This is a genomic window from Sphaerochaeta sp. PS (assembly GCF_032144095.1).
Lineage (GTDB): Bacteria > Spirochaetota > Spirochaetia > Sphaerochaetales > Sphaerochaetaceae > Sphaerochaeta.
Genome location: NZ_JAVSNJ010000011.1, coordinates 1 through 90,153, shown reverse-complemented (window position 1 = coordinate 90,153; position 90,153 = coordinate 1). Strand labels below are relative to the sequence as shown.

The 90,153-nt window shown below is 51.6% G+C and carries 84 protein-coding genes and 2 tRNA genes; 42 read left to right on the top strand and 44 right to left on the bottom strand.

The features are described from left to right. Nucleotides 1-181 precede the first annotated feature (181 nt). Nucleotides 182-760 carry an AAA family ATPase gene (locus ROJ03_RS09885; protein WP_409530496.1) on the top strand — a complete coding sequence of 193 codons (579 nt, stop codon included), beginning with the start codon at nt 182-184 and terminating at the stop codon, nt 758-760. A 121-nt stretch (nt 761-881) separates the two neighbouring features. On the opposite strand, the gene asnS is transcribed toward ROJ03_RS09885, so the two are convergent. Next, a complete protein-coding gene (asnS, locus tag ROJ03_RS09880) occupies nt 882-2,270 on the bottom strand; it encodes an asparagine--tRNA ligase (protein ID WP_313726879.1) in 1,389 nt (462 codons plus the stop codon). 279 nt (nt 2,271-2,549) lie between these two features. Between asnS and ROJ03_RS09875 the strand changes: the two genes are divergently transcribed. From ROJ03_RS09875 to ROJ03_RS09845, 7 genes are all read left to right on the top strand, one after another. Then, the gene (locus tag ROJ03_RS09875) at nt 2,550-4,469 is read left to right on the top strand and encodes a long-chain fatty acid--CoA ligase (protein WP_313726878.1); all 1,920 of its coding nucleotides are present in this window, start codon (nt 2,550-2,552) and stop codon (nt 4,467-4,469) included. Nucleotides 4,470-4,594: 125 nt separating this feature from the next. After that, the gene (locus tag ROJ03_RS09870) at nt 4,595-4,930 is read left to right on the top strand and encodes an ArsC/Spx/MgsR family protein (protein ID WP_313726877.1); all 336 of its coding nucleotides are present in this window, start codon (nt 4,595-4,597) and stop codon (nt 4,928-4,930) included. After that, nucleotides 4,915-5,703, top strand: a complete 789-nt coding sequence (locus ROJ03_RS09865; RefSeq protein ID WP_313726876.1) for an MBL fold metallo-hydrolase — start codon at nt 4,915-4,917, stop codon at nt 5,701-5,703. Before ROJ03_RS09870 ends, ROJ03_RS09865 begins: the two co-directional genes overlap by 16 nt. Then, nucleotides 5,700-7,502, top strand: coding sequence for an AMP-binding protein (locus ROJ03_RS09860; protein WP_313726875.1), 1,803 nt, complete (start codon nt 5,700-5,702; stop codon nt 7,500-7,502). Before ROJ03_RS09865 ends, ROJ03_RS09860 begins: the two co-directional genes overlap by 4 nt. Before the next feature lie 50 nt (nt 7,503-7,552). After that, nucleotides 7,553-8,629, top strand: a complete 1,077-nt coding sequence (locus tag ROJ03_RS09855) for a 3-deoxy-7-phosphoheptulonate synthase (protein WP_313726874.1) — start codon at nt 7,553-7,555, stop codon at nt 8,627-8,629. Between the two features lie 9 nt (nt 8,630-8,638). Next, nucleotides 8,639-9,175 (top strand): DJ-1 family glyoxalase III, encoded by a 537-nt coding sequence (locus ROJ03_RS09850; protein ID WP_313726873.1) that lies wholly within the window; start codon nt 8,639-8,641, stop codon nt 9,173-9,175. Between the two features lie 9 nt (nt 9,176-9,184). Then, on the top strand, nt 9,185-10,705 hold the full coding sequence (locus ROJ03_RS09845) for a DUF1846 domain-containing protein (RefSeq protein WP_313726872.1): 1,521 nt from the start codon (nt 9,185-9,187) through the stop codon (nt 10,703-10,705). 53 nt (nt 10,706-10,758) lie between these two features. Here the strand turns inward: ROJ03_RS09845 and ROJ03_RS09840 are convergent, their stop codons facing one another. Then, nucleotides 10,759-11,790: an AbrB family transcriptional regulator gene (locus ROJ03_RS09840; RefSeq protein WP_313726871.1), complete on the bottom strand. Its 1,032-nt coding sequence runs from the start codon at nt 11,788-11,790 to the stop codon at nt 10,759-10,761. A gap of 295 nt (nt 11,791-12,085) precedes the next feature. On the opposite strand from ROJ03_RS09840, the gene ROJ03_RS09835 reads away from it, so the two are divergent. From ROJ03_RS09835 to cysK, 3 genes are all read left to right on the top strand, one after another. After that, nucleotides 12,086-12,493 carry an Rrf2 family transcriptional regulator gene (locus ROJ03_RS09835; RefSeq protein ID WP_313726870.1) on the top strand — a complete coding sequence of 136 codons (408 nt, stop codon included), beginning with the start codon at nt 12,086-12,088 and terminating at the stop codon, nt 12,491-12,493. Beyond that, nucleotides 12,490-12,906 (top strand): Rrf2 family transcriptional regulator, encoded by a 417-nt coding sequence (locus ROJ03_RS09830; protein ID WP_313726869.1) that lies wholly within the window; start codon nt 12,490-12,492, stop codon nt 12,904-12,906. The genes ROJ03_RS09835 and ROJ03_RS09830 overlap by 4 nt, the downstream gene beginning before the upstream one ends. Before the next feature lie 92 nt (nt 12,907-12,998). Further along, nucleotides 12,999-13,928 (top strand): cysteine synthase A, encoded by a 930-nt coding sequence (gene cysK / locus ROJ03_RS09825; RefSeq protein ID WP_313726868.1) that lies wholly within the window; start codon nt 12,999-13,001, stop codon nt 13,926-13,928. Here cysK and ROJ03_RS09820 read toward each other — a convergent pair whose 3' ends face one another. The 4 genes from ROJ03_RS09820 to ROJ03_RS09805 all read right to left on the bottom strand — a co-directional run bounded on the left by ROJ03_RS09820 (nt 13,929) and on the right by ROJ03_RS09805 (nt 17,850). Then, complete coding sequence (locus tag ROJ03_RS09820) at nt 13,929-14,825, bottom strand: DMT family transporter (protein ID WP_313726867.1); 897 nt, start codon at nt 14,823-14,825, stop codon at nt 13,929-13,931. Nucleotides 14,826-15,271: 446 nt separating this feature from the next. Further along, a complete protein-coding gene (locus ROJ03_RS09815) occupies nt 15,272-16,474 on the bottom strand; it encodes an ATP-binding protein (RefSeq protein WP_313726866.1) in 1,203 nt (400 codons plus the stop codon). A gap of 78 nt (nt 16,475-16,552) precedes the next feature. Further along, nucleotides 16,553-16,729, bottom strand: a complete 177-nt coding sequence (locus ROJ03_RS09810; RefSeq protein WP_313726865.1) for a hypothetical protein — start codon at nt 16,727-16,729, stop codon at nt 16,553-16,555. A 410-nt stretch (nt 16,730-17,139) separates the two neighbouring features. Continuing rightward, nucleotides 17,140-17,850 carry a hypothetical protein gene (locus ROJ03_RS09805; RefSeq protein WP_313726864.1) on the bottom strand — a complete coding sequence of 237 codons (711 nt, stop codon included), beginning with the start codon at nt 17,848-17,850 and terminating at the stop codon, nt 17,140-17,142. Nucleotides 17,851-18,014: 164 nt separating this feature from the next. Between ROJ03_RS09805 and ROJ03_RS09800 the strand changes: the two genes are divergently transcribed. Then, a complete protein-coding gene (locus tag ROJ03_RS09800) occupies nt 18,015-18,776 on the top strand; it encodes a DNA glycosylase (protein WP_313726863.1) in 762 nt (253 codons plus the stop codon). Further along, a complete protein-coding gene (locus ROJ03_RS09795) occupies nt 18,773-19,411 on the top strand; it encodes a cyclase family protein (RefSeq protein WP_313726862.1) in 639 nt (212 codons plus the stop codon). The genes ROJ03_RS09800 and ROJ03_RS09795 overlap by 4 nt, the downstream gene beginning before the upstream one ends. Here ROJ03_RS09795 and ROJ03_RS09790 read toward each other — a convergent pair. Then, a complete protein-coding gene (locus ROJ03_RS09790) occupies nt 19,408-20,271 on the bottom strand; it encodes a hypothetical protein (protein ID WP_313726861.1) in 864 nt (287 codons plus the stop codon). The two genes, ROJ03_RS09795 and ROJ03_RS09790, sit on opposite strands and share 4 nt — an antisense overlap. A gap of 172 nt (nt 20,272-20,443) precedes the next feature. Between ROJ03_RS09790 and ROJ03_RS09785 the strand changes: the two genes are divergently transcribed. Both ROJ03_RS09785 and ROJ03_RS09780 read left to right on the top strand, forming a co-directional pair. Continuing rightward, entirely contained in the window at nt 20,444-21,085 is a 642-nt protein-coding gene (locus ROJ03_RS09785; protein ID WP_313726860.1) for a cytidylate kinase-like family protein, read from the top strand. After that, nucleotides 21,085-21,468 carry a hypothetical protein gene (locus ROJ03_RS09780; RefSeq protein WP_313726859.1) on the top strand — a complete coding sequence of 128 codons (384 nt, stop codon included), beginning with the start codon at nt 21,085-21,087 and terminating at the stop codon, nt 21,466-21,468. The genes ROJ03_RS09785 and ROJ03_RS09780 overlap by 1 nt, the downstream gene beginning before the upstream one ends. On the opposite strand, the gene ROJ03_RS09775 is transcribed toward ROJ03_RS09780, so the two are convergent. Together ROJ03_RS09775 and ROJ03_RS09770 are read right to left on the bottom strand one after the other, a co-directional pair. Beyond that, nucleotides 21,449-22,108 carry a GntR family transcriptional regulator gene (locus ROJ03_RS09775; protein WP_313726858.1) on the bottom strand — a complete coding sequence of 220 codons (660 nt, stop codon included), beginning with the start codon at nt 22,106-22,108 and terminating at the stop codon, nt 21,449-21,451. The two genes, ROJ03_RS09780 and ROJ03_RS09775, sit on opposite strands and share 20 nt — an antisense overlap. A 98-nt stretch (nt 22,109-22,206) precedes the next feature. Further along, entirely contained in the window at nt 22,207-23,460 is a 1,254-nt protein-coding gene (locus ROJ03_RS09770) for an FKBP-type peptidyl-prolyl cis-trans isomerase (RefSeq protein WP_313726857.1), read from the bottom strand. A 225-nt stretch (nt 23,461-23,685) separates the two neighbouring features. On the opposite strand from ROJ03_RS09770, the gene ROJ03_RS09765 reads away from it, so the two are divergent. From ROJ03_RS09765 to ROJ03_RS09755, 3 genes are read left to right on the top strand one after another with little or no spacing between them, the layout of a single operon-like run. Further along, complete coding sequence (locus ROJ03_RS09765; protein WP_313726856.1) at nt 23,686-24,195, top strand: nucleoside deaminase; 510 nt, start codon at nt 23,686-23,688, stop codon at nt 24,193-24,195. Next, entirely contained in the window at nt 24,195-25,220 is a 1,026-nt protein-coding gene (locus tag ROJ03_RS09760; protein ID WP_313726855.1) for a translation initiation factor 2, read from the top strand. The genes ROJ03_RS09765 and ROJ03_RS09760 overlap by 1 nt, the downstream gene beginning before the upstream one ends. Further along, nucleotides 25,217-25,945 (top strand): MTAP family purine nucleoside phosphorylase, encoded by a 729-nt coding sequence (locus tag ROJ03_RS09755; protein WP_313726854.1) that lies wholly within the window; start codon nt 25,217-25,219, stop codon nt 25,943-25,945. The genes ROJ03_RS09760 and ROJ03_RS09755 overlap by 4 nt, the downstream gene beginning before the upstream one ends. A 70-nt stretch (nt 25,946-26,015) precedes the next feature. Here the strand turns inward: ROJ03_RS09755 and metA are convergent, their stop codons facing one another. The 7 genes from metA to ROJ03_RS09720 form a co-directional block, all read right to left on the bottom strand. Beyond that, on the bottom strand, nt 26,016-26,969 hold the full coding sequence (metA, locus tag ROJ03_RS09750) for a homoserine O-succinyltransferase (RefSeq protein ID WP_313726853.1): 954 nt from the start codon (nt 26,967-26,969) through the stop codon (nt 26,016-26,018). Between the two features lie 11 nt (nt 26,970-26,980). After that, nucleotides 26,981-28,261: an O-acetylhomoserine aminocarboxypropyltransferase/cysteine synthase family protein gene (locus tag ROJ03_RS09745; RefSeq protein ID WP_313726852.1), complete on the bottom strand. Its 1,281-nt coding sequence runs from the start codon at nt 28,259-28,261 to the stop codon at nt 26,981-26,983. A 402-nt stretch (nt 28,262-28,663) separates the two neighbouring features. Beyond that, a complete protein-coding gene (gene putP / locus ROJ03_RS09740; protein ID WP_313726851.1) occupies nt 28,664-30,160 on the bottom strand; it encodes a sodium/proline symporter PutP in 1,497 nt (498 codons plus the stop codon). A gap of 107 nt (nt 30,161-30,267) precedes the next feature. Next, nucleotides 30,268-31,326, bottom strand: coding sequence for an extracellular solute-binding protein (locus ROJ03_RS09735; protein WP_313726850.1), 1,059 nt, complete (start codon nt 31,324-31,326; stop codon nt 30,268-30,270). A gap of 35 nt (nt 31,327-31,361) precedes the next feature. After that, nucleotides 31,362-32,165, bottom strand: coding sequence for an ABC transporter permease (locus ROJ03_RS09730; RefSeq protein WP_313726849.1), 804 nt, complete (start codon nt 32,163-32,165; stop codon nt 31,362-31,364). Then, entirely contained in the window at nt 32,162-33,091 is a 930-nt protein-coding gene (locus tag ROJ03_RS09725; RefSeq protein ID WP_313726848.1) for an ABC transporter permease, read from the bottom strand. Before ROJ03_RS09725 ends, ROJ03_RS09730 begins: the two co-directional genes overlap by 4 nt. Continuing rightward, on the bottom strand, nt 33,088-34,218 hold the full coding sequence (locus ROJ03_RS09720; protein ID WP_313726847.1) for an ABC transporter ATP-binding protein: 1,131 nt from the start codon (nt 34,216-34,218) through the stop codon (nt 33,088-33,090). The genes ROJ03_RS09725 and ROJ03_RS09720 overlap by 4 nt, the downstream gene beginning before the upstream one ends. Nucleotides 34,219-34,594: 376 nt before the next feature. Between ROJ03_RS09720 and ROJ03_RS09715 the strand changes: the two genes are divergently transcribed. The 3 genes from ROJ03_RS09715 (at nt 34,595) to ROJ03_RS09705 (ending at nt 37,664) form a co-directional block, all read left to right on the top strand. Continuing rightward, nucleotides 34,595-35,869 (top strand): ABC transporter substrate-binding protein, encoded by a 1,275-nt coding sequence (locus tag ROJ03_RS09715; protein ID WP_313726846.1) that lies wholly within the window; start codon nt 34,595-34,597, stop codon nt 35,867-35,869. A gap of 65 nt (nt 35,870-35,934) precedes the next feature. Continuing rightward, nucleotides 35,935-36,822: a sugar ABC transporter permease gene (locus ROJ03_RS09710; protein ID WP_313726845.1), complete on the top strand. Its 888-nt coding sequence runs from the start codon at nt 35,935-35,937 to the stop codon at nt 36,820-36,822. Beyond that, nucleotides 36,819-37,664 carry a carbohydrate ABC transporter permease gene (locus ROJ03_RS09705; RefSeq protein WP_313726844.1) on the top strand — a complete coding sequence of 282 codons (846 nt, stop codon included), beginning with the start codon at nt 36,819-36,821 and terminating at the stop codon, nt 37,662-37,664. Before ROJ03_RS09710 ends, ROJ03_RS09705 begins: the two co-directional genes overlap by 4 nt. Here the strand turns inward: ROJ03_RS09705 and ROJ03_RS09700 are convergent, their stop codons facing one another. Continuing rightward, a complete protein-coding gene (locus ROJ03_RS09700; RefSeq protein ID WP_313726843.1) occupies nt 37,665-39,350 on the bottom strand; it encodes a sensor histidine kinase in 1,686 nt (561 codons plus the stop codon). Then, complete coding sequence (locus tag ROJ03_RS09695) at nt 39,347-40,084, bottom strand: response regulator (protein WP_313726842.1); 738 nt, start codon at nt 40,082-40,084, stop codon at nt 39,347-39,349. The genes ROJ03_RS09700 and ROJ03_RS09695 overlap by 4 nt, the downstream gene beginning before the upstream one ends. Nucleotides 40,085-40,206: 122 nt before the next feature. Here ROJ03_RS09695 and ROJ03_RS09690 point away from each other — a divergent pair, with 122 nt between their 5' ends. From ROJ03_RS09690 to ROJ03_RS09665, 6 genes are all read left to right on the top strand, one after another. Then, nucleotides 40,207-41,550: an alpha-galactosidase gene (locus ROJ03_RS09690; protein WP_313726841.1), complete on the top strand. Its 1,344-nt coding sequence runs from the start codon at nt 40,207-40,209 to the stop codon at nt 41,548-41,550. Between the two features lie 18 nt (nt 41,551-41,568). Next, entirely contained in the window at nt 41,569-42,489 is a 921-nt protein-coding gene (locus ROJ03_RS09685) for a sugar ABC transporter permease (protein ID WP_313726840.1), read from the top strand. A gap of 4 nt (nt 42,490-42,493) precedes the next feature. Beyond that, nucleotides 42,494-43,342 (top strand): carbohydrate ABC transporter permease, encoded by an 849-nt coding sequence (locus ROJ03_RS09680; RefSeq protein ID WP_313726839.1) that lies wholly within the window; start codon nt 42,494-42,496, stop codon nt 43,340-43,342. Nucleotides 43,343-43,373: 31 nt separating this feature from the next. Continuing rightward, the gene (locus tag ROJ03_RS09675; RefSeq protein ID WP_313726838.1) at nt 43,374-44,654 is read left to right on the top strand and encodes an extracellular solute-binding protein; all 1,281 of its coding nucleotides are present in this window, start codon (nt 43,374-43,376) and stop codon (nt 44,652-44,654) included. A 74-nt stretch (nt 44,655-44,728) separates the two neighbouring features. After that, the gene (locus ROJ03_RS09670) at nt 44,729-45,622 is read left to right on the top strand and encodes a glycoside hydrolase family 43 protein (RefSeq protein WP_313726837.1); all 894 of its coding nucleotides are present in this window, start codon (nt 44,729-44,731) and stop codon (nt 45,620-45,622) included. 10 nt (nt 45,623-45,632) lie between these two features. After that, nucleotides 45,633-47,687: a hypothetical protein gene (locus ROJ03_RS09665; protein ID WP_313726836.1), complete on the top strand. Its 2,055-nt coding sequence runs from the start codon at nt 45,633-45,635 to the stop codon at nt 47,685-47,687. Nucleotides 47,688-47,748: 61 nt separating this feature from the next. Here the strand turns inward: ROJ03_RS09665 and ROJ03_RS09660 are convergent. After that, a tRNA-Arg gene (locus tag ROJ03_RS09660) sits at nt 47,749-47,822 on the bottom strand. Between the two features lie 225 nt (nt 47,823-48,047). Between ROJ03_RS09660 and ROJ03_RS09655 the strand changes: the two genes are divergently transcribed. Together ROJ03_RS09655 and ROJ03_RS09650 are read left to right on the top strand one after the other, a co-directional pair. Further along, nucleotides 48,048-48,665 (top strand): superoxide dismutase, encoded by a 618-nt coding sequence (locus tag ROJ03_RS09655; protein WP_313726835.1) that lies wholly within the window; start codon nt 48,048-48,050, stop codon nt 48,663-48,665. A 382-nt stretch (nt 48,666-49,047) separates the two neighbouring features. Further along, nucleotides 49,048-49,323, top strand: coding sequence for a DUF4032 domain-containing protein (locus ROJ03_RS09650; RefSeq protein ID WP_313726834.1), 276 nt, complete (start codon nt 49,048-49,050; stop codon nt 49,321-49,323). A 97-nt stretch (nt 49,324-49,420) separates the two neighbouring features. Here ROJ03_RS09650 and ROJ03_RS09645 read toward each other — a convergent pair whose 3' ends face one another. The 7 genes from ROJ03_RS09645 to ROJ03_RS09615 all read right to left on the bottom strand — a co-directional run bounded on the left by ROJ03_RS09645 (nt 49,421) and on the right by ROJ03_RS09615 (nt 55,442). Next, nucleotides 49,421-50,902, bottom strand: a complete 1,482-nt coding sequence (locus ROJ03_RS09645; protein ID WP_313726833.1) for a tripartite tricarboxylate transporter permease — start codon at nt 50,900-50,902, stop codon at nt 49,421-49,423. 18 nt (nt 50,903-50,920) lie between these two features. After that, entirely contained in the window at nt 50,921-51,373 is a 453-nt protein-coding gene (locus ROJ03_RS09640; RefSeq protein WP_313726832.1) for a tripartite tricarboxylate transporter TctB family protein, read from the bottom strand. Between the two features lie 69 nt (nt 51,374-51,442). Continuing rightward, nucleotides 51,443-52,414, bottom strand: coding sequence for a tripartite tricarboxylate transporter substrate binding protein (locus ROJ03_RS09635; RefSeq protein WP_313726831.1), 972 nt, complete (start codon nt 52,412-52,414; stop codon nt 51,443-51,445). A gap of 42 nt (nt 52,415-52,456) precedes the next feature. After that, nucleotides 52,457-53,092: a bifunctional 4-hydroxy-2-oxoglutarate aldolase/2-dehydro-3-deoxy-phosphogluconate aldolase gene (locus tag ROJ03_RS09630; protein WP_313726830.1), complete on the bottom strand. Its 636-nt coding sequence runs from the start codon at nt 53,090-53,092 to the stop codon at nt 52,457-52,459. A gap of 10 nt (nt 53,093-53,102) precedes the next feature. Next, nucleotides 53,103-54,053 (bottom strand): sugar kinase, encoded by a 951-nt coding sequence (locus ROJ03_RS09625; RefSeq protein WP_313726829.1) that lies wholly within the window; start codon nt 54,051-54,053, stop codon nt 53,103-53,105. A 9-nt stretch (nt 54,054-54,062) separates the two neighbouring features. Beyond that, nucleotides 54,063-54,842 carry an IclR family transcriptional regulator gene (locus ROJ03_RS09620; RefSeq protein ID WP_313726828.1) on the bottom strand — a complete coding sequence of 260 codons (780 nt, stop codon included), beginning with the start codon at nt 54,840-54,842 and terminating at the stop codon, nt 54,063-54,065. Between the two features lie 527 nt (nt 54,843-55,369). Then, nucleotides 55,370-55,442 (bottom strand) — tRNA-Pro (locus tag ROJ03_RS09615). 57 nt (nt 55,443-55,499) lie between these two features. Between ROJ03_RS09615 and nth the strand changes: the two genes are divergently transcribed. After that, nucleotides 55,500-56,147 (top strand): endonuclease III, encoded by a 648-nt coding sequence (nth, locus tag ROJ03_RS09610; RefSeq protein ID WP_313726827.1) that lies wholly within the window; start codon nt 55,500-55,502, stop codon nt 56,145-56,147. Here nth and ROJ03_RS09605 read toward each other — a convergent pair. Next, nucleotides 56,092-56,538 (bottom strand): hypothetical protein, encoded by a 447-nt coding sequence (locus ROJ03_RS09605; RefSeq protein ID WP_313726826.1) that lies wholly within the window; start codon nt 56,536-56,538, stop codon nt 56,092-56,094. The two genes, nth and ROJ03_RS09605, sit on opposite strands and share 56 nt — an antisense overlap. Before the next feature lie 236 nt (nt 56,539-56,774). Between ROJ03_RS09605 and rpmB the strand changes: the two genes are divergently transcribed. The 3 genes from rpmB (at nt 56,775) to thrC (ending at nt 60,864) form a co-directional block, all read left to right on the top strand. Beyond that, complete coding sequence (gene rpmB / locus ROJ03_RS09600) at nt 56,775-57,005, top strand: 50S ribosomal protein L28 (RefSeq protein ID WP_313726825.1); 231 nt, start codon at nt 56,775-56,777, stop codon at nt 57,003-57,005. 181 nt (nt 57,006-57,186) lie between these two features. Beyond that, entirely contained in the window at nt 57,187-59,583 is a 2,397-nt protein-coding gene (gene thrA / locus ROJ03_RS09595; RefSeq protein ID WP_313726824.1) for a bifunctional aspartate kinase/homoserine dehydrogenase I, read from the top strand. 9 nt (nt 59,584-59,592) lie between these two features. Further along, a complete protein-coding gene (thrC, locus tag ROJ03_RS09590; protein ID WP_313726823.1) occupies nt 59,593-60,864 on the top strand; it encodes a threonine synthase in 1,272 nt (423 codons plus the stop codon). A gap of 158 nt (nt 60,865-61,022) precedes the next feature. Here thrC and ROJ03_RS09585 read toward each other — a convergent pair whose 3' ends face one another. Beyond that, nucleotides 61,023-62,297: a galactokinase family protein gene (locus tag ROJ03_RS09585; protein ID WP_313726822.1), complete on the bottom strand. Its 1,275-nt coding sequence runs from the start codon at nt 62,295-62,297 to the stop codon at nt 61,023-61,025. A gap of 166 nt (nt 62,298-62,463) precedes the next feature. Between ROJ03_RS09585 and ROJ03_RS09580 the strand changes: the two genes are divergently transcribed. The 3 genes from ROJ03_RS09580 to ROJ03_RS09570 all read left to right on the top strand — a co-directional run bounded on the left by ROJ03_RS09580 (nt 62,464) and on the right by ROJ03_RS09570 (nt 67,459). After that, nucleotides 62,464-63,432, top strand: coding sequence for a LacI family DNA-binding transcriptional regulator (locus tag ROJ03_RS09580; RefSeq protein WP_313726821.1), 969 nt, complete (start codon nt 62,464-62,466; stop codon nt 63,430-63,432). 201 nt (nt 63,433-63,633) lie between these two features. Next, nucleotides 63,634-65,586 (top strand): GGDEF domain-containing protein, encoded by a 1,953-nt coding sequence (locus tag ROJ03_RS09575; RefSeq protein ID WP_313726820.1) that lies wholly within the window; start codon nt 63,634-63,636, stop codon nt 65,584-65,586. A gap of 631 nt (nt 65,587-66,217) precedes the next feature. Next, a complete protein-coding gene (locus tag ROJ03_RS09570) occupies nt 66,218-67,459 on the top strand; it encodes an ATP-binding protein (protein ID WP_313726819.1) in 1,242 nt (413 codons plus the stop codon). On the opposite strand, the gene ROJ03_RS09565 is transcribed toward ROJ03_RS09570, so the two are convergent. Both ROJ03_RS09565 and ROJ03_RS09560 read right to left on the bottom strand, forming a co-directional pair. Then, on the bottom strand, nt 67,453-68,955 hold the full coding sequence (locus tag ROJ03_RS09565) for a RecQ family ATP-dependent DNA helicase (protein WP_313726818.1): 1,503 nt from the start codon (nt 68,953-68,955) through the stop codon (nt 67,453-67,455). The two genes, ROJ03_RS09570 and ROJ03_RS09565, sit on opposite strands and share 7 nt — an antisense overlap. A 46-nt stretch (nt 68,956-69,001) precedes the next feature. Next, on the bottom strand, nt 69,002-69,922 hold the full coding sequence (locus ROJ03_RS09560) for an AraC family transcriptional regulator (RefSeq protein ID WP_313726817.1): 921 nt from the start codon (nt 69,920-69,922) through the stop codon (nt 69,002-69,004). A 171-nt stretch (nt 69,923-70,093) separates the two neighbouring features. Here ROJ03_RS09560 and ROJ03_RS09555 point away from each other — a divergent pair, with 171 nt between their 5' ends. Further along, nucleotides 70,094-71,188 carry an aminoglycoside phosphotransferase family protein gene (locus tag ROJ03_RS09555; RefSeq protein ID WP_313726816.1) on the top strand — a complete coding sequence of 365 codons (1,095 nt, stop codon included), beginning with the start codon at nt 70,094-70,096 and terminating at the stop codon, nt 71,186-71,188. Between the two features lie 114 nt (nt 71,189-71,302). Here the strand turns inward: ROJ03_RS09555 and ROJ03_RS09550 are convergent, their stop codons facing one another. The 3 genes from ROJ03_RS09550 to ROJ03_RS09540 form a co-directional block, all read right to left on the bottom strand. Next, nucleotides 71,303-71,545, bottom strand: a complete 243-nt coding sequence (locus ROJ03_RS09550; RefSeq protein ID WP_313726815.1) for a DUF5320 domain-containing protein — start codon at nt 71,543-71,545, stop codon at nt 71,303-71,305. Nucleotides 71,546-71,768: 223 nt separating this feature from the next. Further along, nucleotides 71,769-72,710, bottom strand: coding sequence for an ADP-ribosylglycohydrolase family protein (locus ROJ03_RS09545; RefSeq protein ID WP_313726813.1), 942 nt, complete (start codon nt 72,708-72,710; stop codon nt 71,769-71,771). 107 nt (nt 72,711-72,817) lie between these two features. After that, a complete protein-coding gene (locus tag ROJ03_RS09540) occupies nt 72,818-73,963 on the bottom strand; it encodes an aldo/keto reductase (RefSeq protein WP_313726812.1) in 1,146 nt (381 codons plus the stop codon). Nucleotides 73,964-74,071: 108 nt separating this feature from the next. Between ROJ03_RS09540 and ROJ03_RS09535 the strand changes: the two genes are divergently transcribed. Continuing rightward, on the top strand, nt 74,072-74,749 hold the full coding sequence (locus ROJ03_RS09535) for a lysophospholipid acyltransferase family protein (RefSeq protein ID WP_313726811.1): 678 nt from the start codon (nt 74,072-74,074) through the stop codon (nt 74,747-74,749). Between the two features lie 13 nt (nt 74,750-74,762). Here ROJ03_RS09535 and ROJ03_RS09530 read toward each other — a convergent pair whose 3' ends face one another. From ROJ03_RS09530 to ROJ03_RS09515, 4 genes are all read right to left on the bottom strand, one after another. Further along, nucleotides 74,763-75,998, bottom strand: a complete 1,236-nt coding sequence (locus tag ROJ03_RS09530; RefSeq protein WP_313726810.1) for a serpin family protein — start codon at nt 75,996-75,998, stop codon at nt 74,763-74,765. A 60-nt stretch (nt 75,999-76,058) separates the two neighbouring features. Further along, complete coding sequence (locus tag ROJ03_RS09525; RefSeq protein ID WP_313726809.1) at nt 76,059-76,940, bottom strand: AEC family transporter; 882 nt, start codon at nt 76,938-76,940, stop codon at nt 76,059-76,061. Nucleotides 76,941-77,022: 82 nt separating this feature from the next. After that, nucleotides 77,023-77,952: a metallophosphoesterase gene (locus ROJ03_RS09520; RefSeq protein WP_313726808.1), complete on the bottom strand. Its 930-nt coding sequence runs from the start codon at nt 77,950-77,952 to the stop codon at nt 77,023-77,025. Beyond that, complete coding sequence (locus ROJ03_RS09515; RefSeq protein WP_313726807.1) at nt 77,949-78,707, bottom strand: hypothetical protein; 759 nt, start codon at nt 78,705-78,707, stop codon at nt 77,949-77,951. Before ROJ03_RS09515 ends, ROJ03_RS09520 begins: the two co-directional genes overlap by 4 nt. 138 nt (nt 78,708-78,845) lie before the next feature. Between ROJ03_RS09515 and ROJ03_RS09510 the strand changes: the two genes are divergently transcribed. Beyond that, a complete protein-coding gene (locus ROJ03_RS09510) occupies nt 78,846-79,949 on the top strand; it encodes a PAS domain-containing protein (protein WP_313726806.1) in 1,104 nt (367 codons plus the stop codon). Here the strand turns inward: ROJ03_RS09510 and ROJ03_RS09505 are convergent. From ROJ03_RS09505 to ROJ03_RS09495, 3 genes are all read right to left on the bottom strand, one after another. Continuing rightward, the gene (locus tag ROJ03_RS09505; RefSeq protein ID WP_313726805.1) at nt 79,915-81,132 is read right to left on the bottom strand and encodes a nucleoside-diphosphate kinase; all 1,218 of its coding nucleotides are present in this window, start codon (nt 81,130-81,132) and stop codon (nt 79,915-79,917) included. The genes ROJ03_RS09510 and ROJ03_RS09505 overlap by 35 nt on opposite strands. An 85-nt stretch (nt 81,133-81,217) precedes the next feature. After that, nucleotides 81,218-81,769, bottom strand: coding sequence for a cysteine hydrolase (locus tag ROJ03_RS09500; protein ID WP_313726804.1), 552 nt, complete (start codon nt 81,767-81,769; stop codon nt 81,218-81,220). Beyond that, entirely contained in the window at nt 81,726-82,103 is a 378-nt protein-coding gene (locus ROJ03_RS09495; RefSeq protein WP_313726803.1) for a desulfoferrodoxin family protein, read from the bottom strand. The genes ROJ03_RS09500 and ROJ03_RS09495 overlap by 44 nt, the downstream gene beginning before the upstream one ends. A gap of 162 nt (nt 82,104-82,265) precedes the next feature. Here ROJ03_RS09495 and ROJ03_RS09490 point away from each other — a divergent pair, with 162 nt between their 5' ends. Further along, nucleotides 82,266-83,339, top strand: coding sequence for a lipid II:glycine glycyltransferase FemX (locus ROJ03_RS09490; protein WP_313726802.1), 1,074 nt, complete (start codon nt 82,266-82,268; stop codon nt 83,337-83,339). Here the strand turns inward: ROJ03_RS09490 and ROJ03_RS09485 are convergent. After that, the gene (locus ROJ03_RS09485) at nt 83,327-84,289 is read right to left on the bottom strand and encodes an XdhC family protein (RefSeq protein WP_313726801.1); all 963 of its coding nucleotides are present in this window, start codon (nt 84,287-84,289) and stop codon (nt 83,327-83,329) included. The two genes, ROJ03_RS09490 and ROJ03_RS09485, sit on opposite strands and share 13 nt — an antisense overlap. A 197-nt stretch (nt 84,290-84,486) precedes the next feature. Here ROJ03_RS09485 and selD point away from each other — a divergent pair, with 197 nt between their 5' ends. Continuing rightward, nucleotides 84,487-85,500, top strand: coding sequence for a selenide, water dikinase SelD (selD, locus tag ROJ03_RS09480; protein WP_313726800.1), 1,014 nt, complete (start codon nt 84,487-84,489; stop codon nt 85,498-85,500). On the opposite strand, the gene yqeB is transcribed toward selD, so the two are convergent. Then, on the bottom strand, nt 85,501-87,303 hold the full coding sequence (yqeB, locus tag ROJ03_RS09475) for a selenium-dependent molybdenum cofactor biosynthesis protein YqeB (protein ID WP_313726799.1): 1,803 nt from the start codon (nt 87,301-87,303) through the stop codon (nt 85,501-85,503). It lies immediately after the preceding gene. After that, nucleotides 87,300-88,022 (bottom strand): selenium cofactor biosynthesis protein YqeC, encoded by a 723-nt coding sequence (gene yqeC, locus ROJ03_RS09470; protein ID WP_313726798.1) that lies wholly within the window; start codon nt 88,020-88,022, stop codon nt 87,300-87,302. The genes yqeB and yqeC overlap by 4 nt, the downstream gene beginning before the upstream one ends. A gap of 89 nt (nt 88,023-88,111) precedes the next feature. On the opposite strand from yqeC, the gene ROJ03_RS09465 reads away from it, so the two are divergent. Then, complete coding sequence (locus tag ROJ03_RS09465; protein ID WP_313726796.1) at nt 88,112-88,732, top strand: hypothetical protein; 621 nt, start codon at nt 88,112-88,114, stop codon at nt 88,730-88,732. Nucleotides 88,733-88,782: 50 nt separating this feature from the next. Here the strand turns inward: ROJ03_RS09465 and ROJ03_RS09460 are convergent, their stop codons facing one another. Further along, complete coding sequence (locus ROJ03_RS09460; protein WP_313726795.1) at nt 88,783-90,120, bottom strand: acetate kinase; 1,338 nt, start codon at nt 90,118-90,120, stop codon at nt 88,783-88,785. Nucleotides 90,121-90,153 lie beyond the last annotated feature (33 nt).

Sequence of the window (90,153 nt, the reverse complement as noted above, 5' to 3'; positions counted from 1 at the left end):
TCGTAAAGACTAAAATATTCCTTACCACAAGGGTCTAAAAACTGCTTACCGTAAGTGTTAAAAAGTTCTTACCGTGGGAAGGTAAAAACACCTTACCGTTTCCAACCTTTTGAAATCTGCTGATTTTTCCATTCAGGACATCCGTTCAAAAACTCTTGGTGTAGAGGATCTCACCGATGAGATGCCAAATGAGATGAGGGAGTTTCTTCTCGACAAGATTCAAAATGAAAAGGCAGAGATATATACAAAATCGGAAACCAGGCACAACAAGTATGATAAAGACAATCGGGTGGTTGGGCAGACTGTATTCTCTATGGATGATGACGAGTCCCATGGGACCCAGAAGTTCTTCTACCTCTCGGGCCCGATCCTTGACACCCTTGAGTCAGGAGGGACTCTCTTTGTGGATGAGTTTGATGCAAGGCTGCACCCAAACCTTGTAGTGAAGTTGTTCTCATTATTCAATAGCCCTATCCATAACAAACAAGGTGCACAGCTAGTTGTCTCAGCCCAAAATTCCATTTTTCTCCAGGCTGAACGCCTACGGAAAGATCAGGTATGGTTTGTGGAGAAGGATAGGTATGAGGCTTCTCATATATACTCTTTGGCAGATTTCAAGTCGGTGAAAGTCAGGAAAAGTGAAAATTTTGAATCAAATTATCTGAAGGGTAAGTATGGGGCAACCCCATACCTGAATGCTCTTGATTCCTTTGAGAATCTTGTCTGTGAAGAGGAACGCACATGGCCTCAAGAGAGATAGAAAGAGAGCGTAGGAGAAAGAGTACCTCCCTAAAGCGAAAAAGACCAGTTCTCAAGGGTTCCCCAACTATCCAACATCTGCCATAAAACAAGGATGGCGGTGGAAACCACCGCCAATCCTCCTAGAAATCTGCGAGCCTTGGAGCCCTTGGGAACGGGATGACATCCCGAATGTTACCCATGCCGGTAACATACTGTACAGCCCTTTCAAAGCCGAGGCCGAAGCCTGCGTGGGGCACGGAACCGAACCTTCTGAGGTCGAGGTACCACCAGTAGTCCTCCGGATTGAGCTTCATCTCGACCATGCGCTTGGTGAGGGTGTCGAGGTTTGATTCACGCTCCGATCCCCCGATGATCTCCCCAAGGCGAGGAACGAGGACATCCATGCCACGCACGGTCTTCCCATCGGCGTTGAGCTTCATGTAGAAGGCCTTGATGTCCTTGGGATAGTCGGTGACGATGACAGGGCTCTTGAATACCACTTCGGTAAGGAACTTCTCATGCTCGCTCTGCAGGTCGCTACCCCAGGCAACTGGGAAGGTGAAGTTCTTGGAGTGTTTCTCAAGTTCCTTGACAGCTTCAGTGTAGGGAAGGCGCACGAACGGGGTATCGACAATGCTGCGAAGCGTGTCTTCCATTCCCTTTTCGACAAAGTTGGAGAAGAAGGCCATATCTTCGGAACAGTTTTCAAGGACAGCCTTGAAAAGGTATTTGAGGAAGGATTCCGCCACCTCCATATTCCCTTCGATATCGCAGAAGGCCATCTCTGGTTCCACCATCCAGAATTCGGAAAGGTGGCGCTTGGTGTTGGAGTTCTCTGCGCGGAAGGTAGGCCCGAAGGTGTAGATGTTCTTCATTGCCATCGCATAGGTCTCACCTTCAAGCTGGCCACTTACCGTTAGAAAGGATTTCTTGCCAAAAAAGTCCTGGCCGTAGTCGACAGCCCCCTCCTTGGTGCGGGGAGGGTTGGTCGGGTCAAGGGTGGTGACCAGGAATTGCTGGCCTGCACCCTCTGCATCGCTGGAGCTGATGATCGGGGTGTTCACATAGACAAACCCGTTTTCCTGAAAGTATTGGTGCACGGCATAGGCGAGGGTGTTCCTCACCCGGGTAACGGCACCGAACATGTTTGTACGCGGTCTGAGGTGGGCGATTTCCCTCAGGTACTCAATGGTGTGGCGCTTTTTCTGCAGGGGGTAGGTGTCAACAGGACACTCGCCGACAAGGGTAACGTCCAGGCTGGACATCTCCACATCCTGGGAGCCTCCGGCGCTTGCTACAATGGGGCCTTTGCAGATGACCGATGATCCTGTGGTTATGGAGGAGAGTAGGCCATCATTGGCAAACTGCTCTTTGTCGATGACGACTTGCAGCCCTTTGAGGCAGGAACCGTCGTTCACCTCGAGGAAGCATACGGTTTTGCTGTCACGTTTTGTACGCACCCAGCCTTCTGCAGTGACTATGTCTGCTTTTGGCTCTCTCTTGAGTAACGCGGATATCCGTTCTTTCATGGGAAATACTCCTTGGAAAAGTATCCATTCATTATGGTTTTTTGCGTTGCTCTAGTCAAGAATGGCCGTAAGGCTAAATTCTCGTCCAGGAGGGTAAGGAACCTTGTGTGGTAGGTGGGGAAACGCAGTTGTGCAGGTTACCCTACAGCAATGGATTAGCGGGTTTTTGTTTGGATTTGTGCCGGTCTTTGGGGAAAAGGTCCCAATCTCTATTATGACAGATTGACAAAATATGAAAAAGTGTTATAAATAAGGAAGGTACGTTACACGGAGGCAATTATGTATAAAACCATTCCGCAGATATTTTCCCAGGTCGTCAAGACCTATCCAGCCTACTCAGTTCAGATGAGCAAAGACAAGAGTGGCGTCTTCCAGAGCACTTCCTATTCCCAGCTCTACGCAGAGGTAAATGCCCTTGCTGCTTCTCTTGCAAAACTTGGCCTGAAACGGTCCGATCGTGTCGGTCTGGTCAGCGATAACCGTAGTGAATGGCTTCTCAGCGACCTTGCTATCCTTACTCTGGGAGCCTCTGATGTACCCCGAGGGCGTGATGCGATGCCTTATGAGATAAGCTTCATCCTCGGCATCACCGAGGCTGAGTTCTGCTTTGTGGAGAATGCCGTACAGCTGCGCAAGGTGCTCAATCTCAAGGAGAAGCTGCCCAAGCTGAAGTACCTCATTGTCATGGACAAGGAGTTTACCCAGGAGAGCCTCGACTCGACGAGTGTGGCAGAGAGTGTGACTGTTTTGCTGTTGCATCAGATCCTTGCAGAAGGCAAGCACCTTTTGGACAATCCTTCGGTTGCCAAGAATATTGAGGCCGAACGGGAAAAGGGAAAAGCAGACGAGACTGCAACCATCATCTTCACCAGCGGTACCACAGGTGAGCCCAAGGGTGTTGTGCTCTCCCATGCCAATTTTGCCTACCAGCTCGATGCCTTGCCCAAGATCATCACGGCCCTCGAGCCTGGACAGAAATGGCTCAGCGTCCTGCCGGTATGGCACTCCTTTGAGAGAATCCTGCAGTATGTGGTGGTGAGCCAGGCCTCAACCATTGCCTATTCCAAACCCCTTGGGGCGATCCTCCTTGCTGACCTTGCCCTGGTGAATCCTCACTGGATGGGCTCCGTCCCCAGAATCTGGGAGGCTGTCAAGAGTGGGGTTTTCAACAGCATGAAGGCCAAAAGCCCTGTTGCAAAGTCCCTCTTTACCTTCTTTGTCTTCATTGCCAAGCACTATGACCACAACAGGGACCTGTTGCGTGGGGAGGTGGCCCTCTTCAAGAAGCGAAGCCGTTTCCTTGATGTCCTACGCTCGTTCCTTCCTACCATCCTGCTCTATCCCCTCTACAAGCTGGGAGACCATCTGGTCTATGGGAAGATCAAGCAGAAGCTCGGCAAGAACTTCATTGCTGGAGTTAGCGGAGGCGGGGCACTGAGTGAAAGTGTCGACCTCTTCTTCTCCTCCATCGGGGTAAAGCTGCTGGATGGATATGGGCTTACCGAAACTGCTCCTGTTGTTGCTGTGCGAATCCTCGAGCATGGAATCAAGCGCACCATCAACACCATGCCCGGTACCGAGGTGAGGATAGTGGATGAGGCTGGCTCAACTGTCCCTCCTGGGGTCAAGGGTGTCATACAGGTTCGTGGCCCGCAGGTCATGAAGGGTTACTACAACCGTCCTGAACTGACCAAGCTCGTCCTCTCTTCCGACGGATGGCTCGATACAGGGGACCTCGGGGTCTGGACCCACCACGGTGAGTTCGCAATTGTCGGGCGGGCCAAGGATACGATTGTCCTCTCAGGTGGGGAGAACCTCGAACCGGTTCCCATTGAGGCCAAGATATGTGAAAGTGAATTCATTGAGAGCGCCGTGGTATTGGGGCAGGACAAGAAGTATCTTGGTGCCTTGGTAGTGCTGAACAAGAAACGGGTCGAGGAGTACCTCACCGAACACCAGATTCCCTATCTTGTCGACAAGATGGCTAGCATGAAGGAAGTCAGGGACCTGATCGAAGGCTCCATCCGCGACATAGTCAGCGTCAAGCACGGTTTCAAGAGCTTTGAGCATATCAGCAAGATTGCCATCATCTCAAAGTCATTTGAGGTAGGGGTGGAGCTCAGTGCCAAGCAGGAACTCAAGCGCTTTGAGATAAATAAGTTGTACAAACAGGAAATAGCGCAGCTATTTGCCAGCTGAGCCCCTCTAGTAAAGAGTTACTAGCAGATTATTTTATCCGACAGTCTGCGCAAGCTCTGTCAGAAATCTTGCATAATTCCCCCGTGTCAGATACACTTTACACTACAACTGACACAGGGGTTCACATGCTTCAGATCATTGGGACTAAGAAATGTAAAGAGACCGCCAAGGCCTTGCGTTCATGCAAGGAGAGAGCCCTCCCTTTCCAGTTCATTGACCTTTCCGAGCGTAAGCTCTCCGATGGTGAGTGGGAATCCCTTTTCCGCTCACTATCCGATGAGGATCTTTTGGATACCTCTTCTCCCTATTATGTCAAGCAAGGCTACCAATACCGCGAGTTCTCCATCCAAGAGGAGCTCAGGGAACACCCTGAACTTTTGAAGACCCCTATCTTGCGCATCAAGGGGAAAGCCCACGCTGGGTTCGACCTCGCTCTCCTTGTCCAATGGGGGGCGAGCTGATGGTCCGGTATGCTGTGCTGGGTAGCGGTTCCAGTGGGAATAGCTACGTGTTTTTCGATGGCACGACATCGGTCCTCGTCGACCAGGGCTTCAGCGTTGTTGAGCTGCAAAGGCGCTTGGCAAGTGTAGGCATCGACCTCTGTACCGTATCTGGGGTCTGCGTGACCCATCTCCATCCTGACCACGCCAAGGGAGTGGGGGTTCTTGCCAGAAAGCTGAGGATCCCTGTCTATCTCCATACAAAGATGGTTGAGCAGGAATCTGTAGTCTTTGAAAAACTGGGGATTCCCCAGGAGTGCATCGCCCTTGTCCAGCCCGGAGTGGCATTTTCTGTAGGGCCCTTTACACTCGCCTGCTTTGAGACAACCCATGACAGCGGAGGTTCCGTTGGTTGGCATATCACCTATGATGGGACTACCTTGATGGTGCTCACCGATACCGGTAGCTACACCAGCGAGCAGTTGGGCCTGGCCAAGAAGAGCGATATCCTCTTCCTTGAGGCCAACTATGATGCAACCATGCTTCGGACCGGTCCATACCCCCTCTATCTGAAAAACCGGATATCCGGCCTGTACGGCCATCTTTCCAATGACCAGGCCATGCAGTTCATACAAGAAAGTGAATTTTGCGGAGAGCATGTATATTTTATCCATCTCTCAACTACAAATAACAACCCCACCCTGCTATCGGAGGTTGCCCTCTCCCAGGTGAAGATTCCCTTCACTGTCTGTGAGAAGGGCAAGTGTTACGGGTGGGATACGGAGAATCCATGAAAACGAAAAAAGGTAAGCAAGAGGTTTGGTCCTACAGGAGAATTCGTAAGCTCAAGCGCACCGATGGTCTGAAGATGAAGACCGTCTACGAGTATACGATGAATGCGTTGGTGGATTGTACCGCCTCGAGAAATGGCAAACGGATTGCCTTGCGTCTCTTCGGGGACGACGAGAGCATCATCACCTATGCCCAGATGAAGAGCATGAAGGACAGCATAGGCGTGACCCTGCTCGAGGCAGGCTTTGTCCATGGGGACAAGATTGCCATTCTTGGTGAAAGTTGTCCTACCTGGATTGTCGCCTACTTTGGAATAACCTCCATTGGGTGTGTTGCAGTGCCCATCCTGCCTGACTTCTCCGGCAAGGAGGCGTGTGCGATCCTCGAGCACAGCGGTGCAAAGGGTATCGTGGTAAATGCAAAGAACTTTGAGAAGGTGCTTCCCTTTGTAGGGAAAAACCCTTCGTTCTTGGTGAGGATGGAAGACCTGTTCCATATCCCCGATCCGATAAGTGGCAGCCTTGTTGACAAGGAACAGTTTGCCTCGGCCCCCGGTAGGGACATCACCAGAAGGAAACTGGACAAGAAAGCCCAGGCCCTAAGGGAAAAGAGCAGAGCCAAAGAGGATGACCTTGCCTCCCTTATCTATACCAGCGGTACCACGGGCAACAGCAAGGGTGTCATGCTTTCCCACAAGAACCTGGTCTGGAACGCTGATATCTCCACTGATGTCTATGTTGACCTTAAGCCCGGGGACCATGTCCTCTCGATTCTTCCCATCAGCCATGTCTATGAGTTTACCACGGGCCAAATCCTTGAACTGATGTGCGGAACTGAGATTTTCTATCTGGGAAAGGCCCCTGCAACCAGTATCCTCCTTCCTGCACTCAAGAAGGTTCGCCCAAGGTTGCTGATGAGTGTTCCCCTCCTGATGGAAAAGGTCTACCGCAGTTCCGTTCTGCCTGTCATGCGTGACAACGAAAAGCTCAAGCCTTGGCTGAAGTTCGGTCCAACCAAGAGGATCATATCCCGTATCATCGGCCGAAAGCTGAAGGTTACCTTCGGCGGAAGGCTGAAATTCTTCGGCATTGGCGGTGCTCCCTTGGACCGTGAGGTCGAGCAGTTCCTCGCCGATGCGAAGTTCCCCTATTCCATTGGCTACGGTCTTACCGAGACGGCACCCCTCATCGCTGGAGGACTGCCCAAAAAGCACCATGTCGGCATGATCGGAAAGCTGGTCGAACATGTGGATGTGCGCCTGGACAATAAGGATCCTGAGACTGGGGTGGGTGAAATCCTCGTCAAGGGACCAAACGTCATGCTAGGCTACTATGAAAACCCAAAACTCAACGAAGAGGTCTTTACCGAGGACGGGTATTTCCGGACTGGGGACCTGGGCTTCATCGACAAGAAGGGGAGGTTGGCCATCAAGGGCAGGACCAAGACCATGATCCTGGGTGCAGGAGGGGAGAATATCTACCCTGAGCTCATCGAGGCTGTCATCAACAACATCAGCTTTGTCGCTGAGTCCTTGGTTGTTCCCGAAGATGGTGGCCTGATAGCCCTCATCAAGATCGACATTGACTCCTTTGCCCAGAAGATGGCGCTCAATGTCAACGATGCCAAGGTTGAGGCCATGAAGTATGTTGCTAAGATTCGTGAGGATGTGAACAAGGAGCTCAGTGCCTTTAGCCGCATCAGTTCCGCTGAGTTGCATGAGGAGCCGTTCCAGAGAACCCCCACCCAGAAAATCAAGCGGTTCCTCTACTCCAGGATCTCCAGCGACAAAGAGAAGAAATAGGCTTGAGCCTCTCATCATAGGTATGCTATACCTCAAGCAAGGGGTTACTCATGGCTAATGTTGACATTCGAATCAAGAAAACGGAACCGCTTGCGACTCCGGCCGAACTTGCCAAAAAGTTTCCGGTTGACGAGAAGACTGCCCAGTTCATCAGTCAGTCAAGGCAGACGGTAAACGATATCATCCTGGGAAGGGACCATCGGTTGCTAGCAATCGTAGGTCCCTGTTCTCTGCATGACCGAAAGGCTGCCCTCGAATATGCGCTCAAGCTCAAGCAGCTGGCCAAAGATGTCAGTGGCGAGATGTACATCGTCATGCGAGCCTACTTTGAGAAGCCAAGGACCGTCCTTGGGTGGAAGGGTCTGATCCTCGACCCTTGGATGGACGGATCGTATGCCATCGAGGAAGGGATAAGCCAGGCTCGCTCCCTGCTCCTGGACATTGTCTCCCTGGGCGTCCCTGTAGGGTGTGAGGTGCTCGACCCGATCATCCCCCAGTATATTGACGAGCTGATGAGCTGGTCCTCCATCGGGGCCAGGACCACCGAAAGCCAGATCCACCGCAACCTTGCCAGTGGCTTGAGCGTTGCCGTAGGGTTCAAGAACAGCACCAGCGGGGACCTGCTCAATGCCATCAATGCCATCAAGTGTGCCTACAATCCCGCATCCTTCATCGGTATGGATGCCTTTGGGGCAAGTACCATCTTCAGGACGACGGGAAATGAGTGCTGTCATCTCATCCTCCGAGGAGGGGACCAGAGTCCCAACTACTATGAGGATGATGTAGAGTTAGCACGCAACCTGATGGTCAGCAATGAACTGAATCCCGCGATCATGATCGACTGCAGCCACTCCAACTCCCGCAAGCACTATGACCGCCAGAAACGGGTGCTTCGTTCGATCGTCGACCAGGTCAGCTGGGGCGATACCTCGATCAGGGGCTTCATGCTGGAAAGCAACCTCTTCTCTGGCGCACAGAAAATCCCAGATGACCTTTCCCAACTCAAATATGGAGTCTCGGTAACCGATGCCTGCATCGGTTGGGACGAGACGGAACGAATACTTGTGCATGCTTGTGAACTGATTCGCAAGGCTCGACTTGAGGAAGGGAACGCCCTTCCCTTATAGGAGGTCCCCATGGTTCCATCAGTATTGGTTATTTTGGCAGAAGGCTTTGAGGAAATAGAGGCCATCACCCCTATAGACCTGATAAGAAGAAGCGGTGCAAAGGTGACCGTTGCAGGTCTTGGTAGCCTCACTGTCCATGGCTCGCATGGCATCGGCGTGGTGTGCGACAAGCTCTTCTCCGATTGCCTCGACGAATATGATTGCGTGGTGTTGCCCGGAGGCAGTGAAGGGGCCAGGAACCTGGCCTCCTCGTTTGCTGTGCTAGAACTCTGTATCAGGACAAGCCAGAAGGGCACTGTTGCTGCGATCTGTGCAGCCCCTGCGCTCGTGTTGGGCAAGACAGGGCTTCTCGATGGCAAGCGTGTGACAGGGTTCCCCGGTACCGAGATTGAGGGGCTCTCTCTGCAGGACTCGAAGGTCATTACCGATGGATTTCTCATAACAGCACAGGCCGCCGGTAGTGCTGTAGATTTTTCCTTGGCTATCATAGCCAAGCTCTTTGATGCCAAGACGGCAGAGAAGATAGCCGCTCAAATACGATTTTAAGGAGATTGTATGGTGCCAACCATTGGGTTCGATAACGAGAAGTATTTACAGGAGCAGAGGCATTACATCCTCGAACGGGTCAAGCAGAGTGATGGGAAACTCTACCTTGAGTGTGGCGGGAAACTGTTGTTCGACTACCATGCCTCACGGGTTCTCCCAGGGTTCGACCCCAATGTGAAGATGCGCGTCTTCCAGTCCCTGAAGGATCAGATAGACGTCATCATCTGTATCCATGCAGGGGATATCGAACGGCGCAAGATGCGCAGTGACTTTGGCATCACGTACGATACCGACGTATTCAAGATGATCGATGATTTCTCGAAATGGGGGCTGACGGTGACCCGTGTGGTCATCACCCGCTTCGATGAGGAGCCTGGTGCCATCCAGTTCAAGAACCTTCTCGAGCAACGTGGCATCACTGTATACACCCACCATGCAACCCATGGCTATCCCAATAATGTAGATCTCATCGTCAGTGATGAGGGATATGGCTCAAACCCGTACATTGAGACCGATAGGCCCGTGGTCATCGTCACAGCTCCTGGTCCAGGATCTGGAAAGCTCGGTACCTGTCTCTCCCAGATGTACCATGACCATAAGGCAGGGCGAAAGAGCGGCTATGCCAAGTTCGAGACCTTCCCGATCTGGAACCTGCCCATCGACCATCCGGTCAACATAGCCTATGAAAGTGCGACGGCCGACATAGGGGACAAGAACCTCATCGACCATTTCCATGCCAGTGCCTACAACGAGATAACGGTCAACTACTCCCGAGATCTTGAGGCCTACCCTGTGCTCAAGCGCATATTACAGAAGATCACCGGTGAGGAGTGTGTCTACAAGAGCCCCACCGACATGGGAGTCAACCGTTGTGGTTTCGGTATCATCGACGATGCCGTTGTCCGCAGGGCTGGGCAGCAGGAGATCATCAGGCGCTACTATCGTGCAGCCTGTGAATATGTGCAGGGCATAGGGACCAAGGAGACGGTTGACCGCAGCCGCTCCATCATGGCGAGCGCCAAGCTCTCCATGGAGGACCGGGAAGTGGTCCCAGCAGCCCAAAGGGCCCTGGAAGTGGGAATAGAGCGCAACAAGGGGTTGAATGGAATCGTCTGTGCCGCTGCCATCCTCCTCCCCGATGATAGGATCATCACCGGATGCAACTCTCCATTCCTCCATGCCTCATCGGCCCTGATCCTCAATGCCGTAAAGGCCCTGGCTGGAATTGATCACGAAATAGACCTGATCTCGCCTGCAATCGTTCACTCTGTCACCGAAATGAAGCGTGACGTCCTGAAGGGCAGGGGGGTGAGCCTCAACCTGGATGAGGTGCTCATCTGCCTGGCTATGAGCTGTGCGATTAGCGAGGATGCCCGGAAGGCCGCCGATGTGCTTCCTCTCTTGAGAGGTTGTGAGGTGCATATGACCCATATTCCATCATCAGGGGACTCTTCGGGGTTGAGGAAGCTGTTGCTCAATGTTACCAGCGATCCCCGGTTCCCTACAGCAAACCTATACAATCCTGCCTAGGCTGGAAAAAGCCTGACAACCTGGCCTTCCCGAAAAGGGAGGGCCTCTTTTGTCTAGCCCAGGAACTGCGCGATCAGGGGAAGAACCCCCAATACTGCAAGGATCCTGAAGGTATGCATCAGCACGATCTTTGGCGTCTCCAGGCCCAGTTCATCACTGATGAGCCCCATTTCGGCTATGCCACCTGGGGTGGCTGAGAAGAGGGCTGTCCCCCAGTTGAGTCGACAGACCTTGTGCAGCACAAAGGCTGTGAGAAATGCCATGACAAAGAGCTCAACCATAAGGATTAGGGCTGGCAAGAGCAGGATCTTCCCCTCCATGATGGTTTGGAAGGTTACCTTGCTACCAATGTAGCATCCGGCAAAAATCTGTACCCAGGGCTTGATGGGCTTGGGGTAGGCAGCCTTGTCAGTAACGATGTTCAGGAGGGCAATGGCGAATATGGAACCCAGGATTGCCCCAGCTGGGATCTGCAGCAGCAAGAACGCGCCACCACCGGCAAAAGCTGTAGCCAGGGAGAGCAGGTACCCCTTCAGGCTCGATGGCTTTGTGCTTTTGACTGCGCCCTTGGGCTGGATCTGCACATCGGTATGGGGAAGTATCTTACGAATCATGGGAGGGAAGATGATGATGACCGAGATGAGCCGAAAGAGCTGCAGAAGTGCCACATGCTCCATCGTTGCCCCAAAATCGGTTGCAACCAGGGCAAGGTCGGAGACGCCTCCTGGAGCACAGGCAAAGAAGGATGTCATGAAGGAGAGGCTTGTGCACATCTCCATCAGATAGGCGAAGGCCATATTGATCGCCAGCAGCATGATGACCAGGATGATGACTGGCTTGACCATGGTTTTCAGCATCTTGATGTCAGACTGGGTAAATCGCGTACCGATAACCATGCCGGATATGATCTGGATGACGAGTCTCAGCTCCTTGGGATAGGCTGGGGCCACCGAGTAGAGGGTATTGAAGAGCATCGCGGCAAGCAGGGAGCCGATCAGTGCCCCAGCTGGGATGCGTAGCCTCTTCAGCAGGAACCCTCCTGCGCCTCCGGCTATGTGTAGCAGGATAAGATAGAGCAGGGTCATCGTTGTTCACCGCCATTGGGGATTGCCATAATCGCTTGCACTGCTTTGGAGGATGATATGGTTGTATGCATGGTTTAGCTCTGCCTTGAGGTTGTTGGTGGGTGATTATACCATAATTGCCCAATGAATCCTATGGAAAATGCACACCTTACTCTCACATTCTGTATACAATGGTCCCTTTTTCCCGATGTATGGGATACTCCTCCCACAGGTCGTTTGCATTTCAATATTTGTTTCATAGCTGAGAGAGTGGACTTGTCTTGACGAGCCGACTAAGTGCTGGTACCTTCTAGATATGAAATTATCTACAAAAGGTCGTTATTCTCTGGAGACAATGGTGTACCTTGCAACCTGCAGGGGGAATTGCAGCATCAGGGCCATCAGTGATGCTACAGGCATCAGCAGTGGATACCTTGAGCAACTCATGATCCCTCTGAAGAAGTTTGGCCTGGTTGAGTCTGAACGTGGAGTGCAAGGCGGATATCGCATCGCCAGAAAGGATATTACTTGTTCCGAGGTGCTCTCCGCAAGTGAGGGTGAGTTTACGCCCACCCCTTGTCAGGATTGTAAACAGAGTGATGCATGCAAGGCACATCAGATCTGGTCAATGCTTCAGGATTCTGTAGTTGATTACACCCAACAGGTACTGATCTCAACCTTGGCTGCCCATTTGGTTGAGGCTGAAGCCGGAGGTGGAATTTGAAAGTCTCAACACGTGGGCGATATGGGCTTAGGTTGCTTGTCGACCTTGCCGAGCATGGGAGTGACCAGCCTGTAGCACTCTCTCAGGTGGCCGGAAGGCAGGACTTGAGCGAAAAATACCTTCAGCAGGTTGCTTTGCTGCTTACACGGGGTGGCTATCTGGTTTCTGTAAAAGGTGCCGGTGGTGGATATCTGCTGAGCAAGACCCCTGAGCAGATCCTTATCTATGATGTGTTTGACCTGCTGGAAGGCAACATCTCGTTTGTGGAGATGCCGCAAAAAGAGGAAACCGCCATCCAGCGCTGCCTTCGTATCCATTTTTTTGAGAAACTAGATGAGAAGGTAAAGGAAACCTTTGATGGGGTAACCTTGGCGGATGTAACAAAGGCCGAGTGGTTTACCTATATTATTTAGGTTGTAAGGGTTGACTTACGAAGCCAGAGTTATTACCTTATAAATCTATAGAACTACTATGAATTAGATTGGCTTATACAAGGAAAGATACCATGAGTGCACACATTTACAACAACATTACGGAAAAAATTGGAAATACTCCATTGGTGAGGATAAACCGACTCAATGAGGGCTATGCCACTATTCTTGCAAAGGTTGAGAGCTTCAACCCTCTGTCGAGCGTAAAGGACAGGATTGCACTCTCCATGATCGAAGGGGCTGAGGCGAGTGGCAAGCTCAAGAAGGGTTCTGTCATCATTGAGCCAACCAGTGGAAACACAGGGTTGGGCCTTGCCTTCATAGCCGCTGTCAAAGGATATCGGATCATCATTGTCATGCCCGAAACCATGAGCATTGAGAGGCGCAAGCTGCTTGTGGCTCTTGGAGCCGAACTGATCCTTACCGAAGGATCCTTGGGTATGAAAGGGGCTATTGCCAAGGCTGAAGAGCTGGCCAAAACTGTTCCCAACTCCTTCATCCCATCCCAGTTTGAAAATCCTGACAACCCCAAGGCCCATTATGAGCATACAGGTCCTGAAATATGGGAAGATAGTGGGCACAATGTCGATATCTTCATCTCTGGAGTTGGGACTGGCGGCACCCTCACCGGGGTAGGGCGCTATCTCAAGGAGAAAAACCCTCAGGTAAAGATTGTTGCAGTGGAGCCGGTCACCAGTCCTGTTCTCTCCCTTGGCCATGGTGGTCCCCACAAGATCCAGGGCTTGGGTGCAGGCTTTGTTCCCGCCACCCTTGACCGTACCCTCATCGACGAGATCTATACTGCCGAGGATGCAAAGTCCGGAGAAAGGGCACGCCAGGCTGCCCAAGTGGAAGGCCTGTTGATCGGTATCTCCAGCGGGGCCGCCCTTGATGCAGCACTGGCCTATTCTGCCAAGAAAGAGAATGAGGGAAAGACCATCGTTGTCATCTTCCCCGATACCGGGGAGCGCTATCTTTCCACCTGGCTCTTCTCTGAAACCTGATCAAATCATATCTGCGAGTTTGTCTGATAGACGGGAGGCTGAGGCCTCCCGTTTGTTGTAGAGGAACATCAGGATCGCCATGGAGGTGACTATGATGTACCCTACAACGGTTATCTTGTCGGGGAATTCCGAGAATATGAAGAAAGAGAACAATGAAGCAAACAAAACTTGGGTGTAATCAAATATCGATATCTCCCGAGCTGGGGCGAAGGAATATGCCTTGGTGATGCTGAACTGTCCGGCAGCAGCGCTGCACCCTGCCAGGAGCATCATGGCGATCTGGTAGGGTTCCATGCCCTGATGCTCGACCAGGACGAAGGGCAGAATCGCAATGGTAGAGAAAAGGGAGAAGAATGCTACAATTATTGGTGCTGGGACCTTCTGGTTCCCTAGCATCCTAATGCTGGTGTGCGAGGCTCCCGCTGCAACTCCGCCGAGGATACCGACCAGATAGGGGAAGATACCCTCATTGCTGAAGGAAGGTTTTACTATGAGGCTGGAGCCTATGAATGCACCAAGGATGAAGAGCATCTGCCTGGCCTTTATGTTTTCCTTCAGGACCATCCAACTGAAGATGATAACAAAGAACGGGGCAAGCTTGTTGAGGATGGTTGCATCACTGAGCAAGAGATGGTCAATCGCATAGAAGTTTGCGATGAGGCCAATGGTGCCTGCGATACTTCTGAAAAATAGGGCGGGGACATTCTGTTTGGTGAAAGTGAAATTGCTCTTACTCCGTGAAAGGATGAACAGCGAAATGATTAGGGCAATGGTATTGCGAAACAGTGCCTTCTGCATCGACGGAAGTGGTCCTGCCAATTTGACGAAGAGCGACAACAGTGCGAAGAAGAAGCTGCTTAAGATAATGTAGAGAACACCCAGTTGCTTGATTTGCATAGGATGCAGGCTATCACAGAAATGGACAAGGGTCACCTTGAATCCTTGCACAAGTAAAATAAAAGGGGCAGATGAGAGAGATATTTAAGTATTCTATCATCCAGATGGCCCGAACGGTAGCCTCCATGAGGCTGATGGGTAAGTACGACCATCAATAGAATGGGGTTACCATGTTGTCAGCAACTTTGACAAAAACCTCCATCGTACCCACAGCATGGGCTAAAGAAGATAGGGGAGTCGGGATGCATGGAATTCCTTTTGATACCCCGTCTGATGGTGGTGCTCTTGCTCTTCCGCATCCGTATGATGGTCAGGTTGTCTACAGTGTTTCTACTAAAGCATCTATCATAGGATGTATGATGACCATACTGCATAGGCCTCCCAGAAATGAGGTGCCCTGGTTCAGGGTGCTTACTAGCCTATACAGAGGTTTACAAGCAATCTTCCTAGTGTTTTTCTGGTGATTCAGCGATCAGGTAATCGATGATATTCATGTGGATGATACCATTTCGTGAGCGATTGACCGGGTCCATAGAAATAACCATCTTGGGATAGTTGTCATCGATGGCTTCCAGTGGGGAGAACTCCCTTTCTATCGTTGCCTGCTCTGCCAACAAGTAGGCTACTTGGATATAGAGCTTTTCTTTACCGCGAACTGCAATGAAGTCGATCTCCTTGTCATCGAGTTTCCCTACGAATATCTCATGACCTTGTTTCCTCAAATGAAGATAGACAATGTTTTCGAGTGCTTGCCCTATGTCAATTTCATTGTCGAAAAACAATGCCCGGAACCCCAGATCGTTGACAAAATATTTCTCGTTAGTTTTCAACACATTCTTCCCCTTGATGTCAAACCTAGGAACTCCATGGATCAGGAATGCTTCTTTAGCGGCATCAAGGTATTGATACAGGGTCTCCTTGGACAGGCTTCTACCCTCGCTCTTAAGATATCTGGTGATGGAAGCTGCTGAAAACAGCTGGCTGGTATTTTCAAAAATGTATTGCATGAATCTTTTCAGCAGGTCAACGTTCCTGATCGAATGGCGTTGGACGATATCACGCAGCAGTATTGATTGGTACATGTCCAGTAGATAGTTCTTGACTATCGAATCCTCTTCAAACTGCAATATGCCAGGCATTCCTCCACCTCGGATGAATGACAGAAACTTTTCTTCTCGTGTAGAGCCTGGTATGTATTGGTATATCTCCTTGAAGGATAGCGGAAGAATCTCAATCGAATAGAATCGCCCCGTGAGATAGGTCGCCAACTCCCCTGACAGGAGGTTGGAATTAGATCCGGTGATAAAGAGTTCTGCAGTCCCCTTGGCGTGTAAGGAGTTCACTACTTTTTCAAACCCCGTGACTTCCTGCACTTCGTCAAGAAATATGAAGTACTTTATGTCGTTCACCATCTGTTGGCTGATATACTTATCAAGCAACTGGTAATTGCGAATGGAATCAAATTCCATTAGTTCAAAATTTATGCTGATTATCTGTTCTTGTGGTACACCATCAGATAGTAGCTGCTCTTGGATCTGTTTGAGAATCACTGACTTCCCAACACGCCGCATCCCAGTCAAAACCTTGATAATGTGTTTCCCTGTGACTGACTGTATTTTCTCAAGATAGCTGTCTCTTCGAATGTACATGAATACCTCTTATTTGCAAGTATATGGTCATTAAGTCTTTTATACAAGACAAAAATAAATAATACCATATACAGTCTTTTATAAAAGTATAAAATTTGTCAGGAAAGTTTTACTATTTCTAGCGATGATCATTCCTAGGAAGCCTCCAACAAAGGCGTAGCCCCAGTACAAGGGTACCAAGGTGCTTGTAAGGACGTACAGCAAAGTATCAAAACCCTTCTGGAAGAACCCTGTGGTGGTTTCAAGGGTATCCACCGCAGGAGTATTCCCCTGATAGACAACACGATTGTTGATGGATACTCTGAGGAAACCGTTTTTCCATAGGCAGAGTCTCCCACAATCTTCCCATTGGAAAGAATGTCAGTGATGGTCCTGAGTGGCCTTCTTCGTTATCTCCTGGGACGAGTAAGACTATTGAAAACCATTCACACAAACTTATTGACAACCCCGCAAGCAAACACCAACAGTCTGCCTTAAACCCCAAATAAGACGTTCTGATGCCTGTTTTGGGGCCTTTTGGTGTCAAGAATGCATAATACCCTGTCCGCAATCTTCAATCCAAAGCTTGTGTTTGCTTCAGTACGTTTTGTAAACATACAAGTGAAGGACCCCTCACCGGCAAGCTCAACGGAACAATCAAGCCTCCCTTGTCCGTTTCTCTGCTATCAATAAGGGCTGTCTTCATCAGCTTCCCTGATGTAGGAAGGGATATTCCTTCCCCAGCGGTCTTTCTCCTCTCCCATCTGGAGGACGAATGGGCAGTCCAGAAACAGGGCAAAGACATTGTTGGCAAAGAGCTCCTCGCTGCATCGTACGGTGTACACTCCAACCTCTTTCTCTGTTTTTTCTTCGATAAGGAGTTCTTTTGCCCTGTCCAGAAGATATGCCTTCTCCTTTTCAAACTGAGTATCTATCAAGGTTGCTATGAGGGGGTCTGAGAGAAAGGCCAATGAGAGCTCCCTAAGGTCATCTTTCTTTGTGGATAGTGCCAGCAGTTGGGTGGTCCCTCTCTCCCAATCCATGGCGATCATTGCAGAGAACTCTTCAGCATTCGCATAGACCAAAGCCGTGTCGATGATCTTGCACTGCAAGGGAAAGGGACAGGTGTTGAAGGAGTACAGCAGTTCAGGGTTGGCTGTAAGATACAGGTCTGCAAAACAATAGGGTGCCAGACGCACCTCTTCTGGTTGGGGCAGCTCAAGTATCAGGGCCCCAATATACTGTAGTTCATCCAGGGAGATATGGTTCAGCACTGGGTCTGCTGAGTACAGCAGGTGGGAATACCGTGCAACAATCTCAGCAATTCTTGTTTTGTCAGAACCATCACCGGTCATACGCCTCATCCAGAGAGGGTAAGAAAAGTACGAATCATCCATGCTTACTCTGTATCCTCCTCCCTCTAGAATACCTCCCAGTTGGGAAAATAGCTATCAGAAAGAGTACTAAAACCATTTTTGTGTCAGATGTGACGAAATATTGTCACGCTCTTGCTCCCCATTGCTCATTGCAAAGAGGAGATGGGTTCTGCTACAGTGTTTCCATGAAGGATTCCCACATAGATTTGCTCGCAACGTTGTTTTGTGGCCAGTGCTTTGGGTGGAAGGAAGAGCAAGGTGTCTTCCAATCGGTCGTTAATGGCAGGTTGATAACATTCACCGAGGATACCTTTTTGGCAACCCTTGCAGGAAATGGCGATCTCATTCGGTATTTTGATATGGATGGGGAGTACGAAATGGCAAAGGCCCATCTGCGGAAACTTGACCCGACCATGGCCAAGGCTGTCGATCGCTTTGCAGGGCTCCATATCCTCAACCAGGACCCCTGGGAGGTGCTTGTCTGCTTTATCCTCAGCCAAAACAACAATATAGCACGCATACGCCAGATGTATTGTAGGCTTACAGAGGCCTATGGCAGCCCCGTTGGTGCTGGTTGGCATTCGTTTCCTACAGCAGCTCAGATGCAAGATGTCTCCGAGGAGGATCTGCGTAGGCTGGGTATGGGCTTCCGCGCCCCGTACTTGTTGGATGCCATAGCACAGAACAGCTTGCTTGAAGAGATACCCTCCCTGCCATTTGATGAGGCTCTTCACCACCTGATGACCATCAGGGGTGTTGGTCCGAAGGTAGGGCAGTGTATACTCCTGTATGGGTTCCATCGGATGGAAGCCTTCCCCATGGATACCTGGATGAAGAAGATCATGCTGCGCTGGTATCCTACCAAGGACAGCCAATATTTTGCTCCCTATGCAGGGCTGGCCCAGCAGTACCTGTTCCACTATGCCCGTACGGAGGCTCCTGTATGAATACTGAGATAGTCTATGTCGATCTGAGCCGCCCCCTAGTCGATGGGGACATTCCCTATACTGGAGATCCTTGCACAAGTGTGGCGCGTTGGGCTACCTTGGAAGAGGATGGCTATCGCCTCTCCCACCTGAGCTTTGGCACCCATAGTGCAACCCACATGGATGCCCCATACCACCTGTTTCCTTCAGGAAAGAGTCTGGACAGCACCCCCCTTAGGCGGTTCTTCTCCCAGGCATATGTGCTCGACTGCAGAAATGTCTTTTCCATAGGAGCAGATATCCTGTGGTTGATCCCCCCAGGGATTGGTTCTGTCCTCTTCTACACAGGGTGGCAGGACAAGTGGGGCAGGGAGGGGTATTTCCAGGGCCATCCAACATTGACAGGGGAGGCAACCACGCTCCTTTTGGAACGTGGCATCTCCCTTTTTGGATTTGATTGCTCATCCTGCGATGCCCACGGGAGTGGATCCTTGCCAATCCACCACCAGATCCTCTTGCAGGATGGCTTGATCTTGGAAAATTTGTGCAACCTCGATAAGGTTGTCGGACGGACCATCTCGCTGGTTGCCCTTCCCCTGTTGGTAGAAGCCAGTGATGGTTCTCCTACCCGCGTAGTTGCTTCCTACACCGCCTAAAATACGAAGAAGCTACTGAAGAAACGTTTGCTCTCCCCTGTTTTCAGGGCAAGGACCTCATCCATCTGTTCCAGTGCAAAGGCCCTGGCAGTATCGCCGAAGGAGTGCATGGGCTCAATGCAGAGGTATTGCCCATGCATGGGAGCTATCGTCCAGAGAACGAGTGTCTCAAAGTTTCCCCTGTCGACACGCACCCCATGTTTCCCGTTTGCAGAGCGCAGGGTAACACCCTTGGACTTCAGGCCATTGAGGATCATCGGTCCCTTGTCGGTCTGTTCCCTCGAAAGGTTCAGGGTTTTCTCGTTGTTCAGGAAGTGTTTGACAGTAGTGAATACACCATTCACCGGTCTTTTCATCTCTACTGTTTCCTCTTTGTCAAACTCTATGGAATATGCTTCCAGTGCAGTGCCCACACCATTGATGTCGAGGCTGAAGGCTGGGTGAAGCCCAAAGGTGAAGAAGAGGTCATCCTTCGCACGGATCTCAGCTTCGGCCTTGAACCCGTCATCGAGGAGGGTGTAGGTTATGCTGAGACAAAAGCCGAAAGGGTAGTATTTCAGGGTTTTCTCACTTTCCTGCAGCTCAAAGGTCGCCTGTGTGGAGGTTTGGGAGACGAGGGTGAATACAAGGTCACGGGCAAAGCCGTTGTTTGGCATATCATAGACAGTTCCGGATACGGACATCTTGCCCTCTTTCATTGGTCCTGTCATGGGAAAGAGAACCGGTGCCCGCCTTGGCCAAAAGTTCTTGTCGCCGTTCCATATATATTCGATCCCGCTCTCTTTTGCGTAGAGTGATTGTGGCTCTGCCCCAAGCAAGGCAACCTTCATAGTGAGCTTTTCATTCTGTAGGGTAATCATGCATCCTCCCGATGGTTTTCATCATGGCTATGATAGTATGCTTTCCCGTTTTTTGTTGCAACAATGCGTGAGATAAACGGCAAAAAAAAGCAACTGTTCACAATGGAGGCCTTTCTGCTTGTGCTTTTGCAGCTATGGTGTGGTATACTGGGCTCAGTGGAGGAACCTGCGTATGAATAATCAGACAGTATTTACGATTGGCAGGCAGTTCGGAAGTGGAGGAAGGCAGGTTGGCCGTCTGTTGGCCGATAAGCTGGGCATCCCTTTCTACGACAAGGAGCTTATTGCCATCAGTGCCCAGGATAGCGGGCTGAGCGAGGCACTGTTCACCAATGCCGATGAAAAGGCAACCAGCAGCATCTTTTACTCCTTGGTCATGGGTAACTACCCAATGGCCAGTGGTGCCCTAGGCGTCACGGAGATGCCCCTGAACGACCAACTGTTCCTTATCCAGAGCAAGACTATCAAGCGCTTGGCGGAGGAAGGGCCCTGTGTCATTGTCGGGCGGTGCGCTGACTACATCCTCAGGGATTCGGAACATGTGCTGAACGTGTTCGTGCATGCAAGCCTGGAGAGCCGTACCGAACGGGCCATAAAGGTCTATGAGATTGCAGAGAACAAGGCTGAGGATGCCTGCCTGAAGGCAGACAAGCAGAGGGCCAACTTCTACAACTACTATAGCGACCGCAAATGGGGTATGTGCAGGACCTATGATCTGAGCCTCGATTCAAGCAAGCTTGGTATCGAAGGGTGTGCAGAACTGATCATCAACTATGAGAAGCTCTGGAAAGTGCATCATGGGAAAAGTATCTGATGGTATTTGACATATTGGAGAACCTGGAGTGGTATCTGAGCCTCTACCCATCCTTGCAGAAGGTGATTTCCATCATGGACAGGAGCCTTCCCTACAAGGATGGGCCTGGGGTACATCAGTGTGACGGCATCACCTATGAGGTGCTCTCCTACCCAAGTGGAAGTGATTCCTCCATCAGGCAGGCAGAGCGTACTCAGTTGCATTGCATCCTCGAAGGTGAGGAACTTATCTCCCTTGAGGAGAATGAAGTGCCAAGCGTCGTGCTCATGGCAACAGAGGGACGGTTTGTGGTCCTCCGAAAGGGGGAGTTCTATAAGACCTCGATGCAGATGGCAAATGACAAGCTTGTGAAGAAGGTCATCTTCACCCTTGATCAGCCCTAGACTTGAACTGGTCACGTTTTCGCCATAGATGGGAGAGCATAAAACGCTCTCCCGCTTTTTCGTCCTGATCCTTGATCGCCTTCACAAGCTTTCGGTGTTCCTCTTGTGTTTTCCTGATTCCTGCCTTTGTAAGCTTCTGGGCAAACAGGAGGGCAGACTCGTTGAGGTTGAGCCGTTCATAGGTTTGGGTAAGCAGGGAGTTGTCTGCCAGCTGAACCAGCGAGAGGTGGAAGCGGTAGTGGAGCTTGCTGAAAGTCTGAGCATCGAATGGGTCCATTTCCCCGATAGCATCCATCCCTGAGAGGATGGTCTCAAGCTCTGAGGTGTCGCGATTTTCCAGACAGCATAGGCGTATTGCCAAAGCTTCCAGGTAGGCCCTGACCTCGGTCAGCTGCTGGTTGTCGCTCATGCTTGGGTCTTTGACATAGGAGCCGCTGTGGGCGATTATGGTGACGAACCCATCGTGTTCAAGCCGTTTCAGGGCCTCCCTTACAGGGGTTCTTGAACAGGAAAACTGTTGGGCAAGCGTGTTTTCTGATAGCTTCTCCCCATAGTGGAATCTTCCTTGAAGGATATGGTCTTTAAGAAACAAATATATCTTTTCAGTCAATGGATTTGGATTAAGTGTTGGAGTTTGCATTGCCCTTAGTATAGCGAAAGATTTTTGTAATGAAAAGCCTATATGGGAGATAACAGAAAAGGTCCCCGAAGGGACCTTTTCCTAGTGCTGGGCCGTTGTTATTTATCGATGCCAACCAGCTCAATGTCAAAGACAAGCAGTGAATTGGGGAGGATGGTCTCCGTTCCGTTCACACCATATCCCAACTCTGGGTGGATCCATGTGCGGATGACGCTTCCTGTGTTCATGGTCAGCAGGGCTTCGCTGAATCCAGGGATTACCTGGGTTACAGGAAAGTGTGCTGTTTCGCCACGATCGTAGGAGCTCTCGATGATGGTTCCGTCGATCATCTGCAGCTGGTAGTTAACCTCAACGGTATCACTAGCGGTAGGCTTGGGGCCATCAGAAGGGGTGAGCATCTGGTACTGCAGTCCACTGGGGGTCACTACGATACCTTCATTGGTCTTGTTGAACGCAAGGAATGCTTCAGCATCGCTGAGGTTTGTTACCGTTACCTCTTTCAGCCACTGTGCATACTTCTCCTCGACAACCTGTTGGTATTCGACAAAGGCAGCCTGCATTTCCTGTTCGCTCATCAACAGGGGGTTTCCGCTCGCAAAGTCCAAAGCACCCTGAGCATAGAGGTTACCATCAAGTTCGATGCCCTGGCTGCGCATGTTGTAGGCGAGCAGGTAGCCGTAGGTATAGCTGAATGCCAAAGTGAGGTCCTCAGGTTTGGGAAGGTCAGCGACCAATGCCAGGTCCTGGTATCCCTTGCCGAATGCCTGTGGAGCGAGCCCAGCCTGCCAGACGGTATTCTGGTACTCTTCAATGGTTGCATAGAGTTCATCCAAGGTGTAGTACCCTGTCTGTTCACCGCTCATGGATGCTGCATAGCCATCGAGAGCTCCCTTTACATAGTACCCCTCATCGAAGAACAGGCCTTGTGATGCAAAGGACTGCAGCAAAAGGTATCCATAGGTATAGCTGAATTTCTCTTGCAAGGTAGCAAGGGAGGTGGCGGCTTCGTCTGAGATGAAGATGTCCTTCACGCCCAAGGCTACCAGGGGATTGATATATCTAATGGCAGTTGCAACCGACCCGTCCAGGGTAACTTCAAGATAGTCCCCAGCACTCAGTGCCGAAACAGGGAAACTGCTTTCGGTAGTCCTATCGGTGGTGATGGTGAACTGTTGGTTGTCAGCAGAACGTACGGTAAAAGCGGGAGAGAACCCTTCATTTTCGATCGCAACGATTCTCACGGTTACAGCTTGAGGATCGCTCTCTTTGATTCCAGCGGCGAAGAGGGTTGGTACGATAAGGGCCATGGCAAGTAGTGCCACAGTGATCTTTGCAATTTTGCTCTTGTTCATGTTTATTCCTTTTATTGCAGTCATTGCTTGGTTGGCAATATCTTCTCTAATGTACGGGTTCTTTGGGTAATCGTCAACAACTGTTTTCTCTCCCTCAGTTTCGCATTGATACCAATGTTTTACAATGCATACGATTGTATCCATTTCTCATTTTTACCAACTTACCGGTATTGTTGCCAACTTACCCATCTCATGCTAGGGTATTCTCGAATAAGGAGACAGGACATGCCAGTGATCAGCAAAGCCCAACCGACAGAACGGGATATCAGGCTTCTCTATGAAACAGTTCGGATTGCACATAAAGCAAAACTTGAGGGAAACCACCCCTTTGGGGCCCTTCTGGCAGACAAGGATGGAACCATCCTGCTGGAGCAGGGAAATGCCTATGAAGAGGGAGGTCCTGCCATGCATGCGGAGACGGCCCTGATGTTCAAGGCCGGTAAGCTCTACAGCCCTGAATTCCTGAGTGAGTGTACCCTCTATACCTCTGCCGAACCCTGCGTGATGTGCTCCGGTGCTATGTACTGGACAAACGTACGGCGTCTGGTCTTTGGCATAACGGAAAAACAACTCCTTGCCTTGACCGGCAGCGATGACCAGAACCCTACCTTCAGCCTCCCTGCCGATGAGGTCCTCACCCACGGGCAGAAGGACATTGAGATCGTGGGGCCTGTCGAGGACCAGAAGCTCATCGCTGCAATAGTTGCCGACCACATCGGTTTTTGGAACCACTGATGCTGGCCTTGCCATATCTGCTAGAGAGTGAGCATATCTGCCACATTGGCCCAGAGGGCCTCTTCATAGGTGACCGTAGGGCCTTCCCCTTTGAAAAGCGGTTTGAGATGTGCACCAGCGTTGAGCAAGTTGCCTTGGCCTTGAGACACATGGTAACCCAAGGGGGAGGGCCGCTACAGGTTGCCTTCACCACCCTCCGCTTCATCGCCCAGGAGATGCTTCACGGTAGGGTTCCCTATACGGTTGACGAACTGAAAAGGCTGGTTGACCTGCTTGTTAGTGCAAGGCCTACCAACACCACCATGAGACGGACCTTGCTCTCCATCTTTGCGGAGATCTCCCCTCTGGTGGAGGAAAAGGTCCCTCGGGAGGAGTTTCTGGGCAAGGTCAACCAGGTGGTGGAGGGGGAAGAACACGCCTACGATGAGCTCTACCATCACATGGGTAGGCTTGGCAGCAGCCTCATCGAGGATGGGGATGTTGTGCTCACCACCTGCTTCGCCGAACATACCTTCCTGCTTAGCCTTGCATATGCACGGCAGGATGGCAAGGATGTCTCTGTCCTGGTCAACGAGACACGACCCTATCTTCAGGGTGCACGCCTGACCTATCCCAGCCTGAGGGAGATGGGTATCGAGGCCCATCTCATCACCGATGGCATGGGTGCCCACTACCTTGCCCAGGGGAAGGTACGCCGTTACATGACTGCCTCTGATTTGGTCTGTATGGACGGGACAGTGGTAAACAAGGTGGGAACCTTGGCCAATGCAATTGCCTGTTCCTACTACCATGTGCCCTACCATGCATTCAGCATCTCCCCTGACCCTACCAAACTGGGGCAAGAGGATATCGTGATGGAGGAGCGAGACGGTTCGGAAGTCCTCTTTTGTCTGGGGCGGGAAACCACCGTGGGAGGGAAGGCCCTCTATCCCTCCTTCGACATCGTCCCTCCCTCCCTGGTAACAGGGATTGTCACTCCGAAGGGAGTGCTCGCACCTTCAGATCTTGCAAGGAGTTTCTCATGAAGGCGATCATCGGTGGTACGGGTGTCGACCACATTTCAGGTTTTCAGGGTGAACGACGCCAGATAGATACACCCTATGGATCGGCTGAGGTGTTTGTGGGAACGGGCAAGGATGCCTGGTTGGCCTTTCTTCCCCGGCATGGCTCAGGTCACTCGGTTCCGCCCCATCTCATCAACTACCGGGCCAATATCTCCGCCCTGAAGGGGCTAGGGGTAGATGAGGTTATCACCATCTATGCCGTTGGATCGGTAAGCGAGGCACTCAGGCCTGAAGAGGTCGGGACAATTGCAGATTTTGCAGACCTCAGCGGGGGAGGAAGGGCCCATACCTTCTTTACCGGTGACGAGCAGGGCGTTGTGCATGTGGGGATGGACAGGGCTTTCGACCCGGAGCTCACCGATGCCCTGCATGCTCATGAGCCGAATCTCAAGGATGCAGGGGTCTATGTGTGCACCAATGGCCCGCGCCTGGAGACTCCCTCCGAGATACGCATGTTCAGGACCCTGGGCTTTGATGTGGTGGGCATGACAGCCGCCACCGAGGTGGCCCTTGCACGGGAGGCGGGTCTGAAGATAGCCTCCCTCGCGTACAGCATCAACTGGGCAGCAGGTGTTGGTCCCGATGAGGTGACCTTCATCACCGATGATACGATAGCAAGATTGAAGGATAGCATGACAAGGCTCTGCATGGACGTACTAGAAGAACGGCTGGTGGCCTTGCCGTGATGCCTTGGGGCATCTGAAAAGCTTGCCCTCCCCCAAACGAAGAAGGGCAAGAACTTTCGGACTGCTTGTTCTATGACGGTATGACCAACGGCCTTTTGCTCGATTGCAGGGGAAGGTCCTCAAGGGCATAGGGTGTCCTCTGGTAGACGCAGTAGTTCAGCCAATTGCTGAACAACAGGTTTGCATGGGACCTCCAACTGACGGAGGGCACCTTCCCTTCGTCGTCTCCCGGGTAGTAGTTGACCGGCTTTTCTGGCTCAAGCCCTGCCAGGAGATCACGCCTGTACTCGGAATCCAGGGTCAACGCATCATATTCACAGTGACCGGTGATGAACACCTGCCTATCATCCTTGCTTGCGGCAAGGTAGACCCCGGCCTCGGCAGAGACTGCCAGGATCTTCAGCTCCTCAACGGAACGGATCTCCTCTTCCTCAACGGTGGTATGACGGCTGTGGGGGGCAAGGAAGCAGTCGTCAAACCCCCGTACCAAGGTTTCCGTAGGGGTTGTGACACCATGGGTGAAAACTCCGGAAAGCTTCTTTGCAAGGGGACGTTTCTCGACCTTGTAGTAGTGGTAGAGGGCGGCCTGGGCTCCCCAACAGACAAACAGCGATGAGTAGACGTGCTCCTCTGCCCAGTCCAGGATGGTGGTGAGTTCCTCCCAGTACTGGACATCCTCAAAGGCAAGTTTCTCTACTGGGGACCCTGTGACGATAAGGGCATCGAACTTCTTGTCACAGACATCCTCGAAGGTCTGGTAGAAGGTCCTCAGGTAGGAAACCTCGGTGTTCTTCGGCTGATAGGTTGCGGTACGGAGAAAGGTTATCTCCACCTGGAGCGGGGTGTTTCCCAAGAGTCGTATCAGTTGCGTCTCGGTTACGGACTTTTGGGGCATGAGGTTGAGGATGGCTACCTGCAGGGGTCTGATATCCTGGGAGGCGGCTCTCTCCTTGTTCATGTAGAAGATGTTCTCTTGTTGCAGCGTGTTTTCCGCAGGAAGGCCGCTTTGTATGGTTACTGGCATCGTCTCTCTCCTTAGATCGCGTCGAAGGCCTGACGAAGATCGTCAAGGATATCGTCGATATGCTCAGTCCCTATCGAGAGACGAACCGTATTGGCACCGATCCCCTGTTCGACCAGCTCCTGGGCATTGAGCTGTGAGTGGGTGGTTGTCCTGGGGTGTATGACCAGGGACTTCACATCAGCCACATTGGCCAACAGTGAGAACAGCTTGAGATGGTCGATGAACGCCTTTGCTTCCTTTTCCCCTCCTTTCACATCAAAGGTGAAGATGGATGCTCCTCCTTGGGGGAAATATTGCTGGTAGAGATCGTGGTAGGGGCTGTCAGGAAGGCTTGGATGCCTGACGATGCTTACCTTTGGATGGGTAGCCAGGAAGGGAACTACCTTGAGGGTGTTGTAGACATGTCTCTCCACCCGCAGTGACAGGGTCTCGAGGCCTTGCAGGAACAGGAAGGCATTCAGGGGGGCAAGGGTTGCCCCAAGGTCTCGCAACAGCACTGCCCTTGCCTTGGTGATCCAAGCCGCGGGTCCTACTGCTTTGGTAAAGCTGATGCCGTGGTAACTATCGTTGGGCTCGGTCAGGGAAGGGAATTTACCGCTTGCCTCCCAGTCAAAGGTGCCGCTATCGATGATGACACCACCCATTGCGGTACCGTGGCCACCGATGAACTTGCTGGCTGAGTGCAGGACTATGTCTGCTCCATATTCGAAAGGCCTCACGAGGAATGGGGTGGCGAAGGTGTTGTCTACCACCAGGGGGATCTTATGTGCATGGGCAATGTCTGCAATTTTTCGGATATCCAGCAGTGTTGCATTGGGATTGCCGATGGTCTCCAGGAAGAGGGCCTTCGTATTTGGCCTGATGGCCCTCTCGAAGTTTTCGCTCTCCTCGCCATCGACGAAGGTGGTGGTTATTCCGTAGCGGGGGAGGGTCTGGGAGAGGAGGTTGTAGCTTCCTCCATAGATGGTCTTGGCACTTACGATGTGGTCCCCTGCCTCAGCAAGGTTCAGGAAGGTGTAGGTAACTGCCGCGGCCCCAGAGGCAACTGCAAGGGCAGCTACCCCACCTTCGAGTGCTGCAATCCGCTTTTCGAATACATCCTGGGTGTCGTTGGTCAACCTGGCGTAGATGTTTCCTGGGTTGGAGAGGTTGAAACGGGCCTCTGCGTGGTCGCAGTTGTCAAAGACGTAGGCTGTTGTCTGATAGATCGGTACGGCACGGGATCCTGTGTAGGGGTCTGCTTGTTCCTGTCCGCTATGTACTTGTAGTGTCTCAAAATGTGCTTTTTTCATGGTATACTCCTAAGATTTTGTATGTGATGATGCATCTGTCAGTAAGGGTACAGATGAGGTCACATTCGATCTTTTATGGAGTTACAACGAAATCGTGGTGTTCGTTCCATGGGATATATCCTTGTTCGGTTTATGGGCATTGTATGGAGGATTGAGAAGGGAAGGCTTGCCACCCTATCTGTCTGCTCAGAGGTGAGTCTTATGCCAGGCGGCACATCATACTGTCTTGAGAATCTGCATTGGACCTCATTGTGCCACCTCCTACTACGGGAATATCCTACCAAAAGGCTGGATTAAGGTTCAACATATCGGATGCTCCCCTATTGGTCAAGTAGAAGAGCAGAAATTTCTGGAACCATGTGGGTTTCCTTGGGGGGAAACCCACACTAAGGCCTCTGGTTGCTAGTCTTCGATACTCTGGTATTTGTCGAATTCCGCGATCATCTTGGCATCGGGGTTTTTCTCCAACAGGCTGAATATGACCATGAGGATGGAGGCGATGATAAAGCCAGGAAGCAGTTCATAGACATCGAAGAGTCCGCCCGAGAGCTGTTTCCAGATAATGACGGTAAGACCACCACCGACCATGGCTGCCACGGCACCGTTTCGGGTAGCCCGTCTCCAGAAGAGGCTGGCGAGGATGACAGGGCCGAATGTCGCACCGAATCCCGCCCAGGCGTAGCTAACGATATCGAAGATGGAGCTGGTAGGGTCCATGGCGAGGAAGATGGCGATGACGGTGATCACCAGGACGGTAATCCTGCTGACAGCCAGCGTCTCCTTGTCCGATGCATTCTTTCTGAGGATTGCCTTGTAGACGTCCTTGCTGAAGGCTGAGGAGGCGACAAGCAGTTGGCTGTCGGATGTGCTCATGCTTGCAGCCAGGATTGCGCAGAGGAAGATTCCAGCTATGAAGGTCGGGAATATCTTCTGCATGCTGGCGATGAACACCGATTCTGCAGCGCCTTGACTTTCATATACCAAGGGAAGGAGGAATGCCTTTCCGACAACTCCGACGGTAAGGGCGGCTGCCATGGCTACGGTTACCCATACCATTGCTATCCTTCGGGAGGTCTTTACTTCCTTGTTGCTTCTGATGGACATGAAGCGAACCAGGATATGGGGCATGCCAAAGTAGCCCAAACCCCAGGATAGGGCGGATAGTATGTCGATGAACCCATACTCAGATCCTGGCTCGGCCACAAAGGGATTGACGAACTGTGCACCGAAAACTGAGAGCTTTTCGATGGTTACCAGGGGGCCTCCAAGTAAGCCTACCCCGATGATTGCTGTCATGAACAGGGCAATGAACATGAGTGAGCCTTGGAAGAAGTCGGTTGCCACAACGGCAAGGTAGCCTCCCAGGAGGGTGTAGCCCAGGATGACGACAACACCCAACAGCAGTGCGATATAGTAGTTCAGGCCGAATACCGCATTGAACAGCTTCGCGCTGGCCAGGAACCCGCTTGCTGTATAGACGACAAAGAAGACCAGGATAATGATTGAGCTCAGGGTCTGCAGAACTTTTGTCTTGTCGTGGAACCTGTTGGCAAGGAACTCAGGGATGGTGATGGAGTCCTTTGCATGGATGGTGTACTTCCTCATCCGTTTTGCGACAAAGAGCCAGTTGAGGTAGGTACCTATCAGAAGTCCCATTGCTGTCCAGAATGCTTCCTGCAAACCGGTGAAATAGGCAACCCCTGGAAGGCCCATCAAGAGCCATCCCGACATGTCGGAGGCCTCTGCACTGAGGGCGGTAAACCATGGCCCTACTGATCGGCTACCAAGGAAGAAGTCGCTGGTGTTGTTCGTTTTCTTGTAGTTGAAAAATCCGATACTCAACATGAGCCCTAGGTATAGCGCAAAGGCTAGGGATGTAATTACTTGATAACTGTTCATAGCCGCTCTCTTTTTATGAGGATTTGTTCTAGAGTACCTAGAACAAAAAGGCTTTGCAAGTGAAAGTTATGCGTATTGAACAAAAATTGCATAAATATGCAGTAAATTTACGGTTTGTATCGTATTGTCTGCCATAGGGTGTTGTATTTTTCCAGGTCTTCACCAAGGTCATTGAGGTTGTCAGAGTTCTTCATGTCCTCTGATGTGAAAAAATAGGTATCGTTCTTCATATATTTTGCAGAGCCGGTATTGGTCGTAGGGGGGAAGCCAAACTCATCCAGGAAATGTGCGTGGACCTTAGGGTCATGCATGAAGTTGATGAACTGGTGGGCAGCATCGCTGTTTTTTGCCCCCTTGGGGATGACCATGTTGTCGATGTACATCATTCCTCCCTCCGGGGGGATGAAGAAGTCTATGTTCTCCCATTTCCTCTTCGGAATCTCGGCGAAGATGTTTTCGGGGTAGCTGTGGGCTACCCAGAACTCCCCTTGGCTAAATGCCTTGCCAAAGGATTCCGAGTCAAACTTCACCAGGTTGGGCTTCCATTGGTTGACGATCAGGGCGGTGGCCTCTTGCAGCTCCCTCTCGTCGGTGGTGTTTGCACTGTAGCCGAGGCTCTTCAACCCTGCAGCCATCACCTCGCGCATGTCGTCAAGCATGGACATCCTGCCCGCCATCCGGGTATCAGCAAAGATCGACCAGTCGCGTGCATACCCTTCGGGTGCTCTCTCCTTGTTTACGGCGATGCCACTGGAGCCCATGAAATAGGGGACCGAGTACTCCATCTTTGGGTCATAGGGAGCCTTCTCCCTGATGATGGGGTTCACATAGGTGAGGTTGGGAAGCTTCTCATGGTCGAGTTGCTCAAGCAGGCCAAGCTTTATCATGATGGAGGTGTAGTCAGAGGAGGGGAAGATGATGTCATAGCCCTTGTTGCCACCGGCCATGACTTTTGCAAACATCTCCTCGTTGGAGGCAAAGTTGTCGATGACGACATCGATGCCGGTCTCCCTCTCAAACTGCTTTACGAGGGATTCTGGGGTGTAGTAGGTCCAGTTGTAGAGGTAGAGTTTGCTGTTCTGTTCATTGCCTTTCTGGCATCCAAAAAAAAGCATCCCTGTCACTATGACAAGAAGAATGGAGAAGGGTTTCGAAAGTGTGTGCAAAGCGCACCTCCTGTACTGGTTGTTGCCTCCAAACCTTAGCTGCTTGCAGCCACAGTCTTAAGAAATTTTCTGAAAGTAAATGCGATGACCATGGTCCCCAATATCATGACGAACGTCAGTGCGTTGATGACAGGGGAGACCCCATAGCGGATCATGGAATATACGTACAAGGGAAGAGTTCCTGACCCAGGGCCCGAAACAAAGAAGGTGATGACAAAGTCCTCGAGTGACATGGTGATGCACATCAGAAAACCGGACAGGACCCCTGGGATGATCGTAGGGATGATGACCTTCGTGAGTGTCTGGCTTTCGTTGGCTCCCAGGTCCCTTGCCGCCTCGACCGTCGAATAGTCAAACTCATCAAGGCGGGCCGACACCATCATGAAGACAAACGGAAGGTTGAAGGTGGTATGGGCAGCAAAGATGGTGAACATGCCAAGACGTACTTTCACGGCTGAGAAGAAAATCAACATCGAGATACCGATGATTACCTCAGGCAGTACCATCGGCAGATAGCTGATGGTGGTGATGTAGCTTCTGCCCTTGAACCGGTACCATTTGATGCCGATGGCGGCGAGGGTTCCCAAAAAGGTTGCCGTGACGCTGCTGGTGAGGGCGATGATGAGGCTGTTCTTGAAGGCAGCCCAAAGCGAAGGGCTTTCGAAGATGAGTGTCTTGTACCAGATGAGGGAGGCATGGTTCCACTGCATTCCCTTCGAACTGTTGAATGAGAAGAAAACCACGACAAACAGCGGGATAAAGAGAAATATGATGGTGAGGTAGAGCATGGAGAAGGAAAAGGAGAGCTTGCTCTGCTTGTTGTATCGGTGTGCGTTCATTTCCCCCCCCTAGGCAAGTGGTGCTTGCGGACGTTCTGCTCAAGGGATTGCTGGGTGGTCTTCTTTGACTGCTGCTGTTCGCGCTTGCCGGTATAGAGCATCCAGAATACCCCCACAAGGGAGATGAAGGTCAGGACCATGGAGAATGCGGAGGCCAAGGGCCAGTTGCGGGTCTTCGATACCTGGTCGACGATGATGTTTCCTATCATGGTCGAATCCTTGCCACCGACGAGAAGCGGTACGGTGTATGCGCCGAAGATCGGGATGAAGGTAAAGATGAAGGCTGTGCTCAAGCCACTTTTGATGTTGGGGAACATGACCTTGACGATGGACTCGAGTTTTGTGGCCCCAAGGTCCCGTGCAGCGTCCAACAGGGCAAAATCAAACTTGTCGATGGTGGTGAACAGGGGAAGGATCGCAAAGGGAAGGTACATGTAGATGAGCACGAGCACGACAGCACCGTTGTTGTAGATGAGCTGTACCCCTTCGGTGAGGATGCCCAGCTTGATCAGGATCGTGTTGACAAACCCTTCTGTGGAGAGGATGGATATCCATGCATAGATGCGGATAAGGGAGTTGGTCCAGAAGGGGATGATGATGAGGAAGAGCAAAAAGGTCTGATATTTGCTTTTGGCCATGGCATAGCCACAGGGTATGGCGATGAGGATGCATCCCAAGGTAGATACGATGCTGATCCAAAGCGTCCTTACCACCACTTTTGCAAAACTTGGATTGAACATCTGGGCGTAGGCATCAAAGGTGAACTGCCATTCGACACCTCCATAGAGTCCTCGCTTGAGGAAACTATAGAGGACAATGATGCCTAGGGGTATGGTAAAGAAGAGGGTGAACCAGATTCCCATAGGGAAGGCATAGACAGTCCCCAGAAGTTGTTCACGCTCCCTAGGTTTCAACACCTTCTTCATCGGTTTGTTTCCTTTACCAAATATCCATCAGTTGCTGTCCAGCTTACATAGACGGTGTCCCTCCAGTCTATCTCAGGTCCTTCATCGAGGAATGTGGTATGCTGCTTGAACACCTTCACGATGGACTTCTCCTCATTGTCCAGCCGGATGTAGAACTTGGACTGGAAGCCAGAGTAGACAGGCTCGTCAACAACACCCTTGTAGAGGTTCAGCTCCTTGTGCATGGTCCGCGGAGGTGTTGAGGTGATCCTTACCTTTTCAGGGCGGACGGTGAAATCCACCTCAGAGCCTATTTCCAGGGGGTCGTAGTCGGTGACCGATACCACTCCTCCGAGGGAAGGCACATCAACCTTGAGCATGTACTCCCCCTCATGCGGCTCGCATGAGAGTACCGTGCAGGGAAATATGTTCGATTCGCCGATGAATTGGGCCACAAAGCGGGTTGCAGGAGCCTCATATATTTCATAGGGGGTACCGATCTGCAGGATCTTTCCCTTGTTCATGACTGCGATGCGGTCGGAGACGGAGAGCGCTTCGCTCTGGTCGTGGGTGACATAGATGAAGGTGATGCCGACCTTGTCGTGGATGACGTCAAGCTCGATCAGGAGGTTCTGCCTGAGTTTCGCATCGAGGGCGGAAAGCGGTTCGTCAAGCAAAAGGACACTTGGTTCGTTGATCAGGGCCCTTGCGATGGCGACACGTTGCTTTTGGCCACCACTGAGCATGGAGGGCTTCTTGTCGATATGCTCGTCAAGCTGGACGAGGTGGACGTACTCCCTGACCTTGCGGTCGAGTTCGTTTTTCTCGACACGCCTGAGCCTCAGAGGGAAGGCGACATTTTCATAGACGGTAAGATGGGGAAAGAGTGCATAGGTCTGGAAAACAGTGTTTGACTGTCGTTTGTCCGGTGGAAGTGGCAAGATGTTTTTTCCGTCGAACTCTACAGTCCCAGTATCGGGGTAGTCAAACCCAGCGATAATCCGTAGTAGTGTGGTCTTTCCACACCCTGAAGGTCCCAAGAGTGAGAAAAACTCACCTTTTTTGATCTGTACACTCACATCATCGAGTGCCTTGAAAGATCCATAGGCTCGTGAGACCTGTTCGACTGTAACTTCAACACCCTTCAATCTTTTCCATTCCCTCCGCTCGCTTCAGGCATAGATCTTCCGGAGTACAGATGTGCTCGGAGCCTTTACGATGTATTAGCGACTATCGAATATTTAGAGGCTCCTGTCAAGGGTTTTATATACCCTCCGAGAGTGATAGAATTATTTAAAACTTTACTAGAAAATAAATTATAAAATTTTTTCTCCACAAAACCAATACATAGCACAGAATGTAATTACCCGTATATTATAGCTAATGGTGATATTTGCGTCAGAGTAGGGGACCTTCCCTTGAAATGTCAAGAAATGATACTGTTATGTCATATTTTTCTTACTGGGCAATATCCTGAAACGCCAGCAGACTTAGGCTATGATTGAGATCAAATGGAGGTTCATCATGAAAAAAAGTGTTGTAGCACTGCTTGTTGTCCTGTTGGCAATGAGCTCTGTATTTGCCAGTGGAGCCAAAGAAAGCTCCAAAGAAGCTGACAACGTTACCCTACGGGTATCCTGGTGGGGTGGAGACTCCCGACACACTCCCACTCTCCAGGCAATGGATGCCTATAGCAAGAAAAACCCCAACGTAAAGCTTGAGGGTGAGTATGGTGGCTGGGATGGGTATTACCAGAAACTGGTAACCCAGGTGGCTGGAGGGACAGCTGCAGACATCATCCAGATCGACCAACCCTGGTTGAATGAGCTCTGCTCAAAAGGGGATGTCTTTGCAGAGATTTCCGCCACCGATTTTGATCTGACGCAGTTTGATGCTGATTTCCTGAAAAACTACTGCACCTACAACGGTAAGCTCATGGGTCTTCCCAGTGGAACCAACGTAAACACCTTTATCGTTGACACCAAGCTGCTCTCTGACAGCGGCATCGATCCCAATACCGTCTGGACATGGGAAAACATCATCTCTGAAGGAAAGAAAATCCATCAGAAGGACCCTTCCAAGTATTTCAGCTCAGCAACCCCAGACATCCTTCGCTTCTGGTTTGAGGTATACATTGCACAGCTCGCCGGAGAAGTGGTAGGCAACAACAAGCGCGTCGCCTTCACCGAAGAGCAGGGAACCATGGCTTTTACCTACTTCAAGCGTTGGTTTGATGAAGGCATTGTCGCTCCCTTCTCACAGACCTCCCTCTTCTACCAGAAATTCCAGGAAAATCCGGACTGGATCAAGGGAAACACCGCTTCAGCCTGGGACTGGGTCAGCTCCATGGGCAAGGATATCGGCACCAAGCAGAACATCGAAACCAGGCAGTTCCCTGTCATGGCTGGGGCTAAGAACAGTGGGGTGCTGATGCGACCTTCCCAGATTCTTGTGGTAAACAACAACTCCAAGAACAAGAAGGAAGCCATCAAGTTCCTGAACTACATGTTCTATGACAACGAGGGCATCATCACCTTGGGTACTTCCCGCGGTATCCCCTCCACGGTTATCGGACGCAAGAGCCTTGCTGAGAAGGGCTTGATCTCCAAGATGGAAGAGAAGGCTACCAATGAAGGGACCTTGCAGGCTGGTAACCCTCAAAGCGTCTGGCAGATGAATTCTGAGGTCATTCAGACCATGCAGGATGTCATTGATGAGTTCGGGTTTGGCAAGCTTACCCCTCAACAGGCATCGGCAAAAATGATCCAGAGCCTCAATGCTACGTTGGCTAGCCTGTAATTTTTAGAAAATGAAGACCATCCTCCCAACAAACAGTGGGGGGATGGTCCCTGTAGGGGGAACTGATGCAATTAGGTAAAAAAAAATATGCATATGCAGGATATCTCTATATCCTTCCTTGGATTCTTGGGTTTCTGATTCTCCAGCTCTATCCCCTCATCAGCTCGTTCTGGTACTCGTTTACCGACTTCCAACTGTTGGGAAGTGCAAAGTTCGTGGGCCTGAAAAACTACAAGACCATCTTCCTTGCCGACAAGAATTTTCTCCAGTCGCTGAAAGTCACCATGTACTACGTGCTCATCGCTGTCCCTTGCAAGATAGCGTTCGCTTTGGCGATCGCCGTCATCCTCAATCAGAAAATCCGTTCGATCAACCTGTTTCGAACCCTCTACTATATCCCCTCCATACTGGGAGGCAGTGTCGCCATCTCGGTGTTGTGGAAATACCTTTTCATGAATCAGGGGACAGTGAATAATCTGCTGGCTGTGGTTGGGATCCCCCCCCATGACTGGCTAGGCGACCCCGTTTTGGCATTGGGTACCATAAGCCTGGTCACCGTATGGCAGTTTGGCTCATCCATGCTCCTGTTTTTGGCAGGTCTCAAGCAGATTCCCGAATGCCTCTATGAGGCAGCAAGGATCGATGGGGCAGGAAAGGTGAGGATCTTCTGGAAGATCACCATCCCAGAACTCTCCCCCATCGTATTGTTCAACCTGGTCATGCAGATGATCAACGCCTTCCAGGACTTTACCCCGGCCTTTGTCATTACCCAGGGAGGGCCGCTGAAAAGCACCTACCTCTATGGCCTGATGCTCTACAACCAGGGTTTCAAGTTCTTCAAGATGGGATATGCATCCGCCCTCTCCTGGATCCTCTTCTTCATCATTCTCCTCTTTACCAGCCTTACCTTCAAATCATCCGAATCCTGGGTACACTATGGAGATACACTATGATCGGCAAGAAACATTCTGCATCCAAGATAGTATCCTACATCTTTCTCATCCTGCTTGCGTACATCATGGTCTATCCCCTGTTGTGGATGGTAGGTGCGGCCTTCAAGACCAATGAGGAGATATTCACCACCCTCAGCCTGTTTCCAAAAAAACCAGTATTTGGTGCGTTTTCAGCCGGATGGAAGGGCTCCGGTCAGTATGGGTTCAACACCTTCATGCTCAATACGTTTCTGCTGGTGGTTCCGACGGTCCTCTTTACCGTGGTCTCCAGTACCCTTATCGGCTATGGGTTCGCCCGCTTCGATTTTCCGCTAAAGAAGCTGTTTTTTGTCATCATGCTCTCCACCATGATGTTGCCTGCCACGGTCATCATCATTCCCCGCTATATTTTCTTCAAGAATCTGGGGTGGTTGGATACCTACCTTCCCTTTATTGTACCGGCTCTTTTGGGATGCTTCCCCTTCTTCAATTTCATGATGGTTCAGTTTTTCCGCTCCCTACCCCTAGAGCTGGATGAATCTGCAAAGCTTGACGGATGCAATAGCTTCACCATCCTCGTCAGAATCCTTCTTCCACTGTGCAAGGCAGCGATGTTCTCGGTTGTCGTCTTCCAGTTCGTCTGGACATGGAACGATTTCATGAATGCCCTGGTCTACATAAGCAGTGTCGCAAAGTACCCAGTCGCCTTGGGCCTGCGGATGACCATGGACATCTCCACAGAGTTTGCCTGGAACCAGATCATGGCGATGTCCCTGGTCTCCATCCTTCCCCCGATCATCCTGTTTTTTGCTGCACAAAAATACTTTGTGGAGGGCATCTCCACCACCGGCATGAAAAACTGATCACCCTTTGCGATTGGGCAACAGGATGGTGACACACACTCCTTGGATTCCGTCGCTGGAGATGGTAAGAGGTGAGGCGCCTTTTGCAAAGAGCATCAGCCGTTTCTTGATATTCATGAGGCCAAGGGATTTGTCCAGTTTCAGGGCATCGAAATCCTCCCTGTTGAGATAGGCGAGCTCCTGTTCGTTCAGGGCAAGACCGGTGTTGAAGATCTCGATACGAACCTTCTCCCCGTCCTTTCGGACAGTAAGGGTAATATGCAGGTCGGTGGTTCCCTTGAAGCCATGGATGAGGCAGTTTTCCAGGATTGGCTGGAGGAGCATGCAAGGTACTTGCACATCCAGCAGATCTGGGTCTATCTCCTGGGTGAAGGTTAGGGAATCCTTGAACCTGATCTTCTGGATCTCTATGTAGTTGTTGGTCTGCTCAAGTTCCTTTGCAAGGGGGACACCGACACTGTCCTCAACCTGGAGGGAGTATTTGAGCAGTTTGGAGAGAAGCTGGATCATCTGGCTTACCTCGTTGGTACCCTTCGCCTGTTTTACTGCCATCCAGTTGATGGTATCGAGGGTATTGAACAAGAAGTGTGGGTTTATCTGCATCTGCAGTGCCCTGTACTCCATTGCTTCCTTCTGCCACCTCAGGTAATCCTGTTCCAGGAAGGTGCGTATGACATGGTAGTTCATGTAGTCGAATATGTTCTTGTAGTGGGAAGGGCTTCCTTCGGAAAGGTCTGAGCTCCCCACCTGGTTTAGTTGCACCATGACATTGGAGAGGAAACGCCTCTCCTGGCGGTTGGTGCTGTGGGTGAGAAACAACCCAAGCAGGAGGGCCAGCAGGGAGAGCCCGATGGTGGACCTCGCCAGCGTGGTGGAGAGTTCATAGAGTTTGGGCTGATAGATGCCCAGGGTGTATTCCCACCCATATTTTGTTGAGACAGTCTGGAAATACTGCATCTTCTTTACAGGGTAGGGGCAGGGTTCGCTAGGGTTGGAGAACAACAGGGATCCTTGCTTGTTTTTTACCGTAAGGTATTTTCCCTCCTTGGCGGTGAACTGGCCAAAGGATTGGGCAAGTGCACTCTCCTTCAGGTCCAGTACGATGACACCCAAGAAATTTCCCGTTGGGTTGGTGATGGGCCGTGATATCCGTATGATCCCCTGTTCGGTTGGGGTCCCCCTGTTCACCACAAGCTGTTCAGAATAGCTGTTTCCGTTTTCTAGCTTCTCTCCATAGGATGAGAACCAGGATGAGGCCTTGACCCTGAAGATCTCCGTAAATCCCAGATTGCTGGAGAGGACCTTTCCCTCATCGTTTTCAAGGTAGACATAGATGCTGTCGATATAGGGCCTCGCGTTTGCTGGGGCGGAGAGAAATGAGCGTATCAGCTTGCTTTCACGGTAGGAGTCAAGATCGAGGGTTCCCTGCCTGAATATGTTTTGTAGCCTCACCATCATCTCAGGGTTGGTGCTGAACATGAGGCTGAGGGAATCCATCTCGTCCAGGATGACATCGTAGTATGCAGATGCTTGCTCCAGAGTTTGGTTGGCCTCCCTGATGCTGTTCTGCATAAGGAAGTTCCTGGTAATAATTGTTGCTGCTGAACCCAACAGGATTGCGACAAAAACCAAGGGTAGGCTGTGGCGGATGAATAGCCTCAAATTTCGGTTGGAGGTATTCCTCATGGCCTTCGTTCCTTTTTGTACTGTTGGGGCGAGGATCCGAAGTGGCCTTTGAAGGTCCTGCAAAAGTTCTGGGTGTCCTGATAGCCCAAGGCCTTTGCGATATCCTTGTTTGTATAGCCAAGCTTGCCTGTAAGCATCTGAAGTGCAATCTCCATCTTGAGCTTCATGAGGTATTCCTGGAAGTTTTGCCCTGTCTCCTCCTTGAACAAGCGGGAGAGGTAGGAGCTGTTGATGCCAAGTTCCCCTGCAATGGATTGCAGTGAGCTGGTCCTGGTCCGTTTGCGCATGATGGACAAGGTCTTGTTAATAAGGGGGGCGTAGTGGTCGTCTTCACTGTCGTTAGTGGCCGGGAGAGCCGAACTGTCGAGGGTCTTCCTGATCTTGAGGAAGGTTTTTTCTATATCGTCGAACGAAGAGGGCTTGACCAGGTAGTCCTGGACACCAAACTCTATGGCTTTCTTTGCATACTCGAAACTATCATAGGCACTCATGATGCAGAAGAGGGGAGGTTTCTCTGTTTTCTGCAGCTCCTGGATTATGTCCAGGCCAGATATGAATGGCATCCTGATATCGGTGAGCACCACATCGACCCTACAGCTTTTGCAGAAGGCCAGTGCGGCCCTCCCGTCACTGAAGGCCTTTGCTACAGTGAAGCCGATTTTCTCCCAAGGGAAATACTGTGAGAGCCCCTCGAGCAACTCTGTCTCATCATCGATAATAAGTAGCGTGTACATTGGTAGAGTATACCATTGGTTTTGCGAAAAAGGTCAAGAAATGATACTCAATGTCAAACTAAACAACCTGTACTTTACCCTTGGGAGAACCGAAAATTACCTATATTGGTGGAGGTGTTGGCATGAAAGAGACTCGCATTTGTATTATTGGTGGAGGAGGCCGGCTGTGGCCCATCCAATTCATGAAGGACCTCGCACTGAATCCCATGACCCATGGGGTCCTGGTGCTCTATGATATCGACAAGGAAGCTGCCAGGAACAATGTGCAGGTTGCCGAAAGGATATTTACTGCCAACAAGAGTGTAGGCCATTTTACGGTGGAGGCTGTCGAAGATATCGGAGACGCCCTCAGCGGTTGTGACATCGTCATCATTTCGATCGAGCCCGGCAAGACCGAGTGCAGGCGAGGTGACCTGCTCCTTCCCGAGGAGTATGGGATTTTGCAGACGGTAGGCGATACTACAGGCCCTGGTGGGATCCTGCGGGCAAGAAGGGCCCTTCCTTTGTTCTTCGATTTTGCCCATAAGATAGAGCAATATTGCCCTGATGCCTGGGTGATCAACTATACCAACCCGATGACGTTGTGCACTGCAGCCCTATACAAGGCCTTCCCCGGCATAAAGGCCCTGGGGTGTTGCCATGAGGTGTTCCACACCCAGAACTATCTTGCCGACAAGGTCGAGCAGTGGTTTGGTGTCCCCCGTCCTGATCGCAGGGCCATCCAGCTCGACCTTACCGGGGTCAACCATTTTACCTTCGTGACAAAGGCGATGTGGAATGGCATCGACCTGATGGACAGGCTTGTTGAGCTGAGCAGGAGCCCAGAAACCTTCAAGGATGAAACCGAGCTGGCGAAGCGGCGGATCAAGGATGAGAAATGGTTTGAGTGTGACCAGCTGGTCGCCCTGCAATTCTTGCGTGACTTTGGCTCCCTTGGGGCTGCAGGGGATCGCCATCTGGTGGAATTCGTACCCTGGTTCCTTACCTCGGAAGAACAGCTGTGGAAGTATGGCATCATGAGGACCCCCTATGAGTGGAGAGTACGCCAAGCCAAGGAAAAACGGGAAAAAGCATTTACCGCTGGCGACCTGCTTGCCAAGCCCAGTGATGAGGAAGGGGTGGACATCATGCGTTCGCTCATGGGGGACAGGACCCTGTTCACCAACATCAACCGCCCCAACGAAGGGCAGATACGCTACCTTCCCAAGGGCAGGATCGTGGAGAGCAACGGCTACATCAGCGAGAACTCCATCAGGCCAATTGTTGCCAGCGATCCTCCCCTTGCAGTCCAGAACCTGGTAAGGAGGGTCAGCGATGTCCAACAGATGACCCTTGATGCGATGTACCATGACGATGAGGACCTGTTGTTTGCCGCTTTCCTTTCCGACCCGTTGGTCAACATCTCCCATCTCAAGGCCAGGGCCCTGTTTGACAAGATGCTTGTCGCATCGAGACTGGAGTATTGACCCGAAAAGGAGCGCATCATGACCAGAAAGAGACTATTGCAGGAAAACCTCACTTCCTATGCATTTCTCACCCCGTGGCTGATAGGCTTTTTTGCCTTGACCCTCTATCCCATGTTTTATTCCCTCTACCTGTCATTCACCCAATTCAACATTCGCCAGCCTCCCCAATGGGTGGGGCTGCGTAACTACATCGTCATGTTCACCGGCAGTGAGCAGTTCCCTCGTGATGAGAGGTTTTTCAACTCCCTTCTGGTAACCTTCAAGTTTGTGTTTACCTCGGTACCTCTGAAGCTTCTCTTTGCCTTGGCTGTTGCGATGCTGATGAACAAGAAGCTCAAGCTGATAGGCATGTACCGCGCCCTCTACTATATTCCCACCCTCCTGGGAGGGTCGGTGGCAATAGCTGTGTTGTGGCGCAGGATCTTCGCAGGGGATGGCCTTCTCAACCTGATCCTGGAGAGGCTGTTCCACCTCACCGACCTCCCTGCCTGGATCTCAAACCCCAAATACTCGCTCTCTACCTTGATCTTGTTGGCAGTGTGGCAATTTGGGTCGCCCATGATTATTTTCCTTGCAGGCCTGCAGCAGATTCCCAAGGAGTACTATGAGGCATCGAGTGTCGATGGGGCGGGCAAGGTCAGGCAGTTCATCTGGATCACCCTGCCAAGCCTTTCGCCCATCATCTTCTTTAACCTGGTCATGCAGATGATCAGCGCCTTCCAGTCCTTTACCCAGGCCTTCATTGTCTCCAACGGCTCTGGTGGGCCTTTGGACTCCACCATGTTCTACAGCCTCTATCTCTATATCAAGGGGTTCGGCTTCTCCGAGATGGGGTATGCCGCTGCCATGGCCTGGGTACTGCTTATCATCATCGCAGCCATCACGGCTATCTTTTTCAAGAGTTCAGGTTCCCTGATCTCATACGGAAGCGGGGAGTAGGGCGATGCAGAAAAAAGCAAAAGACCGGATCTACAGTGTGGGCATCAATCTCTTTATCATAGCCCTGGGCCTTGGCATGCTCTATCCCATCCTTTGGCTGGTGGCGGCATCCTTCAAGCAGAGCAATACCATCTTCAGTGACCCTGGGCTCTTTCCCAAGGCCTTTACGCTGGAAAACTACCATAAGGGGTGGGCGGGGATCGGCATTGTCGGGTTCGGTACCTTTTTCAGGAATAGCTTTACGATCTGCCTGCTCAGTGCCGCAGCCAACGCCATGTTCTGTTCCCTTACTGCCTATGCCTTTGCCCGGCTGAAGTTCATTGGAAAGCGTGTCTGGTTTGCCCTGATGATGGTCACCCTGATGTTGCCCACCCATGTGACGACCATTCCCCGGTATATCATTTTTCGCTCCTTCGGGTGGGTCAATACGTTTTTGCCCATCATTGTGCCAAAATTCTTTGCAACCGATGCATTTTTCATCTTTTTGCTGGTGCAGTTCATCCGTGGCCTCCCTAAGGATATCGATGATTCTGCCCTGATAGACGGATGTGGAAGGTTTGGTATCTATGCAAAGATAATCATGCCCCTGACCCTTCCTGCGATCATCACGACGGTGCTGTTTACCTTCCTCTGGACCTGGGATGATTTCTTTAACCAACTGCTCTACCTGACCTCCCCAAACAACTATACCGTCCCCATGGGCCTCAGGCTCTTTCTCGACTCGTCGGGGATGTCATCCTGGGGGCCGATGTTCGCCATGTCTGTTGTCTCTCTCATACCGGCATTTGTCCTGTTTTTCTCCTTGCAAAAATATTTTGTACGGGGAATCGCTACTACTGGAATCAAGGGATAGTATTGTCCCTTAATCATTAAGGAGGCTTGAAATGAAAAGAATCTTATTGACGATGGCCATTCTCATGGTGACAGTCACTATGGTTTTCGCTGCTGGTGTTCCTGAGACCCAGAAATCTGCTGCAGGACCGACAGTCATCCGTTGGGCGTATTGGGGAAGTGGGGAACGGGTAACGATCAGCCAACAGGCGATCGATCTCTATCAGAGCCGGAACCCCGGTGTCGTGATCAACCCTGAGGTTTCAGGTGGTGCAGGCGATCACTTTGTGAAGGTCGATACCCAGCTTGCAGGTGGCAATGGCCCGGACATCATCCAGATGGGAGGAAACATCTACGATTATGCCAAGGTCCTGCTTCCTTTGGATGCGTATGCAGGAAGCGAGCTGAACACTGCAGTCATCGACCCAAGTGCCATTGCTTCCGGGACAATCGAAGGAAAGCTGCTTGGTGTCTCAACTGGCGTAACAATGCCGGCCCTGGTCTTCAACAAGTCCTTGATCGAGCGTTCAGGGGCCCCTCAGCCGAAGCTCTCGATGACCTATGCTGAGTTCCGCGACTACCTGGTGCTGCTCAAGTCAAAGCTGCCCAAGGGTGTCTATCCTATGCAGGACATCGGGGTGATGTCTACCAACTCCACTCCTTTCGGCTACTGGGCCCGTTTCAATGGGACCCCCCTCTATACCGCTGCCACCGCTTCGACCGGTGTCTCTGCAGAGGCCGCCCAGAAATATCTTGAGCTGTTCCAGGACTATCGTGCCAATGGCCTCATTCCTCCAGCCGAGATCGCAAGTGGCTTTGCCGAAAGCAATGCTGACAGCTCTGCCCTGATCGCAGGAAAAGCTGCCATCGCATTTTTGTACACCAACCAGCTTGGTGGGTATCAGGCAGCCACAACCGATGAGCTTAGGCTCATGGAGTTCCCCGGCGCTGCGGCTACCAAGGCCCTGTGGCAGGCCCCCAGCCAGTTCTACACGGTCAACAAGGATTCGAAGAATGCAAAGGAGACCATCAAGTTCATCAACTTCCTGGTCAATGATCCCGATGCCGCCAAGATTCTTGGCAGCAACCGTGGAGCCTCCGCTTCCTCTTCGGCCCGTGCTTCGGGTGCCAGCTCTCCGGCAGACCAGAGAGTGCTTGACTACATGCAGGTCGCAGGACCTCACTCATCCTTGGAGACCGACCACGTCCCCAACGACACAGAATTCAACAGCACCCTCTTTCTCATCTATCAGAGAGTTGCCTTTGGCCAGGTTACCCCTGTCCAAGGGGGAAAGCAGATCAACGAACTGCTTCTCCGCATGATCGCAAAATAACGAGATTGCTTTCTAGTTCTGAGGGGAGCAATCCCCTCAGAATTCCCTGTCCTAGAAAAACCAAAGGAAACTGCATGGTTACCAGAAACGATATCCAGATCCGTGACCCCTTCATCTTTGTAGTGCCAGAAACAGGGACCTACTACCTGTTCGGCACAACGGACAAGAACCCGTGGAACCAGAAAGGGGAGGGCTTTGATGCCTACCGAAGCCAAGACCTTGAGAGCTGGGAGGGTCCTTTCAGGGTCTTTACCCCTGAGCCTGGGTTTTGGGGAACCCATGATTTCTGGGCCCCAGAGGTCCACTTCTTTGCAAACCGATACTATCTTTTGGCAACCTTTACCTCGCCCTCGCACACCCGGGGGACCCAGATCCTTGTTTCAGATGCTATCTTGGGCCCCTATCTGCCAGTGGTAAACCAAGCCATCACCCCAAAAGCCTGGGAGTGCCTCGATGGGACGCTCCATGTCGATGCCAAGGGAAGGCCCTGGATGGTATTTTGCCACGAATGGGTCCAGGCCAACGATGGGGAGATCTGGGCAATGCAATTGGACAATGAGCTTACCCATGGTGTTGGCGAGCCTCTCTTGTTGTTCAAGGCCTCTGAAGCCAACTGGACAAGGAGCCTTCTGCGTAGGGATGGCTCAGGTCTCAAGGATGCACATGTTACTGATGGACCCTTTCTTTATCGGCAATCTGATGGTAAACTCACCATGTTGTGGTCAAGCCTTGGAGAGAAGGGCTATGCTATGGGATGTGCTGTTTCTGACAATGGGCTGGTAACTGGCCCCTGGAGGCAGATCCAACAACCTCTCATTGATGGTGATGGCGGGCATGGCATGGTATTCTGCGATCTGCAGGGGGATCTTCAGGTTACCTACCACACCCCGAATAAGACTCCCTTTGAACGTTTTGTCTTCCACCAAGTACATGAATCCCCTGATGGCCTGGTAATCACTACCGAGTAGGAGTTGTGCCATGAGCAGCATTGATAGGAAACACCTGGTTAGCCGTCATAATCCCTGTCTTCTTGGGTGGGATCCTGCTACTCCGCTATCGGTAGGGAATGGGGATTTTGTCTTTACCCCCGACTGCACCGGCCTGCAGTCCTTTTCTGAGACCCCCCCTGGCACCATTCCCCGTTGTACCATGAGCACCTGGGCCTTCCATAGCTACCCTGATGCACCGAAGGATTCCCATAAGCTGAAAATGCAGGAGTTCCAGGTAGGGGAGAGGAGTGTCGGCTACATGACCGACCCAACTGGCCAGGAAGCGTTGTTCAACTCCCTGCGGGTCAATCCCCATCGTTTCAACCTTGGCAAGATAGCCCTGATCAGTGGCTCTGACCCTTTGCAGGAAAGCTCTGTCCATGAGGCTCACCAGGAGCTGAAGCTCTATACTGGGGAACTGGAGAGCTTCTTCAAGCTCTCCAGGAAGCCTGTATCGGTGAGGACAGTCTGCCATCCCCAGCTGGATATGGTTTCCCTCAGAATGGAATCGCCCTTGTTCAGGGAGGGCAAGCTTGGCCTGGATATTTCCTTCCCCTACGCCTCCCACCTGATCGATGGTTCTGACTGGGGGGCTGTGGATGCCCATGTATCGGACATCACAGCCCTGCAAAAGAATTTCTTCCGCATCGACAGGGCTATGGATGCAACTGGCTACTCTGTCTACCTGTCATTTCCGAAGAATCGGGCCATCAAGATTATTCACAAGAAAAAGCATCAATGGACGTTCTTTGGAGACAGTGAGGTGATGGAAGCTTCCATCCTGTTTGTCCAGGACGATAGCATATCCACCCTGCCTACCTTTGCCGCAACGAAGACCGAAAGTGCCGTTCACTGGCAGAAGTTCTGGACAGAAGGTGCTGCCGTTTCATTCTGGGGGAGTTCGGACCTTCGTGCCCTTGAACTGGAAAGGCGGATAATCTTGTCAGAGTACCTTACAGCGATCCAGTGTCTGGGTTCCTTGCCACCTCAGGAGACAGGGCTCACCTGCAATAGCTGGTATGGGAAGTTCCATCTGGAGATGCACCCCTGGCATGCTGCCCAGGCTATCTTGTGGGACCGTCCTTCCCTGGTGGAACAAAGCCTCTCCTGGTATCGGTCTATTCTGGAATCTGCGAAAGAGAGAGCTTCACAGCAAGGGTATGAGGGGGCTCGCTGGCCCAAGATGACCGACCCGAAGGGGGAGGATAGTCCTTCTGCTATTGGTCCTTTCCTCTGCTGGCAACAGCCGCATATCATCTATTTTGCTGAATTGCTCTACCGTCAGGACCCTAGCCCTGAGATATTGGAGAGGTATGCTGAGCTGGTCTTTGCAACTGCAATCTTCATGGCTGACTATGCCCAGTGGGATGAAGAGACCTCTCGGTTTGTCCTCGGGCCTCCGCTCATTCCTGCACAGGAGAACCACAGCCCTACCGATACCCTGAACCCTACCTTTGAGCTGGAATACTGGAGATGGGGTCTAGAGACTGCCATTGCCTGGAAAAAAAGGGTAAAGCAAGAAGTTCCCAACCAGTGGAAAAGGGTGATTGACCAGCTCAGCCCCTGCCCGATCGATACAAGGTCCAACAGGTATCTTGCCCATGAGAGGTGTAGTGATACCTATGATAGATCAGCGTCCGATCACCCATCCCTGTTGTTCGCCTATGGGTTCCTTCCGGGTCATTCCATCGATGTCCAGACTATGGGCAACTCGTTTGACTCGGTTCTGGTCCACTGGCATTTCGAGACGATGTGGGGATGGGACTTCCCTGCCATGGCAATGACCCTTGCTAGGCTCGGACGGCCCCATGATGCCGTTGACATTCTTTTGCTGGACTCCCCGAAAAACACCTATCTCCCCAATGGCCACAACCGTCAGGGTTCTTCACAGGACCTTCCCCTGTACCTTCCTGGAAATGGGGCCTTGCTCCTGGCCATTGCCATGATGGCAGGGGGTTGGGATGGTTCAGACACCCAGGCCCCAGGCTTTCCCAAAGGCCATGGCTGGAAGGTGGAGAGTGAAGGGTTGCATAGCTACATCTAGCAGGGTTCCATTCAAGACAAAAAAACCACCAGTAAGGACTGAAATCCTTTTGGTGGTCTAGTACGCCAAGTAGGAATCGAACCTACGACCTACTGCTTAGAAGGCAGTTGCTCTATCCAACTGAGCTATTGGCGCATGGTAAGCACATATATGTGCTGGAAACTATGAAACAATATCTCAAATCAAAAAAAAGGTAAAGATGTATCAGAGTATTTGTGGGAATCCTCAGTGCTCATACTATGATGCTATCAATAAAGTTGTGCAAAATGCCTTTGTAGGACTTGCCCTATAAAGAAATTATGAGTATAGTAGAGGTAATCCTAGTGGATAACTAGGAATTAAGAGACTTGGAGGTTTTTTATGTTTACACAATATGCACTCTCATATGGATTCGATCTGCTTGAGCCATATATTGATGAACTTACCATGCTTACCCACTACACCAAACACCATGCAGGATATACAACCAATCTCAATGCTGCCATTGAGAAGGACCCTTCCCTGAACAAGAAGACCATTGAACAGATTCTCGGAAACCTTGATGCCATTGCCGATGAGAAGCTTCGCACTACCATCCGCAACAATGGTGGAGGTTTCTATAACCATAACCTGTATTTCTCTACCATGTCACCGACCGGAAGCAGGAGCCCCTCAGGTGCCCTAGAGGCCCAGATCAGAAAGGATTTTGGATCGTTTGACGCTTTGAAGGATTCCCTTGGCAAGGCAGCCATAGGGCGCTTCGGTTCAGGCTGGGCATTCCTCTCCCTCACCAAGGACGGGAAGCTTGTAGTAAACTCCTATCCGAACCAGGATAATCCCCTGATGGACAAGAAGGGGGATACCCCGATCCTTGGCATTGATGTATGGGAACATGCCTACTACCTCAAGTACAAGAACCTTAGGGGTGACTATGTATCTGCTTTCTGGAATGTCCTTGACTGGGATAGTGTAGGAGCCATTTTCGATAAGAGCAGGTAATACCTTCATCTCCATTTTTTTCAGTTTTCCCTCCCCTCTGAGTATTCAAAGGGGAGGGTTTTTTACGTAGCACAAATCTGTGATATAAACATACAAACTGTAGGTAAGTGCCAGTAAAACAACTGTATATTACAAAAAGATGACGGAACAATGCAATATCATAGTGGCTTACTCGCTTGCAAAGCCTGCCTAATATTGATATAGTTGTGTTATAAGATAAAGAACAAAAAAAGAGGAGAATTGTATGAACAATAATGACAAAAACAAAAAAGAAAGTATTGATTTCCTGATTAAGAACACGGATATGTTCTTGGATTCAGATTATGATAAACTTGCGTCACATATCGAAGGCCATCGTTATTTCCTGGGAAAGAACTTGAATATGAACATTACTTGGGATGAGGCAACCTATTCCTGGATGAGCAACATCTATCAGCCCATCAGCCAGGTGATGCAGAACTGGACTACCCAGATGAGTTTCCCCGGAAGACGCAGGGCTGATGTATTCTTTGAGATCTGTGACCACCTCTACTTCCTGAGTGTAGAGAAGGGCAGGGAAGTAAACGTCTATGAAGCTGTCCTCAGCTATGATGCAAACTTCGGAAAGGCCCTTGGCCGCTTTATGGCAAAACTGCTCGCTTCACGAAGCGTAGCATAACAATATATACGTAGACTCTCCATAAGCAAGAAGGCGGCCTTGAAAGGTCGCCTTCTTGCTGTTTGGAGCGCATCATACATTTTTTATAGGGTTTTGGTCAGGCGTTTTGCATCCGCCTCTTCTTCAGGAAAGCTGTCACATAGGGCATGGCAAGGGTAAAGATGGTCAGTATCAGGAAAACCCATGCGATGGGGGAGTTGAAGAAGATAGAGTAGCTTCCCTCGCTCATCAGAAGGGCCCTTCGGAAGTTTGCCTCTGCCATCGGACCAAGGATAAGGCCCAGAACTGCAGGGGATACCGAGAAGTCTGCTTTCTGCAGGAAATATCCCAGGATACCAAAGAAGAGCATTACCCCAACATCAAAGAAGCTCGTGTTGATCGCATAGGAGCCTACCACACAGAGGATGAAGATCATCGGTGTCAGGATGGACTTGGGAACAGAGAGTACCTTCACAAAGAGCTTGAGGCTTGAAAGACCGAGCACAAGCATGGTCAGGTTGGCAATGAACATCCCAAGGAAAATCGAATAGACCAAGGTTGTGTGTTCGGTGAATAGGAGCGGCCCTGGCTGCAAGCCCTGTACGGTGAGCGCTCCGATAAGGATTGCTGCGACAGCGTCCCCGGGGACACCCATGGTTAGCATGGGGATGAGAGCTCCTCCTGTCACACCGTTGTTGCCACCCTCTGGGGCTGCAATGCCTTCGGTGATTCCTGTTCCGAAGAGTTCAGGATGCCTGGATATCCGCTTGGCCTGACTGTAGGAGACGAAGGCACCGATCTCAGCCCCTGCACCAGGTACGATGCCAATGATCGTGCCAATGACGCCGCTTAAGGGTGCTGTCTTGAGGATGATTTTCCAGTCTGCCTTGGTCGGCCAGACTTTGGAGACCTTCTGCGAAACCTCATCGGGAGTAAAGATGTTTTCGATCGTAGAGAATGCCTGGGACATGGCAAAGAGGCCGATCATGACAGGGATGAAGGACATGCCGCTGAGTAGGTTGATGTTGTGGAAGGTAAAGCGGGCATACCCTGTAATGCTGTCGATGCCGATGAACGAGATCGAGATGCCCAAGGCACCACAGAGAACACCCTTTGCAAGGGAGTTGCCTGAGATGCTGGCGATAATGCTCAAGCCGAAGACCGCCAGCAAGAAGAACTCGGGGGCGCTGAAACGGAGGGCGAGCTTGGCAAGCTGTGGGGATATGAGCCAGAGGGCGGTTACGCTGACCAAGCCTCCCAGGAATGAGGAGACTGTGGAGATGCCAAGGGCCCTTCCACTCTCCCCCCGTTTGGAGAACTCATACCCATCCAGGACCGTTGCAGCCGCTGCAGGGGTCCCGGGAGTCCTGAGCAGGATAGCCGAGATGGAACCCCCATAGATGGCTCCAACATAGACCCCTATAAGCAGGAGGATGCCTGGGGTTGCCTCCATGCCAAAGGTAAGGGGGAGCACCAGGGCAACACCCATGGTAGCTGTCAGGCCTGGAAGGGCACCTATGCAGATGCCGGTAAATACTCCCAGAATGATGAAGAAAAAGATTTGTACCGTAAATACATTGGTTAAGACTTCAAGTAACATACTATATTTCCCCTTTCCCTAGAGTACTAGGCCGAAGCGCATCGGCACATTGAGCACCAAACCAAAGAGAAAGTAGATCGCCAAGGTGAAGAGCAAGCTGATAACTGCACACTTCCACCAGGACCTCTTACTGAACCATCGTATATAGAGATAAAGCATGACAGTCGTGGTTGTTATGAACCCAACCATTGGTAGCAGTACCGTATAGACTACCAAGCCTGCCATGGTGATATAGACATTGATGATGTTTTTTGACCGTAGGTCGATTTTGGAATCAAGCTTGGGGCCCGCTATCAGGGTTGTGATGAGCAAGGCAACAGCTGAAATGATTATCAAGGCAGCAATGATAAAAGGAAAAATTCCAGGTCCTGGGACCCCATGGTTGCTAGGGGGAAAGGTGAGTGATAGTGCAATGATGAGCAGTGCAAAGGCGGTAAATACGCCGGAAACGATAAAGTTTGCTTTTCTCATGGTTGAAATCCTTTGGGATCGAATATTCCAAACCACAGCACTGCTGTGGTTTGGATACTGACAAATTTCTTACTGCTGCTTGAGGCCAAGCTCATTGATAAGGGCCTTGAACATATCGTTGTCAACGACCAGCTTCTTCCCATAGGAAGGGCCGTCCATGACATCGATGATATTGTTGGTGGACTTCATGAAGGCGACGAAGGAATCAGAGGCAGCTGCCTTGTTGAAGATGGAATAGATCTTGTCTACGATAGGCTGGGGGGTATCCTTGGGAACTCCAAGACCTCTCCAGGTACCGATGGCAACATCATAGCCAAGCTCTTTTGCTGTGGGGATGTTGGGTGTTGCGGCAATTCTTTCAGGAGCAAGAACTGCAAGGACTCTCAGGTTCCCTGCGGCAACCTGGGCGGCGACTTCAGCATAGCTGACGGTGATGGCATCGATGTGTCCACCGAGCAAGCTTGTGGTTGCTGGGGCAGCACCATCAAACGGAATGTGGTTGAAGGTGACTCCAGCTGTCTTTGCAAGACCCGCTGCAGCAAGGTGCCAGATGGCTCCGACACCGGAGTTACCGATCTTCATGGTCTTGGTCTTGGATGCTTCGATGAACTCGTTAAGGGTTTTCCAAGGAGCATCAGCCTTGACGGTGATAGCACTGTATGCACTGTTTACCATCATGATGGGCTTGAACTGATCAAAGTAGAGACCGGCACCTGTTCCTGTGTGGGGAAGGGTGACCAGCTCAACGGTGATCATGGTGATGACGCTACCGTCTGCCTTGGCATTGGCTCCATAGGACATTCCTACGGCTCCACCACCACCAGTGCGGTTCTCAACGGTTATGTTCTTGGGAAAGGAAGCCTTTGCAGCATCGGCCAGAGCGCGGCATACAAGGTCGGTTCCACCACCGGCAGCATAGGGGACGATGAGAGAGACAGGTCCGCTAGGATAGGAATCGGCACTGACTTCAGCAGTCCCTTGTGCAAAGGCTGAACCCATAACCAATACTAGGAGAGCGAGAAAAACAGCAAGTTTTTTCATTTTCTTACCTCTTTTTTTTATTTTCATGCAAACTGCACGAATTTACACATGTTGGACCAACGAGACAAATTGCTCTGCACGTTGGCGTATCGTTGCAAAATCCCCTGCCTTGGCAAGCGTGGGATTTGCCAGAAAGGACCCGACCCCGACGGCAAAGGAACCTGCTTTCATGAATGCTGCAGTGTTCTCCAGGGAGACGCCTCCCACAGGTAGCAGCTTCATTCCCGAAAAGGGACCGAGGAGGTCCTTGATGTACTGGGGGCCCACTGACCCTGCTGGAAATACCTTCAGGAGTTCTGCACCGCTTTGATGAGCCAGGAGCAACTCAGTTGGGGTGAATATTCCAGGAATTGGGAGCACATCCCTGTCCAGGCAGTATGCGATCACCTTGACATCAAGACAGGGAGCAAGAACGAACTGGGCCCCTGCATCGATGGCTTTCCTGGCATCCTCCATGTCCAAGACCGTACCTGCACCGACAAACAGATCCTCACTCTCCCGAGCCTGGGTTATCATTGCCAGGGCCCCTGGGGTGTTCATCGTTATTTCCAGGCACCGGATTCCCCCTTCATAGAGGGCCTTAATGACCTCCAGGGAGGCCTGGGTCTCTATGCCCCTGATGATTGAGATTACTTTGCTCTGTCCGATGGCATGCAATACTACGTTCCGGTTGTTCATACCAATGCTCCTATCTTCTCGCTTCTTGGGTGTTGGAAAACATCCTGTCAAAGGCCTTCCTATTGGGGAGCCCCTCAAAATCGCCATAACTGGATACTGCCAGAGCCCCCATCATGGCCCCCATCTTCCCACAGGTCTCTATGCTCTTGCCTTCCAGCAAGCCGGAGATGAAGCCTGCATTGAATGCATCTCCAGCACCTATGCTGTCAACAACCGTAACAGGGTAGGGAGGGATGGAACATTCAGATTCACAATCTGCAACATATGCACCCTTTGCACCTTGCTTGATCCCGATCCAGCGAACCCCACGGTTTCTCAAGGAAGTGACGATCTGTCTGGGCTCTGCTGTGCCTAGCAGCAGAGCTGCCTCATCATCGCCAAGCAGCACGATGTCGGAAAGGGAGAGCAGAGGCTCCAGTGTTTTTTTGGCCTGCTGCTCGCTCCACAGCTTGCGTCGGATGTTGGGGTCAAAGCAGACAAGCACCCCATGCTCCCTTGCCAATTTGACTGCTGCAAGGACCGTCTGCTCACAACTCTCGCTCAAGGCTGGGGTGATACCGGAAATAAGCAGGATCTTTGCCTGTGCAATATACTGCCTGTCCAGTTCATCAGCCTTGAAGGTGCTGGCAGCAGAGTTGCTTCGGTAATAGAATACCGAGGAATCCTTGTCGTTGCTGAACTGCTTGAACATGATGCCTGTAGGATGGGTCTCGGAAATGAGGACCGAGGAGACATCGACATTCTCCCCCCTCAGTTCCCTCAGTATGAACTGGCCAAACTCATCATCACCCAGTTTGCTGAGCCATCCACTCTTGTGCCCAAGCTTTGCAAGACCCACGGCGACATTGCTCTCTGCCCCTGCCACCACTTTGGCGAACTGCTCAACATAGCGCAGGGCCGTATGGGTATTGGGAATGAATGCAACCATGGTCTCTCCGATAGTAACGACTTCAACTCTCATCAGATGCTCCTAACTATAATTCCACTGATTGTGGTTGTCAGTGATGATTCTCTCAATTTCAAGCTTTGCTTCAAGAATGTATGCCTTGAATTCCAATTCCCGTTGTTCATCGTAGCGAAAGGTCGGCACTGCTATGCTCATCCCTGCCACGATCCGGTCCTGATAGCAGATGGGAACTGCCACACACTGTATTCCTGTGGTTGATTCTCCTTTTTCATAGGAGAATCCGGTCCTTCGGATTTCGGCAAGCTCTTTGTTCAATGCCTCGACATCTGCAATGGTATGGGAGGTGATCTGCTTGAGCTTTCCCGTGGGGTAGAATGCCTCGATCTCTTCAGGGGAAAACTGGCTAAGCAGGGCTTTCCCATATCCTGTTGAGTAGGCAGGGAGCTTGTTCCCTGGATTTGATACCACCCGGAATTTGGAATAGTGGTCGGCCTTCACCAGATACAGGACATCAAGGTTGGAAAGGACCCCAAAATAGAGGGTCTCGCAGGTTTTCTCAGAAACATACAACAATACTTCCTTGATCTTATCGAGGATATCAGCGTCATCGACAAACTTGTTGCCCAGGACAAACAGCCTCTCTCCCAAAGCGAATCGCTGTTCCCGCGTATTTGCCTTGAGGTAGTTTCGTTGCGAAAGGGTTGCAAGCAAGGGGTGGATACTGCTTTTGGGTACTTCCAGGACCTTTGCTATCTCGCTGAGGGAGATTCCCTCAGGGTGGGCGGCAACGGTTTCGAGGATATCGAGAATTCTATTCGTGGTGCGGTGAGTAACAGTAGTCACTATTTCTCCTTACTGTCCGTATATACGAATGCTATTCGTAATTACGACTACAACCCAAGTATATACCCTGTTTTTTACTATTTGCAAGAAATTTTTGAATTGTTTTTTTGATCGTGTTGTTGTCACCAGAACAGTGCCAGGATGCTCCGTTGTGGAAACGTGGTACCTGGGGACGAACAGATGCTGTAGCTGTAGAGCCCTGGATTGAAGGTTTGCAGGGTAGGCCTGGGCCCAAAAAGAGCTTCAGGCCGGTAACCAGATAGGAAATTACATCGATAATCCCATCCAAACCGTAGTACCAGAACCAAAGCTTGGTGATCCATACGTGGTCGATGGACCAACGTTCTTTCCATGGCGCAGGTTGGCTTTGCTCTGACGGATTAGATGCAAGGGGTTCGGTTCTTGGGTATGAAGCTCCTGATCTGAGCCATAAAAGAGGGGGGAATAAAAATTGGCAACCTGTTTGTTGATTGTAGTCACAAACACATTGCCAAGCTTTTGAAGAAGAGTAACAGTAGATACACTAGTCGGGGCGAAAGGACTTGAACCTTCGATTTCCTGCTCCCAAAGCAGGCGCCTTAGCCACTAGGCAACGCCCCGAAACCTAATGGAGTATACGCACTTGAGCTTGATAGCGTCAAGGGGTATTATGAAACTATGAACAAATTGCAAAAAAAGGCAGCTGCTGTATATACAATATTGGATGAACTCCATCCACCCCATATCCAGTTCCTGGAGCAACGTGACCCTTTCCGGTTTATGATAAGCGTCATTCTCTCAGCCCAGACCACCGATAGGATCGTCAACATAGTAAGTGGGCCCCTGTTCGAACGCTTTCCGACGGTGGAGGCTCTGGCCGCGGCACCGTTGGAAGAGGTGGAAGAGATCATCTTCCCCACAGGCTTCTATAGGATGAAGGCGAAGAACATCACCTCCTGTGCCCAGGCTCTGGTAGGCAAGGAGATTCCCTCCACCATGGAGGAGTTGATCCAGCTACCCGGTGTTGGACGAAAGACCGCCAGCTGTGTGTTGGGGGACATCTATGGCAAACCTGCCATCATTGTCGACACCCATTTTGGTAGGGTTGTCTACCGACTGGGCCTGGTTGATACCAAGGATCCCGAAAAGATCGAGAAGCAGATAGCATCCTTGTTGGAGGAGAAGAAGCAATACCGCTTCTCGATGACGGCCAACATGTTTGGCCGTACAGTCTGTCATGCGAAGAAGCCGGGATGCAAGGATTGTCCGCTCAGACCTCTTTGCCCCTCTGCAGATGCTTTTCTGAAAGCGTCCGCCAAAGAGTGAGGTTGCCCTGTCTTTCGACCTCGACAAGGGCGAGACGGAGGTCGTTGATGGCGGGGATTTCAGCCTCATACTCAAGCTTCTCATCGCCTAGGTAGATACCGCTGTAGGAATGGCTTACCCCCAGTTCCTCTCGAATCTGTCTGAGAGCTTCCTCGGGTACAGGGAAATGGAGGCTCTGTTCTGCATAGGCTGCTGTGCCCTGGACCGGTAGGGGTAGGGGGGGGCAGCTTACCAGTTTCGAAAGGGAGGTATCTGCTGTCTCCCCAAGGAGAATGCAGCTCTCCTGGGCCCTGAAAGAGCTGTTGCCACTCTTGCTGTAGAGTGTCCTTCTGATGAGGTTGAGTTTGAGCCTTACCTGTTGAGGTAACAGCAGTGCATAGTAGACTGGCATATTTTGAGCATAACAACAAACTTCGCTTGCTTCAAGATTGAATTGTTTGAAAAGATGGGTCCTTTGTCTTTACACAAAAGTCATTATCTGGTAATTTGGCTAAGGTTGAAGTCCTAATCGCAATAACCTTGCAATTATGCTCACGGGTAAGCCGTTGCCCGTGCAAGGATAGCCATGACTTTGACAGGCCCCATTTGGCCAACGAATGAATTTATTTGGATAAGGTGGATATAGCTATGGCTCGTAGATGTGAGATTTGCGGAAAAGGAACGGTTGCAGGAAATAGTGTTCCGAGAAAAGGTCAGGCCAAGAAGAAAGGCGGCGTAGGCCAACACATTGGCGTAACCACAAAGCGTACATTCCGTCCTAATCTTGTGACAGTTAAGACCTTGATCAAGGGTGCACCACGCACTATCAAGATTTGTACTCGTTGCCTTAGGAGTGGAAAGGTCGAGAAGCTCGTATAACCCTACGGTATACGGTACTTGACAGATGAAGAGCCCTCAAGGGGCTCTTTTTCCATATACGGACACCTCTTCCATTTCCTACCCCTTCACTATGTACGCGAAACTAGCATAACCCACTATATTTGCAGTAGTTTTTTTTAGGCTTGTCCGATAAGGTAGACTATATGGGAGGGCTTTTTTGGTGAATACTATCAGAATGCATGCAGTTGAAGGTTCCAATCTGGTTTCTTTGGATGGATACGAGAAGCTTGTAGAAATCTATCGGGCAGAACAGGAGACCCATCAGGTGTTTGTCATAGCACCTCTTCGTGAGACTCGACTGGAACTTGGTACCTTGCTCTCCTATGCAAAAGCCCATGATGAACGCCTCTGGTCTGAGCTGGAGAGGAGCTTCTCCCTCTGGACAGACCTCGTTGAAACCCTCCTTGGCCCTGCATCGGGGATGAGGGTGCTCGACCGAGTCAAACAGGGTTTCTCCGACATGGAGGACCTGCTGCGTGCCATCTGGCTGGTGGAGGACATCTCCACAGGCTCCCAACACTATATCGACAGGACACTAGGCTCATGGATCGCAGACATCTGTTGCCACTACTTCACTACCTTTGGCATTACTGCCGATGCCCTTGGCTTTCCTTCAGCAATGCAACTTTCTGAGGTGAAGCCACAGGCCCTCTTTGTCTATGGGGAACTGGTCCAGGCAGAGAAGAGTGACCCCCAGGAGGGGGTGAGCGAGTACTCTGCAGCCCTTTTGGGCTCACAGCTCCACGCTGATGGCGTCACCTTCTGGAACAACCGATCGCTCTTGCGCAATGCCGAGGTATCTGAGGTCCCCTCTTCTTTGGTAATACCCACCCTCTCTTTTTCCGAAGCCACTGAACTCTCCTTCTTTGGTGCTCCGATCGTCCACCCCCAGGCTCTGTTGCCTGCCATGAATGCCTCCATCGATGTGCAGCTTCGCTGGTGGGGGGATGTGAAGGCAAAAGGCAGTACCGTTTCCAAGCATGGGACCAACGGCTCGTCCAACAAGGTGAAGGGCTTCAGCACCATCCGCAACATTGCCCTCATCAATGTGGAAGGGGCTGGCATGAGTGGGGTGGTAGGCATAGCCGGACGCCTGTTCAGTGCTATGCGTGAGGCTTCCATCTCGGTAATCCTCATCAGCCAGGCATCCAGTGAGTACTCCATCTGTTTTGCAGTCCCCGAGGCCCAGAAGGAGCTTGCCTGCCAGACAGCAAAAGAGGAGTTTTCCCATGAGCTGCAGGACCACCTTATCCAGAGCATCGAAGCTGAGGGTGAGTGCGCCATCCTGGCAGCGGTAGGCGAGCAGATGACAGGCCAGGCCGGGGTAGCCGGAAAGTTCTTCTCATCGCTGGGCAAGGCCGGCGTGAATGTAATCGCGATAGCCCAAGGTTCGAGCGAGACCAACATCAGCGCAGTCATCAAGGAGAGGGACTGCAAAAAGGCTCTTCGGGCCCTGCATGCCAGGTTCTTCCTCTCCAAGCAGGCCCTTTCGGTAGGGATCTTTGGACCCGGCAGCATTGGGGCAACCCTGCTTGACCAGATCGCCAGCGAAACAGTCAGGCTCAAGGAACAGTTCGGCCTGGACATCCATGTCCGTGGGATCGCAAACTCCACAACCATGGTGCTCGACCAGGATGGCATTGACCTCGCTTCCTGGCGGGAGAGGCTCCATCAGGATGCTGTCCCGCTCGACCGGGAGAAGTTTTCCAAACACATTGGTGCAACCTATTTCCCTCACTCCCTCATTGTCGACTGCACGACCAGCAGCCTCCTTGCACGGGAGTATGTCAATTGGCTTGAACAGGGCATCCATGTCATCACCCCCAACAAGAAGGCCGGTACCGAGCCCTATGCCTACTACCAGTCCATTTTCGACACCTGCCTCAGGACAGGTCGGCGTTTCCTCTACGAGACAACGGTCGGGGCAGGGTTGCCGGTAATCTGCACCTTGAAGGACCTGGTCCAGACAGGTGATATCATCCACCGCATCGAGGGTATCGTAAGCGGGACCCTTGCATGGCTGTTCAACCAGTATGATGGATCGGTGGCTTTCAGTGTCCTGGTCAGGGAAGCCAAGGATATGGGCTTCACCGAACCCGATCCCAGGGACGACCTCTCCGGAATGGATGTCGGACGAAAGACGGTCATCCTCGCCCGGGAGCTTGGCTATGAGGTGGAGGTGGAGAATATCCCCATCCAGAGCCTGGTCCCTGCAGAGCTGCGTAGCTTGCCCCTTGAGCAGTTCATGAACCGGCTGGAGGAGCTGGATGGACCAATCCAGGAGCTCTACCAGCAGGCCCAGGAGCAAGGCAAGAAGCTACGCTATGTGGGCATCGTTGACAACCAGGGCAACTGCAGTGCTTCCTTGGAGAGCTTCTCCTCAGACCACGCATTTGCCCAGGCGACAGGAACCGACAATGTCATCTGCTTTACCACCGAGCGCTACCTGAGCCAACCGTTGGTCATCAAGGGCCCTGGTGCAGGACGTGCCGTCACCGCAGCAGGGGTCTTTTCCGATATCTTACGCCTGGCCGCATATCTTGGCGCCAGAATCTAGGAGGTTATGATGAAGTTTGTCTCAACGAGGGACTCCTCAGTAGAAGTTTCGGCCAGTGAGGCCATATTGCAGGGCCTTGCCCCCGATGGCGGGCTCTATGTACCGGTTTCCTTCCCTTCGCTGGAAACCCTCAATGTCTATGAGGTCTCCTCCTATCCCGAACTGGCATTTGAAGTTTTGGCACCTTTCTTTGAGGATGATATCCTCAAGGATGACCTAGCCGAGATCTGCATCGATGCCTTCAACTTCCATGTACCCCTGGTGGAGCTGCATGAAAAGCAGATGGTCCTGGAGCTCTACCACGGGCCCACCGCAGCCTTCAAGGACTTTGGTGCACGATTTCTTGCCTCATGTATGGAGAAGCTGCTTGAGAAGCAACAGCGCAAGCTCACCATCCTGGTTGCCACCAGTGGCGATACCGGAGGGGCAGTGGCTGCAGCCTTTGCCAACAGGAAGGGTATTGAGGTCAAGGTACTCTTTCCCAAGGGGCGGGTAAGCAAGCGCCAGCAACAGCAACTTACCTGCTGGGGTGGGAACATCAAGGCCTATGAGGTCGATGGCAGCTTTGACGACTGCCAGAAGATGGTCAAGGATGCCTTCATGGACAAGCGACTCTCAAAGGAGTGGGGCCTCAGCAGTGCAAACAGCATCAACCTGGGACGCCTGCTTCCCCAGATGGTCTACTATGTCTACGCCTCCACACTCTACAAGGAGACCTATGGCACCAAGCCTACCTTCATCATTCCCAGCGGGAATGTGGGTAACAGCTGTGGAGCCTACTGGGCGTTCTCGATGGGTGCACCCATCGAGAGGATAACCCTCGCCGTGAATGCCAACAAGACCATCCCTGACTACCTCAGGGATGGAGAGTACAAGCCACGGCCAAGTGTTGCCACCCTTGCAAATGCAATGGATGTAGGCGCTCCAAGCAACATGGAGAGGCTGTTCAACCTCTATGGGGACATTGCCACCTTTAGGAAGATGGTCAGCGCCACTTCTGTCGACGATGAGACCATCAAGAAGACCATCAGGGAGGTCTACCAGGAGACCGGCTATGTTATGTGCCCCCATACAGCCACAGCCGAGCGTGTCAGGCGAGACCTTCCGGTCCAGGACGATACCATTGTTGTCTCCACAGCACACCCTGCCAAGTTCGAGGCCGTGGTGGAGCCCCTTATCGGAAAGAGCGTCCCGGTGCCTGAGAACCTTGCCTCCCTGCTCTCCAAGAGGAGTGAGTACAAGAGTGTAGGGTGCAACTATAAGGAGTTGTTTGAAGAGTAGGTGCTCATCCGTAGAGGTGTAGCTACAAGTTGGGTACCCCTTGCTCCCTAAAAACCTCTCTGCAATACAGGAACCCGAAGGTCGGCTGACCCTCGGGTTCCTGGTGTTTGTAGCTTTGCTTCTTCCTGTTCATGGTCATAAGTATGTCCACAACCCTCCTACTGGGCTATGCAGCAGCTCTCCCTCTCCCTCACGGCAATGACGGTTACCGAGTTGGCGCCAAAGACGGCCTCAAGGCCCTTTGTGTAGGCAGGGAGCTTCTCTGTCGGAACATAGGCCTGGATGGTACCTGCAAAGCCGCCACCATGTACCCGTACCGTGGCATCATCACCCAGGATCTCCTTGCTGATGGCTATCGCCAGGCTGAGGCCCTGTTCTGTAGGGTTGGTCGAAGCGTAGAGGTTCTGCAAAAAGCAGAATGAGCTCTCGCCGCTTGAGCGTACTTGAGCAAGGTAGTCCCCCATCTTCCCTTCCTTGAGGGAGCCCAACATCCGGGTGACCCGGTCATTCTCCCTAAAGAAGTGTATGGCCCGTAGGATGGCCCTGTCGTTCTGCAACTTTTTGTGCAAGGCTGGCAGTTGTTCGTCAAACATCTTTCTGTCGACCTCCCTCAGGTTGTGCTTTCCAAAGAAGGATGCAACAAGGCGCATCTCCCGCGGTACCGATGCGTACTCAGGGGTGAGGTCTGCATGGTTTCCCCCTGTGTCGACAATGACCAGATGGTAGCCATGCTCCTCGAAGGAAAAGGGGATGGGATTGACGATGGGGTTCTTGGCGTCCTGGAAATCGATGCTGACGATCCCCCCATTGGCGCAGGCTACCTGGTCCATAAGCCCCGAAGGTTTGCCGAAATAGGTGTTTTCGCTAAACTGCCCGATGATGGCAAGCTCGATGGAAGAGAGCCTGTCCTGGTTGAACAGATGGTTGAATATCGTTCCGCAGAGGACCTCGATGGCCGCGGAGGAGGAGAGGCCCGAACCCTTGAGCACCCTGCTTGTGGTGTTGGCCTGCCAGCCGCCAATACTCAGGCCTCGCTGCCGAAAGGCAAAGGCAATCCCTCTCAAAAGGGCTTCCGTGGTGTTCTTTTCCTCTTCAACCACCTCAAGATGGGAGAGGTCGACCTCAACGCGAGGGTACCCTTCACTGACGAGGACAACCAGGTTGTCCTTTCGTGGGGTCACGCAGGCAATGGTATCGAGGTTGATGGTTGCTGCAAGGACTTTCCCAAGGTTGTGGTCTGTATGGTTGCCTCCCAGTTCGCTCCTTCCTGCAGTGGAGAATATCTTGGCATCTTTCTGGCCGAATAGCCTGGCATGTGTTTCCAGAAGGGAAGCATAGCGCCGGTCCATATCTTCCTGGTCATACCGTTTTGCATAGAGGTGTGGATACACCGAATGCAGCAAGCCCTCTTTAATCATCTCTACCGTAGCCATCATCTCCTCCTATTGCATATCCATGGGTGTCTGGAAAAGGAGCATCAGGTGATTTTTCCTGTTCCAGTCTACCACGGATTTCTTTGTCCAATGCCCTTGTAATGCAGGATGTACACGTGTACAATACGCTAGGAACCACCCTTTGTCAATTCTCAAGGAGGCCTTGGTGCAGATTACACGTGATCAAGTGGCAAAAAAAGCCAGGGTAAGCAGTGCTACCGTTTCCCGGGTCTTCAACAACCCTGAATCGGTTTCTCCTCCCCTAAGGGAGGCTGTCCTGCTGGCAGCCAGGAGCTTGGGCTATACTCCGAACAAGGCTGCAGGCCTTTTGAGACGGAAAGGCACAGGAGTCATTGCTTTTGTGGAGTTGTCAAAAGAGCAAAGGCCATACTATTGGGGAAACCTGGATAGCTTTGACTGGTTCTTTGGCCGAAGCCTGCGCGGTATCCAGGAGGCCATCAAGGATACGACATGGCAGCTGCGCTTCTGCAAGGTGGGTAACCGATCAGAATTGGAGGCCATCGAAAGCCAATGTGATGGCATCCTTGCCTATGATGTCGACACAAGTGAGGAGATGGCCCTCTTTGCCTCTCTCTCTGTCCCCTCAGTGCTCAGCCACCATTGCCCGGAAAGGATGGGCCTTTCCACCATGAGAACCGATAACTATGTTGGAGGAATCCTCCAAGGTGACTACCTCAAAAGCCACAACTGCACGAACCCCCTCTACATAACCGGCTATCTTGATACGGTACAACCTCATCGGCAACGCCTGGAGGGGTTTCTTTCGGTGTTTCCCCATGCCCTGGTGCTGGAGACAACAATCGGAAGCCCTGACGCCATCGCAAGGATCTACGAGGAGGTCGTTACATACATCCAGCAGGGGAGTGTCGATAGCTTTGCCGCGGTCAATGACCTTACCTTGTTCGAGTTGCTGCTAACAAGCAAAAGCAGTCTCCCCAGCGTTGGCTATGATGCCTCTCCCTTCTACAGGCTCTTTTCGGGCCCTGTCGCAAGTGTGGATATCCAAAGTGGCGATATCTACCGGAGGGCGACTTCACTGCTTCTCTCCCTGATCGGAGGCTCTGGACCTGAAAACAGGGTAGTGGTTCCCCGCCTCGTTGAGTTGTGCAGCTAGGAGAACTACCTGTCACTCCCCTTTGGAAGCCTCTCGATCTGTAGCTGAAACGTCAGGAAAATGCTTTGTCAGAGCTGAGGAGTTTCTTTCTCCCAATAAATCATACATGTACTAAGATTGTAATAAGTTTTCGCAATTACGAACAATTCGTGGTATGCTAGAAGACCCCAATTGGACCCTGGGGTGTAGTAAGGGAAAAAGATGGAAACTGACAAACAATATCGTATTGCCTTTCTCTTTAACGATTTCCACAACGAGTATGGTGTGGCTATCTGTAAAGGGGCTTTACAGGCTGCCGAGGAACTTGGCGTTTCGGTAGTCTTCTTTGGTGTTGGACAGCTTGATAGCCCTGTTTTCAATACAGGGAAACGAAACCGGATATTTTCTCTTTTCTCTCCAGAGGCCTTTGATGGGGTCGTCTATATCTCCTCCTCGATCTCCAACTATGTGGGCATGGAAAAATTCCTGCAGTTTACCGAGAAATTCGGAGCTATCCCTTCAGCACATATCGGGGTGAAGACTCCTTTGTACTCTACCTTCAATGTAGACAATAGGCTGGGCATGTATGGTGTTGTCGATCATCTCATCAAGGTTCACAGGAGAAAAAAGATAGCTATCATCAATGGGACCCTGGGGGTGTATGAAGCTGATGAAAGGTTCTTGGCATACAAGATGGCCCTTGAGGATAATGGTATTGCATTTGATGTGCGCTATGCATTTGCGGGAGATTTTCTCAGGGAGAGTGGAATTCTCGCCATAGAGGAGTTCCTGGACAAGAGAAACATTGAGATTGATGCCATTGTTGGGGCCAATGACCTTATGGCTCTGTATGCCATGAAGGAGCTTCAGAGAAGAGGCTACCGAATTCCAGAGGATATCAGTATCTGTGGATTTGATGATTTGGCAAGCGCAAAAAGCCATCAACCAGCCTTGACCACCGTGCATCAGCCGGTTGTTGAGTTGGGCTATCTGGCAATGAAGGAGTTTTGTGGCAAACTTCTCTCCGGCTCTTCCGAAATAGGGGATTATCGACTCCCTGCAGAGATGGTAGTACGGCAGTCCTGTGGCTGTGGCTTTGAGACTCCTGACAAACCCCTTACCCTCTCAACGACTCAGAGAGTATCTGAAATGACGATACATGAGAGGGGCGAGCTAGATTCCATTTTCAATATCATGGCAAGGAACATCGTTGGTTCCTTTGATTATGAAGATATCAGTAAGGTTCTGGATGAGACTCTCATCCTGTGTGATATAGAGAATTTCACGCTGGCAAAATATGTCGATGATAGTGACTGCCAGATATTCTACAGTTCCAGGAAAACCCCCAAAAGAAAGATATCCTCCCAACGGTTGGTCTCCGATAGCATTGATGCTGAAGTCTCAGCAGGTTCCCTCTTTATCCTCCCCCTCTATTATAGGGACGAGGATTTGGGATTTTTCATAACCGATGCGGGATACAAGGAATTCTACGTACTGGAGGTGTTGGCAAACCATCTCTCAGGGGCCCTCAAGGGTGCCCAGCTGCTGGAGGATGCCCGCCGATACTCGGAGCGGCTGGAGAAAGAGGTAAAGTTGCGGACAAATGAGTTGGCCCAACGTTCGGCCGACCTTGAGGTGGCCATCGACAAGGTAAAGCTTGCCAATGAAAAATTGAAATGGTTTGCCGTAATTGATGACCTGACAGGGCTTTTTAACCGCCGTGGGTTTATGACCATAGCCAAGCAGAATCTTGAGCTGGCAAAAAAGAGTGGGACAGAACTGGTCCTGGTCTATCTGGACCTTGATGGTTTGAAAAAAATCAACGATACCTATGGCCATGCAAGTGGTGATACCGCCATTCAGGCCATGGCTACCATCCTCCAAAGCGTCTTCAGGAAGTCCGACATCATAGCTAGGCTGGGAGGGGATGAGTTTACCGTCCTCGCCCTCGACTGCACGCCTAAGCAGTATGAGCTCATTGCAAATCGTATGGATAGGTCTGTCGATGAGTATAATGCAAAGAGCGGTCACCCCTTTACGTTGGCTGTGTCCAGCGGTAGTGCCCACTTTACCAAGACGAACCAGCTTTCGATCGATGCCCTTCTGGAACAGGCAGACCTGCAGTTGTATAGGGTCAAGAAAGAGAAGAAGAGCCGAAACGTACGAAAGGGGTGACCATACCAGCTCTCGTAAAAAAAGTAGTTCTAAACTGCTACTTGGGACAATGAGGAACATTCCAACTTTTGTATAGCCGTTTCCTTGGATACCTGCTTACTGCCAGGATATTCCTTGCAAGCAAGGTTTTTATGGCCTCAACCAACTCCTTCTCGGTCCAACCTGTCAATACACCCGAACGACTATCATGGCTATCACTCTGGCAAAGGAGCTTTGCCAGCCTTGCAGGGGTAGAAGAAGGTTTTCTCTTTACCACATCTTCATTTTGGTGAAAATGCTGTACAACTCGGCAATTGTAGCATTGCTCCTTGCTGCCTTGCGTAGAGCAGTGTGCCAGGTTGCCACCTCTGCCAGATCTTCCTCTCTCCTGCAGGAACGATGTATCACTCTTTGGTACTGTTCTCTGGATGGCGGTATGGATGTTCTGTTTCTCGTACGGCAATTCCTTACTTTAGAATTGTTTAAATAGGTGGATGAAAATGTACACTCTAACCCTTTCTCTCCCTGGGTATTTTTCATATGAGAAGTTTCTTAACCATATTTCTGTAAAGTGTATATAATAATAATGATTAAATTCGTATTGTTATAAAGTACACTTTACAATAGTTCCTTTCCATGAGATACTACTATCATGAAATATACTCACCCTTCCTATATACAAAGACCTCTCTATCTGGACCGCATAAGGCCCCATATCGGGAGTAATCTTATTAAGGTGCTCACGGGACAAAGACGTGTAGGAAAAAGCTATATGTTCTACCAAATAATTGATGAAATACTAAAAGAGGATCCTAAAGCCACAATAGTCAGCATAAACATCCCTAGGGATCGATTTGACTTCCCCTTGGGAAGCAGCAAGGATCTGTACACATACATCTCCTCCCGTTTTAGGGATACCGACACCCATCGGGTTGTCTTGTTGGATGAAATTCAGGAAATTAACGGTTTTGAGCAGGTGTTATCAGCATTGTTTGAGAAAGGAGGGTACGATATCTATGTGACTGGGAGTAATAGCCATCTTCTCAGTGGTGATTTGGCTACCTTGCTTTCAGGGCGTTATACAGAGATAGAAATACATGGACTATCATACTCGGAATTCCTCCTTTTCCACAGCCTGAATGACTCAGAAGAGAGTCTGGGCAAGTATCTGCGACTTGGGGGACTGCCGTATCTCAGTACTTGTTCCTTGGATGATTCTATGCAAGTTCAAGCCTATTTTAACACTGTTGAAGAGACAATTTTACTCAATGATGTTTTACGGTCTCATAAAGGATCAAGCAAGGTGCTATTCAGATTTCTGGTACGGTTTCTTGCTGACAATATTGGAAGCCCTGTATCCGCAACATCCATCTCTAAATATATGAAATCCCAACATTTGCATATTAGTGTTCCATCGATACTCTCTTTCCTTGAGACCCTCGATAGGGCCTACCTTGTTCATCAGACACTATTTTATGACTTGGAGAATAAACGGTTTTTGGATATTTCTGCAAAGTATTATTACGAGGATTTAGGCTTGAGAAACTACCTGTGTGGGGGGTTCAAAGTCTCCGATAGGGCAAAGGTGATGGAGAATGCTGTCTATCTATCCCTCATACAAAATGGATACCTAGTCACAACAGGAAGGGGACCTATGGGCAAAGAAATTGATTTCATTGCATCAAAGGGTGAAGAAAAAATGTACCTTCAAGTCTGCGAGCGGTTTGAGACTAAGGAAAAGAGTGAAAGGGAATTCCACAATCTTTTGTTGCCACATGATGCATATCCTCGTTTCATGGTAACAGGGGATGTTTCCATGAATGGGATGATGCAGGATGGGATTAAGGTTTTTAGTCTCAGGCATTGGCTAAAGGAAGTGCAATACATTCAGTAGTGGGGGAGGGCATTAAGGGTATTGTTTTTAACCAATGCTTTTTTTCTCACGATTCTTGTATAGAGCCGTTTCCTTGGATACCTGCTTACTGCCAGGATATTCCTTGCAAGCAAGGTTTTTATGGCCTCAACCAACTCCTTCTCTGTCCAACCTGTCAATACACCCGAACGACTATCATGGCTATCACTCTGGCAAAGGAGCTTTGCCAGCCTTCCTGGGGTATAGGCAAGGGGGCGGCACCGTACTGTGCTTACAATCTGCTTCTGTCCATCAGGAAGATCATGCAGGTTCTGATTGCACACATCGCAACCACTGCAGCCCTCCAGCCTTTCCCCTAACAATAGGAGCAGGCTCTCTCGTATGCAGGAATCTCTCTTGGTAAAGATGGTATACAATTGTAGGAACGGAGAAGTTCCCTCTGCTTTTTGCCTTTCCTTCATTGCCTTTCTGTACTCTTCTTCACCTACCAGTACATAGGAGTGTGCCTGCTCGCCATCCCTGCCAGCCCTTCCGCTCTCCTGCAAAAAGGATGCAACATCCCTGGATAGGGTACGATGAATGACGGTCCGAATGTTCTTCTTGTCCACGCCCATGCCGAATGCATTGGTGGAAAACAGGACCCCTTCGTCGGTCTGTGAAAACCATGATTCAAGAGCCGTTCTACATTCCATTCCTAATCCGGCATGATAGTATCTGGTAGGAATCGATGGATTGGTAGTGGAAAAATGGGAGGAGGATACTTCACACTCCTTTCTGGTTGCACAGAATACAACGGCAGGCCGGTGTATCTGGTCGTTCAGGAGCATGGAAAGTGAGTGAGCCTTGCTGATGGTCTCCTGGCAGTGGTAGATGATGTTCTCCCTGTCGGAACTTCCCCGTACCATATGGGGTTTCTTTCCAAGGAAGAGCATAGCCTGCAAATCTTTGGTAATGGCTTCATCTGCCGTGGCGGTGAAGGCCAGAAGCTGTCTTACGGTCAGGTATGCGATGATGCTTCCTAAGCCTGCATAGGAGGGCCTGAAACTCTTTCCCCACTGCACAACAGTATGGGCCTCATCGACCACCAAGAGGCTGATCGTATAGGGTGAGAGGTTTGCTATGACCTGGGGGGTGAGCATGCACTCTGCATTGGTTATTACTACCCTTGCCTTGTTGCCCTCAAGTTGTTCCCATATGGCCCTCCGTTGCTCCTTTGTCTGTCCGCCCCGGATGCATACACACGCTATGTTGCTTTGCGAAAATCTCTTGACCTGGTCGTTCATCAGGGAGAGGAGGGGATATACGATTACCGTGAGGCCTTTGACAAGCAGGGAGGGAAGCATGAAGCAGACACTCTTGCCCGATCCTGTGGGAAGGACTACCAGCATCCCTTCATGCTCTGTTGTCTTATGGTCCTGTTCCAGGATCCTTTGGATGACAAGCCTCTGGTAGGGTCTGAGGCTTTGCAGCCCAAACCTTTCACGTGCTTGCTGGTCTATCAGTTCTTGCAGTTCCATCGTAGAGAAAGGGGTGGAAATAGCCGGATTGCATCACCTCGGTTGGTCAGAACAGCTGCCTGTCCTCATTGAGCAGGCTTGTGATCGACAGTGCATACTCGGTTGGGCTCTTTCCGTAGACCTTTGAAAATTGTTTTGAGAAGTGGTGGATCGAGCTGTACCCCAACTGATAGGCAATGGAGGTGAAATTCCCCTTGCCTTCCCGGATGAGCTGTTTTGCTCTCTCTAGCCTCAGGCGTGCATACCACTGCATCATGCTGTTGCCGGTCTCATGTCTGAAGATCTGCTGGGCTAGGGTGGTGCTCATCGAGCAGTGCGAGCAGATATCCTGCAGGGTCAGGTTGTCTGCAAGATGGCTTTGCATGTAGGTATTGGCCCGCTCAAAGCGGAGTCTACGGTCATTGCTCTGGCTGGTGTTGAGGATGGTCTTCTCCCTTTCGTCCTGAGCGTCATGGATCATCAGCTCCAGCAGGAATGCCTCAAAGTAGTTCTTGATCAGCTGCTGGCTTCCAAAAGGTCTGGATGGGGTGAAATCCAATTGCTTGTAGTAGGGGTCAGAGAGGTCTGTGGCAAAGGTTTTCTTGGCTTCGTTGATGATGATGGACATGAGGCTCTTGGTTTTTTTTGTGATGGGAAGCACCTTGTTCTCAAAGAACTTCATGCTGGGTGAATTGCACACAAAGGAGATTACCACCAGGCATGGTGAGATGATCTTATTGCACTCCACCGTATGGAACTCATTGGGCTTGTGGAAAATGATCTGTCCCTGCTGCAGTTGGTGGTGTTCGGTGTCAGTGGTAACAAAGACCACCCCCTTATCGACATACAACAGCTCCCAGAAGTCGTGTCTTTCCCCTTCAAAGATGAACTTATGGGGATATTCGAAGTAGTGAAAGGTGACGAAGTGAGTGACATTGATATCCTTTTTCATCGAAGAAAGAAGGAATCCATCGATATGCTTGTTCATGGATGTATACTATACCACCCTATGCAAAATGACAAACAATATGTTTTATTTGACAAATGGGAAAAGGAAAACGGGTCTATACTTTTTATGGATTCCCTTTGCCAAGAGCAGGCTAGCGTGCGGGTGGGCCAAATAGAGCCAGTCTCTGGTAACAGTACTCAGGAGGTATCTATGCAGAACAGTGAAACAAAGCTTCGCCAAGTCATTGCCGATTTCAACATTCCCGGCACCCTTACCGCGTTGAAGGCAAACCGCGAGGGCCATATCAACACCACCTACATCTCCACATTTGCTTCCGACGGTTCCATCAGGAAATACACCCACCAGAGGATCAACAGCTACGTGTTCAAGCACCCTCTCGAGGTGATGGAGAACATCAGTCTTGTAACCGGGCATATCCGGTCCAAACTGCTGGGCTCCTGTTCTGATGTTGACCTCAGATGCCTACGGATTGTAAAAACCCGCAGCGGATCACTCGTCCATATTGATGATGAAGGGGGGTACTGGAGAACCTACCACTATATTGACCATGTGAAGACGTTCAGTACCATCAAGGATACCGAGCAGGCATTCCTGCTTGGTAAGGCCATCGGGAACTTCCAGTTGCAGCTCGCTGATTTTGAGGGAAACAGGTTGCATGAGACCATCCCCCATTTCCATGACATGGGTTTGCGTTACAGACAATTGGAAGAAGCAATGGAGGTCAATCACCAGAACCGGCTTGAAAGAGTTGGCCCTGAATTGGCTTTCCTGCTTGAAAACAAGGAACGGGGCCTTGTGTTGTGGGATGGAATGGCAAAAGGGAAGGTGCCGACCCGCGTCACCCATAATGATACCAAGATCAACAATGTACTGTTCACCCCTGATGGAAAAGAAGCCCTCTGCATCATCGACCTTGATACGGTCATGCCAGGGACCATCCTCTTTGATACAGGGGATATGATCCGTACCGCTACAACCACAGGGGAGGAAGATGCCCTTGACCTCTCTACCATTGGCTGTGATGTGGATTTGCATAGGTCCCTCATACAGGGATACCTTTCCAAGGCAGATTTCCTCACACCATTGGAGAGATCGCTGATTGTTGAATCAGGTAGGAACATCACCCAGATCATGGCTGTCCGATTCCTTACCGACTATCTGAATGGGGACAGGTACTACTCCATCGAACGAGAGCAGCATAACCTCGACCGTGCAAGAACACAGATACGGCTGATGCAGGATATGGACAGCAAATGGGAACTCCTTTCCAGAAGCGTCGAGTAGCATATGGTACTCAGGATATGGCTAGCAAACAAGGTCCTCTAGCAATTATTTTCATGGTAAGGAAAAGGATCGAAACAAGGGAGAGCCGGCATCGCCGGCTCTCCCTCGATTGCCCTACTTTTCAGCAAGCTGCGCTTCAATCGATTTCAGCTCAGCCTCAAGCCTTGCCTTCTGGATTTGGAGCATCTGTTGATTTGGTTGGGAATATCCCATGTCCGAGCCATGGCGAAATCCCATGCCTCTTCCCATTCCCATACCCCTCCCGTGCATGACTCTTGCATTGCCAGTGCAAAATCCCATTCCACGACCGGTCATGGCTCCCTGTCCCTGAGGACCTGTTCCATCTCTATATGCCATCCTATACCTCCTGAGTATATGTTGTTTCCGACATATGTCGGTTATGACTATACCTTACACTTATTATTGACATATGTCAATAACTAATTCTGCCCTTGCATTCCCCCTACCTGAAGCATGCTCTCTGTTTACAATAACACCATGGATTGGGAGATGTGAAAATGGATGGCCAAAGCAGTGCGCCTTGGCCATCCATCAATACGGTAGGGTTGTCTCCAGGGTTCTAGATTTCCAGCAGTTTCTCGGCCATCTCTTCTGCCATGAACTCCAGGTTGAGGTTCTGCCTACGGAACGTGGTCTGTTTCTTGATGTAGCGTGCCAGGGTATCGGGCATCTGCAACTCCTCTTTCCAGCGGCTAGGAATCTCTTCATCGCCATAGAAGGCACCGGCCAAGGAGCCATAGATGGCACCATTTGCACTGCTTGACCCCCCTTTGTTCACTACCAGGAGCATACCTTCCTCAAAGCTGGAAGTGTGCAGCAGGGAGAAGAGGGCCAGTTGCAGCGAGTAGAGGACAGAGTCCTTGTTCTCCGGCTCAAACGAGGGCTCTACGCCCTTTGTCGCCTTGTCCAATGCAGCTTGCACTTCCGGATGGAGGCCAAACTTCTTTGCTGAGGAGAGCAGGTAGATGCCAAACCTGAAGGGTTGCTGCACATTGATGATGGCCTCCGAGATCCCAAGGGAGAGGGCCTTGTTGGCATCGATGCAGAGTTGGCTGAGGTTGGTCATGATGCTTTCTGCCTCAGCCATGGCAACAATCTCCTTGTCCGAAAGGTTGGCACCCAGAATTCCTATGGGAGCTACCCTCATCAAGGCATAGTTGTTCTCGCTTTTTGGCTGAGGGCCATCCTCGAGGATGTCCTTGAGGAGTGGGCGTACCAGTGGAGGGTCCCATTTGGCCCATTTCCGGTAGGAGGAGAGGACATGGTCGGCATCGAAGCGTTGCAGCTGTGTGATGCTCTGGGAAAGCAGGATCGCCATGACACTGCCGTCAGTAAGTTCTCCGCTCTCACCCCAGGTCCTCTCTGCCGTGTAAAGTTCCCCAATGCCTTGGGGGAACTCCTCATGGAGAGCTGTTGTCAGTTTTCCTTCAGCCTGGATGCCAAGGGCATCTCCTACAAACATGCCCAAGAGGGCTCCCGTTGCTCTATTGATTGCTTCCATGGTGGTCTCGCTTTATATAGGGGTACAGAATAGAGGAAAGAAAGAAAAATAACGAGTCTTTCCTCCGAGAAAAAAAGAGTCATTCCCTCAATTGTTTTGCTCTCCCCCTACAGGTGTTCGTGACTGGCCATGGCTTTGGAAAGTTCATCCTGCACCTTTTTCAGGTCTTCGGGAATGTTGATCTGTTGGGGGCAGAGTGGAACGCACTGGCCGCATTCGGTACACACTGGGGGGCGGCCATCCTGGCCGTTGGGGTTCTCCCATTGCTTTTTGACCATGGCATAGTTCTGGAACATCCTATACTCGTTCCAAAGGGAAAAGTTGCCGGGGATGTCCACACCGAAAGGACAGGGCATGCAGTATTTGCACCCTGTGCAGCCATTGCCCACCCGGCCCCTCATCGTCTGGCCAATGGTATCCAGGGCCCTATACTCCTTCTCGTCAAGCTTCTTGAAATCGGAGAAGGTCCTGAGGTTGTCGGCTACCTGCTCTAGGGTCGACATGCCACTGAGGATGACCTTCACAAACGGATGGCTGCCCACCCAGCGCAATGCAAAAGAGGCAGGGCTTGCATGGCTGTCAAGCTCGTCAAGGTGTTGCTGTAGGTCGGGGGGGAGGGTGGCAAGGCTCCCTCCCTTGATCGGTTCCATGACAATGACGGGGATGCCCAGCTTTTCCGCTAGCAGATACCCCTTGATGCCTGCCTGCTCCTCGGTATCAAGATAGTTGTACTGGATCTGGCAGAAGTCCCAATCCCTCGTTCTGATGATGTGTGCAAAGTCCTCGTAGATGGAGTGGAAGGAAAATCCTATGTATCGGATCTTCCCACTTGCCTTCAGTTCTTCCAGGTAGGAGGGGATGCCCAGCTCGACCATCTTGTCATACGCCTTTCCATCAAGGGAGTGTAGCAGATAGAAGTCGATATGGTCGACCTGGAGGCGTTGAAGCTGTTCATTGAAGATTCTCTTTGCATCATCGAGGGAGTTGACAAGCCAGTTGGGAAGCTTGGATGCAAGGAAAAAGGATTTCCTCGGGTACTTGTGCAGTACACGCCCGACAAAGGGCTCACTTGCCCCCTTATGGTACGGGTATGCGGTATCGATGTAGTTTACCCCTGAGTGTATGGCCAGGTCGATCATCTCTTCGGCAGGCTTTTCGTCAATTGCACCTTCCGCTGTCAAGGGAAGCCGCATTGCCCCAAACCCTAGCAGTGAGGTGGTGATGCCCAATTTTTCAAATGACCTGGTTTCCATATTTGTCGCTCCTTGTCCTAACCATACCACAAAAAGGGAAGGTAGGGAAAAGGAAGATTTTTCAATTCTCCTCTTTATCGCTGACGGTCTCTCTGCTATAGTTTGGCCATGAAACTATCGGAAAGATTCGTCAATGCTGTATTGAGATGTTTTTTTAGGGTCACCTGTCGTATAAACCTTGAAGAACTGAAGAAAGTCCCCCAGGATGGTCCCCTTCTCTTGCTGGCTAACCATACCTATGTCCTTGATGGACCTATGCTCTATGTGTTTCTCAAGCGGAGCAACCTGCTTGCCATGGCAAAGAAGGAGTTGTGGAACAACAAGTTCCTTGGCTGGGTCATGGGTTTGTGGCGAAGCATACCTGTCGACCGTGAGAATATGGGCCGTGAAACCATGGAAGCCTGTCTGGCGGCACTGGACCGCAAGGAGATTCTTGCCATGGCCCCCGAAGGGACCCGAAGCAAGGACGAGTGCCTGCAGCAGGGCAAGGCCGGGATAGCCTTCTTGGCCCACAAGAAGGATGCTCCCATGGTGCCTGTGGTAATCTTAGGGCTCACCAGCTTTGCAAAGAATCTCAAACATCTGAGACGAACTCCCATCACCATAGCGGTGGGAAAACCCTTTGAGATCATCCAGAAGGGGGGGCGTATCGACGCCACTACCCGCGAAGCCCTCATCGACGAGATCATGCTCAGGATGGCGGCCCTCATGCCCGTTGAGAAGCGGGGCTACTACAAGGACAGGAGTCTTGAGTTCTCCCTGACCCGGGAGCTTGCAAACTCCTAGATTCTCGGTTTCCTCACTTGGCCTCAGGATTCTGCATGGTCCCCATAAACAGGGAGATCTCTGCCTCCCTGTCTATGATCGCATAGAAGAATGGCCTGTCGAAGGTCAGGACAAGCAGCTCCTCCCGGTAGGCCATGCTGGTCGCCTTCATCATGATGGCTGTGACAGCAGCAGCCTCTGAACCCTTCTCATCGACACGGATGAACGTCTTGTGCAGGATCTCCCCGATTACCAGGTCCTTGGTCCTGCTCTCAACCATGAGCGAGAAGTCAGCCTCCCCTGCATCGAAGGGGTCGGTCATGCCCAACAGCTCAAGCTCATCGACCAGGGAGTCGGAATAGGAGGCCTCGAACTTGGGAAGGGAGAGATCCATGCGGGTGTAGTGCAGGGTATCGACCGCATCGAAGAGCCTTTGGGTGAATCCTTGTTGTTTTTGGCTGGCAAGCCAGGTATCCAGTGTTGTCTCCTCATTGGGCAGGATGGCAACGAATGCAAACCGCTCGTTGCTATAGGGTAGCAGGAGAACCTGCCCACCCAGTGCCTCGGCATAGGGGAAACTGCTGCTCTGATGCATGAAAGGAACAACTACCTGCTCGTCCTCTACGCTAAAGCCCTGGTCGTAGGTGCTGCCTTTGGTAAAGGGATTTAGCCAATCACCCTTGAAATAGACTGCATTTATGAGATACATCAGGGCGCTTGGATCTATCGAGTCGATGATGGACTTGATGGTTCCCCTTGTGGAGTCGCTGACCCATCCGTTTATGGTGGAAAGTGAGCTTTTGGCCCCAAAATCAAGGTTTTTTGCAGTCGCCTTGTAGTACTCCCTGTCCTTTTTGAGGAACCCCTGGTCGAAGGGAATCTTCTGGTTGAGCCAGATGCTGTTGGCTATGCTCAGCTCTATGTCAGCGAGGTCTGCAAGCCCCTGCACATAGTGGGCATTTCCCCTGTTCAAGGATTCCAGTGAGCCTCTTTCAGGAGCCAGGAGGTCGAGCATCGATGAGAGGGTGTTCCCGTTGGCTCCATTGGCCGTCATGCCCAAGGCGAGGTAGACCGAGAGGGGGGAGAGCATGGCATTTTCCCCATGATAGTTCTGGGCAAAGAACAGCTTGTCGGAAAACTGCTGTACTGATTGGGTAAAGAGAGCTGGGTTGTTTCCAACCCTTTCTACCGGTGCTTTTTCAGCAAGCCCGGCAGAACCGAGAAATGTGGAAAGCACAAGAAGAGCCATCAGGACCAAATGTTTTTTCATCGCTATTCTCCTACAGGTTAACTAAGTGAACCATATACAGGAGAGGAAAGCTAGATTGTTTCAGGCCGCAAGCAGAAAACTGAGGGGAATTGTGATGATGCCCAGGATGGTGGAGAGTATGACCATGGTACTTCCGAAGTCGGACCTGACCCCATACCGTATAGGCAGGACAGAGGTGAATACAGCAGAGGGGAGGGCCGAGGCAACCAGTACCACGCTCCTGCTCAGACCTGTGAGGCCAAAGATTTTTGTTGCCAGCAAGCCGAATAGGAACCCTCCGACAAACCGTATGAGCAGTGCCCCTGCAATATGCCGGTCAAGATGCCACTTGGTACTCTTCAGCGATACCCCCAAGGTGAAGGCGGCAAGGGGAGGGGCAGCATTGCCTGCAAACTCAAAGCTCGTCACCAGGGGAGCCGGGATGGTGAGGTCTGTGATGCGAAAGAGGAACCCGGCGAATACAGCCCAGAGGATGGGGGACTTCACGATCGTTGCAAACGATTTTTTCGTCAGCCCCCCGGTGATGATGAGAATTCCCAGGGTAAAGATGTAGATTGTCTGGATCTGGTCGTAGATCACGATGAGGTTCATCGCTGCAACGCCACCCCACAGCTGCATCAGCGGGATGCCCAAGAAGCCTGAGTTCATGAAGATGAGCGAGGGCATGAAGGTCCGCCTGTCCAGCCTGAAGGCCTTGGCATAGAGAAAGGAGGTGAGGGCGAGCAGGACGACAACCATGGTCGTCGCCCCTGCCAGGTCAAAGACCAGGGAGGCATGTATGTCACTGTGGTAGAGTGAGATAAACACCAGGGCAGGCATAAGCAGGTCTGAGATGAGTATTACCAGGGTATCGAGGTTGATCGTATAGACCCTGGCAAACAGATATCCGGCCAGGGAAAGCAGAAGAATGGGCAACATTTGCATGAATGAGTAGGCTATCATGGGTTGCACTATAGGCAATAGCGCATAGGTTTGCAAGCAGAATGTGCATCTCGACTACAGGTCGCACCAGGAGTGTTTGACTTTACTCTATGGGGAAGGTCTCCATGAGTTTTTCGGTTACCGTTTGGTCTTTTTCCACCTGGTAGCGAACAACGGTTATGCAATTCGATGGAACATCGAAATGGAGAAGGTACCACCTGGGTTTTGTCGTCTCGATGAAGGAATCCCTCCCATGGAAGGCCCCTGCGATAAACTCGGAGGTAGTGCGCCTGAAGCTATACCAGATATCCCCCTGATGGTGGTGGCCACTGAGGAAGAGCTTAGCTGAGTTCTCCACCATGAGTCTGATGAGGTTTTCCCTTTCCTGGGTATTTCCCAGCACCAGGTAGATCAGTGATGCATTCCCATACAAGGGCATGTGGGAGAAGAAGAGCTTTGGCCTGCTATCCCTTTTTACTGCATCCTGCAGCTCATGCATCTGTGTACGGCCAAGGGTCCTGTTTGCCGTATCCAACAGGTAGAAGGAGACCCCCCTATGGGAGAAGCCTTGGTAGTTGTACTCATCGACATAGGTTTTCCAAAGTGCAATGCCATCGCTGGCAAGCCGGATATCGTGGTTGCCCTTGATGGAATAGGTGGTGATGCCCTCCTCAAGGAGGGTTAGGGTAAAATTCCTGTAGGCCTGGAACTCCTCCTTTCTGGAATTGTTGGTGCTGTCGCCGAGGCTCACCATGTGGGTCAGATGATCTTCGCTTTCGGTATGCTGGCTCTGATACTGCCTGACCCAGGAGAAGAACAGGTCGTTTGCATAGTAGACCCCGTCATCCCTTCGCCCGAAGTGTTGGTCCCCGGTAATGAGCAGCGTGAATGATGATGGCTCTTCCATGGCGTCGGTGATGACGAAGGTGTTCTTCTCCCTTGAAGCCTTCTCCCCATCGAGGATCTGCAGGTTTGAAAGGTCACACGAGAGCAGCAGCAGTGGCAGTGCAACGAGCAGAAGGGTCTTTTTCATAGCCACACCCCCAGGTCACGGAGCATGGTCGCCCTCTCTGAAGGCCCTGCCCAACAGATGGCGAATGAGATCTCCCGCATGGTGATGAACTGGGATTCGTTGCGAAGGTCACTGAACCTCACCAATGGCCTTACGACCAGGAACAGGGTGTCGCTGAGGGCCAGGGCAGCCGATCCTCCATAGAAGAAGGCGAGTTGGCTCTCATGCAGCGAAAGGGTGTCGGTAGTGATGAAGAGGGTAAGGAAGAGAAGGTCCATGAACTCCTGGCTGCAGGAGATCGCCAGGTGCGGGGAGAAGCTCCATAGGTTGTGGTCGTGGCTCTTTGACCAGCTGCTGTTCATGTGCACTCCAGCGCTTGTCGTCACCATCGTGGCATAGGGGGGAAACGGGGTTCTTGCACTAAAGCCAAATGCGACCAGGGCTGAGGTTGACCCATTGTTTTGAGCATGGGAAAAATAGTGTATGTTCGCCAGAAAGAGGGGATGGACTAGCTCCTTAGAGGATGTCGACCCTTGCGTTGCATGGAAGGTCAGGCTGGTCTCTGGATATTGGAACCGTAGGCTTGCTGTAGTGTGCAGGGAACCCTTCCCAAATCCCATGGTGATTCGGTTGCCATATTCGCTGGTGCTGGTGATGCTCTCGTTGAGGAAAAGACTCTGCATGAACAGTTGGGGGCTGGCTCCAACCTGGCAACAGGCGAACAAGAAAAGAAGGATGAGCAAATTAGCCTTTTGGTGACTTTTCTGTTTTTCCATGGGTGAACAGTACAGCCTCCACCCCTCTATTGCAAGCTATATTTCGCAAAACAGCAGGTAGGTCGATACTCTACAAATTTTCTTGGGCCTCCTCCCCCCACAACCGTAGTTGGTATATACTGGGTATGAGGAGCCATCATGAACCAGTCACTGCAAGAAATGCCCCGTATCAACCGTCTGGTTGAGTACCTGCACCTGCTCATTGCCAAAAAAGCCGGAAAACCGGAGTTCCAGGCCTATGAATCCGACCTGAAGGGTACCAACCCCTTTGAGGTCAATGAGGCTCTGGACCGTGTCCTCAGCAGTGCAGTGGATGTTGAAGGGCTTTCTGTGCCTGTCTCCCAGTTTATCCGTGCTGTGAGCCAGGCTCTGGAAGCCTTTTCCAAGCCCACCTATCCGGAGGACCATCTGCTCCATAGCCTGAACTTGGAGAATATCGCCTTGCAGGAGTTCTCCGGACAGATGCAAAGCCTCTCGTTGCAGATACAGAAGAAGGAGAAGGACGGGGTGGTTGGGATAGCAATGCTCAAGAGGCGCATTGCAGAGACCGACCTGTTGGCTCTGCACTACCAACGCCTCCAGAACGAACTCTTCCCCCTGTTTGAGCGGGCTGAGGCCCATCACAGTTGCGTCAAGCTGATGTGGGCACTCCAGGACAGGACCCTTGCCCTTCGCAAGGCATTGTTGAAGGAGGGAGACGTAAGTCTTCAGGAGTTCTGGAAAACGTTTGGGCAGTTCTATTTCCATGTGCAGATCCTGCACTATAGGGAGCAGCAGATACTTTTTCCTGTTGTCTATGAGAGCCTTGTTGCAGAACAGAAACTCCCTTCACCCTTGCCATCCTCATTTTTTGTCTCTCCAACAGGAACGCTGGATAGTGAGGTCCTGCAGCAGATATTTACCTTGCTTCCCCTGGATATCGCCTTCATCGACAAGGATGACCGTGTCTGCTTCTACTCCGACCCGCCCCACAGGATCTTTCCCCGTTCCCCCCAGGTGATAGGGCGCCTCGTCCAGAACTGCCATCCACCAAAGAGTGTGGGGACAGTAGAAAAAATCCTCACCTCCTTCAAGGAAGGAAGCGAGGATTCTGCTGAATTCTATCTTACCCTACAGGGCCGGTTCGTTCACATCGAGTACTTTGCTGTACGGGATAGGAACAACCTCTACCTGGGGACCTTGGAGGTCACCCAGGATGCGACCCACCTCAGGTCGTTGGTTGGCCAGAAGCGATTACTGTAGGAGGGAGGGAAGTGGAGATGTACTGCTTGAGCAGGGAAGCCAGGGAGTTGTACTCCAGGTTCAGCACGCCCATCTCACGTTGTGCATTCTCGGCACTGTCAGAGGCATGTGCAGCGTTTACCCGGATGTTGGTTCCGAATTCGCGCCGTATGGTTCCTGCCGGTGCCTTGTTGGGGTCGGTAGGTCCCAGGACATCCCGGATCTTCTGCACTGCATTGACCCCTTCATAGACCAGTACCATACACTTCACCAAACCCGGGTCCTCAAGATGGCCCTTGTCGCAGGCACTTGGCTTGATGCCTGCCATGAACTCCACAATGCTCTCAAACTGTTCTTCTGAGTACATGTCCCCAAAGCTTTGGGTCAGGATGTCCTGCAGTTGGTCGGGAAGCAGGACGTTGAAGTCACGTTCCAGCAGTTCCCTGGCCTGCATTCCATACACCGGTGCAAGTCTCTTCTTCAGCCCATCCTTGATGGGGCCATAGAACTGGAGGGCCTGGGCCACGGACATTTTCAGCACTTTCATGCCGATGATGCGCAACCCTGTCCTGGAGAACATGTCAATGATCATGCCAGGGCGGGAAGAGGCATAGATCCAGTTGTCCGGTTTGATGATGACCAGGGTCCTCTCGGTTCCCTCATGCCTGTGCCGGGTCTCGATGATGTTCTTCTGCTCCGGTAGCCATGAGGAGAAGAGAGAGAGGGTGGTATCTGCTTCACTTTGTGTCAGGGCTGTGAGCACCGCTGGCTCGAAGTACGAGACATTGGTCTTCGCTTCGTCTGTGAAGATCAGGTCAGCATAGGTGTCGCGGATGGACTGGCCGGTTACCATCTCAACGGTGTTGTTGTCGGGCTGGAAGGCCCCACAAACCTGGGCAAGCTGGGTGCAGGGATCTTCTCCGCGGAATACCAGTAGCAGGGACCTGTGGCGGTACCCTCCTGAGGGGGCGAGATTTTGCTCTACATAATCACCAAGTATCACCGATGCGATGAAACTTTCCGCCTTTTCCCGGTTTCTGATGATCGAAGCATAATCTTGAGCTATCTTCAGATCCATAGCGATCATCTGAGCGCCAACTAGTTCCAATGATATGCGTGATAATAGTCTGGATAGGACCCCACCGGTGCGGCTTTTTGCCACGGTATAGGGGGTAACCAGAACATACGACAAGGACTGTTCCATGAGCAGCCTCCTTCTAAGATGTCTGTACCCCCAATCCTACAAGGGCGGGCCTTCATTTGTCCATTGCGGATGAGAGAAAAAATGGTTAAATCACCTGAATTTGGCAGGATTTCATGGCAACTAGAGATGCCTCATGGTTTTCGGGTGTAGTTCCCGCACAGCAGGCACTATCTACGGTTATGGCAAGACCAGGGCGGAAAGCCTTCAAAAGCAGTGCATTGGAAATGACGCAGATATCGGTGCAGACCCCCACAAGGGTCACCTTGTCGATGTCAGGTCTCCCTTCCAGTGCCTTTGCCATCTCGACCGAACCGAAGGTTGGTTTTTCGAACAGCCTGGCGTGTGAGGTGAAGGCCTTGAGCTTATCGACCAGCTCATGGCCTTCGGTTCCCTTGATGCAGTGTTCCACTGGGAGGGCCTTTCCTTCTGCGGTCCCTAGGTAGTCCTTCTGGTGGGTGTCGAGGGTAAACCAGAGTTCCCCTGTATGCAAGGCCACCTTGTCACGTACCTTCTGGACAACAGCCTGGGCCTCTTGTGTTCCGAGGGAACCAAAGACAAAATCCTTCTGCATGTCCACTACAATGAGCAGGTCCCTAGAAGGAGGATTGCCACAATCCGTGGATTGAACAGTATGCATATACATCTCCATGATCTTTGTCGGTAAAGACGGCGGTTGCCATGCTGTTGCTCTTGATGTCGCTACGCCGTACCGTCTGTTTTGTCACAAACACGATGAACTTGATATGATGGTCCTCTGACTGGGGATGGGGCTTGCTGCCCACATTCACATACAGAAGCCCGTCACGATGCTTCAGGTCCGGAAGATGGTATTCGGACCCCTCTCCCTCTTCCTTGGGCTTCAGCCTCTCCATGGGTTGCCCACAGCAGGTAAGTGAGTGCCCTCCGTTCTCCACCAGCTCTACGATCGAGTGGCAGACAGGACACCAGTAAAAAACTATTTTCCTTGCCATAGTGCCTCCTGCTGTAACCGTACTTCTCTTCTGGGATTTATCCAAGGGGTATTCACCCATATTTCGGTATTTCCCTCATTACCAGGTGGAGGGCAGGCCTCTTCACAGCCCCAGCAGAGTGTGGTATGGTCTTAACTTGCATAACGCTTTTGGGGGAATGCGATGAATCTTATGTTGCAGGAGAAGGAGACTTCTTACCTGTATGATACGCCTCTTTTGCACCAGAGCTCTTTCTGGTCGCAAGTAAAACAAAACCAAGGATACCAGACCAAGGCTTTCGATATAAAGGTCCGCTCTTCGGACATCTCAGAACTGGGAGGATCGTCCTACCTGCTGGATGATGTGCTTGTGCTGCTCAGCCCGATCAACCGGGACCAGACCATCGGCTATGTCCCGTATGGGCCGGTTCTCAAGCCGCTGCAGGACAAGATGGGCCCTTTCCTGGAGGACCTCTCCATCCAGCTGCAGGAGAAGCTGCCGCCATCGTGCATCCTGCTTCGGTATGACCTGCCTTGGCAACGGGTCTGGGAGGAGGATGACCTCTCCCGTGAGTTGCAGGAGCTCCGCCTCAACTGGGGGACCAACTACCACCAGATCCGTAAGTCATGCTCTGACCAGCTGCCATCCAATACGATGTTTGTCGATTTGAGGGGAGGTGAGGATGAGCTGCTTGAGCGGATGCACCACAAGACCCGCTACAATATCAGGCTTGCCCACCGTAAGGGTGTTGAGGTACAGGAGGTGACCCGTGAGGGGTTGCCCATCTTCTACGCTCTCTACCAGGAGACCTGCCAGAGGAACAACATCCACCTGCATGACCTCTCCTTCTTTGAGTCGCTGTTCATCTCCGAACTGGACAAACCCTATTTTTCCCTGCTGGTCGCCTCTCTTGATGGAGTGCCCCTCTCATCAATGTTTCTCACCCGCTCAGGCGACAGGGCTACCTACCTCTATGGGGCATCGTCCTCGAGCAACCGCAACAGCATGAGCACTTACGCCCTGCAGTGGAAGGCCATAGAGCTTGCCCGGTCATGGGGTTGTACGAGCTACGACCTCTTTGGTGTCTCACCCACCGAGGAGAAAGACCATCCCATGAGCAACCTGACGACCTTCAAGAAGGGGTTTGGAGGATCTTTCTTCCATAGGATGGGGTGCTGGGACTACTGGTATGACCAGGACGAAGGCAAGAAGCTCTATGCCTTTGAGATGATGGACAAGGGCTATCACCTGCGCTGAAACAGGATATGGACATCCCCACCACAGATCATGCCCAGCGACCCTGCCTTTGAGCTGTCCAGCCCATATTCGACCACCACATCGGAAAGGGCTGGAGAGCTGAGCATCTCCTTGGCATGGGCGATGGCCTTAGCCTCAACCAGCCCCCCACCAACAGTGCCTTGTGTTGTCCCGTCACTGAAGACCGCGATCTGGAAGCCCACGTCACAGGGGGCAGACCCACTCTTCTTGACAACCCTCGCCAGGATGTACCCCTTCCTTTCGGCAATGGTACGCAAAAGTTTCGGGTCAAGCCTAACCAGGTTGTCCTCCTTACGGTAGACACCGATGATCTGGGCCATGATGCTGATGGCAATCTCCGCAGCAGTCACAGCTCCTATGGGAAGCCCTATCGGGGTGTGCACCGTCGAAAGGGCCTGCTGTGGGATACCTTTCTTCTCCAGGTTGTCCAATGTGATGGCAACCTTGTGCCTACTGCCTATCATGCCGATATATGCGTGGGGGAGGGCCAGGGTCTTTTCCAGGCAGAACTGGTCAAAGCCATGGCCGCGGGTGACCAGAACGAAGAATGGCTTGATCCAAGGCTGGCTTTTTGCGAATGTTTCCCCAAACGGTGCACAGTAGAGGGAGGCCTTGGGGTAGAGGGTAGGGTTGCAGAACTCCTCCCTCTCATCAAGGATCGATATCTCCATCTCCAGCTGCGTAGCCAGGGCGTAGAGCTCCTTGGCCACATGGCCACCCCCACAGATGACCAGCTCGATCTTGGAGCCAAGGTTCTCCACAAGCAGGTCCTCACCCTCCCAGGCTTCTCCCTCACTTCCAAGGCTTGCAACCATCTTGCCCTGGGAGAAGAGGGCCTCGCATCCGGTAGCCTCCCCTGTAAGGACGGTCTTTCGTATCAGGGGTTCTGTTTTCAGGGTCTCGAGCAGGGTCGTATAATAGTGGTTCATGGTACTCTCCTACAATCTTGAAGAGGGGGGTCAACTCTTACGCTTGCCATGGTTTAGCCTATTTCTCCAAGCCATTTTATAGGATGAGAATAGCATAGGAATTGTAAATAATCCATTGAATTTTTAATAAAACAATGGTTTACTATACCTAGATATTGTATCTGAAGACTCAATTTCTGCTGAACAAAGGATAGACCATGGTAAAACTCACATCACTGGTAAAGACCGCAGGCTGTGCGGCAAAGCTTTCACCAAAGCAGTTGCATGAAGTTCTGGATTCCCTCCCTTTCATCCCCTGTCCTGAGTTGGTAGGGGGGTACGAGAACAGTGACGATGCACTGGTCTATCGCCTGGAGGATGGGACTCTGGTCATCCAGACTGTGGACTTCTTCCCCCCGATGGTCGACGACCCCTTCATCTTTGGCCAGGTTGCCGCTGCAAATGCCTTGAGTGACATCTATGCGATGGGAAGCGAACCGAAGGTAGCCATGAACCTCCTCTGTTTTCCCTCCTGCCTTGAGCTTGACGTCATGCGACAGATCATGCTGGGAGGCCAGAGCAAGGTCGCCGAGGCAGGGGCTGTCATAGCAGGGGGGCATACCATCAGCGACCCAACCCCCAAATATGGGCTCTGTGTGACTGGCTTTGGCAAGGAAGGGTCTGTGTGGAAGAATGAGGGGGCCCTTGAGGGGGACCTTCTGGTCCTTACCAAGAGCTTGGGGGTCGGCATCATCAACACAGCGGTAAAGGCAGGGCTTGCAAGTGAGGAGGCGGCCCAGACAGCCATAGAGAGCATGGTCACCCTCAACAAGTATGCACGCGATGTTGCCACCAGGTTTACCGTCCACGCCGCCACCGACGTAACGGGGTTCTCTTTGCTCGGACACCTCTATGAAATGGCCCATTCCAGCAAGGTCACCATGGTGGTGGAGCATGGGAAGGTGCCTATGTTTGAGGCGGCCAAGGAGTACTCCCGTCTTGGCATGAACCCTGGTGGACTCTATAACAACAAGGAGTATCTCCAGGATAAGGTGAAGTTTGAGATAGAACTTCCCCCGGAGATCGAGAGCATCCTCTACGACCCCCAGACATCAGGAGGCCTGCTGTTGGCTATGCCTGCTGAGGATGCCCGCCTCTATTGCAGGGAGACAGGGTTCTCTGTCATCGGCTTTGTTGAGAGGCTGGGAGATAGGCATCTGACGGTGAGGTAGTCACCGTCCACCCAAAAAACCATCCAATACCTCCAGGACCGAGCCCCCTATCGCCTTTGCCTTGTCGCTTACGGTGGTGTAGTCGGCTTCCCGTCCCCTGGGGTCGATGTCGGCGATCTTGAACTGCTCAGGAACGGTCAGGCCGGAGTTGAGCATTCCCCTGACCATACCGTCAATTGTGGCAAGTACAGGCACCTCTCCCACATAGGCGATGACCTGGTCCTTCTCTACCAGGTCCCCTATCGTGGCCTTGCCAACAAAGATTCCGGCGCAAGGGCTGTGGATGACCCGCTCCCTTCCATACCCTGCGATGAGACCGGGTATGCCGGTATTGGCAATCGCCTCACCCTGATGGATGATCCTACCCAGGCTATGTCCCCGTTTGGTCTCAATGACCACATGACAATCCTCTCCGGCCTTGAAACCGGGGCCCAGGGCTATGACCAGGGGGGCAAGATCGATCCTGGTTCCCAGGTTCCTCTTTGCCAGGATTGCATCTACCAGGCAGATCGGCCTCAGTTTTCCCAACGACTCGCCTTGGGGGTCTGCAAGGATCGGGACGGTGCCCTGCTGGAGCACATCCAAAGCCTCATCGACATCCTTGCACCTTTTGGCCTTTACACCCTCTACCTCGGTCTCTGAACAGAACATCGCCTGGGCGAGGCTGACAGTGGAGCGAATCACCGTAGGTTTGTCGGTTTCCCACACTACAACCGGGTAGCCAGCATTCCTGAGGCGGATGATGACCCCGGTTGCCAGGTCTCCAGCTCCCCTGACCACCACAAGATTCCGCTCAAGGTCGCGCAGGGCCTTGCCGGTCCTCTGGCTCTTCTCCTTCATCACCTGGGACAGGACGCTTAAGGCAATCTCCTGGGGTGTCTCCGTGCCGATGTCCAGCCCTATCGGACAGAAGATCCTGTTCCTTTCTTTTAGCGGGACGCTGATACGCTCAAAGAGCATCCTCGCCTTCAGGCGGGAACCCAGTACCCCTATGTAGGGAGTGGGTGTGCTGACCAGATATTCCAGTGACCCCTGGTCGACGTTGTGGGATGCTATCACTGTGTAGGTGAATCGGTTGATGTCGACACCCTCCAGTGCCTTGGCAATGGTGGTGGCAACGGAAAACTTCCTTGCATAGGGGAAGAGTGTGTTTGTGGCGAATTCTGCCCTGGTCTCCACCACCTGCACTCCATAGCCAAGAGCGTGGCAGAGGTTCGCAATTGCCTGGTTTACATGCCCTCCCCCGATAAGCAGGAGGTTGACAAGAGGGGTCGGGATGGTGAGGAAATACTCACCGCTGGTAAGTGCAACCCGCTTGTCCGCCCCTTCCTCCAGCTGCTTTTTCGCATGGTTGAGCAGTTCAGGGTCACAACTGCCAACACACTGGTGGGAGGCGGAGAGCAAAAAGGGTGAGGCATGGGTGTTCAGGCTGAATCCGAACACAAAGGGGATGGTGCTGGCTTCCCACTGGTGGGCAAGGGAGAAGAAGGAGCCGCCTTCCTCGTGTGCGAATACCTGGATGGCGAGGGATACCTTTCCGGCTCCCTTCTTTGCCTCCTGGTCGACGGTAAAATCCAGGCAGAGACTCTGCTGCCCCTCCCTGATCGCCTTTTTTGCCTCTTCGATGGCAAAGGCCTCAAGAAGCCCCCCACCAATGGTGGAGGTTGTCGCCCCCGAGGGCTCCACCAGCATGCTGCCCTGGTTTCTCGAGGCAGAGCCTGTGGTGGTAAGGATGGTGACCAAGGCAAAGGGGGAGAGGGTAGCCTCAAGTTCGCTTGCCCTGCAGAATAGTTGTTTGTTCATACTGGTTTCCTATAGATGAGCTTGTTGGCCTTCAGGGAGCCAAACCAAAGGGCGTATTGCTGGGATGGAAGATCCATGAGGGAGAGCTTCTTGCACTGTTGCAGGTCCTCCTCCCTGCACTGGTTGAAGAGGACCACCGTTTTTCCCTGAGCACTCTTGAGGATGCCTTGCCCATGGTGCAAGAGCCTTTCGTACGTTTCCAGGGTAACCAGCGAGTCGGGGAAGGCATCGGTATAGTGCTCTGACCCAAAGCAGTTCTTCCTGAAGGGCTCCCCCAGAAGCGAGAACGAGGCCAGGCAGATGGTGGCTGTGGTAAAGGACGGTACAACCGGGTCCCGCTCTACATGGAGCTTGAGGCCGAGGTTCATCGAGCCATCACCTTCAAGGACCACCACGTCATAGCGGTCGAGCAGGGCCTCAAGGTTCTCCAAAGGGGGGGCTACCGCCTTTTGGGCCAGATGGGTGTAGAAAACCCTCTCTCCCCTGGATGGGTGGTAGGAGAGGACCCTCTCATCGAAGAAATAGGTATCGCACCCATACTCTTGCTTGTCAGGACCCACCAGTTTGGTGGTGGTGGAGACCAGGACCCTATTGTCCTTGTGGGCATAGGCCTTTGCAAGGGCGATCATGCAGGTGGTCTTCCCGCCGCTTCCCGTCAAGGTTATGCACCTTTGGCTGGAGGAGAGATATGTTTGGAGCTCTTCCAATAGATTATCCATCAGATAATGGTACCACCTTCGTATTTGCCATGCAAGGAGGAACTCTTATATAAGTAGGCAAAACTGGTAGGCGGTGTACGATAAAGGACATGGATACGAAAACGACAAGAGAGTATGTGGGTGTCGACCTGGTTGGCAATCGTTTTGTGATGTGTACCCTCAAGGCAGATAGGAGCAACCCTCGCTACAGCAGTGGTAGGAGTGACACCGAAGGTGGGCAGCTGAAGTTTCTTGCCAAGCTTTCCGATGAGCATGAAATTCTCATACCTGACTCACCACTGGCCGTCCGGGCATTGGAGCTTCTGGGAGAGAGGGTGCACATAGCTTCTATGGGAAGCCTCTGGACTGCCTGGGAGCGGGCAGGGGTGAAGAGGGGGCAACCGATGGCAAAGTTTGCCGCCATCTACCTGATCGAGGAGTGTCTGCCCCCTCAGGTCCTCACCAAGGCCCAGATCCAACAGATCCAGGCCAACCACGCCCTCGAGTTGGTTCAGATCATGCGCATCGGTGATGACAGCCAACGGATAGGGCAGGCAGTCCTCAATGGCAGTGCAACGGAAAAGGATGCAAAACTGGCGATCCAGAATGAGTATCAGAGCAAGATCAAGCCATCGAGTATGGGTACGGTCGAAACCTATGTGCCCCTGTTCGACGAAGAGGATGACTCTTTCCTTGCCAGGCTGTACAGGGCGTTGGAAAAACTGCGCTAGAGATGAAAAAAGACGCCAGAGGCGTCCTTTTTCATCGATCGGGTCCCCCCTTACCTAGGCAAGGCAAGAATATCCTTCAGGGCAGGATTTTTCTGGATGTTCAGCGCAAGGTCACGCTCCCTTCCCTTGTTCACATAGTTCTTGTCCTCGAATGTGTAGTGGAAGTTGGTGTGGATGTCATAGGTCCCGTTCATCAGGGCAAAGGCATCTTCGGTCATGACCAGCTCTTCATCGGTGGGGATGACAAAGATCTTTACCGGTGAATCATCGGTGCTGATCTCAAACTCACCATTGCGGCTGAAACAGACCTCGTTCTTGGCATCGTCAAGCTTTGCGCCGAAGATCTCGATACCCTCACAGGCACCCTTGCGGATGTGGCGGGCCATCTCTCCGACCCCTGCAGTAAAGACCAGGGCATCCACGCGTCCTCCAAGCAGGGTAGCATAGCCACCGATGTACTTGGCGAGGCGGCGACACTCCATGTCGATGCTGAGCTGGGCTTTCTCGTCGCCCTCCTGGGCTGCCTTCTTGACATCACGGCGGTCACTTCTGCCACAGAGACCGATGAGCCCACTCTTCTTGTTGAGTGTGCTGTCCATCTCCTGGGCTGTCATGCCGGTGTTGCCCATCATATAGGGGATGATGGCAGGGTCCATATCGCCGGAACGGGAACCCATGATCAGGCCCTCAAGCGGGGTGAGGCCCATGGAGGTGTCCACACAGACGCCATTCTTTACCGCACAGATGGAGGCACCGTTTCCGATATGGCAGATGATGACGTTGGTATCCTTGTTCTCCTTGCCCAGCAGTACTGCTGCACGCTTTGCGCAGTAGAGGTGGCTGGTTCCGTGGAAGCCGTAGCGCCTGACATTGTACTTGGTATACCATTCATAGGGGACAGCATACATAAAGGCCTCTGGGGGCATGGTCTGGTGCCAGGCTGTGTCAAGGACAATAGCCTGGGGAACGTCTGGCATGGCCTTGCGTGCCGCTTCAATGCCCATGATGTTTGCAGGCATGTGCAATGGTCCCAGGGCGATGACAGAGCGAAGTTGTTCGACAACCTCATCGGTGATGAGGGCTGACTTCTTGAACACTTCCCCACCGTGGAGGACACGATGTCCTACAGCCCCGATCTCAGAGAGGCTCTTGATGACGCCATACTCAGAATCGAGCAGCAAGCGAATGATGAGCTCAATTGCTTCCTTGTGGGTGGGTGATGAGAAATTGGATCGATACTCCCCATTTCCTGTTGCTTTGTGCTCGATGGTCGAATACTCCAGGCCGATGCGTTCCACAACGCCAACTGCCAGAATATCCTTGTTGTCCCAGTCATACACTTGGTACTTAGCAGATGAACTGCCACAGTTCAAGGTCAGAATTACCATGAAAGACTCCTCTATTGTGTCAAAAAAAATTAT

What these genes read in the sequence shown, in the direction of transcription:
- ROJ03_RS09515 (WP_313726807.1), bottom strand. Translation starts at nt 78,707, where the DNA reads ATGGAAAAACAGAAAAGTCACCAAAAGGCTAATTTGCTCATCCTTCTT.
- ROJ03_RS09840 (WP_313726871.1), bottom strand. Translation starts at nt 11,790, where the DNA reads ATGACCCTGCTCTATCTTATCCTGCTACACATAGCCGGAGGCGCAGGA.
- ROJ03_RS09645 (WP_313726833.1), bottom strand. Translation starts at nt 50,902, where the DNA reads ATGTTACTTGAAGTCTTAACCAATGTATTTACGGTACAAATCTTTTTC.
- yqeB (WP_313726799.1), bottom strand. Translation starts at nt 87,303, where the DNA reads ATGAACAAACAACTATTCTGCAGGGCAAGCGAACTTGAGGCTACCCTC.
- ROJ03_RS09770 (WP_313726857.1), bottom strand. Translation starts at nt 23,460, where the DNA reads ATGAACAAGAGCAAAATTGCAAAGATCACTGTGGCACTACTTGCCATG.
- ROJ03_RS09760 (WP_313726855.1), top strand. Translation starts at nt 24,195, where the DNA reads ATGCTGGCCTTGCCATATCTGCTAGAGAGTGAGCATATCTGCCACATT.
- ROJ03_RS09565 (WP_313726818.1), bottom strand. Translation starts at nt 68,955, where the DNA reads ATGGAACTGCAAGAACTGATAGACCAGCAAGCACGTGAAAGGTTTGGG.
- ROJ03_RS09765 (WP_313726856.1), top strand. Translation starts at nt 23,686, where the DNA reads ATGCCAGTGATCAGCAAAGCCCAACCGACAGAACGGGATATCAGGCTT.
- ROJ03_RS09700 (WP_313726843.1), bottom strand. Translation starts at nt 39,350, where the DNA reads ATGAGGAATACCTCCAACCGAAATTTGAGGCTATTCATCCGCCACAGC.
- ROJ03_RS09870 (WP_313726877.1), top strand. Translation starts at nt 4,595, where the DNA reads ATGCTTCAGATCATTGGGACTAAGAAATGTAAAGAGACCGCCAAGGCC.
- ROJ03_RS09640 (WP_313726832.1), bottom strand. Translation starts at nt 51,373, where the DNA reads ATGAGAAAAGCAAACTTTATCGTTTCCGGCGTATTTACCGCCTTTGCA.
- ROJ03_RS09820 (WP_313726867.1), bottom strand. Translation starts at nt 14,825, where the DNA reads ATGCAAATCAAGCAACTGGGTGTTCTCTACATTATCTTAAGCAGCTTC.
- ROJ03_RS09550 (WP_313726815.1), bottom strand. Translation starts at nt 71,545, where the DNA reads ATGGCATATAGAGATGGAACAGGTCCTCAGGGACAGGGAGCCATGACC.
- ROJ03_RS09635 (WP_313726831.1), bottom strand. Translation starts at nt 52,414, where the DNA reads ATGAAAAAACTTGCTGTTTTTCTCGCTCTCCTAGTATTGGTTATGGGT.
- ROJ03_RS09545 (WP_313726813.1), bottom strand. Translation starts at nt 72,710, where the DNA reads ATGGAAGCAATCAATAGAGCAACGGGAGCCCTCTTGGGCATGTTTGTA.
- ROJ03_RS09500 (WP_313726804.1), bottom strand. Translation starts at nt 81,769, where the DNA reads ATGCATACTGTTCAATCCACGGATTGTGGCAATCCTCCTTCTAGGGAC.
- ROJ03_RS09525 (WP_313726809.1), bottom strand. Translation starts at nt 76,940, where the DNA reads ATGATAGCCTACTCATTCATGCAAATGTTGCCCATTCTTCTGCTTTCC.
- asnS (WP_313726879.1), bottom strand. Translation starts at nt 2,270, where the DNA reads ATGAAAGAACGGATATCCGCGTTACTCAAGAGAGAGCCAAAAGCAGAC.
- ROJ03_RS09815 (WP_313726866.1), bottom strand. Translation starts at nt 16,474, where the DNA reads ATGTACATTCGAAGAGACAGCTATCTTGAGAAAATACAGTCAGTCACA.
- ROJ03_RS09555 (WP_313726816.1), top strand. Translation starts at nt 70,094, where the DNA reads ATGCAGAACAGTGAAACAAAGCTTCGCCAAGTCATTGCCGATTTCAAC.
- ROJ03_RS09865 (WP_313726876.1), top strand. Translation starts at nt 4,915, where the DNA reads ATGGGGGGCGAGCTGATGGTCCGGTATGCTGTGCTGGGTAGCGGTTCC.
- ROJ03_RS09805 (WP_313726864.1), bottom strand. Translation starts at nt 17,850, where the DNA reads ATGGATGATTCGTACTTTTCTTACCCTCTCTGGATGAGGCGTATGACC.
- ROJ03_RS09575 (WP_313726820.1), top strand. Translation starts at nt 63,634, where the DNA reads ATGGAAACTGACAAACAATATCGTATTGCCTTTCTCTTTAACGATTTC.
- ROJ03_RS09860 (WP_313726875.1), top strand. Translation starts at nt 5,700, where the DNA reads ATGAAAACGAAAAAAGGTAAGCAAGAGGTTTGGTCCTACAGGAGAATT.
- ROJ03_RS09585 (WP_313726822.1), bottom strand. Translation starts at nt 62,297, where the DNA reads ATGGCTACGGTAGAGATGATTAAAGAGGGCTTGCTGCATTCGGTGTAT.
- ROJ03_RS09710 (WP_313726845.1), top strand. Translation starts at nt 35,935, where the DNA reads ATGCAATTAGGTAAAAAAAAATATGCATATGCAGGATATCTCTATATC.
- ROJ03_RS09885 (WP_409530496.1), top strand. Translation starts at nt 182, where the DNA reads ATGCCAAATGAGATGAGGGAGTTTCTTCTCGACAAGATTCAAAATGAA.
- rpmB (WP_313726825.1), top strand. Translation starts at nt 56,775, where the DNA reads ATGGCTCGTAGATGTGAGATTTGCGGAAAAGGAACGGTTGCAGGAAAT.
- putP (WP_313726851.1), bottom strand. Translation starts at nt 30,160, where the DNA reads ATGAACAGTTATCAAGTAATTACATCCCTAGCCTTTGCGCTATACCTA.
- ROJ03_RS09790 (WP_313726861.1), bottom strand. Translation starts at nt 20,271, where the DNA reads ATGATTACCCTACAGAATGAAAAGCTCACTATGAAGGTTGCCTTGCTT.
- ROJ03_RS09875 (WP_313726878.1), top strand. Translation starts at nt 2,550, where the DNA reads ATGTATAAAACCATTCCGCAGATATTTTCCCAGGTCGTCAAGACCTAT.
- nth (WP_313726827.1), top strand. Translation starts at nt 55,500, where the DNA reads ATGAACAAATTGCAAAAAAAGGCAGCTGCTGTATATACAATATTGGAT.
- ROJ03_RS09715 (WP_313726846.1), top strand. Translation starts at nt 34,595, where the DNA reads ATGAAAAAAAGTGTTGTAGCACTGCTTGTTGTCCTGTTGGCAATGAGC.
- ROJ03_RS09855 (WP_313726874.1), top strand. Translation starts at nt 7,553, where the DNA reads ATGGCTAATGTTGACATTCGAATCAAGAAAACGGAACCGCTTGCGACT.
- ROJ03_RS09655 (WP_313726835.1), top strand. Translation starts at nt 48,048, where the DNA reads ATGTTTACACAATATGCACTCTCATATGGATTCGATCTGCTTGAGCCA.
- ROJ03_RS09490 (WP_313726802.1), top strand. Translation starts at nt 82,266, where the DNA reads ATGAATCTTATGTTGCAGGAGAAGGAGACTTCTTACCTGTATGATACG.
- ROJ03_RS09745 (WP_313726852.1), bottom strand. Translation starts at nt 28,261, where the DNA reads ATGAAAAAAGCACATTTTGAGACACTACAAGTACATAGCGGACAGGAA.
- ROJ03_RS09510 (WP_313726806.1), top strand. Translation starts at nt 78,846, where the DNA reads ATGAACCAGTCACTGCAAGAAATGCCCCGTATCAACCGTCTGGTTGAG.
- ROJ03_RS09695 (WP_313726842.1), bottom strand. Translation starts at nt 40,084, where the DNA reads ATGTACACGCTACTTATTATCGATGATGAGACAGAGTTGCTCGAGGGG.
- ROJ03_RS09505 (WP_313726805.1), bottom strand. Translation starts at nt 81,132, where the DNA reads ATGGAACAGTCCTTGTCGTATGTTCTGGTTACCCCCTATACCGTGGCA.
- ROJ03_RS09850 (WP_313726873.1), top strand. Translation starts at nt 8,639, where the DNA reads ATGGTTCCATCAGTATTGGTTATTTTGGCAGAAGGCTTTGAGGAAATA.
- ROJ03_RS09485 (WP_313726801.1), bottom strand. Translation starts at nt 84,289, where the DNA reads ATGAACCACTATTATACGACCCTGCTCGAGACCCTGAAAACAGAACCC.
- ROJ03_RS09530 (WP_313726810.1), bottom strand. Translation starts at nt 75,998, where the DNA reads ATGAAAAAACATTTGGTCCTGATGGCTCTTCTTGTGCTTTCCACATTT.
- ROJ03_RS09460 (WP_313726795.1), bottom strand. Translation starts at nt 90,120, where the DNA reads ATGGTAATTCTGACCTTGAACTGTGGCAGTTCATCTGCTAAGTACCAA.
- ROJ03_RS09845 (WP_313726872.1), top strand. Translation starts at nt 9,185, where the DNA reads ATGGTGCCAACCATTGGGTTCGATAACGAGAAGTATTTACAGGAGCAG.
- ROJ03_RS09800 (WP_313726863.1), top strand. Translation starts at nt 18,015, where the DNA reads ATGAAGGATTCCCACATAGATTTGCTCGCAACGTTGTTTTGTGGCCAG.
- ROJ03_RS09685 (WP_313726840.1), top strand. Translation starts at nt 41,569, where the DNA reads ATGACCAGAAAGAGACTATTGCAGGAAAACCTCACTTCCTATGCATTT.
- thrC (WP_313726823.1), top strand. Translation starts at nt 59,593, where the DNA reads ATGAAGTTTGTCTCAACGAGGGACTCCTCAGTAGAAGTTTCGGCCAGT.
- ROJ03_RS09625 (WP_313726829.1), bottom strand. Translation starts at nt 54,053, where the DNA reads ATGAGAGTTGAAGTCGTTACTATCGGAGAGACCATGGTTGCATTCATT.
- ROJ03_RS09730 (WP_313726849.1), bottom strand. Translation starts at nt 32,165, where the DNA reads ATGAACGCACACCGATACAACAAGCAGAGCAAGCTCTCCTTTTCCTTC.
- ROJ03_RS09535 (WP_313726811.1), top strand. Translation starts at nt 74,072, where the DNA reads ATGAAACTATCGGAAAGATTCGTCAATGCTGTATTGAGATGTTTTTTT.
- ROJ03_RS09725 (WP_313726848.1), bottom strand. Translation starts at nt 33,091, where the DNA reads ATGAAGAAGGTGTTGAAACCTAGGGAGCGTGAACAACTTCTGGGGACT.
- ROJ03_RS09675 (WP_313726838.1), top strand. Translation starts at nt 43,374, where the DNA reads ATGAAAAGAATCTTATTGACGATGGCCATTCTCATGGTGACAGTCACT.
- cysK (WP_313726868.1), top strand. Translation starts at nt 12,999, where the DNA reads ATGAGTGCACACATTTACAACAACATTACGGAAAAAATTGGAAATACT.
- ROJ03_RS09605 (WP_313726826.1), bottom strand. Translation starts at nt 56,538, where the DNA reads ATGCCAGTCTACTATGCACTGCTGTTACCTCAACAGGTAAGGCTCAAA.
- ROJ03_RS09665 (WP_313726836.1), top strand. Translation starts at nt 45,633, where the DNA reads ATGAGCAGCATTGATAGGAAACACCTGGTTAGCCGTCATAATCCCTGT.
- ROJ03_RS09680 (WP_313726839.1), top strand. Translation starts at nt 42,494, where the DNA reads ATGCAGAAAAAAGCAAAAGACCGGATCTACAGTGTGGGCATCAATCTC.
- ROJ03_RS09835 (WP_313726870.1), top strand. Translation starts at nt 12,086, where the DNA reads ATGAAATTATCTACAAAAGGTCGTTATTCTCTGGAGACAATGGTGTAC.
- ROJ03_RS09780 (WP_313726859.1), top strand. Translation starts at nt 21,085, where the DNA reads ATGGTATTTGACATATTGGAGAACCTGGAGTGGTATCTGAGCCTCTAC.
- ROJ03_RS09705 (WP_313726844.1), top strand. Translation starts at nt 36,819, where the DNA reads ATGATCGGCAAGAAACATTCTGCATCCAAGATAGTATCCTACATCTTT.
- ROJ03_RS09465 (WP_313726796.1), top strand. Translation starts at nt 88,112, where the DNA reads ATGGATACGAAAACGACAAGAGAGTATGTGGGTGTCGACCTGGTTGGC.
- ROJ03_RS09795 (WP_313726862.1), top strand. Translation starts at nt 18,773, where the DNA reads ATGAATACTGAGATAGTCTATGTCGATCTGAGCCGCCCCCTAGTCGAT.
- metA (WP_313726853.1), bottom strand. Translation starts at nt 26,969, where the DNA reads ATGCCAGTAACCATACAAAGCGGCCTTCCTGCGGAAAACACGCTGCAA.
- ROJ03_RS09540 (WP_313726812.1), bottom strand. Translation starts at nt 73,963, where the DNA reads ATGGAAACCAGGTCATTTGAAAAATTGGGCATCACCACCTCACTGCTA.
- ROJ03_RS09650 (WP_313726834.1), top strand. Translation starts at nt 49,048, where the DNA reads ATGAACATTACTTGGGATGAGGCAACCTATTCCTGGATGAGCAACATC.
- ROJ03_RS09630 (WP_313726830.1), bottom strand. Translation starts at nt 53,092, where the DNA reads ATGAACAACCGGAACGTAGTATTGCATGCCATCGGACAGAGCAAAGTA.
- ROJ03_RS09775 (WP_313726858.1), bottom strand. Translation starts at nt 22,108, where the DNA reads ATGCAAACTCCAACACTTAATCCAAATCCATTGACTGAAAAGATATAT.
- ROJ03_RS09690 (WP_313726841.1), top strand. Translation starts at nt 40,207, where the DNA reads ATGAAAGAGACTCGCATTTGTATTATTGGTGGAGGAGGCCGGCTGTGG.
- selD (WP_313726800.1), top strand. Translation starts at nt 84,487, where the DNA reads ATGGTAAAACTCACATCACTGGTAAAGACCGCAGGCTGTGCGGCAAAG.
- yqeC (WP_313726798.1), bottom strand. Translation starts at nt 88,022, where the DNA reads ATGGATAATCTATTGGAAGAGCTCCAAACATATCTCTCCTCCAGCCAA.
- ROJ03_RS09755 (WP_313726854.1), top strand. Translation starts at nt 25,217, where the DNA reads ATGAAGGCGATCATCGGTGGTACGGGTGTCGACCACATTTCAGGTTTT.
- ROJ03_RS09670 (WP_313726837.1), top strand. Translation starts at nt 44,729, where the DNA reads ATGGTTACCAGAAACGATATCCAGATCCGTGACCCCTTCATCTTTGTA.
- ROJ03_RS09560 (WP_313726817.1), bottom strand. Translation starts at nt 69,922, where the DNA reads ATGAACAAGCATATCGATGGATTCCTTCTTTCTTCGATGAAAAAGGAT.
- ROJ03_RS09785 (WP_313726860.1), top strand. Translation starts at nt 20,444, where the DNA reads ATGAATAATCAGACAGTATTTACGATTGGCAGGCAGTTCGGAAGTGGA.
- ROJ03_RS09495 (WP_313726803.1), bottom strand. Translation starts at nt 82,103, where the DNA reads ATGGCAAGGAAAATAGTTTTTTACTGGTGTCCTGTCTGCCACTCGATC.
- ROJ03_RS09520 (WP_313726808.1), bottom strand. Translation starts at nt 77,952, where the DNA reads ATGAAAAAGACCCTTCTGCTCGTTGCACTGCCACTGCTGCTGCTCTCG.
- ROJ03_RS09570 (WP_313726819.1), top strand. Translation starts at nt 66,218, where the DNA reads ATGAAATATACTCACCCTTCCTATATACAAAGACCTCTCTATCTGGAC.